The sequence below is a fragment of the Cytobacillus citreus genome, assembly GCF_018343665.1.
GTDB lineage: Bacteria > Bacillota > Bacilli > Bacillales > Cytobacillaceae > Cytobacillus > Cytobacillus citreus.
In genome coordinates this window covers 64,343-179,685 of record NZ_JAGYPM010000004.1, presented here as the reverse complement: position 1 = coordinate 179,685, position 115,343 = coordinate 64,343, and the positions used below count along the sequence as shown (strand labels likewise).

The following is a 115,343-nucleotide window of genomic DNA, read 5'->3' as shown; positions in this document are numbered from 1 at the left end:
AAAGAGCTTTCACCAGAAGAATATCAGCTTAAAGAGATTTTAGGGGAAATATATTTAGAAAAAAAATAAAGATTTTTTAATACGAAAAGCCTCGATTTATACTTCCTTATCGAGGCTTTCGCTCTAAAATGTTTCTGGTATTAATGTAAAGCCTTCAATCATGGTATCTTCATCAACCTCGATTAATATACAACGCTTGCCGTTGTAGTTGACCTGTTTAACATATTTTAAATCTTGCGGGCTAATAGAAATATTCGCTACTTTAGTCTGGATTTTAATTGATTTCGTATTAAAATTTGGGACAATGCTGCTTGCTTTCAGCTCATACTTTTCGTCATCGATGACTCTTTGGAATGCCGTTTCGACCTTATCTGTATCAACATCTTCCACTCCACTCACCTTTAATACACGTTCCACATCTTTGTAATCCAATTTAGGAGTGTCTTCCTCTTCATCTTCCACCATCATTCGGTGGACTTCTTCATATACATTGGCAAGTGTAGAAGCGTCTACCTGATCTCCAGCTACTGCTTTAACGATTTCTTCGAAGACCGCTTTATCATCTTGTGCGGTCATAATCTCATCGCCATTCAATACTTCCTCGATGAAATGAATATCAGGCTGATTCGGTTTGCCAGCTGAGTAAAGAACACGATTTACATCAGCCGAATTTTCAGTGAAGCTTGGAAATAAAAAGCCCGCTACTGGAGATGTAAGATTAATAATGGAGTCGACCACAATACTGGACTTAAATTCCTTTTCAATGTAATCAAACAATAAGGTTCTTTTAGGCTGTTCCGTTTGATTTATGCTGCAAAGAATAAAAGGATGTGAATACATCTCATTCCGTCCGCTCTCTTCAGCCTCTACATTGCTTCTTTTCGTCGCTTTAAAATATTCCCCGCGAATGAAGGTTACGACCATATCCATCTCATATTGAACATCTTTAAACATTTTTTCAACCATCAGCAGCATTTCCTCTTTCCATTCTTCTACATCACTGGATTGCAGACCGTTAAGAAGAATTTGCTGACTGTGATCCTCTGCTTCACGTCGAAACTTTACTTCAAATAACTTCACATCCAATTGACCTGTAAGGACTTTTTTGAAGTTACTCATGAATAACTCTTGCTGTTCATGGTCTAACATAGGAAACGGATGACTTACTTGATGATAAATTTCGCTGCTTTCCTTCCTTATATAGACATTAAAGATGTCGGTGATTTTCATTAAATCATTATTAAGTTTGAATTGTTTACGAATGTTTGCTACGTCTTTTTTGTTCATGCAAGTCCAACTCCTAAGCTGTTTGGGTCTGTTAGTAATTATAAGCAATCTGTTTCTTTTAGGGAATAGGAAAAAGAGAAGTGCTGCTAACACTTCTCTTTTCTAAAATGTTTTATGAAAGAATTTGGTTCTTCCCGTTCTAGCAATCTTTCAGAAACTTTCCCTTTAATTATTGATTCGCAGGAACTTTCTTTCGAACAACATCGAATAGTCCGGATCCAATGATGTCTAGAGCAGACTGCATTCTTTCAACTGAGATATTGTCTTCAATTGTGTCTTGTGGTGTATGGTAAACCTTTTCAATATGGTAGACAAGCGGGTCCCAGCTGTCAATTCCCATCCAGATGAATAGGGCTGCTGGAATTCCTGCTTGATGGAAATACACATGATCACTAGAACCGAAAGTTCCCGGCAGGATATCGGAGTTCCCCAAACGGGCACCTGCAGCTATAGTTGAATCCGTTACAATATTCGTGCTTCCATCGACGGTCATCGCATAAAGATTTTTCGCTTTGTCATAATTAGTTGCAACCATGTCAGGTACAAAGACTGCTTCGATTTGGTCCCTTTGTTCCTGGCTTAATTGCTCTACATAATATTTGGAACCAAGTAAACCTCTTTCCTCTGAACCAAATGCAATAAATTTCAACGTCTTATCGGTATTATACCCTTTATACACACGAGCTAGTTCAAGCATTAAGCCTACACCTGAAGCATTATCATTGGCTCCTGGTGCTCCGACAACACTGTCATGGTGAGCGCCAAGAATTACTTCCTTAACATCTTTATCCTTCGATTTTGCTTCCTTAGTCGCAATAACGTTTACTGATTGAAGGTCTGAATAATGCTTAGACGTTAAACTGATTTCAACAGCTCCTTTTTCCATTTGCTCCTTCAGCCACTCCCCCTGGATATAAGCTGCACCAAAGACTGGCACATCATACTTCGTTGTTAAACTTGGATTAAATGCCTGACCATAATTTCCGCGGCTTCCTACTAAACTTTGAAGAATAACACCAGCAGCACCAGCTTGAACGGCGTTATCTACCTGTGCACGATAATCAGCTGTTGATGATTCTCTTGCCATGAGAACAACTTTTCCGCTAACATCGCTAAAATCGTTAATATTGGTACCCCCTTCAACATAGACAACCTCTGCTTTTACTGCTGCATCACTAATTTTCCCATTAGGGGCTGCACCCATTTCCCATACTGTGCCATTGGAAAAAGCAACATCTGCTATGTATTGGTCAGCAACTGGAAAATATTGATATTCTACATCATATCCATAGCTTTTTAGCGTTTTAGCAATGTATTCTGCTGATTTTTTCTCCGCTTCCAATCCTCCTGGCCTTGTTCCAATTTCTTTCGATAAATATTTGATATGTTCGATTGCGCGTTCAGCATCCGCTCTTGCTACGATTTTTTGATCCTGGGAATAAGGAGAATTCCCATTTTCTTCTGCATGTGGTGCAGCATACCCGACAGACCCGAATGCAAGTGAAGCAGCTAAAACCGTTGCTAATACTTTTGGCATTTTGCGATTCCTCTTCATATTTACCTCCCGAATATATTAATAGTTTGCTAATAATAGTATAAGTATAGACGGAAAGAAATCTGAAAATAAGTGTATTAATTCCTAATATTCAGATAATATAATCTGTATTTTTGGTTAATTTAGGGGAAAAGTATCACTACTTAATCCCTTCTCTTAACTAACTTTGTTGGGGCCTTTTCATCTACGATAAACCTTAATCCCAAAGAAGTTCTTCAGATTAGCTGAACAACTTTTTACGACTTACATTTGCATATAAAAACAACACTAAGGTAATCAAAATTATTAGGATTTGTATCAATTGATTATCCGAAAAGGCTTGATCCATAGCAAAATACAATACTATCCAAATAAAATAAAGAAATAATGAGATAGCTAATCCAGCCATGAGAATAACGATTTTAATTTTTTTGTACAAGAGATTGCCTAATAAATATTTAATATAGAAATAAACAATAACTCCCGACGCTGCTATTGGTAAAATATAATCATTTATCTCTAGCATCATATCTTCCTCTGGGAAATCAGATATTAAAAGGTTCGTATACCAAACAAGATGGATCATCATATTAAATACTAGTAAGTAGAAATGAAATATTAAATCACCAGCAAATAGTGCCAATACATTAATGTTTTAAGTATTTTTCTTTTGATTTTCTCCCCTCCAAATTATTTCTTCTTTGTTTGAAAATACTTTTGTGTTAATAATCCTGCATTAAAAACTGAAAAAATCATAACAAAGTAAAACATTTTTTGAGAAAATAAGAACCTTGTAAAATCAATATAAAAAAAAGAATTAGCAACAAAGCCAATAGCCACTATTATTGATAAAATGAATTGCCCCTTTACAGACTTAATCATTGTATCCCTCCATACGTTAGCTTTTTAATAACTTTAAATTCACAAAATAATCTATTTCACGGTCCATTTATATTATTCCATATTTTCCTAGATATCACCATTAGCTTATCTACTCAATTTGCTTCTTCCGCTTATATCTTTGAATTGATTATATACCTGTATTCATTATAGACACAGAAAAACCCGAATAGTGGACTTCTTTATAAGAGTCCATTATTCGGGTTTTTGTTCAGTAGATGGTCCCAAAATATTTTATTGTATTTTCAAGGTTAAATTATCGAGAATTATAAATTAACTTTGCTCCTTTTTCTTCAAGGTAAACTTTTAACGGTAATGGCCAATCAGTTTGAATAACATCAAATCCCATCTCAACTAATTTCCCCCAACCTAAATCAGGATTTTCTAATAATGAGACATCATCATCAAATCCTCCACAAAGTGATATTTGACGATCAGCCCAAAGAACAATTGAATTAATCATAGTATGATATCCCATTTGTCTCAATTGCTCTAATTTTTCTTTTGAAATATAATCTGCATTTAGATCATTAAAAATCATTTCAAAACCAACAATGTTTATTTTGTCTTTATATTCCATAATTTTATCAAAATTATCTTGACTCCAAACTTTAGGTAAAGTCATATATTTAACATGGTGTGCTGCTAATGCTTCTAAACATTCAGTTGCAGCAACATCCGTTTTTATAATAATTGTTTGTCTTTGATCTTCATATTGATCTAAGGCTTCTAATAACTCTTTACCCCATTTTTGCGCGTGGTCAAAATGCAACAAAATATTTGGATGTTTTTTCATATTTGCCATGAAATCTTTTAATGTAGGGGGAGCTTCTACTGCTTGCATGTTCATATTAAATAATGTTTGCTTTTTAATTTCTTCAGCAGTAAATGTTCTAAACTGCTCATCTCTATTAAAACGAATTGGTTCTTCGTTTTCATGGAAAATATGAAATACCCCATCACTTGTTTTACTAATATCAAACTCAACAATATGAGCACCTTGATTAATAGCATTTAACATAGATCTATATGTGTTATAAGCAATGTTTCCACCTGCTGAACCTTGGTGACAAGCAATTAATACATCATTTTCTCTTAATAGTTTTTCTAAAACGTTTGTATATTTCATTATCTTTTTCCTTTCTTCATTTGTTGATTTATTTATATCTTCATTGATTAATTCTTATCCAAATCCCAATCTTTTAAAATTGGAATAAGATCCTGATAAGTCCCTTTATTAGCAAATACCCAATCACCATGATCTAAATAATGTAATTCGCTGCCATCAAAACGAGATGCTTTCAAACCTAATTCCTTTGCAAAAACAAGTTGAGCTGCTAAATCCCAAGGCCCAGATTTTGACGTCGCAAAAGCTGCAAACTTACCGGTAATAACATGAATGCAATCAATCCCGCCACAGCCAAAGTAGCGAATATCAAAGGATTCCTCCGCCAACCTTCCAAAGCATTCCTTTCCATACCAATTCCGTACATCTGCTGAAATAAGACCTTCCTGTAAAGATATCTCTTCCGGAGCTGGCATTGTTTCCCCATTCAAAAATACTCCCTTATTTTCAATTGCATAATATAAGTCGTCATTCATTACATCAAAAATATAACCTAATTTACCAATGTCATTTTCATAGTACGCAATTAAAATGCAAAAATGGTCTTGTTGTTTCACAAAGTTTGTCGTTCCATCGATTGGATCAATGACCCATACATGCTCTCTATTATCATTTATTATTAATTCTTGCGATTCTTCCCCAATAATCATATGAGTTGGATAAGAATCGGTAATTTTTCGAACAAGAAAATCTTGAACTTTTTTATCTATATTTGTTACAAGGTCTTTACGATTTAATTTTGTTTCAATTGTTAACTCTTCTAAAATATCACTCTTAATAATTGGAACAATTTCATTTAACCAATTAATTATTTCCTTATGAACTGTTTGTAAGTCTTCCACTCTGTAGCCTCTTTTCTTAAATTGAAAAGTTAAATTTATGATTTATAAACCTTTTTTCATCTATGAAGAGTTAGTCTAAATTGATTAATTCAATTTCAACTCTACAAACATCTTCTATAAAATATTTTTTTTGCTTCCTCTCCCATAAACCAAGTAAATGACAATCGTTGATATCACCATTAAAATTACTGAGTAGACAAAGTTCATTGCTTTTGCATCAATCGAAGCAGTTGGATCTGTATTATTTCGAATCACGATACCAAGTGGTTGATACAATGGATGATATAAGAAGACGGTTAAATCATAATCTGCTAATAGACTATTAAAGTTTAATGCGAGTATGGCTAACGTTGACGGCAACACTATAGGCAAGATCACGCGTATTAATGTATAAAAAGGTCCAGCGCCTAAATTCTTCGCCGCATCCTCAAGAGAGCTATCGAATGAGTAATAAGCTGCCTTCAAAATCCTTAAAGTAAATGGAATTTTTTCAATCACATAGGCAATTAACAATATACTTAATGTTCCCGTCAAAACGATATTTCCGATAATAGGCATTGGTTTATCAAAGGTAATAATTAAACCTAAAGCCATTAATATACCAGGAATTAACCAAGGAATATGGAATAAATATTCTAAAGTCGTTGTTAATTTATTGTTATGTTTATGGATTAAACGGGCTATAAATAACATCGCAGCTACGACAATGATGGCAGCTAATCCAGAATAGATAATACTAATAACAAATGGTTCATAAGCTGAAGCGTCTGATAAGATTTTGATATAATTTTCTAATGTAAAATGCTCCCACGAAAGTGTTCCCGTACTGATACTGTACGTATCGGTAAAGGAGAAAATAATGACAGCTAGGATCGGCAACACATAGATTGCAAATAGGACATACGCAAAAAAGTGGACAATCATATTGGCAGCCTTATTATTAATTTTTTGCTTTACGATTTTCGTTTTTACTTTTGATACCGAAATATAATGACCCTTTTTCTCATTTCTCGTAATAATGTAAAGTAAAACAATTTGTGCAACTCCTAAAAATATCGCTAATAATGCGGCAAGATCCCTTGAACTCATACTATTTGCAAATGTAAGGATCATCGGGCTAATCGTTTCAAAGTTTTTTCCGCCTACGATCAACGGTGCAGACATCGCACCGAATCCTGTTGCAAATAGCAATACAGATAATGTTGCTAAAACAGGTCTTAATACAGGTAAAACGATTTTAGTAACAATTTCCCATGTTGAAGCTCCCATATTTCTTGCTGCTTCAACCGTTTGATAATCAATGCTTCTAATCGCATTCGAAAGAAATATGATATGATTCGTCGTACAAGAAAAGGTCATCACAAAAACAACGGCAGGATAACCAATGAACCAATCTGGATTCATCGCAGGAAAGATTTTCACTAAAAATGTTGTTAAAAACCCAGTATTCCCATAAATAAATTGATAGCCTGCAACTAATATGAGTCCGCCATAGATCATCGTTGTAAAATAACCGAGTCTTAATATTTTTGAGCCTTTGATATCAAAATAATCTGTGACTAACACTATGAAGACACCAACGATGTTTACAGTGACAACTAACGTTATCCCTAATAAAAAGCTATTAAATAAGCTTTTCATTGCTCTTTCAGATGATAGCAACTTTTGAAAAGGTTCTAGTGAAAAGGCACCATCTGCGAAAAATGTCGTATAAAGAATATTAATATTTGGGAGAATGAGAAACGTTGTGATGAACCAAGTGAGTATGATTCCCACAAACCAAAGATAAATTTTATTTTGGACATGAGCGCTTATAAATTTATTCATGATGATTCTCCTAATATTGAAGGATGTCGTTTGGATTGATAAACAATGTGACATCGTCACCCTCAGAATATTGAAAATTACCATCCTCTTTCTCGATATTGATAAGAGAAGAGCCCATTACTTCATATTTATATAGAGAGTATGTGCCATAAAATTCTTTCGACACGACCTTTGCCTGAAGTGCAACAGATTGTTGATCTCCATTTAGTACTTTTGTTTTTAACTTTTCCGTTCGGATATAATATTTTTTGGCTGGATCTAATTTAATCCCTGATTTTTTTGAGATTTCATCTATTATTTCGGTGCTGATTGAATTTGCCTCACCAATGAAATTACAAACAAACTCTGTTTTCGATTGATTGTAGATTTCCTCAGGTGTACCTACTTGCTCAACCACTCCATTATTAAAAACAGCCACGCGATCCGATAACGTTAGGGCTTCCTCTTGGTCATGTGTGACATAAACCATGGTTATTCCTTGTTCGAGCTGCAATTTTTTCAGTTCTTTTCTTAATTGCTTTCGCAGCTTTGCATCCAAGTTTGATAATGGTTCATCTAACACAATGATTTTTGGGGCAAGTACCAATGCCCGTGCAATTGCCACACGTTGTTGTTGTCCACCGGATAATTCGGATACATTTTTCATAAGCTTATCCTCTTTTAAATCAACAACCTCCGCGACTTCTTCTACACGTTTTTTTATGTCTTCTTTTTTGTATTTTTGAACCTTTAATCCAAAGGCAATGTTTTCATACACGGACATCGTTGGAAACAAGGCATAGCTTTGAAAAACCATCCCAATTTGTCTTTTTTCAATTGGTGTATTTGTAATGTCCTCACCATCTACAGTGATTTTTCCTTTAGTAGGATTAATAAATCCTACTAATGTTCGTAATGTCGTCGTTTTCCCACAACCAGACGGTCCTAGAAACGTGAAAAACTCGCCTTCTTTTATGAATAAATTTAAATTTTGTATTGCTACAAAATCATCAAATTTTACTTGTATATCTTGAAAGTTAATCACAAGGCTTCCTCCTTTAATGAAAACCGTCAAATCCTTTAAGATTCGACGGTCTATAAGGTTGTTTACTAGGGGGAATGAATTAAGTTTCTCAACTTTAATTGCCTACCTCGAGGCAGTTAAGCTTTTCTAATTAAAAGATTTCTAATTCAATTTTTTCTATCCAATCGTTAATATGCTCCGAAATGAAGGTATAATCGATATCTTGAACTGTCGTGTTTTCAAAAATTGATTTCATTTTGTCTGAAGCTTTTTCTAGTGCTTTTTCATTTACAGGCAGAGTACCAAATTGTTCCGCCCAAGCACCTTGAATTTCTGTGCTACCAAACCAGTTAACAAATTCTTCTGCTGTTTGAGTATCATGATCCTTCCCTTTATTAACGATTCCAATTTGCTCAACTAAAGTTGGGACACCAATTTTGGGAGAAACGATACCCGCTTCAAATCCAAATTCCTCTTCTATACCCGGTAAACCACTACTATAAATAAATGAAATTGGGACTTTTCCTGAAGCAAGGTTTGCATTGTTATTCTCACCTTCAGGCGTTTTATATCCATTATCAAAGAACGTTTTAAGTGCTTTCCATCCTTCTTCAGACACACCTAAATCTCCATTTTCATCTAAATATCTCATTAAAATGCCGTTTACTACTGCTTGATTTGTCGCTCCACCTAAATTAATAGGAACATGATATTTCCCTTTGTATTCTTCATTTTCAATTAAATCTGTCCAATCTTTAGGAGCAGTTTCTTCTGTATATACATCTTTGTTATAAAGCATGATAATTCTTTGTTCGACAAGTGGCTGATAGAAATTTTCTTTATCGCTAGATCCTTCAGGAAGTTCATTCTTCCATTTAGGTTCGAAAGGCACAAGAATATCATTAGACTTTAATGTTTCAAAATTCATTTGATTTAAACCAAATACTACATCTGCTAAAGGTTTGTTCTTCTCTGCAACGATACGATTTAAAAGGTCACCGCCTCCAGCTTCAACTAACTTAAGCTCAAAGCCCGCTTCAGCAGCTTTTTGAGTTAACCAATCTCCGCGTCCATCAGATAACGAGTTTGAATAAACAACAAGTGATTTCTTTTCTGCTTTTTTATCTGTTTCTGTATTATTTTCAGTTGAATTATTGCCACCCATACAACCTGCTAAAATACTAGTAACCAATATGAATACCATAACGAGTAGAAATGATTTTTTTAATTTCATTATTATTCTCCTAGGTTGTCAATTTTTTTATTGCTTCAGCTTGGTCTGCACATGATATTTAACTGTCAAGATCAGGATAATTACTGTCGGTATAAAGGTCACAATATTCGTTAGTAGAACAGCAATATCTTTTATTAACAGTCCATAAATAATCCATAAAAATACACCTACTGTACACAAACAATACATAGGAATCGAAATATCAGAGGTCCTTTTTGTTTTAATTACTTTGTATGCTTGCGGGATAAAAGAGCAGCTGGTAAAGATGCCAGCAATCACTCCTAATAACGTAATAGACATGAATTCGCTCCTTTGTTGACTTTTACTCTAGTTATCTAGGATACTACCATTCGCATTAAATACATCTCTCCTACTCTTTTAGTTTGTGATTTTCCTTTCCTTCTCTTGATTAACCTTCTAGTAAAAGTTTTACTAATATCAAGTTAATCTATTACCTTTCCACAGGACAAATATACTGTATTTTTATTAATTCAATATAGATATAATGTGAATTTAATGTAAATAAACAGATGAATTATCTTAATAAAATAGAAATTGCCACTCTACAACTGAATGTTATTTTCACTAAATCAAACTAAATATTTTAGTATTAAATTTACTTTTTTTCACAAAAATAGTACAATTAATTTGAATATTGATTGAACTTAATAACTATTATTTCGGATAATTCATCCATTTAGAAAGGTGTCATATGGCTACAATTAAAGAAATAGCAAAATTAGCGAATGTTTCTAGTACAACTGTCTCAAGGGTATTAAATAATGACGAATCATTTTCTGTTTCAGAAGAAACTAGAAACAAGATTTTATCCATAGCTAAAGAATTGGGTTACAAAACCTTAATTGAACGACATCAACAAAAACAGAAAATAATTTATCGAATTGCCCTTATTTATCATCCAATCATTTTTAAAGATTTTATTGATAGTGATTATTACTTCTCAATAAGAAAGGGAATTGAACATCTTTGCTTACAATACAATATTGAACTAGTAAATAATCCTGTAACATCTCATGAAAAAATAACAGAATTACACGGCGTCATTATTTTAGGTAATTATTCAAAACATGAAATTGATTACTTTTTAGAAGGGGTTGAAACAAAGCACGTAGTCATAGTTGGAAATTGCCCTGATGATCAAAAATTTGATTCTATTTGGTTTCATACAAGAATGGCTGTTCAGCAAGGAGTGGAATATCTTCAAAAATATGGTCATCAAACTATTGGATACATGGGCGCGAAGCAGCATATTGAGATTCCTGAAGAGGAACGCCGTGATGTTATTTTTAAACACTGTCTGGAACGAAACGGAGATTTTGATTCTTCAATTGTTTATATTGGAGAACCAGGAGAAAAGAGTGGTTATGAACTTATGGTAAAAGCTATTCAATCTAACAAACTACCTTCCGCTTTCTTTATCGCAAATGACCCGATCGCTATTGGTGCTTTAAAGGCTCTTAATGAGGCAAAGATAAAAGTACCTGAGCAAATCAGTATAGTGAGTTTGGACGGGCATCCTTTTACTGCCCTTACCAACCCGCCATTAACATCCATCCACGTTCCTACAGAATTTATGGGAGCGACAGCAATTGAGCTTCTTATAGAGAGATTAGAAAAGGAAAGAAAAATTGCAAAGAAAGTGATAGTACCAACTCAATTAGTTGAGAGGGATAGTTGTAAGAACTTATCATGAAAAATAGAAAAGAAAAAAGCAGGAGAGCGTTCTAAATAAAATATTTGCAAAATAAAAAGGAGCAGCCCTCTCCTACCGTTGATTTGACAAATGACCATTGGCACAATTCTCTATACTAATATTTAGAAATGTTGGTACGAAGGCATTTTATTGGTATGGACTTTTGTGTCATTCGTCAACTTTATGTAATCCTCTATTCTTTTTATGCTAAAGTACCGCTTCATTGTGGATTGTCCTATAAAATTCCCTCACATTTGAAGGTTGGTAAACCATTAATTCTACTTGATTAGAAAAAAAGGCTTTACTCCTTTGTGAAGTAAAGCAACCATTAATAAAAATAAATATTTATTCTACAGTAACACTCATTAGAGGCAAGCTTCGATTAGGAAACACTGTTGATGGAGTTTCACCAATTCTCTTCGCACCCATTTTTAAATAATAACCTTCTGCATTTGGATCACTATCAATAATAAACTCTTTCATGATTAAATGTTTTGCTTTGTTTATTATATCCTCCCATAATAGTTTTCCAATTCCCTTTCCTATATGGTAAGGATCAATAAACAAAGCGTCCAAACGATTAGGATTTGTAGAAAGACTATAAAATGCAAGTATTGTGTTATCTTTCTCCAATACATAAACATGATTTTCTTTCATGTATGGTACTGTTACTGTCAGATCGTCTTTACATTTTTCAATAAATTCTTTTGAATATCCCCAATATGCTTTTGATTTGTAAGCTATTTCACTAAGGACTTCACTGTCATGATTCACTGCTTTTCTTATTTTCAATGAAGACTCCTCCCGATTGTGTTCTTTCCTTTTAGTTTGGTACGTTTAATATGACATCCCCATAAAATTGTCCATCTAACTCAACTTCAATTCTCCATAATCCACCAATAGGAAGTTCGAAAAAAGTTGTAAATCTATTTAATGTAGGATAACCAGAACTTGGCTCTGTTATCTTTTCTGGAGGTACTGCCGTTATGCGCTCTCCAGCTTCTTTATGATAAGCATACATTGCTAATTCTTTTCCTTTGTAAGCTTCAAATGGCTCTGCAAAACTAAACATATACCCGTAAGATTTTCCTGCGACAAGGTTTGGGTCTGGATATATCGTAAACAAGACTTTGTCATTTTCAGCATATTCATGTCGGGGCTCCCAATTTATTGTTTTATATAATAATTCACTTTTTAAAATATGTGCGTTATCTTTATCTAATGATCCATAGCCTTCATCTTTACTTATAATTGTTGCAGTGCCGTTATTCTCACCAAACCAAATTTCGTATTCATACAATCTTTCAGGCATGTTTTTATTATATTCAAAAAATAAAGTGGCTTTTACGTCAGCTTCTCTGGCAATTTTCGCTTCTGTATTGGGTTCCCATTTTACCTTTTCAAATGCTGTTGTTAATTTTTTTATTGTTTCGCTGTCTGTTATCATGACAACATCTTCATAATTGCCATCAGGGTTCATTTTTTGAAAATCAACTCTTGTCAATTGTCCCTTTTCTTCCTTCATACAACCGGCCATTAACAAGATAGAAGCAAATAGAAAAGTAAAATATTTAATTTTTTTCATCCCACACCTCCATTAATTTAGACGTTTGAGTTAGCTATAATGTTCCATCTTAACAGACTAAATATTTACATTATTTCAATAAGTGATTACTGCTTTCTCAGCAGTTGTCGCCATACTCCCTGTTCCTCCCAGTTCACAAGCAGGATAGTAAAGCCTTCTTCTCTTAGTGCTTTTACAATCTTAGCTCTTCGTTCCCTTACTTCAATGATCGATTTCTTCTTCAAGAATGAAATGGCCATATTCTTTAAGTGCTACGATTGCATCTAATCACTTACTCTAGCAATCTGAGCTTCACACCCTATATTACCTTTTAGTTGCAGACCGTCTGTATTTCTGACTTTTCGAGCAACATCCAACACTTCCTTTGAAGGAGTTAATGGTGACCGAATTAGTGAGTTTTTCCTTTTTATGATTACATTCATTTTTTCTTTGTTATCGGATTGTTGGAGGGTTCCTTTTTATAGTTACATTGAACTCTTCTTTGTGACCGAATTAATGGGGGTTTCCTTTTTACGGTCACATTGAACTCTTCTTTGTGACCGAATTGATGGGGTTTCCTTTTTACGGTCACATTGAACTCTTCTTTGTGACCGAATTGATGGGGTTTCCTTTTTACGGTCACATTGAACTCTTCTTTGTGACCGAATTGATGGGGTTTTCCTTTTTACGGTTACATTAAGCTCTTCTTTGTGACCGAATTGATGGGGGTTTCCTTTTTACGGTCACATTGAACTTTTCTTGGAGGGACTAGAATTTTCTTTATTTTCTGAACTCATGAAACGAAAGTATTTTTTGGAAAGTATTCTATAAAATTTGTCTCCCCCTACTTACCCAAAGTTTATTTAAAGCAGAAAAAGACCTTACTTCTTAGTGAAGTAAAGCCTTTTTGTACAATGAAATTTATATGGTTCTCCCATATTAACTTTTAAGAGTAAAAACACTATTCGAAAACTCTATATACCATTGTTATAGATGTACCTGATACAGCGATTTCTTTGAACCCAAGTTTATTATATATATGGATTGCATTTTCATTATCTAGATCCACACTAATAAAAAAGAGATTTAAAACCATCTTCCAGTGCTTTCTGAATGATTTTATTCATAAGCAGTGTTCCTACCCCCATTCCCCTAGCATTCTTTGAAACTGCTATTCCTAATTCAGGGGTGTCAGGATCAACGTATCCATATCCTTTATTCAATTCATCAAATAATCTGTACCAGACTGCTCCTACTTTTTGATTATCATTATTTATAGCGATTAATGCTTTATCACCTTTTCGACCCCAATCTTCATAATATTTTTTTATTTGAGGTAGTTTTAATAACTTCTCTTTAGATGGTTTATTGTTTGGAATATGTATGGATTCATAAAGCATATCCTTAAAAAATTCAAACTCTTTTTCTTCAAGATTTCTTATGTAAAACAATTTAGATTTCACCTCATTTTTTAATAACAAATTACACGGTTTTAGGTTGATCCAGAAGTGGTTCATACATCATAATCGCATGGTTTTCCGTAACGAATTCATCATCTATTTGAACATTTTCTTTGTTAAATATTTTACGATGAATTCTATTATGTCTGACGTAGCCGCCCCAATATTCCTGTGTAATCAAGTGGGCTTGTTCATAAACTTCAAAGGCATGGTGTACCCTAAAATCCGTTCTGTTAAGTTCGATTACAAGAACAAGGCAGCCATTTATTGCTTTTCCATACCTACCGGGTTAGATCCAAAAGAGGTAAAGAAGAAAGAATACTGCTTTAAGCAAGTGTTTGGAGAGAACATCGAAATAAAGGGAGAAATAAAAGAATCAAACTAACTGTATTTACTGCTGTTCTTCCGTCCGTTCTTGAGTACGATTATGAGAAATACAAGCCGCACTTCAAGAAAATGAAACTTCCGATTGTGGCCGGATTGGACATTAACGGAAATATTATTGTTTACGACATGGTAAAGAATCCGCATTTATTAATTGCAGGAGAAACTGGTTCAGGAAAATCTACACAGATACGCTCAATCTTGAGCACATTAATTAAAAGCGTTTCCCCCGAAAGATGGCGTATCTCGAACAACCATTTATCGCTATTTGGAAAAACCTCTAAAATAAAACGTAAGGCACTTGTTACCAGCTCACAGCTTGAATAAATGCTTTTATTGTTTAGAATAGGTGTATTTTTAAGTGCAAAATAGCACTTAAAACAGGTGCAATTTACCGATTAAAGTGACATGCAGTCGTAAAATCCCTAATCTTTCGTTATCAGAACTATTATCAAAAACAAATTAACAATAACATCCCTTAATGATAAAATTATCACTATCAAAGGGGGAAGTATGATGCAATATACTTATGGATATGCGAGAGTTAGTACCAAGCAACAGGATTTGATTCGACAACTGGATTTGTTAAAGGAATACAACTGCACCGAAATATTAACAGAAAAAATGTCAGGTACAAAAACGAACAGACCAGAACTTATTCGATTAAAGGATAAGGTTAGACCCGGTGATTCAATCGTTGTTGAAAGTTTTTCAAGATTAGGCCGGAGTACAAAAGATTTGATAGAGTTAGTTGAGTACTTTGAAAATAAAAATGTGAAATTGATTAGCATAAAAGAGAACTTTGATACAAATACACCACAAGGTAAACTGATGCTTACTGTATTTCAGGCATTCAGCCAATTCGAAAGAGATCTAATTGCTCAACGAACAAAAGAGGGGTTAGAGAGTGCAAGGGCCAGAGGTAGAAATGGCGGCCGTCCAAGAGTGACAGAAAAACAGATAAATAAAGCTCTAAATCTATATCACTCTAAGGAATACAGTATTAGCGAGATCGTAGAAATGACCGGAATAAGTCAAGCAACATTGTATCGTTACATACAAACAACTCGTAAAGGTAAAGAGAAACAAGCTCCTATTGATCTAGAAAACACTGCCAAAACAAGAATGGGGCTGCGAATAGAAAATAACAATAAATTTGTACGTGGAAAAGGGAAGGTTAAGAGAAAGTATCGAACTGTTCCTAAAACATCATTACAAAATGGAGATCATAGCTAACGAGTATATAATCCACGTCCCTTATACAACTGTCGATGCATTAAAAAAGACAGTATATGATATTCTCGGTGAATTGGATAGTGAGGCTGATATGAGGAATTGTTTTATTGAAGCAGACGTTTATTGCGATGAATTAGGACTTACATGGTAAATTAAAATTAGTAATTGGAAAAAATATATAATTAGGGGAGAGTTGCAGAAATGAAAAAAGTCTTAGTTTCAACATTGTCTTTAGCAATGCTGACTGCCTAGGCAGTGCAAGGGTTTAGGTTATTTTTCGAATCGGATCTGATTGCTTATTTTGCATAAAATCCTGTATAAAAAGTTGTCCTATTATAAAAAAGAACAAGGGCTGTTAGAAGAGATTATTTTGAGTAAACAAGCAATAAAAAGAATATAAAAGAGCTAAAATTCCGACTGTAAAACCAAAACCGAATCTTTTTTGTTTATCTTCTTTTCTTAATTAGGTCACAACAACTTCCAGGTAGGAAAAAGTATTTTATCAGCTGATGCCAATGCATTATTAAAATCCCATGCTGGAAAGGGTACAATGATTAATGAATATAAAGAACGGGTGAATTTTGGAAAAATTATAGGAGATTATTACAATCCTACAACCAAACATTACTATCCTACAAAAAACGGTATCATTCATTATAGTAATACAGGTGCCCATATAGTTCCAGCAGCACCATAAAAATCCGAAGAAGGTGATAGCAAATGGTTTATATAGATAAGATTGTAAAGGAACTTCTTAAATATAAAACAGGTACCGTATTAAAAATAACCTGGGATAGCAATTATACAGGTACATATGAATTAGATACGTTTTATGATACAGACAATGGTTTAGAAATGAATGAAACTGATTATAAGGAATTTCATGTTGCGTTAGTAAAGGAACGCGGGAAAGGAAATAACTTCATAGAAATAGGAAATTCAAAAGATACACCTGTATCCATTGAAATTTTGAATACAGGTGAAGTTATATGGTGTAAAAAATAAATATTAGTAACCAACTATTAAAGGCGCGATTGTGGGGAAACGACGATAATGACGTCACTCCCCCCTGCTGCCATTTTACATTGACCAGGTAACCAACTGACCAACCAACCCAAAAATAATACCCGAAAGAGGGGGTAAAAGCGAAAAGGGAGGAGGGACGTCTAAGGGTTACCTTTTCATTTTGAAAAGATCTTACCCCACCATGATTTCTTTTCTTCCTTGTCAGAAGCAATTTCTACTTGGGTTCTTCGCATTTCCAACATTAATTCCCGATCCCTTCGCTCTGTTTCATCTTCAAGTTTTTTATTAAGTGCATTTATAATTTCATTTTTTTTGCAACTCCAACTGTTGATTTAAACTCTTACTTTGTTTATCTAGCCTTTCTATAAGCTCCTTATTAACCTCAACCAACATATCCAATTTTTCCTCTTGATCTTGAAGGCGCTTTTCTAGATTTGATCTAACCTCTGCTGATTGCAACATGGAGGAAGTCGTTTCCCCATTCATCCACCCCTGTATTTGTTTAATACGGTATCTTTCTGTGACAGTTAAAGGAGAATGCAACGTCATCCAATAAATTAAATTCGATAATTGGCATAGCCCACCCCCTACACCTGTTGTAACCTTTCCATAATGTAAAACCATACCATCCACATAACCTTTTCTCCTTGTTGTCTTACCAAGCAAGCACCAATAAGAAAATTTTTCTCCAGGTTTGACAATGACTTTATCTAGTTTATTAGTTGCGACCTTGAGATTCTTCACTTTATTTTGCTGCAGCCACATATCTACATCTTTTAATTCCCGAAGAAGCAATGTTTGATGGGTGAAAATCACATGCTGTAATAAAGGATTGCTCTTTTTTATTGAAAACTTCTTTTTCCCTATGAACCAATCTATATATCTCTTCAAACGGTAATACTTCTTCCCAAAATAAATTCGAGTAGAGCTCCTCTTTACAGGCTTAAGAGATTCCATGTTTTATTCTCCTACTATAAAAAATTCATAGTCCATTTAATTGAAATTTTTAAGAAAACAATGTTTAATCAGTACTTTTTTGAAAAAGCAGCTTATTTTTATTTCGAGGTTTCCACATACTAAAAATTTGATGTTATTGTGACATATCTGTGATTGGAGATTCTTTTTTCCAGTCAGTCGATCCCTCACTAGGATCGATAATCATAAAAAAACTCTCCTTTTAATTGCATTCCACCTGGAATAAAGTTTCCCTACAGATAGTTCAATAATTTAACTCAGAATAATGAACCTTATTTCTGATTTTCTTTATACCAATCTATAGCTAGTCGTTCAATTTCTTTAACAAGGTTTTCCTTACCAAGAATATACGATTGAATATCGTACGGAAACTGTTGAGACAATTGCTGCTTCAACTCACCGTACTTCTTCTTTGCTTCAGGATAAGCTATTAAATAATCGCGAAAAGCTAAATGCCGTTGTATTCCATCGTTCCCGAACTGATAAATATGTACATGATGAGTGCGATTGTCTCCTCCTTTTTGAAAGTATCTTCTATTTGGTATTCCATTTTCACCTTTGGGTTCATATCCCATGTCTTGCATCGCTTTATTGTATTTATCGACCATGTTAATATCTTTAACGACAGGCATAATGTCTATAATTGGCTTGGCTTTTAACCCTGGAACAGATGTACTGCCTATGTGTTCAATCACAACTATTTCTTCTCCGAAAATATCACTTAATTTGCTAGCTTCTTCTTCAAACATCGAAACCCATTGCTCGTTATACGGACATACTTCAACTTTCCTCAGATGAAACTCCTCATTTCTCTATAAGTAGTATCATGGCTTGGTTTATCTATCAAAATTCGAAAGTTATCTATTAATTTAATGGTTTGAATTTTTTACGCTCATTTATCTAGAATTAAACCGTTGGGTCTTTTAACAGCCCTCGTTAATTGAATAATAAGGTTTTTTATACTCTTTCTCCTACAAACAAAATTAGAAAGGCAACCAGTATCATAAAAGAACCTATAAATTTATGATAGTAGGATTTTTCAGTTCGGTTTATTAGTAGTTCTTCAATCCCTTGATTCACATCATCGAGGAAAAACATACCAAACATTGGACTTGTTCTGATAACCAGTGAATAAGTATGAAGATTTGTACCACTATTAAGGTTCAAAAAAATAAGAATGAAAAAATCAATAATTTTCGCATAGGTCTTTCTATTCTTAGAGAATAACCATTCATGTTTGTTTTGGATACCAAGATGTCTTTTCAAATACAACTGACTTACAAGTATATAAATTGCAAACATAACCACAATGCCTACAATTGTAATTGTATTCACTCTAGTTCCCCCTACATACTATCTCTTGTAACTTGTACCTTTATTTGAATAAATAATCATTGATTCTTCTTTTCGAGAGAAATGCAATAATTGCTCTATTAATATTGCAATTTGCATGGAATGTATTTCCTATTGTCATATCGTATGCCTCCCTGACAAGAAAGTATTCTTATTCGAGTAAGCTGCCCAGTTAACTTAAAAAGAAAAAGCCACCAAATGGCAGCTGGATCTTCAACTCTCGCCTCCCTTAGCATTAACTAACTGCCACATGAAGGTACTCCACTAATTGATTATTCAAAAAAAGAAGCACCAATTAAAGCTACGCTTGATGAAAATAGATTCCATAGGATATGAATGGTAATTGGAACTAATAATCTGTTAGTTTGATAATAACTATAAGTAATAACGACTGATAACCAAAATATTAAAGGAAAACCTGATAAAGTCATATGCCAGCCCGCGAAGATTACTGAGGTAAAAAGAATACTTAATAAAATAGTAAATTTCTTAGAAAATGAGGTAAATATAATTCTTCTGAATATTAACTCCTCTAATATTGGTGCTATAAAAACAAATGGAATAACTATTAAAGGGACTGCTTGTGTCATTCTCGAAGAATTAGATACTTCAGACGTGGAAAACAAAGGTGTTATTGTAGCGATAACTATAAATCCTATTATTACTATAAAAAACCATTTGATAATTGCATATATTGATTGTTTAACCGTTGATTTTCTTTTTTCAAATACCATTAGTTTTAAATCGTCTTTCAATAAATATAAAGTTACGAACAATAACAAGGGGGAAAGCATAAAATTAAGTATGATCACTAAACTTCTCGGATTATTAAATATCAAAGTGATTACATCACCTAAAAGTCCTACTCCAAAGTAAATTATCAATGCATATACATGATTTTTTTTCATTTATATCTCCACTCAACCATAATAGATATTTTATATATTAAGAAAATTCCTTCTTCAGCCTACACCGTTAATTAAAGAAGGAAGAGATCAAAAATGTGTATAAATAATGAGTTTAATTTAAAGAAGCTCACCAAATACTTTTAGCTATTTCTAATTCATCTAATGAAATTAAATTTTTTTGCATTTGGGTAGGACATATTAAATTATGTTTTTTAATTTTCTGATTTATTAGTTTTATATCCTGTTCTGTTTTACAAGAATGCACTAGTTGAGAGATTTCTTTTTGTAGCTTTAACCAAGGAGGTATATATCCTGCATCCTTTGCTATATTTTGGAAGTGCTGATATGTATCCATTTTTAAATATTCTTCAGATATTGGTTTTCCTTTCTCCTTATAGTTATCTTTTTCCCCTGCTTCTTCTAAAATATCTCCTAATTTAAATCATTATATTTCCTCTCCATAAGATCCTCCGGTATATTTTTTTAGTCTAGCATTTTATGATTATTTAACCATTAGCCACTTTCGTATCCTCACTAAAATAAAGTGAAACTTCCATAAGTGGGGGTTTTTCGACGCACAGGACGTGCTAGTGCCGACGTTGCCACAGGACGTGGCGTTCTTAGTCGGCTTTCATCCCCCACTTATGGTTAGTTGAACCAATCACGCTCAAAACGCCACGTCCTCCCAAAAGCTCTGCTTTCGGTCGTGCGATGAAATGCGGATGAAGTACTCCTTGTCCTGTGGCTTTCGCCTGACTAGGACATCGTGTCCGTCGTCGGGCCTTTACGGGCAGTTGATCCCCCACTTAGGTTTCTTTAATTCTCTCGCAACCTTGAAGTGGGGGTCTTACTGCCCGTTAATCTGCGATAAAAATAAGTAGTAGATTGTCCAGAACCAATTAGGGAGAGTTTCCCAATACATTCTTCCACCCCATTTTATTCTAAAATTAAAATTTCACCGCCCCCTGGAATGTAACAAAACTTATCAATATTATTCAATAATTCCGATAATTCAAAACGCGAAGTTTCTATTCTTAAAAGGCAATAATTCATCTCTTATACCCATTTGTTTAATTACCTAACTTAGCTGTTTCTCGAAACAAAAACATTCGTGGACTCGCTTAAATTTATTCTTTACTATTTCTTTCTCTTCACCAACATAATGTGCGAATACTTGAACAGGATACAACATTGGAACTTCACTTCTTAAAACTCCCTTTAATTCTTCTCCACCATTTATAAATACTTGCAGATACGATTCTACCTTTTCAAAATGGTTAGCCTCATACCATTTGATTACCCAATCATCGTCTCTTGTCCACGCTTCAAGACGGTTCAATCCAATATCCTTTGATATATTCTCAGCTTCTAAGAGTAACTTTTTACCTATTCCTCGCCTACGAAAATCTGGATGGACTGCTATATGCCATATCATTCCACCGTTTCCCTTTCCTCTTGAACAAACTGTTCCTTCTTCTATCTCATATTCAATATCTATCAATCCAACAATTTGATTATCAATCACTGCTACTAATTCTATAGATGGATTTTCATACTTTTCTTTTTCTTTTAACACGTTATCAAAATATGCTGTATCCAAAAAAGATAATATCCTACAGCGTACCCATCCTAATTCATCTTCTTCCTTATATCTTCTAATGTCCATATCTAATTTCTCCTTAAGATTATTCACCTTCTAAATATAACTTCAATTTAAGACTTCAATATCCTATTTTTATAATCCTTCTAAAATATTCCTCAAAAAATATTAAACTAATGCAGGATTTCTAAAACAGTAAGAGAATTACCTATTACATTCAATTTTTATCAAAGGATTGGAGGAACAACATGATTGAGGTTCTAAAAATTAATCCCGAAATGACCTACAGTCTTAGACATAGGGTTTTACGTCCTCACCAGACAGTTGAGGACTGCAAATATGATACAGATCATGAAGCTGGTGCATTTCATGTTGGAGCATTTTATCAAGGAGAGCTCGTTAGTATTGCTTCCTTTTGCGTTGAAAACAATCCTGATTTTACAATTGAAAAGCAATATCGCTTACGAGGAATGGCAACTCTTGTAGAGTTTAGAAATTTAGGAGCTGGTAGATCACTTGTTACCTTTTCCGAAAATTTGATAAAAGAGCAGGGGTTTGACCTATTATGGTGCAATGCAAGAACCACAGTACAAGAATATTACAATAAATTAGGGTTTAAAGTATATGGTGAAATTTTTGATTATCCTCCTATTGGTCCACATATTGTAATGTATAAAAAATTAACATAAAAAAGCAAGTGGTCAATCGCCTTCATAGATTGACCACTTCGATAACATATCCGATTTTTTCTCTATCATACTCTTAAATATCAAGCCCTCATGATTTTGATGCACTTATCGCGTTGCCAAATCTAATAATAGAAAAACCTAAGGTTGAAGAAATAACCATGTCTCGAATTGGATAGAGATCCGGAGTAAATCTTAATTCTATGCTTTCACTCAAGAGCTTTTCTAATAAAATTCCAACAGGCTCAACCTTAGTCGGAGAAACCTCTTGATCGGATACATAATATCCAGCGTTTTCATCAAACATTTCAAATGAGTCTGCACTAAATGAATAGACATATAGTTTTGTCTGACGAATCCGTTCTAACCAACGGCTTTCTACTGTGATAATCTTGTCTGCACTTGAGCCGAAAAAGAATTGATTTTTATCATTTTCGTTCGTATAATCTGCCTTCCAATAAATAACTCTTGGACAATCTCGCGGAAAATAGTAGTAAATGGAATGTTCTTGATCAATTGCCCAAACAACTGGTTTCGCAGATGTTTTGGATGGTCTAGGTGAAAAGGTTATTATATGAGGGTTTTCGCTAAAATGGTATAACAATAGAAAACCTCCAATCTCTTTATTTCTTACTGATTTTTGCTTTTTTCATGCGTAAAAATAGTACGATTATAACTGCTGCTATTATAAGAAATGGATACACTTTCATAACAATATTCATCCAATGAAAAGGTGCTTCATGAACGTAGGCAGCTTTTAACCACTGTTTTTCTTTAACTTCAACGGCAATTGAGCTGTCAGTGGAAATACCGTTTATTTCATAATACTTTGTTCCTTTCGGATAAGAATTAGAAGCATTGCCATAATAATTGCCAGACAAAGGGTCAGTTTTCGTTTTTACTTTTCCAATAACCTTCCCTACTTCACTTTCAAGTACCTTTTCTTCTGTCACTTTATAAACATTCCCATTCCAAACAACAAAGGAATAAGCCCAATCAAGAGCATGAACAGAGAAGTTGATTGAAAATATCATCAGTAGAACTAACAATATTATTTTTTTCATAAATAAGTCCCCCAATTAACATCCTTTTTAATACGAATTGAAGAATTTCTCTTTAAAAATAGGACTTAATTCGCTCCAAACATCAAATTTATTTCCGTCGAGGTCAGAAAATACAAAGTTCCGTCCAGAATGTCCCCTATCCTCAATTTCCCCAACCTTGATTCCTCGGTTAATAAAATCCTTATGAATTTCTTCTAAAGCAGCCATTCCATTCACTTCAAAAGTCATTGAGAAGCGCTCATTGCCTTTACTATCAATAAAATTTGAACTTTGATCTTCTTTCGATTTAACTAAAAAAAAGCTCTGGTTAGCGAAATTCAGAATAGCCTTTTCTTGATCTTTATAGCTTAGCTCAGCTCCTAGCTTTTCCGTATACCATTGAGCTGAACTGTCTACATCCACTACAGGAATATAAATCGTCCCCACCCTTATTAATTTTTCACGCATGATTTCATCTCCTATTAGTTAGTTAAATAGTATTTCTTCTAATAAATGTTTTTTCCTTCTAACCATTTATATTCGAATCACTACACTTAGCAGTACATTTGAAAAATTAACCAAATCTTAGCACGATAATGATATGATAATAAAAAAACAGTAGGTATCTCTCGTATTTAACAGGTTTATCATTAAGGAGTGTTTTTTTGAAATGTCCATTTTACTTATTATTAATAAGTCAGTCTTCTACAAAACTAGCTTATTCTTTATATACAATGACAATCATTACATTTATCTATCAAGAAACGAATTCAGCCACTTTTGCATCAGCTGTCACCATTATTAGTATGATTTCGCAAATTATAAGTGGCTCTACAGTACCACTTATGATGGAAAAATATACTTTGAAAAGGATTCTATTCATTTCACAGATGTTCCATATGCTTTTTTATGCCTTTATAGTAATCTCGTTATTATTTATCCCTAGACCAATCAATTATATTTTGCTCTTTTTTTTATTAGCATTTATTTCATTTTTTAATGGCTGGTCTAATCCTTCGAGGAGCGCCCTAATCCCAGAGATCGTTTCAAAAGAAAAATTAGTAAATGCTAATAGTATTTTGTCTACTACTGATCAAATATTACTCCTTCTTGGCTGGTCCATCGGGGGTATTCTAATCGTTTATCTCGGTCATTATAAAGTCGTTATCATGACCATTATATTGTTGTTGATTTCTATCCTTTCTTTAATGATGTTAAAGACGAATGTGACAGTTCGTAACAAGAAGAAAAATAGTCCATTAGAATCTCTAAAGGAAGGCTGGGTCATTGTTTTTAAACACCCTACCTTAAGCACGATTACGAAAATGGATATCATTGAATTATTTGGTGGAAGCATTTGGATTGGAGCTGTCACCTTAATCTTCGTTCAAGAAGCATTAGGTCAAGATGAAAAATGGTGGGGATATATTAACTCAGCTTATTATGCAGGAACGATTATAGGCGGTATTTTAGTATGGAAATGTTCTAAATATATAAATCAGTCTCTCGTACTTTTCATTGTTATTGGATCAGTTGGTGTTTCTATTCTTACCATCATCTATTCTTTTGTTAGTGTTCCTATTTTCGCTTTGTTATTAGTTATCTTAATGGGCCCTTTATATCAAGTTAGAGATATTGCTCAAAGTACATTTATTCAAAACTCCATCAATAAAGAACTTTTAGGAAAATACTTAGCTTCAAAGGCAACCATAAATCAAGCAGTCTTTAGTTTATCTGTTTTTATCATTGGTTTGCTTGTAGATTTAGTAAGTGCAAGATTTGTATATCTGTTTTCCGGAATATTATTGCTTAGCTCTGGGATCTACGGCTATCAAAAATTATTCAAAAATCATCAAACCCACGTAGATCAAACTCAAAAATACGATTAGATATCTAGTTAAAGTTTTTTGTATAGGCTTGATGGTTGCTGCGGCAGCCATTTTCTTTTTCTATGTTAAACTTTCCTGTTGATCTCCGCTGCAGGCACTCGCTTTCCGCGGGCGGTCCGGAAGCCTCCTCGTCGCTATCGCTCCTGCGGGGTCTCCCTTTGACTCGCTTCTCCCGCAGGAGTCTCGCGCCTTCCGCTCCAATCAACAACAAAATAGCATGATCAACACTAAGCTTTAACACAAACTTTTCTTTAATAATTTTTTAATTAGATGAAATTATTTAGAGATTGAACTCGTTATTATAAATGAAATCCCAAAGCGAGACATGCGCATGATCGTTTCAGTAAGGAGGTCAAAATGGAAGAAGAACTGCATTGGATCCAAGAAGTGCTATCCGGCAACAAGCATGCCTACGCACACATTATTAATAAATATAAAAATCCGTTATATGCCACAATTTTACGAATGACAAGAAATCCTCAGGATGCTCAGGATTTAGTACAGGAGGCTTTTATTAAAGTCTATCATCAGCTCGGTAAATTTGATGGAAAAGGATCGTTTTCCAGCTGGATCTATCGGGTGGCGATTAATCACTGTATGGATGAATTCCGAAAGAAACGCTATCAAATGAAACAGGTGGAAATCAACGAAGAAAAAATGGTGAACTCGAACCATCCTGAAGTGATTTTCTTAAAGAAAGAAAAAAATAGGCAGCTCGAGCGTTTGATTGCTACGCTGCCAGAAGATGAACGAATGATCATCCTCTTAAGATATGCAAATGAATTAAGCTATAACGAAATCAGTGAGATTGTCGAACTCCCTCTTTCAGATGTCCGCAATAAGCTTCATCGGGCTAAGAAAAAAATGAGAGATATAGTAAAACGCGAAGGAGGCTATTTTCATGAATTGTCCAACGGCGGATAAACTTTCACAGTTTGTTGATAACCTGTTAGTAGAACAGGAGCAATCTGATATAAATACTCACTTAAAAAGCTGTAATGAATGCAGGAGAATCGTGGAAGCTTTTAAAGATGAACAACAATTTTTAAGAGAAACTTTACAAACACCAACATTACCTGATGACTTTGATTCCTTAGTTCTTGATCAGCTTGAGCCTTATAAACAGAAGGCTGTCCGCAGAAAAAGAACTCCTTGGAAAAGGATTATACTTTCTGCAGCGGTAGTGGTAGTAGCTATTGGATTAAGCGCAGCTCTGAATCCTAGCTTTGCCCAGTGGATTGGCGGCTTGTTCTCAACCGAACAAGTTGATGAGGGATTAAGAATGGCAAAGGATGCAGGACTCGTACAACGAGTAAATCAAGAAGTAACGAATAATGGAATTACATTTAAAGTGGAAGATGTCATAACTGATTCTTCTCGGGTCGCATTGTCCTATCAAATAATCAATACAGATGGAAAACTACAAGATACACAACTAGACATTGATGTTTTACAAGACAGCATCATGGCCTTCGATCAAAATGGAAAACGTATTGAACACATTGGCATGGGTTGGTCTGAAGGAAGTGATTACGGTTTAATTGAAATTTCATTGCGAGAACAGCCAACAGTAGAGGCAATGACCGTAAAGTTTAATTTTGATGAGCTAAATGGAGTAAAGGGCAACTGGAAACTAGAAATCCCTATTAATCTTAAGGAAGCTCGTCAAGTTACAATCTCTCTTCCATTAAATGACAAAAATAGTAACAAGCATGGTATCAACATTAATATGACTGAATTTCGCTTTTCTCCATCCTCTAGTGAATTTCTATATGAAACAACCTTTACAGAAGAAGAGCAAGTAAAAGTAAAAGATGAAGTTCAGAAGCTTGAAACTAAGTTCGGTGAGGAAAAAGTAACTGGTGCAACCAACTATGGAACTGCTATTTCTTATCATATCGAGAATGAGGAAGGGAAAGCGATTTATCATCATAATCATAATACCTTTTTTGAAGATGAAGCGTATTCTCATGGCTCAGGACAATTACAAAGTTCGAGCTTTGACATGGAACAACTCGGTCAAATCGCTTGGAATGATTCCTTTATTCCGCAAAAGGATAAGCAAAAGCTGACCTTTGTGTTAGATGGCGTTTTTAAAACCGTACCATCCGATTTTTCTATAAAAATAAAACCGAATGATTTGAAGAAAAACCCTGTGTCATTTGAGTACGAAGGAAACTTTATCACGATAAAAAAAGCGAAGAAAGAAAATGATTATTCGCTGCGAAAATCACTTATGCCTATCGAAAAAGAAACGTCTTTTATCATTGAAATGGAGGGCGGAAGAGAAGCTACTGCTTCAGAACTTGGCGATTGGGTTTTAGTCGATGATAAAGGAAAAACATATTCTACTTATGGCGGGGGATCTATTCTCAATGAAAAAGATAAGAATGGCCGCTACAAGACATCGATCAACCTCAAATCGTATGACTTGGAAGAAATTCCAGAGGAATTGACGCTGCATTTACTTTCCGTCACTCGCTATAATGAGGTCAAGGATAAGTGGAAAGTTCCATTATATTAATTACTCAAAAGGGGAATTTATGGTCCATAACAATGTTCAACTAGTAGAATTAAACAAAGATAATTGGTATGACTGCTGTACTTTAGAAGTATCTGAGAATCAAGTAAATCATATTGAGCCTAATGCCGTTTCGATTGCTCAATCAAAATTCGAACCATCATTGAAACCTTATGCTATCCAATTTGAAGATAAGATCGTAGGTTTTCTAATGTTCAATACGACCCTGGAAGAACTTGATGGTTATTGGATATATCGCATTATGGTAGATAAAAACTACCAGCAAAAAGGGATAGGTAAGAAGGCAACCAAATTAATGATTGCTGAAATGTCTAAATTGCCAAATTGTAAAAAAATCGTTGTTGGCTATCATCCTGAAAACATTGGAGCACATCAATTATATGCGAGCTTAGGCTTTATTGATAATGGCGATAGATTTGGGAAGGAAATGGCTGTTGTATTAAACATTTAAGTCATAGTTTTTTAGGATTATGAATGTCATAGAAAATGCCTTAGCTTGTTAAGCTAAGGCATTTTTATATTGGGTTAACTATTTTTAAGGAGAATATTTTTTTCTGCCCAATTTTTCATAATAGAAAGCATTTCAGGGCTTAACGGCTTTGAAAAGCCTTTTTTATAAATGGATTTAAGTTTTAACATCGAGACCGGCTCCTCTTGTTCCCGGAGGAGATGATTCATGGCTCTTACATTATACGCGTCTGCTGGCCCATTTACTTTTTCCTTAAATAAATGGACATGCATTGGATCTACCTGAACATCCTTCTCTCCTGTAATGGCAAGTATAGGACATGTAACACCTGCAAGATCCTCGTCATTCTGATATTGAAAATGTTCACGCATCCATTTAGCATTGATTTTTGCAATACCTTTTTTGACTACGGTTTCATTAGACGTTATTAATTCATCAAATAGTTTTGCTTGCTTTGATGATGAGATTTTATGCACCTTTAACCCTCGAAGCAGTAGTCCTAGGAAGCCCTTCATGTTCGTAACCTCCTCCTCAAGCAAACGCGTCTGCATTTCAGAGGCATTTCTTACATTGTCCGCCTGTCCTGCCAGCAAAATCAATCCAGCAGCCTTCACCCAAATTGAATCTGTAGTTCTTTCATGGTTTTACCCCCACTAATTAATTTCTAATTATATGACGGCTAACGTTGAAAAATCGTTCATTTACTTTAAAGAAAAAGATCTGAAAAATAATTTTGCTGATATATGATTACAACCTAAATGTTACCATGGATATAGAAAAGAAAGATATTTGGTACGATGAAAGTATGAAGGTTACCGTGATCTTGGAAAAAAGGAGGTTACGGGCATATTGAACGCCTCATTGTTACCGTGTTCCTGGAAAAATAAAGAATCCGGGCTCATTGAACGCAACATTGTTACCGTGAGCTAGTAACAAGATTTCTAATATCAGCCTAACTAAAAAAGCAGACCTTTTTTCATCCCAAAGGTCTGCTTCCATTTATTCACCTAAGTCTACATTATGATACACTTGTTGAACATCATCTAGATCTTCTAGTGCATCAATCATTTTTTCAAATTTTTCTTGACCATCCTCAGGTAATGTAATTTCATTTTGAGCAAGCATCGTGATTTCCGCAACTGTAAATTCTGTTACACCAGCAGTTTTCAATGCTTCCTGCACTGCATGGAATTGATCGGGCTCGGCATAAATAATAACCGATTCCTCTTCTTCTAAAATGTCGCTTGCATCAACATCTGCTTCCATTAAGATTTCAAGCACTTCGTCTGCTGATTTCCCTTCAAGACCAATAACAGCAGTTGGATCAAACATGTAGGCAACAGAACCACTTACACCCATGTTTCCACCGTTTTTCCCAAATGCAGCTCGTACATCTGATGCCGTACGATTGACGTTATTTGTCAATGCATCTACGATTACCATTGAGCCATTTGGTCCGAAGCCTTCATAACGAAGCTCAGAATAGTTTTCATCTGACCCGCCTTTTGCTTTATCAATTGCACGATCAATAATATGTTTTGGTACATTGTAGGTTTTAGCTCTTTCCAAAACAAATTTTAAAGCTTGATTGGCTTCTGGATCAGGTTCACCTTGCTTAGCTGCTACATAAATCTCTACTCCGAACTTAGCATATATACGACTTGTATTAGCATCTTTTGACGCTTTCTTATCCTTAATATTGTTCCACTTACGGCCCATAATGAACACTCTCTTTCCACTTTGAATCTACACAAAAATATTAATACTAAATAAGCTCTTGTTCAATACTTTTTAAAAATAACTTTAAAAGAAGATTAAGTTCTTCTAACCAAATTATATTACTCACTATATTCTTTTCCCAAATAATATTATATCCAAACTCTTTATTCGTTTCGAAGTTTAGCAAATATAAATGAAAATCTATTTTTCTAACTCTATATATTCTCTTAGCAATTTCCACTCATTTTCTTCTCGTCTCCAAACAAACATGCATTTTGCAGGATAGGCTTTACCGTCAATCACTGCTGTTTCAGTCCCAATTACAACAAACTCTTCTCCATCCTTTCGCATAGAAATGGAGCTGGCTCGAAGCTTTTTTCGGAATTGTCATATTGCTTCAACACTGCCTCAATATCATAGGTATTATCATACTGATCAGGCAGTTCGAGATTCGAATTTGCCCAATATCCTACGAAGCTTTTAGACATATAATTTCTAAGTTTATCTCCATTCTTACTTAATAAAGCCTCATTCCAGCATTGGAAATAATCATTTAACACCTTATGATAATGTTCCATTTTGCCCCTCCTCTTTTTTTCAATATTTTCTACAAATGCAGCTCTATTTCCTTTTAATTCCTTCTGCATTTTTAAAGGATTCTTTCACTTCTATGAAGAATTTTATTTTGACCCCAAACTTTTTAAGGAGTAATAATGATGAAAATTAGATATACTGACGAAATTGCTAATCCCGATCAACTATTCACACTTTATCAAAATGATGGCTGGAATGAGTTTTTGAAGCTGCCGAAAGAGTCTCTGTATAAAGCAATGCTTCAAAGCTGGCATGTTCTATGTGTATATGATGAAGACCTATTAATTGGAACTGGACGAATCATTTCAGATGGAGTCATTAACGGCTATATATGTGGAATAATTGTTCAGCCAAGCTATCGGAATAAAGGAATCGGAAAGGAAATAGTTCGTAGATTGGTGAGAAAAGGGAAGGAAGCTAAATTACATATTCAGTTGCTCTGCGAAGACAATAAAGCATCTTACTATAAGGAACTTGGTTTTGAGATATTTACAGTCGGTATGAAATACGAAGGAAAATAATTATGATTCATTTCAAAGTATTAACTACACATGAATTATCCCCTAATCTATTAACAACATTTAATCGGTATCAGGAAACGAATCACCTATGGTTTAAAGCAAAAGATGAATACATCATTAAAACTGACTACTTTGCTGAGCATTGGGATCATGAAAAAAAGAATCAAGTCATTCTAGAGTTGAAAAATTGTGTCCTATCAAATGGAACTGTAATCGGAGCCTTTTCAGATAGAAACTTAATCGGTTTCGCAAATGTGGAAGACGAATTATTCGGGAAAAATAAAGAATATCTTGAACTTTCTTATATTCATGTCTCTAATGAATATAGAAATTACGGGATTGGAAAAAAGCTATTTCAAATATGTTGTGAAAAAGCAAAACAAATGGGTGCCAAGAAGCTATACATTGCAGCCCATCCTTCAGTAGAAACACAGCATTTTTATAAAGCAGTCGGGTGTACTCATGCTTTAGAAATAAATCAAAAGATCCTTAACAAAGAGCCTTTAGATATTCAATTAGAAAAAGTTTTATAAAGTGAAACTTCCATCAGTGGGGGTTTTCTTTCCTCCTCCACTGATGGTTAGTTGAACCAATCGGGCCTTTATGGGCAGTTGATCCCCCACTTAGGTTTCTTTGATTCTCTCGTAACCTTGAAGTGAGGGTCTTACTGCCCGTTAATCTGCGATAAAAGATCGGCTATAAATTTCAGCCAGCTCCTAAGTGCATACATATTTGCACTTAAGAGCTGGCTTCGTTGTTACTGGCTTAATATTCTATTTCGTCAAAATCCTTAGGCTGAGGAACCGGCTGCTTATTGTCTGGATTAGAGAATTCTCGTATAAGTTGCTGTTCATTTTGACCATCCACATTCACCATTTCCTTAGGCTTTTCTTGTTCCTTCATAGCAAGCAACCCTTTCAAGCTTTTATTTCATAGGGTTCACTATTTATGGAGGAATCATACGCAAAGGGGTTTTCCTTATTAAACTCTTCGTGATTTTTCGAAAAAGTGGGCTTATACACATGCTTTGAGACCACTCTCAACGTTTTTCATCTTTTCGGTCACGATTATCTCCTTTTCGTGACCGGCTTGGTGATTTTTTTATCTTTTTTTCGAAAAAGTGGTCTCATGAACATGCTTTTTTACAGGTAAAATGCTTGAATAATATAACCCCTAGTTAACTCGCTTGATCTTCCACTGTTACATCAGTTTCCTTTTTTGATGAGAAAAACCAGCCGCCTAATGCGATAAGGATGAGCACAACATAGAATGTAATTTTCCATTCAGGTGAATGAGAAAATGATTCTGGCAGCACTGATAATGCCGGGTGTGAAAGTGTGGTCACCGCAAGTTTTACTCCAACCCAACCTACAATAAGAAATGCGGCAATTTCTAGGCCTGGCTTTGAATGCAATAATTTCACAAAGAAATTAGCTGCAAAACGCATAATAATTAATCCAATAAATCCGCCTGCGAATATGACAAGAAATTGCCCGCCATCCATACCGCCAATCTTCGGCAAGCCTGAAGCCGGAAGTGCTACTGCAAGAGCTACTGCAGCTAAAATTGAATCAATAGCGAATGCAATATCAGCTATTTCTACTTTAAAAACTGTTCCCCAAAAACCTGCTTTTTTCTTCTCTTTTGAATTAATTTCTTTATCCTTATCCTTTTTTATGAATACCTTTCTAAAGATGTGGTTAAAGGCGATAAATAATAGATAAAGTGCACCAATTGCTTGAACCTGCCAAATATCAACAAGAAATGATATCGCAAATAAGGAAGCGAAACGGAATACAAATGCTCCGGCAAGGCCGTAAAATAAAGCTTTTTTTCTTTCCTCTTCCGGAAGATGCTTAACCATTATGGCTAAAACCAATGCATTATCAGCTGCTAAAAGACCTTCTAAAACTATTAATACTAATAAAACCGATCCATATTCTAAAAGTATCGAAAAATCCATATTGTTTGGCCCCCATTTTTAAATTAGATTAAGTGCATATCATTAGCCATGAGCAATTCTTACATCTTAATTATTAGTGCCATTATTGGCCTTAACATATTTTTGTTATCCTGTCGTTTTTCGATTAATTCTATCTGGTGCTCAATTATGATGTCTTCTTTGTTTTCTTTTAAAAGCTAAATAAAGGACATTCTTCTTGATTCTTTCTTCCCCTCCTTTTTTCTTATGCATTCACATTCCTTGAAAATACTTATGTTCATCATTTTTTTTAGCAAACAAAAAACCTTTACCAGAATACGGTAAAGGTTAATAAAACAAATAAAGACCTTTACCACATTTAGGTAAAGGTCTTGCTAACAACGGAATGTTGCCGACAAAGCCGGGAGCTATAAACTCCGAAGTGACGACCTTATCGTTAAAGCTACTCCCCTTTAGGAGGAACTATACAATTTATATATTTATCATAAACGAATCCTTATAAATCTGTCAATTATTTTTATAGTTTTTATTTATCCACGTATTCAAACTCTCTGTACGATTTTTTTAGACGTTGTATGTTTATCATCTATGCGCTTTTCAATTACTTCAAGCTGATTTCGATCTCTCATAAGCTCCTCTTTATTTTTTCTAATTAAACTTGTTAATGTGACTTTTTTTCTAGTCATTTTATATTCTCCCTCTCTTAAAACGTTATGATATAGAACTGAATCCCCATTACTGCTATTTGTTATTCAAATACGATCGTCTTATTCCCATGAACAAGGACTCGGTCTTCAACATGCCATGCGACTGCATCTGCGAGCACCGTCCTCTCTACATGACGTCCGGCAATTTTTAAATCCTCAGCCGAATAGCGATGATTAACTCGCAAAACATCTTGCTGAATGATCGGTCCCTCATCCAGATCATTCGTGACATAATGAGCCGTTGCACCTATTAGCTTCACTCCTCTATTAAATGCCCTTACATAAGGGTTTGCACCGACAAAAGCAGGCAAAAAGGAGTGGTGGATATTAATGATTTGATTCGGATATTTCGCTATAAAATTAGGGGAAAGAATTTGCATATATCTCGCTAAAACAATAAAATCTACTTTCCCTTCCATTAATTTAAAGGCCTTCTGTTCGGCCTCTTCCTTTGTTTCATGAGTTAACGGGATATGGTAAAAAGGAATCCCGTAGCTTTCCACTTCATCTGCTAAATTAGCATGATTGCTAATGACAAAAGGAATATCAACCGGCAGCTCCTTTGACTTCCACCGCCAAATAAGTTCGAGAAGGCAATGATCCATTTTCGAAACAAATATGGCCATTTTCTTTCTATTTTTTGTACTGCTTAACTGCCATTCCATCGAATGCTCCGCTGCTTTCCCATATAAATCTTGTTCAAGCTTCTCATAAGCTTCTTCAAAATCTCTTAAATCGAATTCTATTCGCATAAAAAACCTTCCAGAATGTGGGTCTGTTGTATGCTGATCAAAATGGACAATATTTGCATGATGTTCTAATAGAAAATTAGATACGATTGATATTATTCCCGGCTTTTCCGGACATGAAATTAATAGTACTACTCGGTTATCCTTTTCTTTTGTTGCCATCTGCCACACCTCTATTCCTAATAATTAAGCATGTATCGCTTTCCCATCTACTGCTAATGCAGCTTCACCTATCGCTTCAGCCAAAGTTGGATGCGAGTGGACCGTTCTTGCGATATCCATTGCTGTTGCTTCTAACACACGGGCAAGGCCCGCTTCGGTAATCATATCTGTTACATGAGGGCCGACCATATGAGCACCTAACAGCTTATTTGAGCCTTCTTCCACGACAAGCTTCACAAATCCATCCGATTCACCGAATACAAGCGCTTTTCCGATTGCACGAAATGAGAACTTCCCGGTCTTAACTTGATAACCGTTAATTTTGGCCTCATCCTCTGTTAATCCAACACTTGCTACCTCTGGGCTACTGTATATACATTTGGATACTAGTGTAGGATCAAGCGGAGAAGGATTTTTACCGGCTATATGTTCAACTGCGATTATTCCTTCATGTGAGGCAACATGTGCAAGCTGAAGTCCGCCTATGACATCTCCAATTGCGTAAATATTAGCCTCATTTGTTTGATAGTGCTGGTTTGTGACAATAAATCCACGGGCAACATCAATCGTCGTATTTTCAAGACTAATACTCTCAATGTTAGGGAGTCGACCGACTGATACAAGAAGTTTATCGGCTGAGAATGTCTTCACTTCACCTCGATGCTCTGCCTTGATACCTACGCCATTTCCTTTTTCCAGGGTTTGCGGGAGTACTTTTGCACCTGTTACAATCTTAACCCCTTTTTTCTTCATTAAACGCTGTACTTCCTTAGAAATATCTATATCTTCTGTCGGAATAATCCGATCAGCAAACTCGATCACTGTTACCTCTAATCCAAAGTCTATAAGCATAGAAGCCCATTCAATTCCAATCACACCACCGCCAACAATAATAATGGAGTTTGGCAATTCTTCCATATTCAGAGCTTCATCAGAAGTCATCACATACTTCCCATCTGCTTCTAATCCTGGAAGGGTTCTTGGACGTGACCCTGTGGCAATGATAATGTTTTTGGGAGTAAGAATGACTTCCCCTTCTCCATTATTCATTTCCACTAGAATATTTCTTGATTCTAATATTCTTCCTTTTCCCTCATAGACATCAATTTTTCCTTTTTTCATTAAATGCTGTACACCTTTAAACAGGCGTTCAGTTATTTCTGTTTTCCTTGCCTGTACTTTAGAAAAATCAAGCCCAACTTCAGGGGCAATAACGCCAAATGAAGCTGCATTTTTTGTCGTCGCAAAGACCTCAGCACTGCGAAGCAAAGCTTTACTTGGAATACATCCTGCATGAAGACAGGTTCCTCCTAGCTTGCCTTTTTCTACAACCGCAGCTGATAATCCCAGCTGAGAGGCACGAATGGCTGCCACATAACCACCTGTACCGCCACCAATAATAACAACCTCATATTTTTTGGTCAATTCAATCTCTCCCTTGGATCATATCGTGATTATCCCCTTATATCCCACGCTGACAAAAAGAAGTTAGGTAGGGGCAAACTGCCCGTAAAGGTCCGATATTCAACTATCCATCAGCTGGAATAAAACCACCTACTGATGGAAGTTCACCTTATCCACGCAAAAAAGGACAGAAAAGGGTAACTTACTTTACCCTTTCTCTGTCCTTTTACCTGAGAGTTTAAACCCAAATAGGGTCCCCTTTGGTGTCGTACAATAGCACGAGCTCTCCAGAGACGCGTCCCGTTGTGGTTCCTCTACCTGAGAGATTTGTTCCAAGGGTGTTTAATGGAACTTGCTCCTTCGGTGGCTAGTCATCATGCACTCTCCCACAACCGTCATTCGCCCATATTGAATTTTCTTTAAATTTAGAATAATACTTATACATATTTATGTCAACCTTTGAACATTGGTTTTATCTTTACTTTTGGATCATGTTCACAAATTGTGCATAATTGACGAAAGCCTCAAAATATATTAATATATATTCTTTGGGCAAACAGCTCACGTGGTTCGTAACCATCCCACGATAAAAAACTAAGGAGAGAATTGAATATGAATATAAAGTCAATTGTCGGAAATGGGATTTTGGCAGCTTTATATATTGCTGTTTCAATGCTCATTCAACCATTTGGGTTTACGAATATCCAGTTTCGTGTTTCCGAAATGTTTAACCACCTAGTCGTTTTTAACAAGAAATATATTTACGGCATCGTATTAGGGGTATTTATAACAAATCTATTGTTTTCACCAATGAAACCATACGATTTGATTTTTGGCGTCGGTCATTCAGTGATTTCTTTATTAATCACGATTGTTTGCTGCCGATATATTAAGAACATCTGGGTTCGTATGGTCGTGAACTCTCTCGTCTTCACGTTCATGATGTGGATTATCGCTCTTGAACTTAAACTAGCATTTGACTGGCCATTTATGATTACATGGCTCACAACGGCAATCGGTGAGTTTGTTGTATTAATCGTAGGAATGCCAATTATGTATGCTCTTAATAAACGTATAAATTTTGAAAAAACAATATAAAAGAGTTGACGCGGGAGTGCGTCAACTCTTTTTACTATTATTACACTGTTACTGCCGCAAAAAACTCTTCATAAAGGGCTTGAACCGCTCGTTTTTCATCTATTTCCTTAACACCGAACATCATGCTGACCTCAGATGAACCTTGATTGATCATTTCGATGTTAACCTTAGTTCTTGCCAATGTCTTAGAGGCTCTTGCCGTTGTACCAATATTATGACGCATACCCTCTCCAACTACCATAATTAGAGCTAAGCTATGTTCAATTACCACTTCGTCGGCATCAAGCTCAGTTTTTATGCGATCGATGATTTCCTCTTCCATGCCAGAGGTAAACTGGTTTTCTCTTAAAATGATTGAAATATCATCAATTCCAGAAGGAGTATGCTCATAGGAAAGACCATAGCTTTCTAGTATAGCTAAAAGCCTCCGTCCAAAGCCGATTTCTCTATTCATTAAATATTTGCTGACATAAATGCTGCAAAAGCCTTTATCACTAGCAATTCCAATGACAGGACCGTTCGTGTTATCCCTTTCATAAACGATTCTTGTACCTGGTGCATTGGGATTATTCGTGTTCTTAATATGTACCGGAATTCCTGCACGGAATGCAGGAACGAGTGCTTCATCATGCAGAACAGTAAAACCTGCATAGGAAAGCTCACGCATTTCCCGATACGTTAATTCCTTAATTTCCTTCGGGCTGTTGATGATAAATGGATTTACGGAATAGACGGCATCAACATCTGTAAAATTTTCATATAATTCTGATTTAAGTCCATTCGCCAGGATCGAACCAGTAATGTCTGAACCACTGCGTGAAAAAGTAAATACCTCACCTTCTTTGCTGTACCCAAAAAACCCAGGAAAAATAATAATCCCAGATCGTGCCCGTAACGAAAATAACTGGTCATATGATTCCGGTAAAACCTGTGCATTACCTGGTTCATCACTTACAAAGAGTCCTGCCTCTTTAGGATTTACATAATGAGCTTCCACCCCTTGCTTCCGGAAATAAGCTGCCACTAATTTAGCGTTATTGTCCTCCCCACTTGCTTTGACTAAATCCATGAATTTGTCAGGGTTGCGTTTGTCTGATGTCAATCTTGTTTGTAGATCCTGTTGAATGTCATTGATAATTTCCTCTGATAGATTCAATTCTTGCGCAATTGCTTCATATCTTTCTATAACTGTGTTTAACTTTTCCTGCGGGTTTTTATTTTGCAGGCAAAGCCTTGCACACTCAATTAACAAATCTGTCACCTTATCATCTTCTGACGACCTTTTTCCAGGAGCGGAAACGACGACAACTTTTCTCTTTGGATCAGAAACAACAATCTGGAAGACCTTTTCGACCTGCTTTCCAGATGCTAATGAAGATCCGCCAAACTTAACGACTTTCATCCTGACATCTCCTAATCTGTAAAAAAATATATCCTAATTTTACTCCTATTCAGAAAATAATCAAGTGTTTTTCCTCTGTATAAAGACATTTGTTCTTTTATAAAGGACAATACAGTTCTAAATACCTAGTTGTCCATTCATACTGTCTTCCTTTCTTCTATTACGAAGATTTGATTATTTTTCTCTAACAAGCCTTTTAGCATAGTGCATTTTCTTTTAGATGGTGCTTTTAACATTGAGAGACGCTCCCTTCTATAGCAATATTTTCGTAAAAATAATAAAGAAAACTCGCCGATTGGCGAGCCTTGGAAAGGCGATGACAGAGGCGTAGTTGCACTTATACTTAATTCCTAAAATTGGCAACTACGTCGAATCATCTTCTACGCTGACAATTTATGCTTTCTAACGTGCAAAAGAAAAAACGGATAATAAAATCGTATAGATTTTATCATCCGTTTTTTTGAAGAAATTCCTTCAAATCATCCTATACACTTTTTTTGTAACTTTACTATTATCAATATTGATAAGCTCCTTCTCCTGCGCTTGTCATCCACTCAATTTGGAGCAGTTTAAGCTGGAAAAGGGTTATTGGATCACGGTATGTTTCTGGATTCGTTCTCATTTCATTTAAGGATTCTTTATGCTCTTCAATTTCCTTTAATGATTCGTCCATTGCCGCTTTTAACTCAGCTAATGGATGGCTAAAGAACATACTAATGTCTCTGTCTAGTGCCTTTTCAAACAATTCAAAGCCATGAAAAAATTGATTTGATATCGTGTCAGCCACTCCACTATAATCTTCATTCTCGACAAATTGCTTATATTTGTTATGAAGCATTGCATTGTTTTGCTGAAGGGCACCTAATAGCTTTCCAGCACTTTTTAATAAGAATTGTGATGGTGAAAAGCGATTGAGAATATTTACTTTTTCTAGTTGCACACTTCCTCTTGTCATTCTGTCAGCATCGCGACGCCAATCATCCAGCACTCTAAAATCACAAGCGAGAACTAATTTATCCTCTTCATATAAATCGTTAAAGCCTTTACTCATTTCATTCAGAAAACCTTGCCCTTGCTCAAATTCATTATTCGCTTCCACAATCCAATGATTGATGGCTCGTTCAAATCTTGGCATTACTGCTTCTTCTATATGTTTAGAAATGCGATGATTCATTTCATCGTTGAGCTTAATATGAATCTTGGCAAATTCACTATCTTCCGTAATCAATTCTGAGCAGCTTCCTAAAATCTTCGGTATATCCTCAAAAAGCCCTTGCTTAATATCATCTTTGATTTTAGTAAAGGATCTTTTGATGATACGTGTCTTTTCTTCCTCTAGGTCGCTTAATTGATGGGTTGCACCATTTATTTTTGTGACCAAATTTTCATTCCATTTAATCGATTCAATATACCCATTTTCGATCTCAACTCGTCTTTCCAACAGGTACTTTATTGTCTTACGTACATAATGCTGCACCTTTGCGATTCGTTCCTCTTCAAGCTCCCGACTGTTATTCATTGCTTTTAAGAAACTTGACAATGCATATTGATCATCATGCCCGGAGTAAGCAAAAACCTTTGACTTCGGAAAATAAGTGTTAACTCTAGAAACTGTATTATCAAATATTTCCTGTGTCAATTCGTTTGCACCCATCCCATTTAATAAGAAATGGATCGGCAGCTCGCTTGCCTGATCACGAATCTTGACGACAATTTCAAGCTCTTCCTCAGTAAATGATGTATCAGGATTAAGAACAAATAATAGGCTGTCAGCAAGCTGCAAATATTGAAATGCATCATTCTTAAATCGGTTAAGACCAGTTATAGGAGGTGTATCAATAAAAGCTATTTCATGCTCATACAAAAATGAAATTGGCTTTTTACAAAGGATCATCGTTTGCGTAATGTTTTCAGCATCTGAGAAGTCAGAAATGGCTCTGATCCCCTCATCAGTAATTTCCTTCATTTCTATAAATTCATCATCCTTGAACATAACAGTTGATGAAATAGATTCGTTCATTACATTTTCCTCTAGCACGGCGTTAATAAAGTTTGACTTACTGTTGCCATCTACACCTGTAATTAATACATTTGAAGCTCGGAGATCAAGTAATTCATGTACCATCCACTCGAACCTTTTCCCAATCTCAATACCATTTATTTTCGCCCAAGAAATAACTGACTCGAATAGCTTGAACCCATCATCTAACCCGTCATGATAACGAGCGGATCTGTTAACTATGTTCTCAGCTGTATTAAGCGTTGATGGATCAATACTGTTAGTAAAAATTTCACTCCAAGCTAGCGTTGAAGCTGCAGCAATGAGTGCATACTTTGAATCAGTGATTTTCACCCAGTTCGCTAAATGATTCGGAATAAGGTGAGCCAGTTCCCTAATCAAATACTTCCCATTAATAAATTCAAAATAGGTGTCATTATAAAGGGCAGATAAATCCCGCCATGTATGATCGTTTCCACTCTCTAGATACAATAGAATTTGATTAAACTCCTTGATCCAGGAAATATATAAGTCACCATTTCTATAATTGTTCCAAAATGCACCTGATAGACGTTCAAACTTAGCCAAGTCTAGCTTGAATAATTCAACTAGAGCTTCATTAAAATAATTCGGTTCTGTCTTTTTCATTCTTTCCTGCTCAACATATGACAGTAGAGTGTCAAACCATGCTAAGTCACCTGTTCGCACAGATTCGTTCACAGCAAGCTCTATGGCGTTCTTCCAATCCTGATGCTCTTCAAAGAATTCCTTAGCAATCTCTGTCACATTACGATAGTCCGGGTTGAATGAAACAGCTTCCTTAATCTTTTCTACAGCTAAGTCCAGCTTTCCGCGTGCAACATATATTCTAAATAGCTGAAGAAGGACTTCTGTTTTCAACACGTCTGAATCTGTTTGTATTAATTTATAAATATCTTCCGCAGTAGAAAGCAGCGCCAGCTCAAAATAGGCATCGGCCATATTCTTCTTTGCCCAAGGTTCCAATTCATTGCTTATATTCTCCCACTTAAAAATAGCCGCTTCATAATCTCTATTATGGAAATATACCTCACCTTGTGCAAAGCGAATAAAGCTCAGCTCAGATACCTCTTCCTGCTGCTCATCCAAATACATATTTCCTAGAATCTGAATCGGATGCACATTCTCTATTCCCTCTATCAATGTTTCATAATATCTTTTACTAATTAATTTTTTATCTATTGACATCATGCTACCCCCCTCTAAACAAAAATCCAGCCAAATAAGGCGATTAGAAACTAAGTCTTTCGTACATCCCTATCCTTAGCTAATCGGTAAGTCTAAGTTTAATAACGTACTAAAGTAAAATTAAGAACTTTGATTAATTCTCCGTAAAAAAATATCGTATAAGAAAGACACTGGGCGAACCCCACATCTTTCTAATATTTTAACAAAATATGATTTTCAATAAATTTCATTTTTGATACATTATTGTATTCCTTTGTAATATTTTTAATAATAGGCTAAAGCTCTTAATCTTATTCTACTTAATTTTCCATGTTTCACACAATGAAACTACCTCACAGTAAATATTACGTTTGCTTGCCGATATTTTTGTCAGCTAATTAGAGTGTATAAGTTTCTTAAGCAGCTGTGAAGTTTCGATATACCCCAATCTAAAAAGATCGCATAAGGAATACTAAAGAATTCGATTTAAGTTTCTGGCAAAGCCAAGATTTTCTAACAGAAAAGCAATTCATTGATAAAGTGAAACTTCCATCAGTGGGGGTTTTTCGACGCACAGGACGTACTAGTGCCGACGTTGCCACACGATGTGGCGCTTTTAGTCTGTGTTCATTTTACAAGCCTTTACGGGCAGTTGATCCCCCACTTAGGTTTCTTTAATTCTCTCGCAAAAATCTTGAAGTGGGGGTCTTACTGCCCGTTAATCTGCGATAAATTGATTTATCTGGGTAATATCAGTAAAATAAGAAATAACTACATGCAATAAGAAAGGCTGATACCGGTTTGGAACACAACTCATCAAATTTTATTAAAAATATTATGATCGCCGATTTGGAGTCAGGTAAGCACAAAAATATTATTACACGCTTCCCTCCCGAACCGAACGGGTATCTTCATATCGGTCATGCAAAATCTATCATCACGAATTTTGGGCTTGCTGATGAATTCAATGGAAAAACAAATTTACGATTCGATGATACGAACCCATTGAAGGAGGATCAGGAATTTGTTGATTCCATTAAGGAAGATGTAAAGTGGCTCGGATACGAATGGGAAGAGCTCCGGTTCGCATCAGATTATTTCGAGGAAATGTACGAACGCGCTGTGCTATTAATTAAAAAAGGAAAAGCATATGTCGATGATTTAACACAGGATGAAATTAGAGAATACCGCGGCACATTAACAGAGCCAGGTAAGGAGAGCCCTTATCGCAATCGTTCCGTTGAAGAAAATTTAAATTTATTTGAACGTATGCGTGGCGGCGAATTCGAAAATGGAAGCAAGGTGCTGCGTGCCAAAATTGATATGTCCTCACCAAACTTGAATATGCGCGATCCTGTTATTTATCGCATATCCCATGCAACCCATCATAATACCGGTGATAAATGGTGCATTTATCCTATGTACGCCTTCGCACATCCGCTGGAAGATGCAATCGAAGACGTGACACATTCTATTTGTACGACTGAATTCGAGGATCAACGTCCATTATATAACTGGGTTGTTGAAGAGTGCGAAATGGAAAGCAAGCCGCAGCAAATTGAATTTGGCCGTCTTAACATTACGAATACAGTTATGAGTAAACGTAAATTAAAGCAGCTTGTTGATGAAGGCTTTGTTGATGGCTGGGATGACCCGCGTATGCCAACTATATCTGGTCTAAGAAGAAAAGGCTTTACTCCGGGTGCTATCCGTGAATTTGTGATAGCAACAGGGATTTCAAAGGGATCCGGTGCAGTTGATGAGGCAATGCTTGATCACTTTGTAAGAGAAGATTTAAAGCTTACTGCTCCAAGGACTATGGGGATATTAAATCCGCTTAAAGTGGTCATTACCAATTATCCAGAAGATCAAGTGGAAATGCTTGATGCGGAAATTAATCCGGAAAATCCAGAAATGGGGATGCGCCAAATTCCATTCTCTCGTGAAATTTACATTGAGCAGGACGACTTCATGGAAGATCCACCAAAGAAGTATTTCCGTCTCTTCCCTGGAAACGAAGTCCGTTTAAAGAATGCTTATTTCATTAAATGCAATGAGGTCATCAAAGATGAAAATGGCCAGGTTATCGAGATTCATTGCACATATGATCCAGAAACAAAGAGTGGAACAGGATTTACTGGCCGTAAAGTAAAGGGAACTCTTCACTGGGTTGATGCGAAAAATGCCATCCCTGCTGAGTTTCGTTTGTATGAGCCTTTAATCCTTGATTCAGAATTAGAGGCTGAAGGTGAAGATGAAGGTTCTGGGAACAAAACCTTCCTTGATTATGTAAATCCAAACTCACTTGAAATTGTTCACGGCTTCATTGAGCCTAATATGAAGGGCAGCAAGCCTCAGGACAAATTTCAATTTTTCCGTCACGGCTATTTTAATATTGATCCAAAGCACTCTACAGATGAAAAACTAGTTTTTAATCGTATTGTGTCGCTAAAAAGTTCGTTTAAGCTGTAATATTTTGTTTTTTTATTTCTTTTTTCATATTTAGCTAATACCAATTACTATAGGGAGGCATCCAAAATGTCCAATCAGCTTGATAACCATTCACTACCACCAAAAACCTGTACGATCGAACGTCTCGTAACCGTCCCTGCAGATGTTGAAAAAGTACTTTCAGGAAAAAAAACAGCTACTCGCCGGAATGGACGCTATGCAGACATTGGTGAAATCATGGATCTTCAAGGCCATAAATTTGTCGTTGAAAAGGTTTATTCACAGTCACTGGGCGAATTAACGGATGAACATGCAGAGCAAGAAGGCTTTGAAACGGTTGATGAGTATAAAGAGTCTATTTTATCCTATCACCCAGGTATGCCATGGCTGCCGCAAATGAGAGTGTGGGTGCATGAGTTCCGTCCAGTATCGGACTAATTTAGCTTTTCATGGACTTTTACCACTTGATACTGTACATCCATGTAGGAAGTGCCATTTTATCGATTGGTCCTTTTGTTGTATTAATCCCAATCGCAAAAAAATTGCATGAAGCTGAACATGAGGTTCAGCGGGCCTATTTGAATATTTTCCGATCTTCTGTCCGGCTTGTTAAACATGCCGGACATGTCCTTGTTGTAAGCGGGGCCTTACTCATTGCTATGGGGCATTGGACGTGGAAAACATCTTGGATTATCGCAACCTTAGCCGTTATGTTCGGTTCAGTATTCTTTCTAGCACGAGCGTTTACTCCTACCATTCGAAAGTTTCATGAGCCCGGTCAAGATCAAACACAACTCATAAAAAAGCTCTCATGGTCAACCTGGCTCTATCTTATTCTTCTAATGGTTATGCTCTGGTTCATGGTTGTAAAACCCGTTCTCTGGTAAGAACAATCTATTTGAATGACATAGTATTCTAACTCTCAGAATGCACAATATAGCTATTCTTATATAGATAGTCAGTCTCACAAAGAGTCTGGCTATTTTTAATAGGTTATTATTTTCCTTTTGATTTCATTGTGCTTTATAATAGATATGGAATTAATAGAAAAAAATTTAGTCGGAATATTTTTTATAAAATTTATTATACTCTATAACATTTTATATCGATTGGAGTGAATATTTGTGGGTGTAACTTTACGTAAAGGTCAAAAAGTGGATTTAACTAAGTCTCATCCAGGTTTAGAGGTTGTGGTCGCCGGGTTGGGGTGGGATGTTAGCCAAAGCCATTCTCAATATGATCTCGATGCCTCCGCCTTTTTAATTGGCCCCACTGGCAAGGTACAAAGTGATTTGGATTTTGTATTCTATAATAATCCTTCTGGCGGGAACGGATCGATCATTTATGCCGGAGATAATCGAACAGGGGCTGGGGCTAGAGATGATGAGCAAATTAGAATCGATTTGAATAAAGTTCCTCCTTCTATTCATCGAATCGCTTTTACGATTACCATCCATGATGCGCATTTAAAACAGCAAAATTTTGGACAAGTTTCTAATGCGTATGTAAGAATTTTTAACGCAGTTACGAATGAGGAACTAATTCGCTTTGACCTTGGGCGCGATTTCACTGTGGAAACCGCCATCGTGGCTGCTGAGCTTTACCGGCATAATGGCGAATGGAAATTCAATGCGATAGCGAGCGGATTCCAAGGTGGTTTAGCAGCTCTGTGCAGAAATTTCGGCGTACATATTGATGATGAGCCTGCGCCTTCACAACCAGCCTACCAATCCAACTCGAACTTCGGAGGCTCACAGCCGTCACAATCTAATAATTCATACTCAGGCCAACAACATTCATCCTATAATCAACCAAGTTTTGGTCATTCTCAGCAACCGAATAACCAATATGGATCCGGACAATCACAGCAACCGAATAACCAATATGGATCCGGACAATCACAGCAACCGAATAACCAATATGGATTCGGACAATCACAACAGAATCAATCAAGCTTCAATCAAAATGGATTCGAACACAATGGTCAACCAAATACATCCTATAATCAGTCCAGCTTCGGTCAGCAGGTAAATCACTCTGGCTATAACCAGCCTTCCTATGGTCAGCCCTACTCCTCCTCTCAATCATATGGAGGAGACAATATTCTTTGTACTCGCTGCGGCTCTTCTAATGTACGGACAGGTCAAAAAGGCTTTGGACTTGGAAAAGCAGCGATTGGTAGTCTTATCCTGGGACCTGTTGGTTTACTTGGTGGTTTTATTGGTAAAAAACAGCTCAAATTTAATTGTAACAATTGCCAAAATACATGGTCCCCAAACCAAACAGATTATGCACAATGGGCAAATCAACAAAAAAGGAATGCCCAAGAAGTATTTGCCCGCTATAAGAGTCAAGATGTGATGGATGCAGTAGTTGCCGCATGTGCACTCGTTTCACTAGCAGATGGAAGACTTGACGAAACGGAACGTCAAAAAATGATGGAGTTTGTCAATCAAAGTGAGGAATTACGAGTTTTTGATTCGAACAAAGTCATCCAGCAATTTAACTACTTTGTCCAAAAAATCGAACGTGATTCAATCATCGGACGTGCAGAGGCGTTTAAAGCTTTAGGTCGGGTTCGATCAAAACCTGAAATCGCTCGCTTAGTTGCACGCTATTGTATTGCACTTGGCTATGCGGATGGACATTTTGATCCAAGTGAAAAGCAAATTGTATCCGAAATTTGTATAGAATTAGGCTTGAATCCAAATGAATTTTTATCATAAGATTAACATCCAAAGTTTAGAGAGGAAGTTCCTTATTGGATCTTCCTTTTTTTGTTATATAGGAAATTATAATTTTCGCTATCTGTTGATAACTTGAGATATAGATTATCTACGTTCAGCTCCAGCGCCTACCTCCTCGAGGTCACAAGCCAATCCTCCCAGAAAGGTAAAGAACACCTTTCCGTGAGGCTCGTCTTGTGCTTGTCGGAGGTGAGCAAGGCACTTGCGCATTTGTTCCTATGATAATACTATATGTTAAAAAGGGGGAAATAAGATGGATAAGAGAAAAATGATTATTACGCAAAATCTAGATCAAGATCTAATTGATTCCATTAAAGAAATTGTCCCTGATTGGGAGCTTGTAATTGGAAAAGATCAAACGATTTGGCGGGATCATTTGAAAGAAGCTGAAATCATTGCTGGCTGGAAGAAAGATTTAGCAGAATATGTATTTAACAATGATTCAAAGCTGCGTTGGGTTCAATCATGGTCTGCCGGAATAAATAGTATGCCTTTAGAAGAATTGAATTCTCACCATATCCAATTAACATCAGCAAACGGTGTTCATTCATTCCCTATATCTGAAACAATCTTTGCACTTATGCTTGGACTTACAAGAAAAATTAATACATATGTTAAGAATCAACAATCTAGAACATGGCATCATTCTGGATTAAAGCTTGAACTTCATGGAAAAACAATGGGTCTTTTTGGCGTAGGTGCCATTGGAAAGGAAACAGCAAAAATTGCAAAGGCTTTTGGAATGAACGTTTTAGGCTTCCGTCGTTCTGGCCATCCTGAAGAAAATGTTGACACGATGTATAAGCTTGATCAGATGAATGATGTATTACCTGATTGTGACTATGTTGTCATAACCCTTCCACTTACGAAGGAAACAAAACTTTTATTTAACAAAGAACAGTTTAACTTAATGAAGCCATCTTCATTCTTCATTAACATCGCCCGCGGCGACATTGTTGTGGAAGCTGACCTTATCAAGGCACTGCAGGAAGAAAAAATCGCTGGTGCTGGCTTGGATGTATTTGAAAAGGAACCGCTCAGGGAAAACAGCCCATTATGGGAGCTTGAAAATGTAATTATCACGCCTCACACAGCCGGATCAACTGAACATTATAATAAACGTGTCATTGAAGATATTTTTATTCCAAATTTAAAGAGTTATCTTAAAGGAGACGAGCTCCCAATTAATTTAGTCGATTATGTTAAAGGTTATTAAACTAAATAATCCCTTTCCTAACATGGCCAATTTCTCATAAAGGAAACTCGCCGATTGGCGAGCCTTAGAAAGGCGAAGACAGAGGCGTAGTTGCACTTATCGCGCTCATATATGCCACGTCCTCCCAAAAGCTTCTCTTTTGGTCGTGCGATGTATCGCTGACGAAGCTTTCCTTATCCTGTGGCATTCGCCCGACTAGGACATCCTGTCCGTCGTACTTAATTCCTAAAATTAGCAACTACGTCGGATCATCTTCTGTGCTGGCAATTTATACGCTTAACGTGAAATTTAAGGACTCCACCCAAGTGGAGTCCTTGAGTTCTAGGTTAAACCAATCCCCTTCTCCTTCGTTTCTTTATCAATTCCTCCAAAGCACCTGATCCGAAAATAACACCAGAAACGATTAGCATCAATCCGAATAAGTGTACAGGAGTAATCTCCTCATTTAAGAGGACTGCAGATCCTATTAACGAAAAGAAAGTACTCAAATTCATAAAAATTGATGCCTCAGCAGGTCCAATTTTTTTGATCGCTGAATTATAAACCATATGCCCCAATGCCGTCGCAATGATAGCAGAAGAAAAAAAGGCAACCCATAATATTAACGGTGCGTGAAAAATTCCTTCTATTCCATTAGGTTCTTGCCAAAGACCTATGAAAAATAATAGGATGCTTCCAATGATAAGCATGTATCCTGTTAATAAACGAGGATCCAAAGTTTTTGCTGCCTTACTGATGAGAATAAAGCTAAGTGCTTGCGACAATATCGATAAGAACACATAAAAGTCGCCGATCGACAAGCCTGATAGCCCCTTTTCACCCGACAAGACAATAAACGAAACCCCTGCACTTCCAAAGATGAATCCAAGCACTTGAATGACTGTTGGCATATTGCGTAGGAAGACAGACGACAGAATAGCTGTTAATAACGGTCCTGTTCCTAAAATTAACCCGCCATTCGTAGCCGTTGTACTTGTTAAACCGATTGCTAAAAAGAAATGGTGCCCGACAATGTTTAACAAGCAGCCAATGATAATAAACTTCCATTCTCCTAAACTAGGCTTCCGAATTTTTTTTAGCGCGGCCATAATAATAAATACACTTAATCCAGCTGTAAAAATACGCAATGAGGTAATTGTAACCGGAGGAAAATAACTAACAAGAATTTTTAAAATCGGAACATTGACTCCCCACGCTACCATAACTCCAATAAGTAATAAATAGATTCGAATATGTTTCAAAATGACTCCTTCTTCCTTAAAGCTCAAATCATTGAACCTATTTTAACATGCTTCAATCCATCCATTTCATTCTAAAAAAATTTAGTTTTGAATAATTTTCTAGATTATTAATCATCAACTATCTTGACATAGAAAAAGCTAGTTCCCTTCCTGACAGGGAACTAGCTTTATACATTCTCTTTATCTTACATCCTTCTCATGGTATTGATCAATATCCGCTTTTACCTTTGGCGCTTTCTTTGGTTTTGGCCCCATATTGTCAAAGCGTGCTAGGTCATAGACTGCTGCTCCGACAATCTCTGCTACATCCTGAAGCTTTTCTTTACTAATTTTATCAATCGAATCCTCTGGAGTGTGGTACCAAGGCTCTGTAGGGCTATGGATAAATAATGCTGCAGGGATTCCAGCTTCAGCAAACGGAACATGGTCACTGCGCCCACCTTGGTCGTACGGCGTTGGTGAACCATTTAATCTTGTACTAGATGCTTGTGAAAGCTCTGTAACAAGGTTTGGTTTGCCATCAAGTGTAAGCAATACGAGATCTCCAGCATCCTTACTTCCGACCATATCTAAATTGAAATTAGCAATTGTGCGTTCTTTTTCGTCCTCTGATAGATTTTTAACATAATAGTTGGATCCAAGTAATCCTAGCTCTTCCGCACCAAATGTAATAAAGCGGATTTCTGTATCAGTTGGCACATCTTTAAAGACGCGTGCAAGCTCAAGTGTCGTTGCTGTTCCAGAGGCATCATCATTTGCCCCCGGTGCTCCTGCAACAGAATCATGGTGAGAACCCACTACAATAATCTTATTCGTGTCTTTCTTTTTATTTGTAGGTTTTTTTGTTGCAATGACATTATGAGAGGTGCTTTCTCCTGCTCGTGCCCCCTCAATTTTTAAGGAAGCCTGTAATGTTTTGCCACCATTTAGTTGAGCCAAAAGGGCGTCACCCTCTGATTTCGTCAATGCAACAGCAGGAACATATTTATCATTCGCTTCTCCAAGTGTTCCATTTACGGCTCCACTTGTATTATTAAAGATAATGACCCCTACAGCACCTTTTTCAGCGGCATTTAAAACTTTCTCTCCAAAACTAATATCTCCACGTTTAATCAGTGCAATTTTTCCAGTGAGATTTTGATTGGCGAGCTCTTCTTTTTTGCCTAATCCAGCATAAACAAGCTCACCTGATACGTTTCCACTAACGGAATATGTAAAGGAGGTTGGATTAAGTTCACCGTTATATCCTGCAACGTCTAAATCAATTGTGTGTGGAGGAGTATATCCGTAAAACGTAAATGGCTGGATATCTACTTCATAGCCATAAGATTCAAATTGGTCTTTAATATACTTTACAGCCAGATTCTCTGCTTCGGTCCCAGCTACACGCGGAGTTTTCGATAGGTAATCAATATTATTGAAAATGTTTTCTGCATTAATCTTCTTAATAACCTTATGATCGAATACTTTTACTGGCTGATTCTGCATAACTTCTATTGGCTTTGCTAATGCAGCCTGAGTGCCGGTTGCTCCAAATGCTAAAATAGATGCAAGTGCGATTGATAAAAATGGCTTTTTCATAGAAATCCTCCTACCATAGGTTTATATTACCAATGATAGATTATTGTAAATGTTCAGATAAGTGTATTTATTACTAGATAATAGTAGGACGTAAATTCTATTTTTTTCTATTGATTAATAGATTAGGACAAAAAGCACAGGTAATAAAGCTTGAGCCTAAGTCACACACGAAAAAGCCACCCTCTACCATTTTGAAAGAAGAGGATGGCTCAATCTGTGTATTTTACTTTATCATATCATGGTCAACGTAGCGCTCACCATTTAGTTCGCTAATCACATTAATGGCAACTTTTGCTCCGTCCCCTGCAGTGATGATCGTGTGCATACTAACACCTGCAACGGTACCTGCTGCCCATATTCCATCAATATTTGTTTTTCCGTTTGCATCGACATCTAAAATTGTTTTAATACGCGGCTCAGTTCCTGGCTTTGTATGTAAACCTACTTTTTCAGCGAGGTCTGTTAACATTCCTGTTGCCACAATGACGTGCTTTGTTTCAATTTTCTGATCTGCTGTTTGGATAGTAAAACCTGTTTCCGCCTTTTCAATATTTTCAACCGTTGCTTCCACGAGCTCAGCACCGAATTTAGCAGCCTGCTTTTTTCCTATCTCTACTAATTCCGGACCAGAAATCTCCATTACTCCGTAGTGATTTTCTAACCATGCACGCTTCGTTACACTTTTATCATTATCAATGACTACTACCTTTTTACCTGCTTTAGCAGCGAATAAAGCTGCACTTCCGCCTGCTGGACCTATTCCGATAATCGTAATATCATACATATCCAATTCCTCCTTTTTTCTTTTAATAATTTAAGATTAACTAAAAAAAGTACATTTGTAAAATTTTGTGATTTTACTAGTCTTCATCTTTAATATCTTTATCTTCTGGAATTGGCTCATTCGCCAATTCCTCCACTAATTTTTTATATTTCTCAAGCTGTTCAAAATGTGTTTTGAACTGATCTTTGGAAATCAAAACGACACCCTCACCATCATGCAAAACTCGAATTTTTCCTTGTAATATTAAATTTTCTACATATGCTACAGACACAGATAAATAATCGGCTGTTTCTTCTACTGTTAAATACACTATTTTCGTCACTCCTACTACATAACTTTATATAGCCTATTTTAGCTTATTTTAGCAGGAGTTTCTTTATTTCTTCTTTCTCGGGTCTGTCAAGATTTATAAGATATTTATCTCAAAATAAATAATAAAATTTGAACAGGGAAAAAAGGGAGCATGTTTTGAATAATCTTTCTTTCTAAACATGCTCCTTCTATCGTATTATATTAAGGTATTTTACGTTAATTTATGGGAGTGCTTGTTACATCGTTTAAATCTTCTTTTTCAAAAATAACTGCATAGCCCTGTCCGCCTCCGATGGACAGACCTACAGAATTTTATGTTTGAGCTTACTTCCACTATGATTCCTCCAATAACATATTGTAGGTCATTAACTGCCTATCAAACTAAGATAAAATGTTTATTGAATATTTTATTATAGGTATACTATTACGAACATGGCTAAATGGAAGCATCAATTACTTACCATTATGATAGGGACAGGAGTTACAATAAACAAATGAACAAGAAGAAACTCTTTATACTTTACGTTATTATAAGTATTATTTGGATTTATGGCTCCAACTTTTACATCTTCAATTGGTCTGACAGTAGAAGTGAAGGCAAATAACGTGAAATAGAACAAGAAGGTTTGGAAGAAAGAAATTTAACCATTAAAAACAAACGGCTGTCCCAAAAAGGTATAATTTTATGACCTTTGGGACAGCCTCTTCCTATTCAAGGTTTTTATTCCTTAATCTCTAGCAACTTTTGTCTTAAATCATTCTCCATGGTAGCTAACTCTTGCTCAGCCATGCGGCGTTTATGACGCCCTTCCTCTTGAATCTTCAGTGTTTCTTCCAAGGTTGAAATTAAATTTTCTTGAGTCTTCTTTAATGTTTCAATATCAACGAGTCCGCGCTCATTTTCCCTTGCTGTTTCAATCGTATTTGTCTTCAGCATTTCAGCATTTTTTAGCAGTAATTCATTTGTTGTTTTTGAAACTTGCTTTTGGGCCTCTACTGCATGCCTCTGCCTAATTAACGTTAGAGCAATTGCCACTTGATTCTTCCAGAGCGGGATAGCAGTCATGATGGAAGATTGAATTTTTTCCACAAGTGCTTGGTTCGTGTTTTGAATAAGACGAATTTGCGGAGCGCTTTGAATCGTAATTTCACGACTTAATTTTAAATCGTATAGACGTTTATCCAATCGATCAGCGAACTGAATCATATCATTTACTTCTTGGAATTTCATCTGATCATTTGATTCCTCAGCAGCTTTTTTTAGCTCAGGAATGATTTTCTCATTTAATTCTTCTAGTTTAATTTCCCCAGCTGCGATATAGACATTTAATGCATGAAAATATTCTTTATTATTTTCGTAGAGCTTTTCGAGCATGACAACATCTGATAATAGCACGTTCTTGCTTCGCTCTAGCTTTACACTAATTCTGTCAATTTGTGCACCTGTTTTTTGATATTTAGATAAAGTTTCTTGAATCGAGCTAGAGATTCTGCCAAACATTCGAGACAGAAAAGATGATTTCTCTACCTTTAAATCATCTGGATTGACATCATTAAATTTCATCATTAATTCGCTAATAATTTCTCCAACTTCACCAATGTCCTTTTTCTGGACATGCTCAAGCATTGTATTAGAGAAGGACAATAATTTCGACTGAGCTGGTGTGCCATAGGAAATCATCGCCTGATGGTTTTTTGGATCAATTTGCTCTGCAAGCTGATAGGCTTTTATTCTATTTTCTTCGGGAATGACATCAACAAGCTTTACTCGTTTCTCCTTTATCGGCTCATTTTCACTCGAAAGCTCTTTTGTATCCCCAAATGGATTGGATAGCAAGTCATCCATTAAATCTGTATTTTTTAAAAGGGATGGATTTTGTTCGCTCATTTTAATCGCCTGCTTTCATCAATAATTCGTGAGTCCTTGTTCGTTTTTATCGTGTGTTTTGCAACATCAATTTCGAAGTTAAGCTGATCAATATCATCTGAAATCACTTTGTACAGGTCTTCCTCCACTAAAGCTGTCAGCTGCTCTAGTGTATAACGGGTCTCATATAGTGATTGGTCAATCTCCCGTGTCTTTTTTGATTGTACGGATAGGAAAACATATTTTTCCGAAAGCTCAACCGCAGAGTCTAGATGGGAAAAATAGAATGGTTCTGCTTTATAAAATCGTTTTGGCTCATTTCTCGTTAAACGGTATATTTTCTTGGATGTCCGAATTAATTCCACTCTTTGTTTTAATGATGGGATATGGCGAATCGAAAAAAGCGCCTTATGCAAGCGAGCGATTTTACGCTTTGCATCATCTATATTTTTCTTGATATACTGATACTCTTTTCTCGTAAGTTGATGGGTTTTTAAGAATCTGTGCTTTTGTATTGATTTCGTTAGCCAATAAGCAAGGGCCCCTCCCCCAAGTCCAATTGCTCCTGAAAGTAAAAAGGTTTGGTCAAAAACGAGGAAGCTCAGCAGCCATACAAAGGAGCTTGTAGGAACGGCAATTAACATTCGCAGTAAATAGGCTAAAAATTGATTCATCATCAATCGACTCCTGACTTAAATCCTTAATATATATACGTATAAATGAACTTATAGTTTCAGCTCATAAAAATTTTCCTTTTCTAATTATAAAGATACACGAAAAACAAAATCCATTCCATAGACCTCAACCTTAAATTAATCTAAGGCTTAAGACGTAGTTAGAAAAACTTGGCGTTCGCCAAGTCCTTTTTGGTGAATGCCTTAGTTTTTCTTATGCGATCTTATTAGCAGATATTTTATTGAAAACACACTTTACTTTAATACGTTAAAAAAACTTAAACTTTCCGATTAGCCCAGAAAAGCGAAAGCGCCTTCGGAACAATCAAAGTTCAGATTGTTCCTGCGAGGATCATTCTAAGAAGCTTTCCTTAGTGGTCACCCCCGACAAGCACAAGACGAGCCTCACGGAAAGGTGTTCTTTACCTTTCTTTGAGGATTGATCGAAATGTGGAGGCGACTGTTTAGGGACGACAGCATAAGACGAGCCCAGCTAGAAGACGTTCTTTGTCTTCTGGCTGGGATTGGCTAGACATTCGTCCCTAGGAGCTGCAACTAGACAAGCTTGTGACCTCGAGGTCGACAAAAAACGCGACATCCTCCCAAAAGCTTCTCTTTTGGTCGTGCGAAGTGTCGCTGACGTAGCATTCCTTGTCCTGTCGCATTGTCGACACTAGTACGTCCTGTACGTCGGGGGTAGGCGCTCCTCCTAAAAGCTACCGCTTTTAGTCGTGCGATGATTACGCTGTCGAGGCCTTCCTTATGGAGCTTGACAATACTCGAACTCTAGAAAAGTTATACTTTTTCTCATGAACAAAAACGCGCCATTCAAAGGAGTATGAATGACGCGCTTTTGTCTAGTACTTTAGCTCAAGCCTATTTAATGTTTGGTTAGTTATTCTTCATTTTTTTGTGTTCTTACGACAAGTACATCACAATTCGCAGAACGAGTAATGTTCTCGGAAACACTTCCGATCAATAGACGTTCGACTGCATATAACCCTGTAGCGCCACAAATAATTAAATCGGCTACAATTTTTGGGGCTATCTTTTTCGTAATTGTTACTTTCGGAGAACCAAATTCGATCACTTTGTCTACTTTCTGAAGACCTTGTTCAGATGCCATTTTCTTATAGCGATCTAATAGTTCTGTTCCACGCTTCTCTGCTCTTTGCTTAATGGAAGCAGCATCTGACGGATAGGTTCTTAATTCAATAATGTGAACAAGATGCAATTCGGCATCGTTTCTCTTTGAAATTTCCACCGCTTTTTTAAAAGCCCATTCTGCCTCTTCTGATCCATCAATAGCAACGATGATATTTTTGTATGTTAAGTTCATTTTTCCTCCTCCTTTTCCCCGATTTTAGCATGACTAAGAGTATTTTTAATACTAAAAATGTTGAATATTATTAAGAAAGTATGAACTTTTTTGATGTAACGAAATTTTTATATTTTGAACTTTTTAATAAGCATTTGTAATTCTTCAGCCATGTTAGCTAAAGCACCCGCTGATGAGGAAACCTCCTCAATTGAAGCCAATTGTTCTTCCGTTGATCCTGATACGTCTTTCGTTTGTACTGCAACCTCTTCTTCTATTTTAGAGACAAACTCCATTGAACGAACTACACGTTCCGCTCCGGAAGCCATTTGCTGTACAGCGGAGGATACTTCCTGAATCTGAATGGATACCTCTTCGATAGAATTTTGTATGATTCCAAAAGATTTCCCTGCCTTATTCACTTTTCCAATTCCTTCAACCACTTCTGTTGTGGCAGAACCCATTGATTGAATGGCATGATTTGTTTCATTTTGAATCATGACAATTAATTGTGATATTTCCTGTGCCGATTGAGCCGATAATTCTGCTAGCTTTCGAACTTCATCTGCTACCACAGCAAATCCTCGACCTTGATCCCCAGCCCTGGCAGCCTCAATTGATTTAATTTTAGCTAGGAGCGAAGGAACATGAATGTTTATTATCAGCAAAGATTATTTTCAAAAAAATAGCCCCAGTATCAAACTAGGGCTAACACTTTCTTTTCATTTCTTTTTTACAGTTATTGTCCAAGCTGCTTCACTAAGTTGTTCAAAATTCGTCACTGTGTGCCCGGATTCTGCTGCCCAGCGAGGAATACTTTCAGTTGCTTGAGTACAATCAAATTGAATGACCAGTTCATCTCCTGATTTTAATTCTTCAATAACCTTCTTTGCTTCTATAAGCGGAAAAGGACAAACCTGACCCATCACTTCTAATGTTTGTTGCATGTTTACTTCCTCCTAAGCTGTTGTAATTGGTGTTCCTGAATTTAAAGATTTCTTTTTCACAATTGGCCGTACAAAAACAAAATATGATGCTGTCCACGTTCCTAAAATAATAAATAATAGGGAGACCCAGCCTTGCCAAGTCATCATTGCTGTCATGACCAATCCATTACCAATGGAACATCCTCCAGCAAGACTAGCACCAAAGCCCATTAAAATTCCCCCTATAAAGCTAGAAATTCCTGTTTTGGTATCAGGCATTCTAAAGCGAAATTCACGGCTTCCTTTAGCTGCTATAAAAGAACCGAGAAAAATTCCAAGAACAAGGAAAACTCCCCAATTTAAAATTTTTTGATCACCAGTTACTAAATATTGAAGAATATTTGCTGATGGTGTTGTAATTCCAAGACCATACATTCTTCCTGTTGCCTCACTTAGAGGCCAAGCTAGAATAGCTATCAAACCAACTATCAATGCAGTAAAAAATGGATGCCAACGTTTTTCAAATAATAAATGAGCAAGTCCTTTTCTCTTTGGCTTCATCGTCGGAATAACCACTTTTGGCTTTCTTTGCTCTTTAATTAAAATCCAAAGGACAATGGCTGCAAATATAGAAATAAACACCCATACAGATAAACCCGTTGATTCAGCAATTGAATTTTTAGGGAGCTGAACAGATTGTAATGATTGATCCAGAGGTGTTAATGGACCTGATTTCATAATGGCACTCATAACCATATAGCCAAAAAGGGCAATCCAACTCCCAATAAGACCTTCCCCAGCACGATACCATGTTCCAGTTGCACATCCTCCAGCAAACACAATTCCAATTCCAAAAATAAATGAACCAACAATTGTTGCAATCCAAGGGAAAGCTCCTGCTGAAAATTCAATCATGCCAAGCTGAATTAATGAGTATACCCCAATACTTTGCACAGCAATTGCAATCAAGAGGGCATAAAACATTCGATTATCTTTTGCAATATACATATCTCTAAATCCGCCTGTAAGGCAGAAGCGCCCTCTTTGCATAACAAATCCAAGCAATGCTCCACATAATAAACCTGTTAGGATCATTTGTAACATTTTTTTATCTCCCTTCTTATAACCAAGTAATATGATTGGAATAATGGTAATATCTTTTTAGTTTTTTGTCAATATATTTTAATTTTTCAAAATTCTACATTTTTTTCATCGAAAATGATTAGGTCGGCAAAATGAAACATACAAATCAAAAAAAAAATCCACCCAATGCCAATTTCTAATTAGCTTGGATGGAAAATACCCCCACCTAGATGGGGCATTATTGAATTATTGATCTTTCTATCGCATGTTCAAAAGCAAGAATAATATCTTCTGGGTGTTCAATTCCTACTGAAACTCTGATTACTTCTCTTGTAATGCCTAAGGCCTCATTAGCTTCAGGAGGCAGTGCACGGTGTGAAGTTGTCAAAGGATGAGAAACAGTTGTTTCCACCCCTGCAAGTGTAGGAACAATTTTTACCCATGATAAGGATTTGAGAAATTGATTGATATCAATATTTTTCGAGAGTTCAATGGTAACCATCGCCCCGTATCCAGCTTCCGCATGCTGAAATGGATAGTATACCTTCGAAACATTAGAATTACCTTTTAACGCTTCAGCTAATCTTCTAGCATTAAAAGATTGAGTTTTCATTCGAAGTGCCAATGTTTTGATACCGCGGCATGTAAGCCATGCTTCAAATGGGCTAACATTTGTACCTAGATTCACTACTTTTGCTCTTGCCTTTTCTATTAAATCATTGCTTCCCACTACCACACCTGCAGTCACATCACTATGGCCTCCAATATATTTAGTTGCACTATGAACGACTAAATCTACCCCTAATGTAAAAGGAGTGCAATGATAAGGTGTTGCAAAGGTATTATCCACTAGAGTCGCTACTCCGTATTTTTTAGCCAGTTCAACTACGGATGCTAGTTCCTCCACTCTTAAAAGCGGATTTGTAATCGATTCAGTATATAGGAGCTTTGTATTTGGCAACATGACCTGCTCAACCTTCTGTAAATCTGAAAAGGATACGAATGTTGTTTCAATTCCAAGCTGCTTCAACTCTTCTTTTAATAGATGGAAGCTGCCTCCGTATACATCATCGGCAGCAACAATATGATCTCCGCTCCTAACTACGGAAAGGATCGCTGCTAGAATAGCAGACAACCCTGATGAAGTTGCTACGCCTGCTGGAGCACTTTCAATCGCAGCCACCATTTGACCTAGCTCATCCGTATTCGGATTTCCAACCCTTGAATATAAATAATTGCCCTCGCCTTGATAATATCCCTCAAGATCATCTAAATCATTAAATGTAAATGCAGACGTTTGAAAAATAGGAGTAACCTTGCTATTTATCGGTTTCTTATTCTTTTCAATACCACTGTGCAAGACCATCGTTTCAAACCTTTTATCCAAAATAGCCACCTTCTTCGCTAAAATTCTGTATTACAATTGATAGATTAAAAACCTCTCAAAAGAGTTATGTTTATAACCTGGAAGCAAGATTTCTTCTTTCATTTCAAAGGTCGTTTGGTTTTCTAAAAAATAGATATAATCTTCAGAGCCATAATATAATACAAGCTCTATATCACGTTCATATTTCTCCACAGAAAGCAAAATCTTCTTTACGATTTTCATAAATATTTGTATCGAAAACGGATTAAAAAAATAAAAGCGATTGTCTAAAGGACTAATCTCGTACTCTTCTGCCAAGCAGCATTGGAATTCAATTTTTTCTTTTCTATTTTTATATTTCTTTAGATAATTATAGCGATTTTCCATTGCATCCTGATAGAATTCCTCGTTCATCTCAACTCCTACAACCGAAGCATTGAACAAATAATTCGTATAAAAGGATAATCTCCCTTTTCCACAGCCAAAATCCACCATCCGATCACTGCTTTTCAATTTATAGCTTTGAAACAATGTTTCCAATGCAAGATACGGGGTTGGTTCATAACGATGATAATGGAAAGACGAATTAAATCCCATTTGGTCGCCTGCTGTTTTTATATTTAGTAATTCCTCAAAATACTGTTCTTTCATTTACTTTCTCCTGTTTTTATCTCTATCATATAGCTTTTTCAAGAATTTAAACAATAAAAAAATGAAGCAGAATTTGAATAGAAAATTCGACTTCACTTTTTTCGTTAACATAGCATTCTATTAAACTATTTTCTAATCAAGCTATAAACAGACGCTCCAACTAAATCGCCTGCCTCCTTCAAACGTTCAGCACTGATATATTCGATTTTATCGAGCGGAGTGTGATAATAAGGCTCTAAATTCGCTGTACCTGGTTCACGGCGAATAAAGTTTACTGCAGGAATTCCAGCATCATGAAAGGAAACATGATCGGAAGCACCGCGTTTATATAATACTAATTCAGACGGTGTCCCAATTCTTTCTGCTGTTGCAAGCGCAGTATCCGATACAATATTTGCATTTCCATCAACTGTATTCATATAGATAGCTGTGGCATTTTCCCATGAAGTCCCAACCATATCCATATTGAAGTTTGCCAAGCTTCTCTGAACCTCATCCTGACTTAACTGATTCACATAATAATTTGAACCTACGAGTCCAATCTCCTCTGCACCAACAAAAACAAATCTTAATTCTTTTTCAATTGGATAGCTTTTTAATACTCTTGCTAATTCTAATGCAACGGCTGTACCGGAAGCATTGTCACTTGCACCTGGCGCAAATGGCACACTATCAAAATGGGCCGAAACGTGTACAATGTCGTGATTTTCATCTTTTTTAGGTGTTCTAGTTGCAATAATGTTTTGCGATTTTGCATTTTCGATTCGTTTCACATTCAATGTCACTGTTTTATTCTGTGCTGCTATATCGTTGAGCAATGCCTCACCGCTTACTTGTGAAATCCCTCCTACTGGAATTGTCACATCCCCACCGATAGAAGGGTTAAGCGGTCCTGGTGAATCTACATTATTATAAATCAGAACTCCAATGGCTCCTGCAGCAACTGCATGGTCCACCTTCTCTTTAAATGAAATTTCTCCTCTAGAGATAAGGGCAATTTTCCCTGCTGCTTCAGTGGTAAAATCCGTGCTCTTACCAAGTCCAGCATAATATAGCTCAGCAGTTATTCCCCCTTCTTGTGTATTGGCAGAACCTGCTGGGATACTAACCAGCACTTCGTTGTTATCACTTGTCATTAAATGCCCCATCATCTTATCTGGAACACTGAATTCTTGTGTTTTTACTTCATAACCGTAGGATAGCAGACGTTCTTTAATGAACTCTGCTGCTCTTTGCTCTCCTTCAGTACCCGTTACCCTTGGTCCAATTGTTTCAGATAAAAAACGGACATCTTCATACATGCGTTCAGCACTTATTCTAGCAATTACCTTTTGGTCAAATGCCTTTTCGCTTGGGTGAATAACGTGATTTTCTGCTGCTTCTGCGGTATTAGTAAGATTCATAGGTGCGAAATACAAGCCTGATGTTACTAGAAGTGTTGAAAGCAAAATAGAAGAACTTTTTTTCCCTTTCTTCAAAACGAATACCTCCTCAAGTAATAATTTATCAAGATGTATTCGCTTAAATTACACTTAAACCTTTCAAAAAATTAAAAACGATTCTCTTAACCTAGTATATTTTCCAATTTTGAAAGAACACTGGACTTAGTATTCAATGAAAAAAACTAAAAAATAGGCAACTAAGACTATCATTTAATTCCTATTGTTACAAAAATGTAAGTTTCATATAAAAATCGTAAGGATAAGTTATGGTTACCCTTTCTTTAGTCAATTATAGTAAAGTTATCCAATGGATAATAAAGTGGGGGGCTTACTCCCTTCATCAGCGATAAAGGAGTCGAGAAAGATGGTTGTACTAGAAGCAGCTGGAGTGAAAAAGGTATATGGGGAAAGAGGTAATGTAAACCTCGCTTTAAAGAATATCGATTTACAAATAACTGCCGGAGAGTTTGTTGGCATCATGGGGCCTTCAGGTGCAGGGAAATCTACGTTATTAAATGTTCTATCAACTATTGATTTTCCAACAGGGGGCTATATAAAAATCAATGATAAAAATATCATGAACCTTTCTGAAAATGAATTGGCTCGTTTCCGAAGAGAGCAGTTAGGATTTATTTTTCAAGATTTTAACTTACTGGATACTTTAACAGCAAAAGAAAATATTGCTCTTCCTCTGGCTCTTTCGAGTATCCCTGCAAAAGAAATCGAAAGTAGAATTGAGCGAATCTCAGAGTTACTCGGAATCGAAAAGATACTCGACCAATATCCATATGAATTATCAGGTGGGCAGCAGCAGCGGACGGCTGCAGCGCGTGCAATCATTACAAATCCAAGCTTGATTTTTGCCGATGAGCCGACAGGTGCGCTTGATTCAAAGTCTGCTTATAACTTGCTGCAAACATTGTCTGTTTTAAATGAGAAAGAAAATGCAACCATCTTAATGGTCACACATGATGCGTATGCGGCAAGCTTCTGCAAGCGTGTTCTTGTCATCAAGGATGGTGTAATCTTTACAGAAATTTATAAAGGTGAGCAATCTCGAAAGCAATTTTTCCAATCTATCATTGATATTCTTGCAACGCTCGGGGGCGGTGGTCACCATGACATTATATAGCTTAGCCACAAGGAATATTCGCAGAAATGCGAAAACCTATTTGCTCTATCTCTACCCGATGGTATTTAGCATTGTCATTTATTTCACGTTTGTATCTTTGCAATACAACAAGCAAATTATTGATTCCATGACCGTTTATGGAAAACTCGAACCAGCTTTTCAAACAGCATCGATTCTTTTATTTTTCTTTGCTGCCGCCTTCATTTGGTTTTCGAATGCTTTTTTTACTAGGAGCCGGAAGAAGGAAGTTGCTCTCTATTCCCTATTTGGTATTGAAAAAAAGCAAATTGGCAAGCTTCTGTTCTATGAAAATATTATTCTTGGAATTGCTTCACTATGTATCGGCCTATTGTTAGGAATATTGCTTTCTAAGCTTTTTGCCATGATTTTAATCAAATTAATGGGGACAACGATCATCGCAAAGCTATCACTGTCCATTAAGGCCGTTTTTCAGACCATTATTGGTTTCATGCTGATTATTGTATTCACATCCATGCATAACTATCGCCTTATTTACCGGCATTCTTTATTACAGCTAATGAAGGCAGAAAAGAAAGCTGAGAAAAGGCCAAAAAAAGCCTCTTGGCTCGCTGCACTTCTGGCCATTTTCTTTATCGGTGCTGGCTATTCAATTATTCTACAGCCGAGCGATGCTTCTTTTTGGAATGACTATGGTTTCCAAGCAATTATTGGATCATTTATCTTGATGCTAATTGGAACTTATTTATTTGTACAAGCTTTTATTATGTTTATTCTTCAAAAATTAACACAAATGAAAGGATTTTATTTTAAAGGCATCAATTTAATTAGTATTACCCATCTATTCTACCGAATTAAAGGAAATGTACTAATCTTATCAGTTATTGCGATGTTAAGTACATTTACCTTATTCGCATTAGGTACAACATTCAGTCTTTATTCGGATATGAATAATATCTCAAAGAAAAACTTTCCTTATAGCATCATGTATACAGTCCCAGATGCAGAAAAAGAAACAGCAATAGAAAAATTAATGATAGAAAATGGTCAGGAACAAATTAAGTCTGCAGAAAGGATAGATTACCTCGAAATGAATGGAAATCTATCAGAAATTAGAAGAGTACCAAATGATTTTCCTATTATTCTTTTATCAGAGTCCACTTATCAGCTCCTTGCTGAAAAAAGAGGACTAGAGACCACTCAATTTAGTGAAAACGAGGCCATTACCTTTTATGATGGTAATTTAGATCAAAGCTCCGACCCTTTTACTGGAAAAAAGGTGTCTCTTGCAGACAACAATACGGTTACGATTGCAGCTTACGAAGATTATACATTATTAAATCTTGATATTTACGTCTTTCCAATGGTTGTAAAGGACGAGCTTTATCAGCAATTAGAAAAAGACGGTTTATCAAAAGAGCTGCAAATATATAGCTTAAAAAATGAGAAATCAGCAAAAGAGCTAGATCAGAAGCTTAGTGAGCTTTTCTATATTGATCCTTATGCAGATTTTGCAGCAAAAGGAGAAAATATCTTTTCTAGCTTTTATCATAATTACCATAAATTCTTTCAAGTATATGGGCTGCTTATTTTCATTAGTGCCTTTTTAGGATTTGTCTTCCTGCTTGCGACGGGAAGTATGCTGCATTACAAGCTATTAACAGAAGCAACAGCGGATCAGCCACGTTACCAAATACTTAAAAAAATCGGCATGAGCCCATCACAGCTTAGGAAATCGATCGCCAAGCAATTGATTTTCATATATCTTATCCCTTTAATAATCGCTATTTCTCATAGCTCGATCATCATAATTGCTTTATCCTCTTTTCTAGGAATGAGCATGATGAATTCATTTATGATGACAATAGGCGCCTATCTTACAATGTATTTGATTTATTACTTTGTTACTCTATCAAAATATACAGAAATTGTGAGCAAAGGATAAGGAGGCGAACATGTTGGAGATTTCCCAAAACAAATCGGAAGCATCTGGCAGGATTAGTTCATCTTTTACCGAATTGTAAGTGAGCATACCGTATTGGAGGAGATTAGTTGGAATATAAAGGATCATCTGCATACGATCAGCATCGTTTCTTTGAACAATATATAGCGAGAAGATATCGAGAAGAAAGTCCGAATGAAAAAATAAAAAAGCCTGTACTATTCGAACTGCTTGATGATGTTACAGATTATGAAGTTTTAGATTTAGGCTGTGGAGATGCGTTTCTTGGATTAGAATTATTAAAGAGGCATTGCCGCTCCTATACGGGAGTAGATGGATCTAAAAATATGTGTGAACGAGCATCACAGCACTTAAAGGATCGTAGAGGAAGGATTGTTCATTCAACAATGGAAGAATTCGACTTTCCCCCGTTCACTTATGACCTTGTCGTTTCTCAGCTAGCTCTGCATTATATTGAAGACTTTTCTATGCTCGCAAAGAAAATATACAAAACCTTAAAAGTAAATGGCCAATTTGTTTTTAGTGTTCAGCACCCGCTGCTTACAGCATCCTTTGAAAGTCTAACAGCATCAGGAAAGCGTAATAATTGGATTGTCGATAACTATTTTCATAGTGGTAAAAGAGTCGAACCGTGGATAGGCGAGCATGTCGTTAAATACCATCGTACAATGGAAGAGTATTTCGCTATTTTGAAACAGTCTGGTTTTATCATTCATGATATACGAGAGGCGACACCTCAAAAGGATCATTTTAAGGATATTGAAGAATACGAAAGACGGATGAGAATCCCTTTATTTTTATTGTTTTCTTGCAGAAAGCCTAGTTAACTTGTTTCATCAAACGAATAGCATCGGGATATCCCCGATGCTATTGTTCCATCATATATAGCCGATCCTCTGTATTTGGAAAGGAAATAATAGCTTCTGTAAATGTATCCTTTTCCGAAGTGAGAGTAAGCGTATGCCCTAGCTTTTCAGCTGTCTTTTTCGCTAAGTAAAGCCCCATTCCTGTTGAAGAATAATGTTGCCGTCCATTTTTACCAGTGAAACCCTTCTCGAAAACACGTGGAAGATCCTCTTTCGCAATGCCAATCCCACTATCTCTAATCCGAAGAATCCTCTTATCGCAATCAATACAAATAGAGATTGAGCCCTTACTCTCCGTATACTTTAGTGAATTAGATAACAATTGATTTAAAATGAAGAGAATCCCTTTTTTATCCGTAAGCACTTCAAATTTTTGAACGTCAAGATTGATACTGATCCTTTTCGCTATAAATGTTTTTGTATGCATTTTCACTGCTTCTTTAACGATGCGCTCGAGGTCGATTTCTTGAATAAAATAGTCTTTATGAAAATCGCTTATTCGTGAAAAATAAAGGGCTTGTTCAATGAAATGCTCAATCTTGTCCATTTCCTCTACTAAGCTTTCCAAACTGCCACCCGTTTCATAAATCATGCGACTAACAGCAATTGGCGTCTTAATTTCATGAAACCAGGAAGTCATGTACTCTTGCCATTCTTTTCGCTCCAGCTCCACTATTTCAAGCTTTTTAATATGCTTTTCCTGCTGGATTTTCATTAGTTGAACATACATGTTCTCACGATCAATCATTGAATCAGAAAAAGGAATATACTCCTCTAACTCACTTATCCTTTTCAACTTATTAAAAAAAGATTTTTTTCGATAATAATCGAAGCCACAGTATAAAGCAAAAATAATAACAGCTATCCCTTCAATATATAATAAACTAGAAATATGTATTTGCATGATGGGGTCTATCAATGTGACGAGTGTAAAAAAGGACATAAGCACAACATACATGAGTATTAACCATTTTTGCGACTTTAAGTAGCCTAAAAATGTCATTGTAGTAAATACCCTTGCCTTTTCTTCGTGACGATTACATCGACCAGACCTATTGTCTCTAGCTTTTTCCGCAATCGATTTATATTAACCGTCAACGTATTATCATCGATAAATTGTTCATCCTCCCAAAGGGCTCTCATAATTTCATCCCTTGAGATAATTTGCCCGCTCTTTCTCATAAGCAAGTAAAGAATGTGATATTCATTTTTCGTTAATGCCACCTCTTTTTCCTGATAAGTGACTATTCCATTGCCAAGATTTAAAATAAGCTCGCCAGCTGTTATGATGTCTTTATCGCTTTGATGGTTTTGATTTGTTCTTCGATATACGGCATTCATTTTAGCAACAAGGACATCTAAAGAAAACGGCTTTTGTATAAAATCATCACCACCCATATTCATCGCCATCACAATATCCATATTCTCCGTACGTGATGAAATGAAAATGATTGGAACGTTTGAGACACGTCTAATCTTTCCACACCAATAAAAACCGTCAAAGCTTGGAAGATTAATATCTAATAAGACTATATCCGGCGTATTCTCTACTACATACTCATCGATTTTTTCAAAGTCACTGATCATTATCGGCTCGAAATTCCACTTCCCTAAATGCTCAGCAATCATTGTCCTTAGCTTGAAATCATCTTCAATAATCATTACTTTAATCATTTGGATCGCACCTTGAATTGTCTATATTTTAGAAGTTAAACTATAGTTCTATCATAATAATTTTAATAGGATGAAGTCAAAATAAAGACAGTACATGTAGCATATGAATGCTCGGTTGTACTGTCTCTAGAAAATATATTGAATTTAGTTGAATTGCCATAGCCAGTAGACAACCTAGTGAAGTTTTTCGAGGATTGGTAATGTGGTCATGATTCAAGATGAATCTTTATTTTTGCCATTTCGCGTTCATTTCTAACTGTTTTTTCCAAAATATGATCTTGATAAAGTGAAACTTCCATCAGTGGGAGGGTTCTTTCATCCCCCACTGATGGTTAGTTGAACCAATCGGGCCTTTACGGGCAGTTGATCCCCCATTTAGGTTTCTTTGATTCTCTCGCAAACTTGAAGTGGGGGTCTTACTGCCCGTTAATCTGCGATCAGCTTGAATCACGATTAATTTCTCCATAATTTCTCTTCTCATGCTTCTCTGATCTTCTTGCAATTTGTCCATTCTTTCGTCGATTTTCTCGAATCTCGCATTGAAGCTTTCTTCCATACAATCTAGTCTCTCACTCATCTTAGATTGCTCAGCTATTGAGTTTTCTAGTCTGCTGTTCATATTCCCTGCCATTGTAATTAAAGTTGCCAGCATATCTTCCATTTTATCAAGACGACTCTCTTCCATTTTTTTCACCTCCTTTTCTTTCTTCTATATTATACACGATTAAAGAGTTTTTCGAACGAATATATTATTGGAATTGGTGAGCTAATACTAGCCAAAGACATTTGACGCTTTCTAGACGATTTACATAGAAAACAATCATGAGTATCTACTCTCTTCTCTATATGTAAAATGTCGTCGGTTTCATTTTCACACAAAAAAGGGTCAGAATCCTCTATGCCCATGAAGATTCTGACCCAATAACGATTCTATACCTTCCGCTCCTTTCTAACAGCCCGATCTTTCGGACCTATCCAAAACGCCACGACAATTGATCCAATTAGTATAATAAACGGTGCATATGAGCTTAAAAATTTCTCCATCTTGAAACCTCCTTATTATGGCAGTTCAGCCCTTCCCTCGCACATAATTCTTATTGAACAAAAATAGTTTTAGCAGCAGCCACAGTGATGGTATAAGTAAACACAAGCCAGCAATAAAAGCAATGATAAGTGCGATGGCCATGGCTTCGTTTGTGAAGCTATCATATATAGTTAAATATGGATATAAAAGATAAGGATAATGTGAAATCCCATAAGCAAAAAAGGCGAATGCAAATTGACCGATAAGAAACCAAACGGCAAGACCGAAATTCCGTCGTTTCCAAACGAACCAAACCGTACCAATAAACAATAGAAACGACAATCCAAACATCCACCACAAGTCAAGAATCCTCTCATAATGTTCAGGATTATGCGCTTTCAATTCAAAAATTATTCCTGCAGCCGTAATAATAAGAGGACCCGCCCAGATAAGTGCATATTTCCTTAATAATACTGTTGCATCCTTATCCTGTGCTTTATCTGCATACCAGGTTAAAAATACTGCTGAAATATAAAGGACTGCTGTAAAGCTAAGCAAAACAATACTCCAAGTCAGAGGATTAGAAAACAATGCCCAATAATCAAGAACTGGCTTAGAATCATTCATAAATACAAATCCGCCCTCTGAAATGGTAAGGACGATTGAGAGCGAGGCTGGGATAAATAATCCTGATAATCCATACATAAATGTATACCCTTTATGCCCTCTCGATCCGTATGTCTCAAAAGCATAATAGGAGCCGCGAATCGCTAACAAAATAATTGCAATGCTTGCTGGAATAAGCAATGTCGTACCATAATAAAATGCACTCTTCGGAAAAAATCCAACCATTCCGACAAAGAAAAAAACAAGAAAGACATTTGTCACTTCCCAAACGGGTGATAAATACCGTTGAATAATATTCGTTAAAATATGCTCACGGTTCGTCAAGGTACTATATGCATTGAAAACCCCTGCGCCAAAATCAATGGACGCAACGATCACATATCCAAATAAAAATAGCCACAAGACTGATATTCCGATTATTTCAAGTGTCAATGATATTCACCTTCCATTCCCGCCTGCCGATCTTCAATCTCTTTTTCAACTGGATTTCGTTTAAACATTCTTCTTAATACAACGATAACCCCTATACCTAAAATCAGATATAATCCACTGAATAATATAAGCATAAGGTCAACTTGACCACTTGAAGTCGCTGCATTCTCTGTTTTCATTAATCCACGTAAAATCCAAGGCTGGCGCCCGACTTCTGTCAGCCACCATCCAGCTTCAATAGCAAGCACTGCAAGCGGACCTCCAGCAACGATCAGACCAAGAAACCTTTTCGTTTTTACAAACGCCCAGCCCTTCCATATGCTGAAGACGTATACAGCAGAAATCGCAACCAACCACATACCGATAAATACCATCAGATCAAATAAATAGTGAATGTATAGCGGTGGAATCTCATCTTTCGGAAATTGATCTAAGCCAATTACCTCTGCCGTTGGATCATTATGCGCTAACATACTTAAAGCAAATGGAATCTTAATCGCATACTTTACTTCCTCATCCTCTAAAACGCCTAATAGAATCAGCGGTGCATTTCTTTCTGTTTCAAAATGCCACTCAGCAGCAGCTAATTTTTCCGGTTGATACTCGGCTAAAAATTTTCCAGAAAAATCACCGATAATCGCAGACGCGATTGAGAAAATCAACCCTAATTTCATTGTTAAAAAAAGAGCTTTTTTATGATATATATGATCAGAACCTTTCAACAGTCGAAAAGCGGCAATGGCTGCGAGTACAAATGCTGATGTCATATAGGCAGTTACTACGACATGAGTGACTTTCGTTGGCATTGCAGGGTTAAACATCGCGATCAGTGGATTGATATTAATTAATTGACCTTCTACAAACTCAAAACCTTGCGGTGTATTCATAAAAGCATTCACAATTGAAATAAAAACGGCTGAAAAAGAAGCACCTGCTGCGACCGGTATTAATAGCAGCAAATGTTTCTTTTGATTTTCAAAGCGGTCCCATGTATAAAGATAAATTCCTAGAAAAATCGCTTCAAAGAAAAAAGCAAATGTTTCCATAAATAAGGGCAACGCAATAACGTTTCCTGCTAGTTCCATAAAATTTGGCCACAGAAGCGAGAGCTGTAAGCCGATGGCAGTCCCTGTTACAACACCAACTGCCACTGTAATGACAAAGCCACGCGCCCATCTTCGCGCAAGTAATATATAATGTTCATCATTCTTCTTAATTCCGACCCACTGTGCAATCATAATCATCAGTGGAACCCCTACACCAATCGTAGCAAAAATAATATGAAACGATAATGTCAGTTCTGTAAGCACTCGACTAAAAAACACTGCCTCCTCATTTCCCATACCCTAATGCCTCCTTAACTTCCGAAAACTCTACCTATCATGGATAGCAGGATGATACCAGCAACTGTAAACGCAACCAAGATTAGCATTTTCTCTTGCTTTTTATACATAATCACACACTCCTTACCGTAAAATTCCATTTTTTATCAGATAATAATAAAGTTCCCTCTTTAAGAGAAAAAAACCATTGGATAAAAAAACATTTCAAAAAAAAGGCCAGTCCGCCAACATTTGATTGGGGACTGACCTTTGATATATTAAACTACTTTCTTTTTTAAATACTAAACTTCTCTTTTTTAAGACTTAGCATAACAACAAAGGATAGGCAGTATAAGACAGCTAGATAAGCCATTGCTATCGTCATATCATAGTTTTGTAGAATGTAGCCCACGAGGATTGGCGATAATCCACCCACTGCTCGTCCTAAGTTAAATTTCTCTTCCATTCTCTTTTCAAGTCTCACAGGACTTATTTAACAGAGGCTTTAACCCCAAAAATAATGCCCTTCTGTCACAGAGGACAAAAGGGCATGAAAATATAAGATGACAAAAAATAGGTGTCAGTCTATCAACCCTTTTCGGCCTCTCTGGACCGTATTAAAGGAAATTATATTTAGTATGGTAAGGGTCAGAACCCAATGTACAAAAAGATGAAAGAAGATAATATCTATTCTCAGTGTAGACGATTATTTTCCTTTTTTCTTCTTAGTTAGTCTTCCAAGTAGAAACGCACCTGCTGCTACACCAATCACTGTGTTTGTTTTTTTGTTAAATACTTGTTTAACCACAAGGTTTAAGTTTTGCGGTCTTTCTGCTAAACGGCGCATGAAGTATCCGTACCAGTCTTTTCCAAATGGTACGTACGTACAGAAGTTATATCCTTCACTTGCTAGCTTTAATTGAAGATCCTTTCTGAAGCCGTAAAGCATTTGGAATTCAAATTTATCATTCGGAATATTATTCTTTTTAACAAATTGTTTTACATGGTTAATTATATTATGATCATGAGTTGCGATTGATGTAAATTTACCATTTAAAAGATGATATTCAATTAACTTAATAAAGTTTGCATCAATATCCATTTTACCTTGGTATGCATAGTGCTCTGGCTCTTTATAAGCACCTTTAACGATTCGTAAACGATAATTTTTATATTTTTCGATATCATCTTCTGCACGGAAGAAATAAGCCTGAATAACAGTTCCAACATTATCATATTCTTTTGAAAGCTCATCTAATAGATCAAAGGAAGGCTGTAGGTGACCGTAATCTTCCATATCAAAATTGACGAAAATATCATATTTGCTTGCTAAATCGACAATTTCTCTTAAGTTGTTTAAGCAGAAGTAGTAGTCAATATCTAGACCTAATTGCGTCGGCTTTAAAGAGATATGGGCAGCAACTTTATTTTCATGAATCGCTTCAATGACATTTAAGATTTGTTCTTTCGCTTCTGCTGCTTCTTCTTCCTTAAATACGAACTCACCTAAGTTATCTACTGTACAAGAGATTCCGTGAGCATTTAGCTCTTTAATACTCTTGATCGTTTCTTCAATATTCGTTCCCGCTACGACATTTTGCGCCCCCATTTTTAACCCGTACTTTTTAGCTGCACTGTTTAGTAATTGGTTTTGGGAAAGGCCCATAAAAATATCTTTTAACATAGCGAATGCTCCTAACTGTTATTTTTTTAAAATAATTATATCATATCTTCACAATAATTTTATTTAGAATTTAATTTAGAAAAATATATTCTTTACCTTTTATCTAACCCATTTTTACTAAACATTCACTAATTTGTTTTTTTCTAGGTACTTACCTATTATTGTTATGCCCCATTCTTAACTTTTCTTTGATATTCAAGTGTTATGACTTGCAGACTTCAGATAAGAATTATACCACTAAAATTCTTTAGCATCATTATTATAGAACTTTCTAGACATTTTTAATTAAAGAATATAAAATTTGAAATTAAATCGCAATCATTTTACAAAAAAGGTGGATTATATGGAATATTCAGAGCGCTTAAAAAAATTACCCGTTCAATTTTTTGCATCTTTAGTAGAAAAAGTGGGCAAAGCCATAGCTGAAGGTCGAGAAGTAATTAATTTGGGACAAGGAAATCCTGATCAGCCTACACCTCCCCATATTGTCAAAGCATTACAAGCCGCTGCTGAGGACCCGATAACTCATAAATACTCTCCTTTTCGCGGGATCCAAGAGTTAAAAAATGCAGCAGCTATATTTTATAAAAAACAATACGGTGTTGACATTGACCCAGCGACTGAAGTGGCGGTTCTTTTCGGGACGAAAGCTGGACTTGTCGAGCTCCCAATGTGCTTGCTAAACGAGGGCGACCTCATGCTATTACCAGACCCTGGATATCCTGATTATTTATCAGGTGCTGTCTTAGCAAACATCAAATATCAAACTTTTCCGTTAAAAGTCGAAAATCATTTTTTACCAGACTACAATGCCATCCCTGTTCAGCAAAGAGAAGAAGCGAAGCTCATGTATCTTAACTATCCGAATAATCCTACTGGTGCAACGGCTGAACGAGCTTTTTTTGAAGAAACCGTTGCCTTTGCAAAAAAACATCATATTACGATTTTGCATGATTTTGCCTACGGTGCCATTGGATTTGACGGTAAAAAGCCAATCAGTTTTCTCGAAGTAGAAGGCGCTAAAGATATTGGCGTCGAAATGTATACGCTGTCGAAAACGTATAATATGGCAGGATGGCGTGTTGGCTTCGCCGTAGGGAATCCGACCATTATCGAAGCACTTAATCTTATACAAGATCATTTGTACTGCAGCCTCTTTCCAGCTGTACAAAAAGCAGCTGCTGTTGCTCTGACAGATGATCAACAATGTGTCGATAAACTGGTAGCTCGCTATGAAAGCAGAAGAAATGTACTTATGAATGAATGCCGTAAAATTGGGTGGGATGTCCAAGCTCCAAGAGGATCATTTTTCGCCTGGCTCCCTGTCCCAAGTGGATTTACGAGCGAAGCTTTCGCAGATTATCTGCTAGAGAAAGTAGATGTAGCTGTTGCTGCTGGTAATGGATTTGGAGAATATGGCGAAGGGTACATCCGCGTCGGATTATTAGTGGAGGAAGACTTATTAGTGGAGGCCGTAGATCGAATTGGGAAACTTAATCTTTTTTCCAATTAGGTAGTTTCTTTTGATATAAAGATTAGAAAAACTTGGCGTTCGCCAAGTCTTTTTTTTGGCGAATGCCTTAGTTTTCCTTATGCGATCTTATTAGCAGATATTTAATTGAACACACACTTTACTTTAGTACATTAATAAACTTAAACTTTCCTATTAGCTAAAGAAAACTCGCCGATTGGCGAGACTTGGAAAGGCGAAGACAGAGGCGTAGTTGTACTTATTGCGCTCATATATGCCACGTCCTCCCAAAAGCTTCTCTTTTGGTCGTGCGATGTATCTCTGACGAAGCTTTCCTTATCCTGTGGCATTCGCCCGACTAGGACATCCTCGTAAAAGCTATCGCTTTTCCTTCTTGCGATGTGAATGCTATCGAAGCCCTCCTTGTCCTGTCCGTCGTACTTAATTCCTAAAATTGGCAACTACGTCGAATCATCTTCTGCGCTGGCAATTTATACTTTCTTAACGTGTAAACAAAAATGCACATTTCCTTTTTTTCGGAATAGTGCATTTTTGTCTTATTCTCGATAAAAATTATTGAATCTCCTGCAAAGCCTGCTGTAAGTCAGACCTCGTTTTTAACTCATTGTCAATCTCGATTCCGAGTTCTATCATTGTGTCTGCAATATCAGGACTAATTCCTGTTAAAATAGTTGAACAGCCTAATAATTTAATGCCTTTTACAATTTTAAACAAGTGGTTAACAACAGATGTATCGATAAAAGGGACTCCTGAAATATCAATTATTAATCGCTCGGCCTTTAGCTCTTTTACCCTGAAGAGCGTCTTTTCGCGGATTTTTTTTGCCCGATATGTATCCACATTGCCCACTATCGGAAGAATACAAACTTTTTCGGCGATTGGAATAATCGGAACAGATAATTCATCTACGGTTTCACGATGACTCTTTAATAATTCATCTTTATAATTAACGTAATAAGCAGTATGAGAATCTATATATAAATCTATGATGTCGTTTACATAGCGTTCTAATGCAAAAAATTCATCCATACTAAGAGAGTGTTTGGATTCAAGGTAAAATATTTTTATTGCATTCCAAATAATTCCACGGGCTGATTGAAAAAGTTCCAAGGATAAATGTATCGGAAAGTCCGTTTTTCCCCATTTACCTCCTCTTTCTTTCGCCCAATCCATGATTTCTACCGTTTTAAGCTCTAAAATATTTTCGGTCACAACTTTAATGATCGGATTTCCTTCTTCTTCGTACTCCTCTAGAAGACCGTTTTCTTTCATTAAAGATATTAAATAACCTTTATTTTTATGCAAATATTGAATCCACTCTTTTGTATAAAAATCTATATTATCCTTTAAAAACTGAGATAATTCTTCCTTTGAATTGACTGTTTGTATCATGGAATGACCTCCCAAATAAGAGTTAGAATGTTGAAGTGTTTTAGTGAAGGAAAGGAAAAAAGTCGTTCCTTGTCCTGATTCACTTGAGACACGTATTTTGCCATTGCTGCTTTGTATTGCATTAAAAACTTGTGCGAGTCCCATCCCTTTTCCATCCTGTTTCAATGTGAAGAAGGGAGTACCAAGCAAACGCAACTTGTCTTTTGGGATACCAATACCGGAGTCAGAAATGCTGAGGTGAATTTCATGAGCATCTTCATATTGCTCAATTATCAAAGTACCACCTTCAGTCATCGCCTCGATCGCATTCTTAATTAAATTGAACAATGCTTTTTTTATTTGATCCTTCCTACCGGTAATCATTGCATTTTCATCTTCAAACCTTTTTATTAAATCAATATGATAAAGCTGGTTTTGAAATAAAAGTAAAATCGATTCGATTTCTGAACATAAATTGAAAGTAGTATGTTTTTCTTGGAAAAACTCTGGCTTTGATACACTCATTAAATCATTTAAAATTTGAATAGCCCGGTCCAATTCACTTTTTGCAATTTGAATATATTCTTGGTTATGATTTTGTTCAATTAATTGGAGAAACCCTTTCACGGCAGTCAAGGGATTTCTCACCTCGTGAGCAATGCCGGCAGCCATTTCTCCAATTGAAGATAATAAATGATTATTCCAGTTATTATACTCATGAGAATTTTGTATATGAGTAACATTAAATATGTATATATGAATATTAACTAGCCTTTGATCTTTAAATGTTCGATGAAATAAAAAAAAATGCGGTTGTGTATCAATGGTAGCAATAAACTCATTGGATTTCCCCATAAAGCATTCATGAAGCTTTGTCTTAATTTCATTGTTTTTTACTCGGTGAAAAAGGTAGTTCGAATCGCTTTCCTCCGAAATTAATAATCGATTTCCTTCAGTATTTATTTTTTGAATCATCCCATTGGGATTGAGTTCAATCAATCCGTATGAGACTTTATTAGAGGTAGGTAATTTAATCAATGAAGTTACCCCCATTGTTGAGCCACTTTACGGCTCGAACTTTCGTACCTAGGCCCATGTCACTTGTAATTTCAAATTCATCCATTAAGCGTTTCACCCCAGATAACCCCAATCCTAAACCAGTTTTGGAGGTAAATGATTGATTAAAAATTTGATCCAGATTCGGAATCCCAGGACCTTTGTCAATAGCAATGATTTCTATGCTATGGGGAGGAGCTGGATTTATTTGAAGTTCACCTTTACCAGCATAAAAGACAATGTTTCGGGTTAACTCCATGATAGAAACAACTAATTTGGTTTGTTGGCTTCTATTTAAGCCACAATCTTCAGCAACTCTCCTCCCTATTGTACTTGCCATGTACACATCATCTTCCCGTTTAATAAAAATCCTGTACAAATTCTTCTCAAATCCTTTATCTGAAATAAGAGTTTGAATATTAAGAGTATTTTAGCATACTTAGATAAATTTAAAACTGAATTTTTTTAAGTTATTGAAAATTTTTCTATAATTTTGAAATAATAAAGAAAAAGCTTATTGTCATTTATTAACAAATAAGCTTTTTCTTATTTACGATCTGTAGTTTTCTGCTAATCTTGGTTCCACTTTTTCACTAGAGGGTTTTTCCTCTAATGAATCGTCTGCTGGTGTTGCACGCTTCATAAAGAAGGCAAGGATAAGGGCAACAGCAATAATTACTGCAGCCACTATGAATGAAAAATTAATTCCTTCCAGCATGGATTTCATCAAAATTTGCTGCTTCATCTCAAGCATTGCTGCTTCTGTTGACTGCCCAGTCCCCATACTCTCCATTGCTTTTTTGGCTAAACTTGCAGCATGTGATTCGGTACGATTTGCCATTATCGTGACTAATAACGCTGTTCCAATGGCACCAGATACTTGGTTAAGTGTATTATTCATCGCCGTTCCATGTGGATAGAGCCGTCTTGGCAACTGATTGAGTCCATTTGTTGAAACAGGCATCATACACATCGACATGCCAAGCGATCTCACAGAGTAAAGAATCATTAAGTGAGTGTAGCTAGTATCCAGCGTTAACTTACTGAAATAAAATGTTGTAACAACTGTAATGGTTAGGCCAATAATCGCTAATATTCGGCCTCCAAATTTATCAAACAATCTCCCTGTTAAAGGAGACATAAGAGACATCAAAATGGCTCCTGGCAATAATAATAGCCCTGCATCCATTGGAGATATTCCACGAATTGTTTGAACATAAATTGGCAATAATATCATCCCAGAAAACAAAGCCATATTTACGGTCATTGAAATCGCTGATGATAACGCAAACATCGGATATTTATAAACATTGAAATTAAGCATTGGCCGTTCTTGCTTTGTTTGCCGTAAAATAAACCAAATCAAGGAAATAACTCCCAAAATGATGGTTCCATAAACTTCTGGATTATCCCAGCCTTTACTGCCTGCCGAGCTAAATCCATATAGAATGCCACCAAAACCCAAGCATGATAATATAAGCGAAATAATATCAAGACGTATATTCACTTTTTCCTTTTTATCTTTAAGCAAGAAAAAGCCAATTAAGAAAACAACTACTGCAATTGGTGTGATGAAATGGAAAAGCATTCTCCAGTCATAATGTTCAATAATCCATCCAGATAAAGTAGGACCAATTGCTGGGGCTGACATTAAGATTAATCCAAAAATCCCCATAGCTGTCCCACGTTTTTCAATAGGAAAACTAACAAGCATGACATTCATTAAAAGCGGCATTAAAATAGCAGACCCCGAAGCTTGAAGCATACGTCCAGTTAATAATACTGGAAAAACATGAGCAGTACCTGCAATGACAGTTCCTATTGTAAATAATCCCATTGCAAATAAAAAAAGCCTTCGAACTGAATATTTTTCAATTAAAAATGCCGTAGCTGGAATCAAAACACCATTTACTAGCATAAAGCCCGTTGAAAGCCACTGTACGGTCGTTTCTTTAATCTTCAAATCTGTCATAATCGAAGGTAGCGCAATATTTAATAATGTATTATTTAAAAATGCAATAAAAGCCCCGATCATTAAGACAGCAATAATCCCGTACGGTGGACGACCGGTCTTAATTATGGAATGATCCATTATCTCCCCCCTATACATACAGTACATTATTTTGTACTCTTGTTTCATTTAGAATAATATCATATACCAAGAGTTCAAATATTGCAATCAAAAAAAACAGTTTTTCTAAAGGTTTGTGTAAATGCTTCAATTGGTATACTATGATTTTTATACAGGCAGTACAATTATTTTAAAAGGTGATCAAATTGAATACTCGTAAACAGCATGTTATCGACATAGCTCATCAGTTATTTATTGAAAAAGGTTTTCAAGCTACATCTATTCAAGATATTTTAGACTATAGCGGGATATCTAAAGGTACATTCTATAACTATTTTTCATCGAAAAATGAATTATTAATCGCTCTTTTTACAACGCTTTTTAAGAAGATAGAAAAAGGACAAGATGATTTACTTATTGGCCAGGATCCTAAAAATATTGAAATCTTTATTAAACAGATTCAATACAAATACGAAACAAATCGAGCAAATAAGCTACTTTCCCTTTTTGATGAAGTATTCTATTTAAATGATGAGGAACTAAAACAATTTTTAAAACGATGTCATATAAGATCGATTCGTTGGTTATATGAAAGATTCATTGACATCTTCGGCGAGAGTAAGAAGCCCTATCTGTTAGATTGTGCCATCATGTTTAGAGGCATATTACAGAATAACCAAAAATACAATTCCGCGGCGAATAACTCGAATGTGAGCATTCATGACATAGTCCGTTATAGTGTAAATCGAACCGTAACAATGGTTGAAGAAGTTGCAGAGACAGGAGAACAATTGCTACCGCCTGAACTTTTAGATAGCTGGATGCCTAACTGCAAAAAAACGAACAAAGCTTTTCAACAGAAACTTTATCATTCTATTTCAACTTTAAAAAAATCTCTGATCCACAATGAAGATCAGGCAAAATACATCGAATTGCTTGATTTTATTCTAGAAGAACTATTACATTCAAAAGAGTCCCGAAAGTTTCTCATCGAGATGGCTATCCGATCATTGAAATCAGAGGCAGGATCTTTGGAGAAAAAAGAACTTCAACAGCTCGAACAGCTGGTCGCTAATTATTTTAAACAATTAGAGGAAGCTGACTAGAATATGAAATGTCATTCCTTGGCACACCTAAAAGAAGCAGAAACCTATTTGGCTTCTGCTTCAAACGTTGTAAAAAAGACGCTAAAGCATTGTCGAAGGAAATCATAATTAATATGATGAAATAATAATTGGACTCAATAATCTATCGAACTATCTATTAACCTTTGTTTGATTTTCATTCCTTAGAAATCGATCAGCAATTTCATTAAATTTCTCTGGATACTCCCAAAACATCAAATGTCCACCAAGTACTTCAAATGTGGATTTAGGTGAAATTTTTTCAGTAATTCCCTTCGGAATTTACAATTAATGCAAAAATTGTTTTAGCTAAATTTTCTTTGCTGAACATTGAAACTATGCTTAAAGGAATGCCTATCACAGAAGCAAAAAACGCAGCTGATATAAATATCCATAGGATAGATTCCACGCTCTCGACTAAAGTTCTTGATGCTATGTATAAGGAGATAGGCATAACAATGATCGTAACAAGTGCTGTAAAGAACGAGATTTTAGTGAATATCTTCAAATTTTCCCTTACCAACAAATTCACCTCTCCTTACAAAAATTATATCACCAGTTAATGAATAAACAGCCAAAAAAGGATCTTTAAATGAAGATCGTTTAATTCCATCTAAATTTTAACATAAATATCCAATTTCCAATGAGGTGAATTGTTCAACAATATGGCCAAAAAAGGAAAATGAGCGCTTATCCTTGTTCCAGGATAGCGCCCGATTCTTGAATAAGCTACTAAATAATGTAATCGTGATGTTAATTAATATAATATTTATAACTCATCTCTCTAGGGTATATTATTAATTAACAAGATTGTACATCCCTAGATGATGCTTTGTCCTACGAACTGTTGAGTCGAGATTATTCTCGGCTCTTTTACTGTTTAGGTCACATAAAGTTATCAGTAGGGCGGCTCCTAATCTCTGGTAACTACCCAATGGGCAGCGCGTGAGGAGCCTTTCCCACCTCAAATACTTTTGTTGAAGTTTAGGTAGAAGAAAAGCAGCCGCCCCTAAGGAAGCTGCTTAATTTTAATACAATGTATGAATATAGTCCGAAACGTTCTCAAGACCCTCAATTAATACTTTTGTATCACAGGCATAACCAATCCGAACATAGCCTTCCATGTCAAAGCAAGATCCGGGTGTTAAGAATGCACCATTTGACTTGAAGAGCCCAATACAGAATTCCTCCGAGGTAACAGGCAGGTTATATTTCAGCATAGCAGTTGTTCCAGCACGAGGTTTCACGTAGGAGATCACATCCTCCTTATGAACCCACTCATCAAGAATTGCGAGATTATCCTTAACGATTTTACGACTTCTCTCAAGAACTTTATCGTAATTCTTTAGCGCATGAACAGCCAGTATATCGTCAAGCATTCCACAGCTGATAGTTGTATAATCACGATGCTTTAAACATTCGGTAATAACCTCGTTTGGTGCAGCAATCCAGCCTAGACGCAGTCCAGCTAAAGAAAATACTTTCGACATACTTTGTGTCACAATTCCTTTATCATATAAATCCACAATTGATGATATAGAAGCATTATCATCTTGCCATAACCCTCGGTACACCTCGTCACAAAGAATAAATGCACCGCAGGATTTTGCAATCTCTACGATTTCTTCAAGTATTTCTTTTCCCATTACTGCGCCTGACGGATTATTTGGATTGTTGATACAAATCAGCTTCGTTTTATCATTCACAATTGATCTTAATTCATTTAGGTCAGGCAGGTAATTATTTTCTGGCAGTAACCGCAACAAATCAACATTTGCACCGAAAGATGCCGGTACATCATAAAGCTGTTGGTATGTTGGGTGGACGGATACAACATGGTCACCTGGTTTGATAAGTGAGTAAAACACTAGGAAATTAGCACCGATTGCTCCGTTCATTACTAATACATTTTCTGGCGCTACTGAATGGTATAAATTCGCGACTAATTGTCTAAACTCTGGTGACCCTTCAATATGACCGTAAGTTAGTTTCTTTTTGCCAATTTCACGCAGAAAATCTTCAGGGTTCGTACCATCAATTGAGATTAATTCATTGACTGTTATTGAATCTACACATGTCTCCGCTATATTATAAACCGCCTCCATTTCGTAGGCGTTCATCCACTCTTCTACTTTAAATGGTTTAATTTCCATGACTAAAGCCTCCCAGCTATTGATTCTAAATCTCATGATGCTGCATTAGGTGTAACATGAAGAAAATCTCTTAACATTCCAGACATAATGTTAAAACCTATACTAATTAAAAAGAAGCAACAACACCGATTCCTTTTTCATTTGCTTTTTCTAAAATATAATTAGCTGTAATTAAATCCTGGAGTGCAATCCCGGTACTATCGTAAATGGTAATATCCTTATCCGTTAAGCGTCCAGATGTATTCCCAAGAATGACACTTCCTATTTCGCTAATGATATCTTCTTTTGTAATAATTCCTTTTTGGAAAGGAACCTCAGTCTCTCCAACATTGATTGCTTGAGTAACATCATCCACAAATACTCTGGCAACGGAAAACAAATTATAATCAATTTCTTGTTTTCCTTCCATATCAGCACCAACGCAGGAAAAATGAGTTCCCGGTTTGACCCATTCCTTCATAATTAGAGGTTTGTGGGAGGGAGTGGCTGTAATAATGATATCTGCTTCCTCCGTTGCTCTTTGAACATTATCCGTTGCATTAAACGGGATATTAATCCTACTGAGCATCATTTGATAATATTCACTGTCCTTCTTATAAGGCTCTAACATCTCTAGTAATCTATCTTTAATTGATTCACAGAAAGCGTTCGCTTTTTCACTAGAGGTTGCATTGTATACAACTACATTTTTAATATTCTCCATTGACATTAGTGTCGCCAAAATTTGATATGGTCCTAAATGACCGGAACCAATTAATAACAGATTTTCTGATTCTCTTCTTGCTAAATATTTTGCGCCAATTCCTCCTGCAGCACCTGTTCGCATTAGTGTTATTTGTTCGCCACTCAACAAACCAAGCGGAGCACCAGTTCTACTATCTAGAACCAAAACACTACCAATAATTGCAGGTAAATTTTTAGAAGGGTTTTCCCCAAACCATGACACTAGTTTTAAACCGAAAATATTTGCACCTGTTAAATGGCCAGACTTGATATCCATATCAGCTTTTCCGCGTTCAAACTCATGGAATACCATTGGAAATAGAGATGCCTCTTTCTTTTCCTTTAATACATAGGCTTCTTCAACTATACTAATTACATTTTTCATATCCAAAACCTGTTTAACATCCTCTTGATTCATCACCCTAAACGGAAACACGAATGAACACACATCCTTTCAAAGTTTGAAACCTATTTAATTTCACAACTAAAGCTAGTAATTTCCTTTACAAAATATTCATCAACTTCTATTCCAAAGCCTGGTGTATCGCTGAACTGAATCACATCACCGTGGTATTGAATTGCTGCTACATCTTTTGAAAACATCAATGGTCCGACCATTTCATTCGTTTCAATGATGGACCTTCCCATCGCAAGGTGCGCTCCGGCCATTGTTCCAATCGCTGATTCCACCATAGAACCAACTTGGCATGGCATACCCGCAGCCTCAGCCAAATTCGCCAATGCCAATGCAGGGTATATTCCACCGGATTTCATTAATTTTATATTAAGCATATCGGCAGCCCGCATCTCTACAACGTTAACTAAATCATGAATGTTATGTACTCCTTCATCAACCATGATTTTAGCGTGTGAGACCGCTCTTATTTCTTTTAAAGACTTTAAATCATACGCTTTTACAGGCTGCTCATACCAATCAACGTCACAATCGACTGTTTCTCGAATCACTCTTAATGCTTGTATCCGATCCCATCCCTGGTTAGCGTCGACCCGGAGCTTTGTACTTCTACCGATTGAATTTCTAACCGCCTTAATTCTTTCGATATCAACAGATGGATCTGTTCCCACTTTAATTTTAATATTGCGAAATCCAGCTTTGACATAGCGATGAGCATCTACCGCCATCAATTCAGGATCCTTAATACTGATTACTTGTGGTACTTGTAATTCTTGATGAGATTTACCTCCAATTAATTGATAAACAGGCTGGCCAGTAATTTTTCCCATTAAATCATACAAGGCAAGATCAAGTGCCGCTTTCGCCGAAGGTACACCATCAATTTTATTATTAAATTTTTTATGAATTAGATCTATAGAAAAAGGACTTTCATTGATAAGGAGTGGAGCTAATTCATGCTTTATAATCTGGAAAGTACTATCCCATGACTCCCCAGTTACGTGCTGATCTGGAACAGCTTCTCCCCAGCCTACAGTGCCTTCAGCAGTTTCCAATCTTGTTAAAATTGTTGGCATATCATTATACTGATCGTATGCAATGATAAAGGGCTCTTTTAACGGCAAGCGGGCAGCAAATACATCTACCTTTTTTATTTTCATTGTATTTTCCCCCTTTATTGGTTAGGACATCCACTTACTTTGTCGCCAGTTTTAATAATTTTGCAAAATCAACATTGCTACCAGTGATAAACGTTAGCACCTTTTTGCCTTTAATTTCTGGTACAAGACCATCACGCAGCGCGGCCACACCAACCGCACCAGATCCTTCAACCATGTAATGGTGTTCGCGCGCCAACCATACCATTGCATTAGCGACACTTTCTTCCTCCACTAAAATAATGTCATCGACAATTTTTAAAGCAAGATCAAGGTTGCCTTGCGTAATGCCTCCATGTAAACCTTCTGCTAATGAATCTTGATATTCAACTGGTACCAGCTTTCCTGCTTTAAACGAATGGTACCATGGTGGTGATGCATGGGTTTGCACGCCAATCACTTTAATATCCGGATTGATTGCTTTAGCTACAAGAGCTACCCCACACATTAATCCGCCTCCCCCAGCTGGAACAATAACCGCATCAAAGTCAGGATCAGCCAAAAATGCTTCAAGTGCAGATGTACCCTGGCCAGCAATAATATGATCATCTTCAAACGCATTAACAAATACACGACCAGTTTCTTCTGCTAGTTTATAAGCAACTTCCTCTGCTTCATCGTAGTTTTCACCGTAAACGACAAGCTCAGCACCATACCGAAGAATACCTTGCTTCTTCGTCTCCGGTGTTGTTTTAGGAACAACAATTTTCGCAGAAACCTTCTTCATTAAGGAAGCATAGGCAAGCCCTTGTGCATGATTTCCAGCTGAAGCTGTCGTCACACCTTTTTTAAGCTCTTCTTTTGTTAAGGAATCAAGTTTATTCAAGGCACCTCTTACTTTAAATGAGCCTGTTGTTTGCAAGCTTTCCATCTTGAACCAAATATCTGTATCTGTTTCTTTAGAGAGAATTGTAGATGGGACCAATGGAGTTTCAATCACTCTCCCTTTCAGACGTTTCTTTGCTCTTAAGATATCTTGGAAAGTCACTTGTAAATCCATTAATAATTACCCCTTCACTTGTAATTTTTAAGAATTTCAATAAACAGTTTGATCGCATCAGGGATTACATCTTCATCGATGTCGAATTTTGGATGATGATGAGGATAGATGCTCTTCTCTCCACCCATTCCGACGAACATAAATGCTCCGGGCTTTTCTAGTAAATAATGAGAAAAGTCTTCTCCTCCCATCACCGGATCAACCAATTCGAACACATCTTCATCAAAAGATGCACGGATGATAGACTCCACAAAACGGGATTCGTTCGGATCATTAACAAGGGGAGGAGTACCTAATATATAATCTACTTGACCTTTTGCGTTGAATGCCGAACAAATACCATCAGTGATTTGCACTATTTGATGACGAAGGGTATTGACAGTGTTCAGCGTCAATGCACGCACAGTACCACTTAATTTCACAGAATTAGGAATAATATTGTAAGTGGTTCCCGCTTCAATTTTGCCTACTGATATGACTCCTGGATGAATTGGGTTCAGACTTCTACTGATAATACCTTGTAGGGATTGAATGACATGGGTAGCGACATAGATTGGATCAACCGTTTCATGAGGCATGGATCCATGACCTCCAAATCCTTCAATCATTATTTCAAAGTCATCCGCCGAAGCCATCATTGGTCCATGGGCTAAGCCTATTTTTCCTTTTTTTATCCCTTGCCATAAATGGATACCAAAGATTGAGTCGACGTTCTCTAATACTCCTTGTTTCACAAGAGCCTCTGCTCCACTCGGTGTTATTTCCTCAGAAGATTGAAAAATCAGTACAACATTTGGTTCTACCCTGTCTCTATTTTTTGAAAGCCATTCAGATACAGCTAACAAAATCGCAGTATGCCCATCATGTCCGCATACATGTGCCACCCCAGGGAATTTCGAAAGGTAAGGTTTTTCCCCTTCTTCTACTACGGGTAAGGCATCAATATCAGCCCGTAATGCAATCGTTTTGTCACCATTAGTCCCTTTTATATACCCAACCACACTTGGTGGTTGGTAATCTAATATTTCGATATTTAAATCCTCTAATCTACTTCGAATAAATTTATAAGTCTCATATTCTTTTCCGGATAGCTCTGGATGTTTATGAAGGTAGCGACGGTCATCAATCGCTTGTAATGTTAAAGTCTCAAGTAGGCTTACACTTTGCATGAAAACAACTCCTTCTCTTTAGAATGGTCCGTATTGTATTACCTGTGCAATAATGAGCGCCATAATCCCTATTGTGATTTGAATTAAGAAGAACGGAAAAACCCACTTTATCCATCTTCCCCAAGGTATTCCGGCAAGTGCTAGTCCTGCCATGAAGAAACCAACAGTTGGAAAAAAGATATTAGACATACCGTCTCCAAACTGATAGGCAAGTACGGCCGTTTGTCTAGTAACACCTACAAGGTCTGCTAAAGGTGCCATGATTGGCATCGTTAATGCTGCCTGACCACTTCCAGACGGAACTAAGAAGTTTAAGCATAATTGAAAAATAAACATACCGACGGCGGTTAGGGTTGGTGGGATTGAATCGATTGCTTGTGCAGCATAATAAAGAATGGTATCTGTTAAATTAGCACTGTTGAATAAAACTAAAATAGCATGAGCAACCCCAATTACTAAGGCGCCACTAATAATGTTTCCAGCCCCTTTGATGAAGTTTTCAGCAATGTCGCTAGAGGATAATTTTCCAACAAGACCAATGATAATTCCGAATAACAGGAAGAGTCCGGCAATTTCCGTAATATACCAGCCGTACTTAATAACACCAAATATAAGAACAACAAAATTTAATAAAAATATAATTAATACCCATTTGTGTCTTGTTTCCATCTTCGTATTAACATTTAATAAAGCATCCTTATTCCCTTGCTTGTAATTCCCATAGAATCCAATGGAAGGATTGTCTTTAACCTTCCCTGCATAACGGTAGATATAGATAACAGCGACTGCATACAACACTACGAACAGGATTAGACGGAAAGCTATTCCTGAAAAGGTTGGCAGTTCAGCAATTCCCTGAGCAACTCCAACTGTAAATGGATTCATTACTGCTGCGGTAAAACCAACTGATGCACCAAGAGAAACAATTGCCAAACCGGTAATTGCATCAAAACCGAGCGCAATTGCTAGCGGAACTAGGATTCCGATATAGACAAGTGTTTCTTCAGCCATTCCCATTAACGAACCACCAGCTGCAAAAAACAGCATTAGCACTGGAATGATTAATTTTTCACGTTTAGCAAGTCTATGTGACAACACTGAAATAAAGGAATCTAGCGCACCTGTTGCAGCAAGAATACCAAATGCCCCACCTATGATAAATACAAAGAAGATAATGCCCGATCCTTCAACCATACCTGTATGAATACTATTAAAAATATCCAAAAATCCAATCGGATTTGGATCGACAAACTGAAAAGAATCTGGATTGATTATAGTTCGACCATCGACTTCGGTTCTTTCATACTGACCTGATGGAAGGATATACGATAAGATGGCTGCAATAATAATTACGCAAAACAATAATACAAATGCATTAATACCTTTTGACTCCTTGACTTCATCAACCTTCAATTTAGTCTCTAAATCGCTCATCTACATACCCCTTTATATTTATAATTTTTATAAGACTCTAGTTTCTGGGAGACAGATCCTTACTGGGACTCTATTCAATGGCAAAAAGCTTATTTAAAATTTCTTTGTATCAGTTAACATATTAAAATTCACCTCCAACAGAGTGAATTTTTTATCAATTACCAATAATCAGATAACTATTCTTAAAAAAAATGAAATATTCCGGGCAGTCCTTATATATAACCTTCAAACCTTATATTTAATTCCGTACAACTTTTTGTTTTATTAACTTTAATACTGTTCGGTATAGAACTTCTGCCCCTAAGGCAATATCAGCCTCTTCTGACCATTCCTTTGGATTGTGGCTTATTCCTTCCTTGGATCTCACGAAAATCATCGCCATATCTGTTATCTGTGCCATAACCATAGCGTCATGAGCAGCACCACTCGGTAACTTGTATGGTGTTATATTACATTCCTTAACGCTATCTGAGATGATCTCAATAATTTTATCTGAACAAACAGCAGGGCTTAATCTATCTAGTACTTCTATCTCATACTCAATTTTTCTTTCATTGCATACGTCAGATATGTATGTTGTTAAGGATTCTATTGACCTATCCAACCTTTTTTGTTGAATATCGCGGATATCAAATGTTAATTCAACCGCACCCGGTATTATGTTAATCCCACCTGGAGAGACATTCATTTGTCCTACAGTGATAACTAGATTCCTCTCTTGTTTTGCTAGTTGCTCCCCAAACGACATTATCGATGCTGCTGCGGCAAGTGGGTCCTTTCTAAGATTCATTGGGGTACTTCCTGCATGACTAGCTATACCTTTTAGGGTTACTTTTAGCCAATAGAGACCAACAATTCCTTCAACGACACCAACCGGCAAATTTTCGTTTTCTAATACTCGACCTTGCTCGATATGTAATTCTAAATAGGCTTTAATTGTTGCAGGATCCCTTTTAGCATTTTTTATTAATTCTGGATTATACCCCATTTTTTCCATAGCCTCAGCAATAGATATCTCATTCTGATCACGGTATTGATGCAGTTCTTCCTCTTTCAATTTACCAGCAACAGCGAGGCTACCCAGCATGCCTGATGAAAAGCGTGCTCCTTCTTCATCCGTAAAAGCAATCACTTCCACTGGTCCATCTGGATTAAAATTCTTTTCTTTCATTGTTTGCAGGACTTCTATTCCAGATAATACTCCCGTGGGGCCATCAAAAATCCCACCATTGAACACACTATCAATATGTGATCCTATTAAAACTACAGGTAGAGCAGGGTTCTTTCCCCCTAAACGACCAATTAGATTCCCCATAGCATCTTCTCTTACTTTTAATCCAGCGTCGACCATCCATTTACTCACAAGGAGTTTGGCACTTTTCTCCTCTTCAGTAAATGAAAGCCTCGTTATTCCTTCAAATTCATTCCTTCCTATTGCAGCAAGCTTATTTAGACGGTACCATAATCTCTCTTTATTAATATTCATCCCATATCCCACCCTGTAAAATTTTGATTATTACTATTCTCACTTACATTTTGGGAATTTAATACAATACAGAATTTTCAGATAACATCAACTACAATTATTCGCAATACAACGAATTAGTGCGATATTTCGAACTTGTTTATTAGTATAATCGAAAGTTTTTTTGTTGTAAATACAATAAAAACCCTTTATTCTAATATCAATTAAGAAAGGAGTAAGGTGATGGAGATTCTTCGCGAAATTGGAATGATTGCTCGGTGCCTGGATTCCATTAGTAATATTGAATTCAAGGATTTTCAACTTTCTAAAGGACAATACTTATACCTTGTGAGGATTTGTGAAAATCCAGGGATTATTCAAGAAAAGGTAGCAGAAATGATTAAAGTAGATAGAACAACTGCTGCTCGCGCAATACAGAAACTTGAAATGCAAGAACTTATAGAGAAGAGAAATGATGTTGAAAATAGAAAAATAAAGAAGTTATTCCCTACTGAAAAAGGGAAGGTGATTTTTATATTTTTGAAAAGAGAAGAAGAGCATTCTGAAAAAGTGGCTTTGAATGGTTTTAGCCAGGAAGAAAAGGAAGTGCTTTTAAACCTCCTTTCGAAAATGAGAAAAAATGTTGAAATTGATTGGGGGTTAGTAAAAAAAGGACATAATAGACAATACTAAATTAGATAAGTTCTTTTTGCTTTATGCTTCCGATTTTTTTAACAAATAGGGATAGTACCAGCGTCGCTGTCACCAGGGGCAAAGCAGATGGATATATATGTTAAATTAATACGTTGGGAACTTCGCTTTGATTGGGGTAATATCAGCGTAGTGACATTACACGCAAACGCTTGGAGTACAATTACAATATCGTGTCGGGTTGTTTACGTCAGTGGTCAAAGACGGAGCTAGGCTGCCGATCCATGTCGCAGCCTAGTCATAGTTAGAGATTGAACTATCGTGCCCGTTAACATTCCTGTAGGTGTTAACAGATTCAATTTACAGAAAAACGGACGCCTCGCTAAGATAAGAATGTACTAGGTTGCAGCCCTCAGAACTCACTTTAGGAGGCGTTATTATGAAGTCTTAGCACGCTTATTGACCACTTCCCTTAAATAATCTACCAAATACAGTCTTATAAACTTACTTTGAAACATGCACTGTAAAATCAGCTAGTAATCTAACACCATATCCTGTTGCTGATTTTGCATAATAGCCGGTTTCTTCACTTTCCATTACTCCAGCCATGTCTACATGAAGCCACCTGCATGATTTCGGAACAAAGCGGCGAAGGAATAATCCTGCTGTAATTGAACCCGCTTCTCCCTTTGAACTAATATTACTAAAGTCAGCATAATCGCTGTTTAAGTAACTCTCATATTCTTCAACTAATGGCATTGGCCAAATAAAATCTCCATTCTCTCGACCGATTTCCTTCATTTCAAATGAAAGACGTTCATCCCCGAATGCACCAGCTATTTTTGATCCTAGTGCATTAGCAATGGCTCCAGTTAATGTAGCAATATTAACGACGTATTTTGCTCCCCACTCTCCGGCGCGAATGAGACCGTCAGCTAATATGAGACGCCCTTCCGCATCTGTGTTCGCAACCTGCACGGTATGGCCATTTTTGTATCGGATGATCTCACTTGGAAGTACTGACGTATTGTCAATTGTGTTTTCAACCATTGGAATCAGCGCAATAACATTTACCTTTGCTCTCAATGCAGATAACAGCTTCACTGCTCCAGCAACAGCAGCGGCACCGCCCATATCCATGCGCATATTACTTATATCTCTTCCAGTCTTCAAGCTAATGCCGCCTGTATCAAAAGTTACCCCTTTCCCAACTAGAGCGGTAAGTGGCTTAGTTTCGTCACTGCAATATATAAGTTCAACAAAGGAAGGTTTATATTTACTCCCACGGCAAACCGTTAAGACGCCATTCATTTCTAATTCTTCCAGCTTTTCTTTATTAAATACATTCACTTGTACATCTGAATGAGCAAACTCTTCTCGTAAGATCGTTGGAAATGTTTCAGGATTTAGTACATTCGGAATTTCATTCATTAAATTACGAGAAAAGTTGGTCGCCTCTGCACGAATTTTTCCTATTTCAATGAAATGCTTCAATTCTGCTCTGCCTTCCACTCGCAGCTCAGTCTTAAAGTAATTTTCCTTTGACTTATACATAACGAACTTATATGCACCTAAGTGCCAGCCTTCCACAAAAGCAGTTATCATTCCATCTACATGTAATTTCGGCAATACCTTTTTCAGTGCTTCCTCATGTATAACCGCATTTATCACTTTACGCTTACTCAGCTCTCGCGCGACAGCCCCAGCGATCATACGGATTTGATCATATGTCTGCTTTTTTTCCTTCAAAGCTTTTATAACCACTACTAACTTTTCACCAAGAAAAAGGGCAGTAAAAGATGCAGAGCCATTTTCAACAAATTGTTTTACTTGTTCATTATTTTGAATATGTAAATCTTTTGAAAACAAAATGATGGCTTGACCTGACATTCTAAATTCCCTCCCTTAAATATGATTACACCTCTACTTATTTTGGAATACGAAAGGAATTTCACTATCTTGTAAAAAATCTAGTAGTATGTTTCTGTATTTTGAAGCTATATATTTTAATTTTTCAGAAATTTAACCTTATCACGGATTAACTCGAAGTGAAATTCCACTATTTTAAAATTTAGCTTTATAGAAAAAATTATACTTTCTGAAATTCAGTTTTATGAAAATGATTTCGCTTCTTCTTTAATGACGTTAGTTTCTCTATATTCCGGATGTGCTTTTCTTACAACGGAAGGTCTTGCCAGGATAAGGACAACCCCGATGAGTACAGCAGAAGACAAGAACAGTACCCATTGAGCCGGTAATACATCATACAGGACTCCATATAGTACCATCCCTAATGGCATAAGTGCCATCGCCATCGTTTCCAGGATAGAGAAAACACGTCCTTTAAAATCATCATCAATTTGTTTTTGCATGAACACTTGCAATGGGGTATTTACGATAATAACCATTACACCGAAAGCGAACATAAGGATTGCATAATAGGAAAAAATAATGGGATACGGCATGGCAACTAATAATGGTATAGAAACGCCACCCATGAGCATTCCCATACACATAATTCCTCTTTTTGAAACGAGAAACGGGAATTTCACTTCTTTTCTGGCAGAGAAATATATGGACATCAATAACATTCCAACTGCTAAAGCCCCTTGTGTAAAACCGAAATGATTAGAAGCAATCTTCAACTTTTCAATCAGGATAAATGAATAGCCAACTTCAAAAGCACCAAATAAGAAATTAACGAGTAAGGCGATCCAAATCATTGCCATAATAAGAGGCTGTAATTTCAAATAGCTAAATCCTGCTTTCATACTTTGCCACATGGATTCTTTTCTTTCGCCTTCAACTTTCTTTTTACGATTAGCGAAGAGATTGAAATTCATTGTGGATTCAAGAATAACAGCTATGCTAGAAGCAATCATATAGATAATAAGGAAAACTGGCATTGAGACGGATCCGTATAATAAACCGCCTACTGCAGGACTTCCAATCGAAGCGAAAGAAATGGACATCTGATTCATTGACATCGCTTTTTGAATTCTTGCTCCATCGACAAGTCCGCTAATGGACGAAGTGAAGGTCACCCCTGAAAAAGTTGAAGTAAGTGACAAAATAATCGTGGTCATATAAATAGCAGCAAGCGAAAGACCAGATGTTAAACTAACGACAAGTAACCCGCCAATTGCAATCGTCGTACCAATTTGCGCAATAATGACGATCATCTTTCTTGAATATTTATCCGCAGCATACCCTGCAAACGGGGAAACGAGTGTACGAGGTAAAACATTGCAAATAAGGTTCGTGGCAAAGCTCGTGGCAGATCCTGTCATTTGTAAAATATAAAAACTAATGGCAAATGTATACACTTGAGATCCAAATGAGGAAATTAACTTGCTAATCGTAAATGTCCATAAATGATATGTTGCTTTTTTTAACTTATAAGCCTTTTCCATAATAACCTCCACACCAAAAGTTTAATTTAATTAAACAAATCGTAACATAACATTCTCTTCCCTTTCAAGCAAAAGTTTAATATAATTAAACAAATGATTAAAAATAGGAGAGTGCCTAAACAACATGTTAGGAGAACGAATTCGAACACTACGAAAACAGAAGAAAATGACACTCGAAGAATTAGCTGGTGAAAGCCTAACAAAAGGGATGCTCAGTCTTATTGAAAACAATAAGGCGAATCCTTCAATAGAAAGCTTACATTATATTGCTGAACGCCTTGGAGTAGAGATGTCTGATTTATTAGAGGAAATTAGTTTACAGGAATTAAGGAAAACCCTTGAAAAAGCAGAGGAATTATACAATATTGAAAACTTATGCGAAACAGAAAACCAACTAATAAAGACAGAGCAAGATAAGGAAATTATTGATCTCATTAAGCCTTACATTGCAAACCTAACTCAAGGCTATGAGTCAGCACGATTATTAGATATTTATAGCCGCTGTCTTTACAACGAAAAAATGGAAGGTTGGCAGAAATTTTCCGGACAAGCTGCAGAAATATACGATCAAATGAACCTTACTTCAAGGCGTGCATCAATCAGCGTATTCCTCGCAACGGAAAAATTCATCGATCATCACTATGAAGAAGCCTTAACGATATTTTTAAATGATCGCGCAAAAATCGAAGCAAAACACGTCTACATTGATCCAAAGACTCGGCTGGATCTTGATTATTATGAAGCGATTTTATACTTTGCTGTGGGTGATTCGGAGTCGGCAACACGAGTGATGGATAGTGCCATTGCCTTTTCCAAAGAGAATAGAATTTTTTATCTAATTGATGAATTATATCGACTGGCAGCTGCCCAAGCAATGATGGAGAAAAATAAGGAAAAAAAGATCCATTACTTACTGAAGTTAAAGCAATACGGAGAGTTTGCTGATGATACAAATTCTATCCTGTTTTATCATTTTATGATGATAGAATCCCTTATCTCTGAAAAACATGAATACACAGAAGCACTAGAAAAGATTGATCAGTGTTTAACAGATCCGAGCATGACAGAGACTTTTAAACATTATTTTAACCTTGAAAAAGGCAAAGCCTTGTATCGCCTTGCTCATTATAGAGAAGCACTCCATTGCCTAGAAAAAATAGAGATTCCACCTTTTATACATCATCCGTTTGATTTGTCTCACTTTTTTATTATGGACACGCATAAAGCACTTTGTCACTTAGAACTAGGGAAAGTAGATGAAGCATCTCAATTTGCAGAAATAGCTTACAACCATTTTTATCAGCTACCATCGACCCCATTTAAAGATTTTGCTATTGAACAGTATGAAGTAATAAAAAAAGCAAGACTGGCTGAGGAGTAAGTATCTTTGCCAGTCTTTTTTTGTGAAGACTTTTGATTCTAACACAGTCATCGCACTTATATAGAGTTTACAATAAAAATGATTTCTCAATCCTTATCAGAAACAATATTTCAATCCACGCACTCATGTTGAGTGCGACAGCGAATTTTGATAAAAAAATACTAATAATCATTAATATTATCAAATAATCGCTATTTTCTTTAATAAATAAAGAACTTACAAATACAATTATACTATAATTTGGAATTTACGCATAAAAAATGGGTGCGAATATATTGGGAATTCTATGTGCGCTTTACATTCGCACTAATAATAAAATAAATATTTTATTAGTTTTTTATTCCATTTTTAATGAAAGCCAAATGTTTAATCCCTCATTTTCAATTCGTAGTTTTAGTCTTTTTACCAATACACCTTCTTCTTTCTTATGATAAAATATTTTTTGGTATATATTGTAAAATAAATCTCATCAAGTAATTGTCCAATATAGGAAACTAATGCAATAGTAGGATACTTTCTAAAAAATGTAATTTTTTGCAGTATAGTTTTCCTACGTAAAATTTTGGAAAATTCGGTATTTTTACGCATACTATTTTTTGTAATAACTCTATATACTGGTAATACACCATGAATCAAACTAAGGTCGCTTAACCAAAAATCTCGACTTTAGGAGTGTGAAGTGCAAATGTTAATGAACATTATCTTCGCTGTTATGATTGGTGGACTAGTCGGTGTAGCAGGACATATTAGAAATGAGGGCAAGATTGTAATGCCCCGGAAAACAAAGAAGTTTATCTATCTAGGATTTTGGGAAGAAGTCATTTTGGGGGCTATCGGTGCAGTATTCTTAGTTGTCTATACAGATCCAGATTCAACATTAAAGGTTATCTTCCTTTCCATCATTGCTGGGTTTGGTGGTGATGTGCTGTTGAAATTTCTCGAACTTTTAAAGATTCGCCAAAAAGATAATAGCTAATGGCATCCAAGACAAGGGTTCTCAGAAATCCTTATAGATTAAGAAGACTCGCTTAATGGCGAACAGTATCAATCACTGTTTGCCATATTTAATGGCCATTTTCTTAGTTATAACTCCTTTAACATGAACTCCAATTCCGTCAGATTTTCTGACAACCATTGTATTTCCTCTGAAAAACGCTGTGAGGGGCCACTTTGTAAATCAAGTTCAGCATGGATCCACCATGTACTTTCCATATACCACAACCATTTTAATGATTCAAGTAAGCATCCTTTATCAAATAAACGTGCCTCTCTATATCCTTCAACAAAAACTGAAACAAGGAAAACATCTAATTTATTCTCATATAACGCACCAGAAATGACAGCTCTTGCAACATCAAGCTGAGGAAAATCATATTTCATTCTATCAAAATCTAAGACAGCGCTTAGTTCTCTGTCATGAAACAATATATTATCTACCCAGAGATCACGGTGAGCCCAGCCTGATTCACCTATATGATCATTTACAAAATTTATGTTTTCAGTAGTTTTATATTGCGTATCAATTATGGGTAATAAGTGCGTTTTACCCTTGTCCCTCAGATGACTCTTGACTAACTTCCAATGGGTTAATCGCTCCTTCTTACTAGATGGTGAAAATACAGGTGTTCTTTTCCTTACTATTGATCCATCATTTAATAATTGATGCATTCTTCCTGTTGCCCTTCCTAGGTCATACATTTGATGGCTATTTAATTTACCTGGAGGAATCATATTGCCATCACAGTATTCCATTAACAAGAAAAGTTCACCAGTATTTGATTCAAGCAGAATCTGTCCATTATAAGAGTAAAGCTTAGGACATGGAAAACCAGCCCTGTGTAATCGCATTTGCTGAGTGAATGCAAATAACAGTTCTGCATGGTTATATTTTCTTAATCTTTCCTTATTGTATTGCTTTAGTAAAAAAATGCCAGAATCTGTTATTAGGCGCCACTTTAAATTTAGCCAGCCATGCTTTATTGGGATTGTCTCCAATACTTGAAATCCAAAATAACAGCTGCAACTTTTAATAAGATCTTCCAATACCAATTCTTCCGGAGAAATTAATTTCATATTTTGACTCCCTACTACTCTATTCTTTACTATTAACTTCACCAAAGATATTTATTATCCTTCTTTTGTTCACTAAACATAGCTACCTGATCGTATAAAAAAAGATCAGTTCTCGAGAGACTGATCTTCTTCTATCATAAAACTTATTCAACAAAGGCAATAATACCTTCATGATCATCGAGGATTAATTCAATTCTTGCTGCAAACGGATCTACGCCCATTTCGGTATCCAGCCAGAATCGGATTGCCTCGATAATATTTGCCGTAATAAAAATTTGTTTTCGCCCTAATACATGGGATTCTGCTGAGAATCCATATTCATCATCAAACATTAACTCCATTTCGACTTCGTGGGGAGAGACTTTCTTTTTTTCGGCAGTATATAGACAGAGTGCATTAATTATATCTTGCTCGTTTATTTTTATCTTTCCCATGTATGATTGTCCCTTCTTTTTCTTTTTAAAGAAGTGAATACCTTACGTATAATCATAACTAAAGCCATAATAGCCATGACATTGATAAACAATCCTAGAATAGAGCCTAAAACACCAAGGTTACCCAGAAGACCTCCGAAAAGTAATCCTGCTAATCCACCAAAAGCTAATCCTTTTAAAAATCCACTTTTACTTGACTTTGGAGTCTTTGATTTTTTGGTGAAATTTGTAGTTGTTTTTTGCTTATTTACTTGCTGATTAGTATCTTTTTTATAGAACGACGAATTGTTGTGAGTGCCTGAGTTGTACGATTTCTTACCAGATTTATATGATTTAGCACTTACTACATGCGGATTATGATTAACAATAGATGTCACTGGTGCTAAACATAAACTTAATACCATTAGGGATGCGATTATTTTTTTAAACATAAGAATTCCTCCAGTTTGTTTTATATTAATTATTTGATAGAACTTGTTGCTGCTTTTTTAATGTATCTTCATGTTTTTTATCTAATTTCTTTTCAATCCTTTCTAATACATACTCATCTTTTAAAATTTCTTCTCTATTCTCTTCCATTAATCGATTGAAGCTTAGTTTTTTCTTCTTCATGCTATACCTCCAAAATCATGTATTTTCCTTAATGAAAAAGGGCCTATACCGTTACCTGGTATAGGCCCAAAAAACAAAAAAGACCTCTACCAACTGGTAAGGTCTTGCTAACAACGTCATAGTTGCCAACAAAGCCGAGAGTTATTCACTCTGTCCTGACGACTTTGCTGTAAAAGCTACTCCCCTTAAAAGGAATATTGAATTTATATTAATATAATAATAGATCATTGGGTGTTTGTCAAGGACTTGCTCTAATTCAAAAAAATAAAAACCCTGCAAACCTTTACGTGATCAACAATGCCAATTTGATCAATTTAAAATTAGTCGATATGAATAATCGCTAAACATTTTTTCCGCATAATGTCCTGTAGTAAAAGATTGCACATATGACATAGAAAAGTAATCTGTATGGAAATATTCTTTATAAGTTCCTGGCTTTGTTTCTTTTAGAATAATTATTTCTTGGGTCACTACTTTTTTATCTTTATTTATGACTTTTGATACTTACTTTTATCCAACGATTACATAGTTTTACATAGTTTTACATAATTTTTACAAATAATTATTATTCGAACTGTTGATAAGGAACTATAATATAAATAGATTAAACGACAATTTTCTACAATAGGTGCGCTATGAAAAATAACCGATTGAGCAACTTTTTCAACTTTCTTGTCTATTTAAACACCAAGAAAGAGAGTCTTTATCAAGATTATAAGAAAAGTATAGAACTACAAGAACTTATGCAAAGATGTAAAGTAAAAACGGTATTTCAGCCTATTCTCTCGCTAGAAGAAGGTTCAACAATTGGTTTTGAGATTCTAAACCGACCTCAAAGCACCGAATTATTTCCTACAACTGAATCATTTTATGAGTATGTAGGGAAAAGCAATGATGTTTTTGCTGTTGAGCAATTTTTACGAAATCTATCTCTTGAGAGATTTTCAGAGCAAATTATAAACTTTAAGCATCACAAAGAGCCATTAATATTCCTTAATATTCAGCCTCAAGTGTTAGCTGACCCAGCTTATCGGACTGGAATAACCCTCGAATTGTTGGCCAAATATAATCTATCCCCTAACCAAATTGTTTTAGAGCTTACTGAAAAAGAGGCGGTCTTTAATTATAAGCAGTTTGAAATAATGATTGAGCATTATCGGAAACAGGGCTTTCGCATTGCTGTAGATGATGCAGGGACAGGATATAACAGCTTACAAACTCTTGTACGGATAAAACCAGAATTTATTAAGCTAGACAAATCTCTTATCCGAGAGATCAATTACCATCCAGAGAAGCAGCATTTAGTAGAATTGCTGATGGATTTTGCTATACAATCCAATACCAAAGTCATTGCAGAAGGAATTGAAGATGCATCAGAACTGAAATTCCTAATAAACCTAGGAGTTCACATGGGACAGGGCTTTGCACTTGGAAAACCGGAGCCAGAGTTAGTAAATGGGCGTATTCCTATTTCTAATACTATTTTACAGACACAATTAGTATAATGAGATTCCTATAGCTAAAAAAGCCTTGTAGTTTCGCTAACTACAAGGCTTTAATGTATCTTTCATGATCAGGAATCATTCATTTTAGTGTTATTTTCATTAACATTTGAAACGTATTTCAGACAACCATTTTTAATTACAGAATTTCTTCTTTTATGTCTTTATGGGTTAGGAAAACACTGTTCTTAATGGTCTTACACCTGCTCTTCACTCTAGCCGCCTCTTTGCTTATTTGCCCAACTGTTTTTAGTTCACAATTTTTATTTTGGACTACTGCAATTGAAATCGTCACTAACGGAACATTTTCTAGTTTTCCCTGCCGAGTGATCGCTTGAATAGAACCTTTATTTAATTCTTCATGTGAGTAATAGCGGAGGATTGACTGATGAAATCGGGAGATAATTGCATTGCATAAATCTTCATGCTGATAATGGGGAACAACTGCAATAAAATCGTCTCCGCCTATGTGCCCAACAAATGAAGGCATATTATCTGTCGTGTAAATACTATCAGTAATAATATTTGCTGTTTCCTTAATTAATTCATCTCCTTCACTAAATCCGAAGGTATCATTAAAGATTTTAAATGAATCAATATCTATGTATAGAACACTAAACTCCTTATAGGTTAAAACTTCCCTTAATGTTTCTTCGATCAAAATGTTTCCAGGGAGACCACTAAGGGGATTAGAATAGCGAGCAATATTAATCTGTATCTCTGATAATTTTATTATTAATTCCCGTATGCTTACAATTCCAAAGATTCGATCCTGTTTCGTGACGATAACATAGTCATATACGTTCTCCTGTTTTCGGTTCATCGCAAGCGCGCTAACTTCAGTAATTGGTACAGAGTAATCCACTATTAATAGATCTTGATCCATCATAAGCTCGATTGTTCGTTTCATAAAAAGGTCAAAGCCATATTTAGTAGACAGCTTTTGAAAAAATAGCATTCTCATTACTAATCCAATTGGCTCGTCGTTTTCGCATACGACAATCCCCTCCAAAGATGGATTTTCATTAAAGATTGAATAAACTACCTCACATTTTGTTGAGGGGGCTACAATCTTATTTTCTATTGAAATATCGCCAATAACAACATGCATGTCATCACCTCCATTTCCGTTTTTTAGGAAAATTAGTAAGGGAATGAAGAATATTGGGACTCTATTCCCTTTCAATGCAATCCATCCTCTTAATTCTAATTTACTTTAAAAATATTAAAAATTGGTAAAACCAATGTAAATTATTGCGATTTTTTACGAAATTTTACCTATTACATTTAGCTCATTATACAACATTCTGTATTAAATTACACATTAAGTAAAAAAAGTATTTTTTTAAAAATAATATGTAACTATTTTCTCCCACTAGGGGTTTAAGCTTATACTAGACCTATCAAAAGCATTCCTTTAAGAAAGAACTAAATATGGAGGTAACATGAAAAAAACCATAACACTAAGTGCTTTATTGTCTCAAATCATATTTTTTATGCTGCTTTGCAAAGATAAATTCTGATTGAGTGGCGATGCGTATATACTATAGTGGTAGTTGAGTTCTTTTCCAAAAAATTCATTATGAAATTCATTTTTATAAACTTTAATGATGGGATTATAATTTGAATAGATAAATTCGAAAATGAGTAAAGGATGTGTCGTAAATGGAAAGAAATATTATTGCAGCGATTAAATTACCGAAACAAATTGATCTTGCGATTAAATATAAAGATAATATCGATTCAGTCTTTCTACTATTAGGAAATGTTCAAAATATAAAAGAATATGTTGATGTCTTTAAAAAAGAAAACATCCCTGTCTATGTGCATATCGAAATGATACAAGGGCTCAAGTTAGATTCATACGGACTTACGTTCATCTCAAAGTACGTTAAACCAGACGGCGTTATTACAACGAAAACGAATATGGTAACAAAATGTAAGCAACATAACTTAAAAACTATATTAAGATCTTTTATGATTGATAGTGAAATGTTAAAAAATACTATTGAAGCAGCGATTTCATTAAAGCCAGATATACTAGAAATAATGCCAAGTACGACAACATATGTCATTAAAGAAATTAAAAAGAAAACGGATATCCCAATCATAACAGGAGGATTGGTAGATACGATTGATATTTTTGAAAGAAGCTTAAAAGATGGTGCTATCGCTGTTTCAACATCAAATTCAGACATATGGAAAATAAATAAATAAAGTATTTACAATAGATTAATATGTGTTTTACAAATGAACGTTACAATTTAATTAACAAGTAAATACGAGACGGTATAAGAGACCACAAATGAAGTTAGAGGAAAGTGAACTGACTTTGTTTGTGGTCTCTTTATATTTCAAAGGAGGGATTCAAAAATTATTAATAATCAAAGGAGTAATTTCACCATGAAAAAGAAAGTTTTTATTTTTGATTTAGACGGAACATTGTATCATGATATGGCATTTGTCGAAGCTTATATTGAGTTGATAACGAGTGACCACTGGATTCAAGATGCGATCAAAAACGAATTGAATGACATCCTAAACGGCGTTAGTGAAATTGGTTTGAATGACACTATAAATAATCAAATCGGCAGTTATTCACTCGGTGATCCATGGCAAGTTATCTTGTATTTATCTCGTAAATACGAGATTCAAGAAGCGAAGCAGATCGAAGCTTTTTACAAAGTAAGAGAACAAATGATACAACCAGGTTTTGCGCTTAAAATGAACAACACTTATATCGAGACAGTTAAAAACTTAGATGACGTAAAAATATTAATGACAAATTCACCAGAAGAGAACGCATCGACATTTGTCCATTTATTCGGATTAAATCATGCATTTGATCACTATTATTATGATGCGAAGAAGCCAACAGGAATGTCAACTTACGTTAAGGAAATCCAAAAGATGTACCCAGACCATGAAATTATTTCTATCGGCGATAATTACATCAACGATATTAAGCCATGCCAAGACATTGGCATTAAAGGGATTTATATTAATCATTTCAATATACCGATTAATGAACAATACATTCAAGTTGTACAAGATTTAAAAGAATTGAATGAAGTTTTAATGACTACATATGAAAAGAGGAAAACACATTGAAAAAATTTTTATTGCTAATGTCACTATTGGTTTTAGTTTTATCAGCATGTGCACCAACCAGTGGTGAAGAAGACAAAAAGGAAGAAGCAGGCAGTGGAGAAAAGACAAAAATCGAATATTGGCATGTTAATGCTGAAACATTAGGCGGAAAGACGGTTGAGAAGTTAGTTGCAGATTTTAACGCACAAAGTGATACAGTTGAGGTTACTGCAAAGTTTAATCCAGATATGTATAAAGGTTTAATGCAAAATTTACAAGCTGAAGCAGCAACAGGTAATTCGCCGGCAGTTGTTCAGGTTGGCTGGGCATTCTTAGATTATTTCTCACAAAACTTTGAATATGTTGAGCCACAGACTGTAATTGACAAACACTTCCCAGAAAGTAAGACATTCTTAGAAGATAATTTCTTACCAAACATCATCGATCTTGCAAAGAATTCTGAAGGCAGTCAAGTAGGTATTCCTTACTCCTTAAGTACACCTGTACTTTACATCAACAAAGATATGTTAAAAGAAGCTGGCCTTGATGAGAATGGGCCAAAAACATGGCAAGACGTTGAGAAGTTTGCAAAACAAATTAAAGAGAAAACAGGTAATTATGGAATTTATATTCAAGAACCTGCAGACAACTGGGCAACTCAAGCAATCTTAGAAAGTAATGGTGCAAAAATGTTAGACAATGGTAAGGCAACGTTTGCTTCTAAAGAAGGTATCGAAGCATATGAGATGTATAAAAAGATGGTTGTAGATGATAAGACGGCACTTCACATCGGATGGGATCAAGGTATCCAAGGTTTTATCGACGGTAAAGTTGGAATGATGTACACAACTATTGCTCAACGCTCTAACGTTCAAAATAATGCAAAGTTTGATGTAGCTACAGTTAAATCACCAGCATTTGAAGGCAAAGAGGTTAGGCTTCCAGCAGGTGGTGCGATGTTAGCCATTACGGCGAAAGATGAGAAGGAACAAAAAGCAGCTTGGGAGTTCATGGAGTATTTATATAGTGTTGAAGGTATGGCTGAATGGACAAAAGGGACAGGATACGTTCCTCCACGTAAAGATGTTGCACAATCTGAAAATGGCTTAAAGGCTTTCTTGGAAGAAAATGAAATGATGAATGCAGCAATTGAACAGATGGACGGCGTTGTACCTTGGACAAGCTTCCCTGGTAATTCAGGATTAGAAGCGGAACAAAAATTATTAGATATTCGAGATGAGATTTTAGGCGGTTCTGTTGATGTTGAAGAAGGACTGAAGAAAACTGAAAAAGAAATTAATGAATTGCTAGGAAAATAAAGCAAGCAACGTCACCTACACGGTCTATGATCTGTAGGTGACGATTTATTCATGGAGAGGTAAAAGATGTTAGAAAAACTAAAGCCATATTTATTTTTAGCACCTGCAATAGTACTCTTGTTAGTTTTTACAGTTATCCCAATGGTTTACACACTTTATTTAAGCTTTTTTGATTGGAATATGATTTCACCCACTAAAGAGTTTGTCGGTTTAGATAATTACATAAACATATTAACGAACGATACAACGAAGAAAGTGATTTTCAATACATTTTTCTATATCGTTGTGTTGATTCTATTTAACTGCGTTATTACTTATATTTTTGCTTTTATTATTGGATATGTGGTCAAGCGATTTAAAGGATTTTATAAAGTGGCGTTCTTTATACCGTCTGTTATATCACTTGTTGTTGGTTCAATTTTATTCACTTGGATTTTAAACCCCATCTCTGGGCCAGTTGCCATTATTGGAGAAATGTTTGGATTTTCAATCCCAAATTGGTCTAAAACAGATGGATTAGTCATTATTGTACTTAGTTTAATTGTCTCTTGGAAAGTGTTTGGATATAACTTTATCGTGTTATATGCGTCGGTTGTTGGTGTATCAAAGGAAATTATTGAAGCGGCAAGGCTTGATAATATTTCTAACCTTAGAATATTTATAGATATCGTCTTGCCAATGAGTTCAGCAACAGGGTTTTACATTTTAATTTTAACAATCGTTCAAGGGCTTCAATATGTATTTACACCGATAAAAGTGATCACACAAGGTGGTCCGAATTATGGGAGTAGTAACTTGATTTATCAAGCTTATCACGAGGCTTTTGTTGTATATAAAACCGGGCAATCAGCTGCACTTGCGATGATAACACTCCTAATTTTCGTCATTTTACTACTATTAGAATTCTTGTTTGTGGAAAGAAGGATTTACTATGAAAACAGCTAATTACAAAAACATGATCCTTCACATCATACTCATAAGCTTCATTCTATTGACTATATATCCAATTGTATTTGCTATTTCAAATTCCTTTAAAGAGTTAAGTGAAGCTTTCACATCTACGTTATCTCTTATTCCTGAAAAATTCACATTAGAGAATTACACAGGATTATTCGATAGTATCCCTATAGTTGGTATTACGATAAACACATTAATTACTGCGAGCGTTATTACAGTTGCCAAAGTAGCAACATCATTTCTTGCAGCATACGCTATCGTCTATTATCAATTTAAGTTTAAGAATGTAACGTATTTTGCGTTAATTTGTACAATCTTTATACCGTTCACGGTAACGATGATTCCGAACTATTTAATCATTTCGGAACTAGGACTTCAAAATAATATTTGGGGTGTTATTCTCCCTCAAATGGCTGATGCCATTGGAATCTTTATGTTGACTCAATCGATGAAAGGAATACCTAAGTCATTAATTGAAGCGGCAAAGCTTGATAATATTCCGACGAAATATATTATGAAGGATCATATTCTTCCAATGGTGAAACCAGCTGTAACATCAACAAGTATATGGTTTTTCATTTTAGCTTGGAATGAGTACGTATGGCCTGTTCTTATTTTGAAGACAACGGAGAACTTTACATTACCTCTTGCACTTCAACTGTATATAAGTTCTGAGGGTGGAACGAATTTTACGGTTGCGATGGCATTGTCAGTCATTACAATGGCGATTCCACTCGGATTATATTTAATATTCCAAAAGCATATTATCAATACATTTACGACAAGTGGTATTAAATAAAGAAAACTTGCAGATTGGCGAGCCTTAGAAAGGCGAAGACAGATGCGTAGTTGCACTTATCGCGCTCATACATGCCACGTCCTGTGGCATTCACCCGACTAGGACATCCTGTCCGTCGCACTTAATTCCTAAAATTGGCAACTATGTCCATACATCTTCTGCGCGGCCAATTTATATTTTCTTAACGTGTAAAAAAGGAGCATGAAATGGGTACGATTAAGCTAGAATCAATTAACAAATCTTATAAAGATACAAAAGTGATTGAGAATTTAAATTTAACCATTAACAAAGGTGAGAGACTTGTACTGTTAGGTCCATCAGGCTGTGGTAAATCTACATTACTTAGAATTATCGCTGGTCTGGAAGAGATTAATAGTGGAAGTATTCAGTTTGAAGATAAAGAAATGAGTCATTTGAGTGCTGGAGAAAGAAATGTAGCAATGGTATTTCAAAACTATGCACTTTATCCGCATATGACTGTTGAGAAAAATATAACTTACGCTTTAAAACGTAACAAGGTTCCTAAAGCAGAAATCAATAAACGTTTGGAAAAAGCGTTAGATATGTTAGAACTTCAAGAATATCGAACTAGATTGCCTAAAGATTTATCAGGTGGTCAAAGACAACGTGTCGCCCTAGCAAGAGCGATAGTAAAGCAGACAGAGTACTTTTTATTAGACGAGCCTTTATCTAACTTAGATGCAAAGCTTAGAGTTTCAGCAAGACAATCACTACTTCACTTACATGAAGAATTTAAGCACACATTTGTCTATGTAACACATGATCAAGTCGAAGCAATGGCATTGGGTGATAGAATCGTTGTCTTGAAGAAAGGTGAAATTCAAATGTTAGACACGCCTGAAAATATTTATTTCAAGCCTGTCAACGTGTTCACAGCACAATTCATAGGATCACCTCCAATGAATATTTTCAAAGCATCTCTTGAAGATAAGTCTCTAAAAATAGGAGAAACCGTCATTCATTTACCCGAAAATTTAAGAGTCAGATTGTTGGACTATGAAAAGAATGAAATATATTTAGGAATTCGTCCGGAACATATGTCTATCAGCACAACAGGACTTTATGATATGACATTTAATTTCGTTGAGAATTATGGAAGCCAATACGGTGTCTGTCTTGATTTCAATAGACAAGAATGTATAACGGTCAGTAACGAAAAAGTGAAGGATAAAATGGTAAAAGTTAATTTTGATTTAAACCATCTCCATCTTTTTGATATCGACACAGAAGAAAATTTGATTTATTCATAATAGGAGGAATCACCATGACAATCTATATTAGTACAAATGTTTTCTTAACGACAGGTTTATCGCCAATAAAAGATTTATTACCACTTTTAAATGATGATTCAGTAGGATTTGAACTCTTTCCAAATTGGAAAAATAAATCGTTTCGATCTGAATTAAAAGATTTTGAACATATACTTAAAGATTTACCATTAACGGTTCATGGGCCCTACTTCGGTGTAGAGCATAGTGAGAAAAAAGGTTCTAAAGAATATGATGAGGCAATGGATCAAATGGCTGAAACTGTTGAATTGTGCAGAAATTTAAATATTAAACACCTTGTATTCCATCACAATAATAAAGTGATTACAGAAGAGAATAGGTTAGAAAGTATTAAACATAGCAGAGAGAATTTAAAAGAGTTAAATGAACGATTAAAAAATGATGATATTGCTATTTTACTAGAAAATGCAGGTGTTCATTCTAAGAGAAATGTCTTATTCAATGAGGTAGAATTTATTAATGAATGTTTAAATGAAGAGAATAATGTGTTAATCGATATCGGACATGTTCATGCTAACGGATGGAATCTAGAAACTGTCATAAAGTCACTAAAACATAAGATAACGCACTATCATCTTCATAATAACGATGGTGTTCAAGATTCTCATGAAAGAATTTTAGATGGAACTTTGAATTTTGAAGAATTCATTAAATTATACAAAGAGCATACGCCAAATGCACATTTAATTCTTGAATACGGTCTGCATATAGGAGAAGATGTTCGAGCAATTGCAGAAGATGTAAAATATATGAAGGAAAAATTTAATATAGCTTAAAGATGAGTAAGGACTTAGGAACAGAAAACCTGTTACTAAGTCCTTTTGTATCCTGTAAACCTTCACTGTCACAATACTCTTCCCGTCATCGCCCATATGGAAATGACGGTTTCGTCTGTATGGTTGAAAAATCGATGCGGAGTTGTACTTTTAAAGCGGATACTGTCGCCTTCCCGTAATATATACTCTTGATTTCCGAGAATGATTGTCATTTCACCTTTTACTACATAGCCACACTCTTCACCTGAATGCTCGACAAGTTGCTGATCCTCCTGCCCAGCTTCTAGTTGAATCATGATCATTTCAATCGTTCCCTCGTTAATAGGAGTCAGCAATTGATATTTTGAATTGGATTTTGGAAAAGTGACTGTTTTTCTTTCGTGTTTACGAACAATTTGCGTCGATTGTTCGTCCGTGCCTAAAAGAGTGGAAATGGAAACATCCAATCCTTTACATAATTTATATAAGGTCGTTAAGGTTGGATCCGTGTTTCTCCTTTCAATCTGGCTAATCATACTCAGACTAACCCCTGACTTTTCAGAAAGGTCTTTTAATGAAAGATTTTGCTCTGTCCGCAATTGTCTTATTTTCTGTCCGTCAAACATTGCATCCGCCTCTTCCAATTCCTAGTGTTTTACAATCATCATATCGGGTTTGCAATCTTATAGCATCGTTGAAAACCAAAGACCTAGCGTCGTACCAATATAGTTTCCTATTATGTAACCAATCGTACCAACAACCAAAATTGGTCCAATCAAATTCTTCCAACCTTTCGCGATTGCCATCGCTGCTGCCGTCGTTGGACCTCCGATATTCGCATTACTCACCAGTAGAATTTCTTCCAGATCGTATTTGAATACTTTTCCAGCGACTAGGGAAATGAGCATGTTGATTACGACGATAATTGCAACAAATACGAGCAGTAACGGAGCATTTTGTACGATAAGCGGAATGGAAGCCGGTATTCCGATAACGACAAAGAATATATAAATTAAAAATGTACCGATTTCCTGACTGCCGTTAATGCTTTCAAAGTATTTCGGAAATAGTGCAAGCGCTAAAAATGTTAATGTGGTCAACACTAAATATTTATCGCCAATTAGCCCCTGCAGTAAATTTAACCCAAATGATACGTCTTCTCCTGACGGAATGATACTACCAAAAAAGGCAGCAATTTTAAATGAAACAATCACAAGGAAAAAAGACGTTCCAACGGATAAGGCGATATCTTTCAAAGAAATATCTTTCCGTTTCCAATATTTTTCTGCGAGCGTTTTACCATCATCCTTATTCCTACCGCTTTCCACCTCCAATACATGTGGGTGTGAAAAACGGTTTCTGAAAAACTTCATCGTTGGAATAATCATCAATACAACGAAGTAGATTGCCATCATTAAGTTATCAGCTACAACAGATGCTGAAACCATCTCACCAGGTAGCTCAAATTTCGCAGCCATCGCCGCGAAGTTTACGCCTCCGCCAACATAGGAAGCACTCATCATTGCTCCTATTTTATCAAGATACGGAATATGATCTTTTAATAAGAAAAAGCTGATAATGGTCCCTGCAACCGTAGCAATTGAGCTCAGAAGGAAGATGATTAGTAGTCTTCCACTCTCTTGCCATATCTTTTTAAAATTCACATGAAACAGCAATAACGGAATCGCTAATGGGATTATGAATGTCCAAACCGCATCATAAACTGGAGATTCTGTCGGAATTACACCAGTATTTGATAAGATAATTGCACCAACTAGAGCAATGATTGCCCCTGAAATTTTCCCTGCCCACCTATACTTCTGTTCTAAAACAATACTAGCTGCTGCCCATATGATGATAATACCCCAAAGTGTAATCAAATCGTCGGATTTAATTAGTGTATTTTCCATTAGCATTACCCCTGTATATTATATTTTTAAATGCTTTTCGATGAAATGAAATGTATTATTGAAGCTGATTGCTTCTATTTCCTTATTCGAAAATCCTCTTACAGCCAAACGTTCGAGGAGATCAGATATTTTGGTTACATCCTCCAAACCTTGTATGCTTCCGGAAAACGATGACCCTAAATTATAGGAGGATAAGTAATCGATAAAGTCGAAACCGAATGCAATATGCTCCGGGCCAACAAGGTTAGCTATGTATATCGCGTGGTCGATAAAACGATCTAATGTCGGATTTGTTTCATCGACAAAACCGCTGTATGCATTCAATCCAATGATACCTCCTTGTGAAGCAATCGCTTTCAACTGGGCATCCGTCAAGTTCCGTTCATTATTGCAAAGTGCTCTAGCATTACTATGGGACGCCATGATCGGCTGACTGCTAGTATGATGCATATCCCAGAAAGAAGCTTCATCCAAATGAGAAGCATCAAGAATCCAATTCAGCTCATTCGCTTTCTGTACAGCCTTCTCTCCCAATCTAGTAAGTCCTTTCCGTTTCGGCTCATCAAATGAACCTGTTCCACTCGCTAATAAATTCCATTCATTCCATACAAATATTGCATGGCTGACATTGCACTTGTGAAGGTCATCGAAAGCGTTTTCAATATTTTCTTCGACGAGCTTCGTTCCCCATTTTTCTATAAAACTTAATCCTTCGATTCCTAAAAAAATATTAATTTTCCCCGAACTTGCTCCATCAACCATGTCGTGTACAGATCGGCAAACGTTCGCACGTTTTGAAGCTCGTAAATCTTCCGTTACCATTTGAAAAATCGTTCGGAATCTTGTCATAGGGTCGTGGCGAAAAGCAGGCTCAACCCAAAAAACACAAATTATCGAATCGACGCCACCTTTTTGCAGCCGAGGATAATGAATCCGATCAAATATATCTTGTTCACCCTTACTTCTGCGCCAAACTATATCAGTGAATAGATCTGAGTGAATGTCAAATATCTTCAAAGACACCTCTCCTTTAGAATTTATTATTTTCCGAACTTTTGATATATTATAATTTATTTAATATATTAAAACAAGTTGATTTTATTTATTTATACATTGGAAATGTTGATACGGAACAATGCAGAGAAATGGGGAAAGTTTCATTAAGCGCGAGTCTCCTTTATGACTCAGTTTTGTAGCAGCCATGAGGGTTTGAAATGGAGAAGATTAAAGTATACTATAAATTCAATTAAAGTATAAACATTTTAGAAGAGGTGTTATTTGATAAAGTGAAACTTCCATCAGTGGGGGTTTTCCGACGCACAGGACGTGCTAGTGCCTACGTTGCCACAGGACGTGGCGTTCTTAGTCGGCTTTCATCCCCCACTGATGGTTAGTTGAACCAATCGGGCCTTTACGGGCAGTTGATCCCCCACTTAGGTTTCTTTAATTCTCTCGCAACCTTGAAGTGGGGGTCTTACTGCCCGTTAATCTGCGATAAATCAATGGACAAAAGATATTGATAGAAATGCTCCTATTTAACAGTTTTGGAAGTTTCTTAATGGTAATGCAAAAAATCATCATGATATCGTCAAAGACTACCAAGGATTTATAGATTTCGTCTATAAAGATCAAGAATTTACTGTCAAAATTATATTGCAAGCTATTTAGATTAATGAATGATTCCTATTTACACATAACACGCCCTTCCCCAAAAAAGAGGAAGGGCGTGTTATATTATGGTTTAATTCTTTACGACTCACTAAGTGACTGCTTCTTCATTTTCACCATGACCCCTAAAAGAATCGGAATCGCCAACAATGGGGCTAAGCATAGCAATCCAAATACAATAATCGGCTTGTCATAACCATATGTATCTAGCAGAAAGCCTCCGAGTGCTGGTCCAATGACATTCCCCATCTGCGTGAAACCCATTGCCCCAAAATACGTGCCTCGTAAATGAGGCTTAGCAATATTGTCCATGAATAGATCTGTCATGCTAAACATTAACACTTCTCCAGCTGTAAATAATACAATCACAATAACCCAGGAGAACATGCCTTTTGCCAAACCAAACCCAATTAAACCTAAGCTGGTCAATATACTCCCTAACATGATGGAGGTCAATGGGGAATATCGTTTTCCGATCGTTAACAGCGGGTATTGAATGGTAATAACAGTGACTGCATTTAATGCTAATAAAATCGAAAATGTTTTTGCCCCGTTTTCAATAAGTGGAGTGTTCGATAAATATTGCGGCAATGTGGATGACAATTGGGAATAACCTGTAATCGTCAAAATAAAGCCAATCAAAGACCATAATAATATTGAATCCGACTTGGTAATCCTTAATGCTTCCATTAATTTGACACGATTGCCAGCACGCTCATTTTCTTTAGGACCTGTTTTAATAGATGTCTTTTGATATGTAATTAAAAGTGAAATACCGTACAAGGCATATACAGCTGCTGCAATAAAAAAGGCAAAGGTTGTTTCAGATGAGCCTAAATAAAACCCAAGAAGCGGACCAAAAATCACACCAACATTAATCGCAGTATAGCGCAGATTAAAAATGAGCAAACGATTTTTCGCTTCGGTTAAATCTGCGAGCAATGCCCTCGATGCAGGTTCAAAGACTGAACGACAAAAACCATTTAGCGCATTCATAAGAAAGAATCCCCAAATCGCTTCTACTATACCAAAGCCAATAAAAACAAATGACCAAATAAAAATGGAAATTAATAAAACTCTTTTTCTACCAAATCGATCTGAAAAATAACCACCAAAAAAGCTAGTTGCAATCCCAACAAGTGAACTAACTGCAATGATTAGACCCGTTTCTGTGGCAGAAACCCCTTTTACCTTTGTTAAATAAATAGCCAAAAACGGAATGCTCATGGAAGTTGCCATTCTTCCAAAAACCGTTCCTATTACAATATTCCACACTAATGGATGTAAATTCTTGAGTGACGTCATGAATATTCCTCTAATCCTTTTTCAATAGTGAATCTATTCTAACTTTTATATTCTATTATGGCAATATTCAAACAGGAAAAGTTATGAAGTGAATTAGAACCTACGTTCCTGTATAATGATGTTAGAACAAAAAATGAATGGTTTAAAGTAATAAAGTGAAACTTCAATCAGTGGGGGTTTTCCTTCATCCCCCACTGATTGTTAGTTGCGGCCCACAGGAAGTGGGTCACGCAGACGTTGCCACACGATGTGGCGCTTTTAGTCTGTGTTCATTTTATGGGCTTTTACGGGCTGTTGATCCCCCACTTAGAAATTTATTCTTAACTCAACTTCTTGAAGTGGGGGTCTTACAGCCCGTTAATCTGCGATAAAACTACTAAATGAGGTGTTTTTTGATGAAGCAATGGACAAGAGATATAGATATAAATGCTCCAATTGAACAGGTTTGGAAGTTTCTTGATGGTTCTCTAGATAATATGCAAAAAATCATGCCTAAAGTCATAGAACATAAGCCTATCAAAATAACGGAAGATGGGGTTGGCAGTGTATATCATCAAAAATATAAAGAAGGAACACGAATAGAAGAGTATGATGTAGAAACATTAGAATATACAAATACCCCTGATCATAAAAAGCTAAAAGTAGGTTTTACACTTGCTAATATGTTTGAAATTACAGCTTTTTATGAATTAAATAAAATTAATGATAAAAAAACTTCCTTTAAATATAAAATGACCAATCGCCCATTAAAATGGTTTGTGAAGTTATTTTTATTATTTGGAAATGATAAGGTGGTCGTTGAATTTTTAGAACGTGTAAAAAGTGTAGCTGAGGCTGAAGCAAGAGGTTGATTTTTGTATATTGGTGCCTTCTCCCTAGCCTATTAAGGCCCTGACGCAAAGGGTGAGGCACCATTACTTACTCGATCTCTTTTTTTTCTGCCAACCAGTCAAAAGAGAAAATGATGAATTATTGTTTCTGACAAAATATCGATTGCCATCCCTCTTGTTCATTTTCTTCAAAATAATGAAGAGTCCAATCACCAAATTCAGATAATAATTCTTTCGGCTGCAGTTTATATTGATTGGAAATTTTTCGATCTCCGTTCTCCGGTGACTGATAAAAGGTTTCCATATAAAAATAACCATCCTCTTTTAAGAGGCTTCGAACAATCGGAAAAAGAGAGCGGTCTAAGTAATAAGAAATGACAATTAAGTCAAAAGTTTTATGTGTCCATCTAAGATTGTGCAATTCAGTAAGATCAGCAGTGTGTGATTGGATGTTGAGATTATATTTGGCTGCCTGTTCTTTTATAAAGTTGATCGCGACGTCTGAAATATCCATTGCCTCAACTTGATAGTTTAGGCGCGAAAGGAAAAAGCTGTTTCCGCCAAGACCACAGGCAAGATCCAGTGCTGTACCACCATTAAGATAAGCAGATAGTTTCTTTAATCTTAGATTCGGCTCAGGCTGTTTCTGCAGATTTAGGCATTCCGTATGCTTCGTGTTCCATTTTTTTTAGTGATCATAAATGATAACCTCTTATTCGTTTTTTCTTAAGGCAATTTTCTAAGAGATTGTTGATTCTGGATGACTGTGGCACCATTTTGTTTTTGTGGCGAGCACCATCGCCTTTGGTTACCGTACGAACCATTTTTCGCGTGTGGCGGGCACCAATAGTCGCCTTTGGTTACCGTGAGAAACATTTTTCGCGTGTGGCGGGCACCAATGATCGCCTTTGGGGTAAAGTCCATATAATTGTGTAAAAAGAAAAGGGCATCATCATGACCCGTGTTACAATGTTTTCGACCAAGAAAACGACAAACGGAGGACATGATGATGACCCACATTAATATTACAATAAATTTAGAGGATCTCAAAGAAAAAATCGAGAATAGCCCATTAGAATCTCCTGTTAAAGCCTCATTGGCACTAATTCTAAATTCTTTAATGGAAAAAGAACGAGACGAACATATTAATGCGCTCTCCCATGAAAGAACCGATGAGCGTAGAGGTTATCGCAATGGTTACTATGAACGAGAACTTATTACTGGGACCGGATCCCTAAAATTAAAAGTTCCTCGTACTAGAGACGGTGAGTTCTCTACAACCGTCTTTGAAAAGTACAAGCGCTGCGAAAAGGCGTTAATTCTGTCCATGATTGAAATGGTGGTTAATGGTGTTTCTACTCGTAAAGTAACGAAGATTGTGGAAGAATTATGCGGGAAAAGTGTATCTAAATCCCTTGTTTCTAATTTAACCAAATCCCTTGATCCAGTAATTAATGAATGGAGAAACCGACCATTAAACACTCTTTATTACCAGTATCTCTATGTAGATGCTTTGTATATTAAGGTTCGCGAAAACAATAAAGTTGTTTCCAAAAGCGTTCATATTGCATGTGGTGTAAATGAAAAGGGCTTTAGAGAAATCATTGGCTTAAAGATTAACCATTCCGAATCAACTGAAAGCTGGTCTTTATTCTTTGAGTATCTAAAATCAAGAGGGCTCCAATCCCCTAAATTGGTTATTTCTGATGCCCACTCGGGTTTGGTTACAGCGATTAAACAAACATTTTTGGGGACTGCATGGCAGAGGTGTTGTGTTCATTTTTTAAGAAACATTTTCGAAACAATGCCTAAAAAGGGAACAGCTGAGGCTCGCCAAGAACTGAAGGATCTGTTTCGTAATTCCGAATTAGAGATTGTGAGAGAGTTGAAAAATCGCTTCATAGAGAAGTACGAAGAGGTAAAAGGCTTTTCAAAAACAATTGATACTCTTGAAGCAGGATTTGAGGACGCTATTCAATTTCACTCTCAGCCGGTTCAGTACCACAAGCATTTAAAGACAACGAATATGCTTGAACGTTTAAACAGAGAAATTCGAAGGAGAGAAAAAGTCATTCAAATTTTCCCAAATGATCAGTCAGCAATTAGAATCATTGGTGCCGTATTAATGGAGATTGAGGAAGAATGGACCAATAAGAAATCTCCATATCTAAAAAAATAAAGGCGTAATAACTGACCATTTACAGAGTGAAATAGCCTAATTTCGAATTGACATTGAG

At 36.0% G+C, this 115,343-nt stretch carries 108 protein-coding genes, 4 pseudogenes and 3 riboswitches (1 of these 115 cut by a window edge); of the genes and pseudogenes, 37 read left to right on the top strand and 75 right to left on the bottom strand.

The features are described from left to right. On the top strand, positions 1–69 hold the final stretch of the coding sequence (locus KHA94_RS17545; protein ID WP_213103432.1) for a DsbA family oxidoreductase. 849 nt of this gene lie to the left of the window's left edge; only the last 69 of its 918 coding nucleotides appear in the window; the start codon falls outside the window, past its left edge; the stop codon is at positions 67–69. A 54-nt stretch (positions 70–123) separates the two neighbouring features. Here the strand turns inward: KHA94_RS17545 and KHA94_RS17540 are convergent, their stop codons facing one another. From KHA94_RS17540 to KHA94_RS17500, 9 genes are all read right to left on the bottom strand, one after another. Beyond that, positions 124–1,287 carry a DUF4317 domain-containing protein gene (locus KHA94_RS17540; protein ID WP_213103431.1) on the bottom strand — a complete coding sequence of 388 codons (1,164 nt, stop codon included), beginning with the start codon at positions 1,285–1,287 and terminating at the stop codon, positions 124–126. Positions 1,288–1,456: 169 nt separating this feature from the next. Next, entirely contained in the window at positions 1,457–2,842 is a 1,386-nt protein-coding gene (locus KHA94_RS17535) for a M28 family metallopeptidase (RefSeq protein ID WP_213103430.1), read from the bottom strand. Positions 2,843–3,511: 669 nt separating this feature from the next. Then, positions 3,512–3,703 carry a hypothetical protein gene (locus tag KHA94_RS17530; RefSeq protein ID WP_213103429.1) on the bottom strand — a complete coding sequence of 64 codons (192 nt, stop codon included), beginning with the start codon at positions 3,701–3,703 and terminating at the stop codon, positions 3,512–3,514. A 274-nt stretch (positions 3,704–3,977) separates the two neighbouring features. Further along, positions 3,978–4,850, bottom strand: coding sequence for a glycerophosphodiester phosphodiesterase family protein (locus KHA94_RS17525; protein WP_213103428.1), 873 nt, complete (start codon positions 4,848–4,850; stop codon positions 3,978–3,980). 47 nt (positions 4,851–4,897) lie between these two features. Further along, positions 4,898–5,689, bottom strand: a complete 792-nt coding sequence (locus KHA94_RS17520; protein ID WP_213103427.1) for an inositol monophosphatase family protein — start codon at positions 5,687–5,689, stop codon at positions 4,898–4,900. 114 nt (positions 5,690–5,803) lie between these two features. Next, positions 5,804–7,516: an ABC transporter permease gene (locus KHA94_RS17515; protein WP_213103426.1), complete on the bottom strand. Its 1,713-nt coding sequence runs from the start codon at positions 7,514–7,516 to the stop codon at positions 5,804–5,806. Between the two features lie 10 nt (positions 7,517–7,526). Continuing rightward, on the bottom strand, positions 7,527–8,540 hold the full coding sequence (locus KHA94_RS17510) for an ABC transporter ATP-binding protein (protein WP_213103425.1): 1,014 nt from the start codon (positions 8,538–8,540) through the stop codon (positions 7,527–7,529). Between the two features lie 130 nt (positions 8,541–8,670). Next, on the bottom strand, positions 8,671–9,753 hold the full coding sequence (locus KHA94_RS17505; RefSeq protein WP_213103424.1) for an extracellular solute-binding protein: 1,083 nt from the start codon (positions 9,751–9,753) through the stop codon (positions 8,671–8,673). 27 nt (positions 9,754–9,780) lie between these two features. Beyond that, positions 9,781–10,053 (bottom strand): SemiSWEET family sugar transporter, encoded by a 273-nt coding sequence (locus KHA94_RS17500; RefSeq protein ID WP_213103423.1) that lies wholly within the window; start codon positions 10,051–10,053, stop codon positions 9,781–9,783. A 412-nt stretch (positions 10,054–10,465) separates the two neighbouring features. On the opposite strand from KHA94_RS17500, the gene KHA94_RS17495 reads away from it, so the two are divergent. Continuing rightward, a complete protein-coding gene (locus KHA94_RS17495) occupies positions 10,466–11,467 on the top strand; it encodes a LacI family DNA-binding transcriptional regulator (RefSeq protein ID WP_213103422.1) in 1,002 nt (333 codons plus the stop codon). Between the two features lie 345 nt (positions 11,468–11,812). Here KHA94_RS17495 and KHA94_RS17490 read toward each other — a convergent pair whose 3' ends face one another. The 3 genes from KHA94_RS17490 to KHA94_RS17480 all read right to left on the bottom strand — a co-directional run bounded on the left by KHA94_RS17490 (position 11,813) and on the right by KHA94_RS17480 (position 14,482). After that, positions 11,813–12,259, bottom strand: coding sequence for a GNAT family N-acetyltransferase (locus tag KHA94_RS17490; RefSeq protein WP_213103421.1), 447 nt, complete (start codon positions 12,257–12,259; stop codon positions 11,813–11,815). 31 nt (positions 12,260–12,290) lie between these two features. Further along, positions 12,291–13,052, bottom strand: coding sequence for a hypothetical protein (locus KHA94_RS17485; RefSeq protein ID WP_213103420.1), 762 nt, complete (start codon positions 13,050–13,052; stop codon positions 12,291–12,293). A gap of 1,049 nt (positions 13,053–14,101) precedes the next feature. After that, positions 14,102–14,482, bottom strand: coding sequence for a GNAT family N-acetyltransferase (locus tag KHA94_RS17480; protein WP_249365581.1), 381 nt, complete (start codon positions 14,480–14,482; stop codon positions 14,102–14,104). 384 nt (positions 14,483–14,866) lie between these two features. Here KHA94_RS17480 and KHA94_RS26690 point away from each other — a divergent pair, with 384 nt between their 5' ends. From KHA94_RS26690 to KHA94_RS17460, 4 genes and pseudogenes are all read left to right on the top strand, one after another. Beyond that, positions 14,867–15,202 carry an FtsK/SpoIIIE domain-containing protein gene (locus KHA94_RS26690; RefSeq protein WP_420828179.1) on the top strand — a complete coding sequence of 112 codons (336 nt, stop codon included), beginning with the start codon at positions 14,867–14,869 and terminating at the stop codon, positions 15,200–15,202. Positions 15,203–15,388: 186 nt separating this feature from the next. After that, positions 15,389–16,262: pseudogene (locus tag KHA94_RS17470) on the top strand (recombinase family protein). A 327-nt stretch (positions 16,263–16,589) separates the two neighbouring features. Next, positions 16,590–16,808, top strand: a pseudogene (locus tag KHA94_RS17465) (polymorphic toxin type 50 domain-containing protein); the annotation flags it as partial. Positions 16,809–16,831: 23 nt separating this feature from the next. Beyond that, positions 16,832–17,116, top strand: coding sequence for a hypothetical protein (locus tag KHA94_RS17460; RefSeq protein WP_213103418.1), 285 nt, complete (start codon positions 16,832–16,834; stop codon positions 17,114–17,116). Between the two features lie 528 nt (positions 17,117–17,644). On the opposite strand, the pseudogene KHA94_RS17455 reads toward KHA94_RS17460, so the two are convergent. The 6 genes and pseudogenes from KHA94_RS17455 to KHA94_RS17430 form a co-directional block, all read right to left on the bottom strand. Then, positions 17,645–18,094: pseudogene (locus KHA94_RS17455) on the bottom strand (VanW family protein); the annotation flags it as partial. Between the two features lie 290 nt (positions 18,095–18,384). Further along, positions 18,385–18,906: a GrpB family protein gene (locus tag KHA94_RS17450; protein ID WP_213103906.1), complete on the bottom strand. Its 522-nt coding sequence runs from the start codon at positions 18,904–18,906 to the stop codon at positions 18,385–18,387. A 163-nt stretch (positions 18,907–19,069) separates the two neighbouring features. Beyond that, positions 19,070–19,447, bottom strand: a complete 378-nt coding sequence (locus KHA94_RS17445; protein WP_213103416.1) for a DUF4181 domain-containing protein — start codon at positions 19,445–19,447, stop codon at positions 19,070–19,072. Positions 19,448–19,737: 290 nt separating this feature from the next. Continuing rightward, positions 19,738–20,373 carry a CPBP family intramembrane glutamic endopeptidase gene (locus tag KHA94_RS17440; protein WP_213103415.1) on the bottom strand — a complete coding sequence of 212 codons (636 nt, stop codon included), beginning with the start codon at positions 20,371–20,373 and terminating at the stop codon, positions 19,738–19,740. Positions 20,374–20,500: 127 nt separating this feature from the next. Then, entirely contained in the window at positions 20,501–20,749 is a 249-nt protein-coding gene (locus tag KHA94_RS17435; RefSeq protein WP_338030837.1) for a DnaJ family domain-containing protein, read from the bottom strand. Positions 20,750–21,451: 702 nt separating this feature from the next. Continuing rightward, the gene (locus KHA94_RS17430) at positions 21,452–22,039 is read right to left on the bottom strand and encodes a GNAT family N-acetyltransferase (RefSeq protein ID WP_213103414.1); all 588 of its coding nucleotides are present in this window, start codon (positions 22,037–22,039) and stop codon (positions 21,452–21,454) included. A gap of 182 nt (positions 22,040–22,221) precedes the next feature. Here KHA94_RS17430 and KHA94_RS17425 point away from each other — a divergent pair, with 182 nt between their 5' ends. Next, on the top strand, positions 22,222–22,662 hold the full coding sequence (locus tag KHA94_RS17425) for a GNAT family N-acetyltransferase (protein ID WP_213103413.1): 441 nt from the start codon (positions 22,222–22,224) through the stop codon (positions 22,660–22,662). An 88-nt stretch (positions 22,663–22,750) separates the two neighbouring features. Here the strand turns inward: KHA94_RS17425 and KHA94_RS17420 are convergent, their stop codons facing one another. From KHA94_RS17420 to KHA94_RS17410, 3 genes are read right to left on the bottom strand one after another with little or no spacing between them, the layout of a single operon-like run. Further along, entirely contained in the window at positions 22,751–23,263 is a 513-nt protein-coding gene (locus KHA94_RS17420; protein ID WP_213103412.1) for a DUF6886 family protein, read from the bottom strand. 19 nt (positions 23,264–23,282) lie between these two features. Then, a complete protein-coding gene (locus tag KHA94_RS17415; protein WP_213103411.1) occupies positions 23,283–23,723 on the bottom strand; it encodes a hypothetical protein in 441 nt (146 codons plus the stop codon). Between the two features lie 27 nt (positions 23,724–23,750). Continuing rightward, on the bottom strand, positions 23,751–24,170 hold the full coding sequence (locus KHA94_RS17410) for a VOC family protein (protein WP_213103410.1): 420 nt from the start codon (positions 24,168–24,170) through the stop codon (positions 23,751–23,753). A 197-nt stretch (positions 24,171–24,367) separates the two neighbouring features. Here KHA94_RS17410 and KHA94_RS17405 point away from each other — a divergent pair, with 197 nt between their 5' ends. The 4 genes from KHA94_RS17405 (at position 24,368) to KHA94_RS17390 (ending at position 28,584) form a co-directional block, all read left to right on the top strand. Beyond that, positions 24,368–25,591: an MFS transporter gene (locus KHA94_RS17405; RefSeq protein ID WP_213103409.1), complete on the top strand. Its 1,224-nt coding sequence runs from the start codon at positions 24,368–24,370 to the stop codon at positions 25,589–25,591. Positions 25,592–25,948: 357 nt separating this feature from the next. Beyond that, on the top strand, positions 25,949–26,515 hold the full coding sequence (locus KHA94_RS17400; protein WP_213103408.1) for an RNA polymerase sigma factor: 567 nt from the start codon (positions 25,949–25,951) through the stop codon (positions 26,513–26,515). After that, a complete protein-coding gene (locus KHA94_RS17395; protein WP_213103407.1) occupies positions 26,493–28,115 on the top strand; it encodes a DUF4179 domain-containing protein in 1,623 nt (540 codons plus the stop codon). Before KHA94_RS17400 ends, KHA94_RS17395 begins: the two co-directional genes overlap by 23 nt. 19 nt (positions 28,116–28,134) lie before the next feature. Next, on the top strand, positions 28,135–28,584 hold the full coding sequence (locus KHA94_RS17390; protein WP_213103406.1) for a GNAT family N-acetyltransferase: 450 nt from the start codon (positions 28,135–28,137) through the stop codon (positions 28,582–28,584). A gap of 74 nt (positions 28,585–28,658) precedes the next feature. Here KHA94_RS17390 and KHA94_RS17385 read toward each other — a convergent pair whose 3' ends face one another. The 4 genes from KHA94_RS17385 to KHA94_RS17370 all read right to left on the bottom strand — a co-directional run bounded on the left by KHA94_RS17385 (position 28,659) and on the right by KHA94_RS17370 (position 30,899). After that, positions 28,659–29,117, bottom strand: coding sequence for an alpha/beta fold hydrolase (locus tag KHA94_RS17385; RefSeq protein ID WP_213103405.1), 459 nt, complete (start codon positions 29,115–29,117; stop codon positions 28,659–28,661). Positions 29,118–29,601: 484 nt separating this feature from the next. Further along, entirely contained in the window at positions 29,602–30,321 is a 720-nt protein-coding gene (locus KHA94_RS17380; RefSeq protein WP_213103404.1) for a YebC/PmpR family DNA-binding transcriptional regulator, read from the bottom strand. 46 nt (positions 30,322–30,367) lie between these two features. Continuing rightward, positions 30,368–30,562, bottom strand: a complete 195-nt coding sequence (locus tag KHA94_RS17375; RefSeq protein ID WP_213103967.1) for a hypothetical protein — start codon at positions 30,560–30,562, stop codon at positions 30,368–30,370. A 79-nt stretch (positions 30,563–30,641) separates the two neighbouring features. Continuing rightward, positions 30,642–30,899 (bottom strand): hypothetical protein, encoded by a 258-nt coding sequence (locus tag KHA94_RS17370; RefSeq protein ID WP_249365577.1) that lies wholly within the window; start codon positions 30,897–30,899, stop codon positions 30,642–30,644. 138 nt (positions 30,900–31,037) lie between these two features. Here KHA94_RS17370 and KHA94_RS17365 point away from each other — a divergent pair, with 138 nt between their 5' ends. Together KHA94_RS17365 and KHA94_RS17360 are read left to right on the top strand one after the other, a co-directional pair. Further along, positions 31,038–31,436: a GNAT family N-acetyltransferase gene (locus tag KHA94_RS17365; RefSeq protein ID WP_213103905.1), complete on the top strand. Its 399-nt coding sequence runs from the start codon at positions 31,038–31,040 to the stop codon at positions 31,434–31,436. Between the two features lie 2 nt (positions 31,437–31,438). Beyond that, positions 31,439–31,969, top strand: coding sequence for a GNAT family N-acetyltransferase (locus KHA94_RS17360; RefSeq protein ID WP_213103403.1), 531 nt, complete (start codon positions 31,439–31,441; stop codon positions 31,967–31,969). Between the two features lie 232 nt (positions 31,970–32,201). On the opposite strand, the gene KHA94_RS17355 is transcribed toward KHA94_RS17360, so the two are convergent. The 5 genes from KHA94_RS17355 to lpdA form a co-directional block, all read right to left on the bottom strand. Next, on the bottom strand, positions 32,202–32,339 hold the full coding sequence (locus KHA94_RS17355; protein WP_213103402.1) for a hypothetical protein: 138 nt from the start codon (positions 32,337–32,339) through the stop codon (positions 32,202–32,204). 274 nt (positions 32,340–32,613) lie between these two features. Then, entirely contained in the window at positions 32,614–33,399 is a 786-nt protein-coding gene (locus KHA94_RS17350) for a TerC family protein (RefSeq protein WP_213103401.1), read from the bottom strand. A 521-nt stretch (positions 33,400–33,920) separates the two neighbouring features. Next, positions 33,921–34,064 carry an FbpB family small basic protein gene (locus KHA94_RS17345; protein WP_213103400.1) on the bottom strand — a complete coding sequence of 48 codons (144 nt, stop codon included), beginning with the start codon at positions 34,062–34,064 and terminating at the stop codon, positions 33,921–33,923. 62 nt (positions 34,065–34,126) lie between these two features. Then, the gene (gene purU / locus KHA94_RS17340) at positions 34,127–34,996 is read right to left on the bottom strand and encodes a formyltetrahydrofolate deformylase (protein WP_213103399.1); all 870 of its coding nucleotides are present in this window, start codon (positions 34,994–34,996) and stop codon (positions 34,127–34,129) included. Between the two features lie 24 nt (positions 34,997–35,020). Continuing rightward, positions 35,021–36,421 (bottom strand): dihydrolipoyl dehydrogenase, encoded by a 1,401-nt coding sequence (gene lpdA / locus KHA94_RS17335; RefSeq protein WP_213103398.1) that lies wholly within the window; start codon positions 36,419–36,421, stop codon positions 35,021–35,023. Between the two features lie 194 nt (positions 36,422–36,615). Beyond that, positions 36,616–36,694, bottom strand: a riboswitch (glycine riboswitch). 2 nt (positions 36,695–36,696) lie between these two features. Beyond that, positions 36,697–36,799: riboswitch (glycine riboswitch) on the bottom strand. Positions 36,800–36,959: 160 nt separating this feature from the next. Further along, positions 36,960–37,004: riboswitch (PreQ1 riboswitch) on the top strand. An 8-nt stretch (positions 37,005–37,012) separates the two neighbouring features. Here lpdA and KHA94_RS17330 point away from each other — a divergent pair. After that, positions 37,013–37,498, top strand: a complete 486-nt coding sequence (locus KHA94_RS17330; RefSeq protein WP_213103397.1) for a QueT transporter family protein — start codon at positions 37,013–37,015, stop codon at positions 37,496–37,498. A gap of 40 nt (positions 37,499–37,538) precedes the next feature. Here the strand turns inward: KHA94_RS17330 and KHA94_RS17325 are convergent, their stop codons facing one another. Both KHA94_RS17325 and KHA94_RS17320 read right to left on the bottom strand, forming a co-directional pair. Then, entirely contained in the window at positions 37,539–38,900 is a 1,362-nt protein-coding gene (locus KHA94_RS17325) for an aspartate kinase (protein WP_213103396.1), read from the bottom strand. A gap of 514 nt (positions 38,901–39,414) precedes the next feature. Continuing rightward, on the bottom strand, positions 39,415–42,129 hold the full coding sequence (locus KHA94_RS17320) for a GTP-binding protein (RefSeq protein ID WP_338030813.1): 2,715 nt from the start codon (positions 42,127–42,129) through the stop codon (positions 39,415–39,417). Positions 42,130–42,906: 777 nt separating this feature from the next. On the opposite strand from KHA94_RS17320, the gene KHA94_RS17315 reads away from it, so the two are divergent. The 5 genes from KHA94_RS17315 (at position 42,907) to KHA94_RS17295 (ending at position 48,519) form a co-directional block, all read left to right on the top strand. Continuing rightward, on the top strand, positions 42,907–44,577 hold the full coding sequence (locus KHA94_RS17315) for a glutamine--tRNA ligase/YqeY domain fusion protein (RefSeq protein ID WP_213103395.1): 1,671 nt from the start codon (positions 42,907–42,909) through the stop codon (positions 44,575–44,577). Between the two features lie 66 nt (positions 44,578–44,643). Next, on the top strand, positions 44,644–44,994 hold the full coding sequence (locus tag KHA94_RS17310) for an ASCH domain-containing protein (RefSeq protein WP_213103394.1): 351 nt from the start codon (positions 44,644–44,646) through the stop codon (positions 44,992–44,994). Between the two features lie 11 nt (positions 44,995–45,005). Further along, on the top strand, positions 45,006–45,443 hold the full coding sequence (locus tag KHA94_RS17305; RefSeq protein ID WP_213103393.1) for a DUF2269 family protein: 438 nt from the start codon (positions 45,006–45,008) through the stop codon (positions 45,441–45,443). A 237-nt stretch (positions 45,444–45,680) separates the two neighbouring features. Further along, on the top strand, positions 45,681–47,282 hold the full coding sequence (locus tag KHA94_RS17300; protein ID WP_213103392.1) for a TerD family protein: 1,602 nt from the start codon (positions 45,681–45,683) through the stop codon (positions 47,280–47,282). A gap of 274 nt (positions 47,283–47,556) precedes the next feature. Further along, positions 47,557–48,519: a D-2-hydroxyacid dehydrogenase gene (locus KHA94_RS17295; protein WP_213103391.1), complete on the top strand. Its 963-nt coding sequence runs from the start codon at positions 47,557–47,559 to the stop codon at positions 48,517–48,519. A 326-nt stretch (positions 48,520–48,845) separates the two neighbouring features. Here the strand turns inward: KHA94_RS17295 and KHA94_RS17290 are convergent, their stop codons facing one another. The 13 genes from KHA94_RS17290 to KHA94_RS17230 all read right to left on the bottom strand — a co-directional run bounded on the left by KHA94_RS17290 (position 48,846) and on the right by KHA94_RS17230 (position 61,800). Beyond that, positions 48,846–49,760 (bottom strand): DMT family transporter, encoded by a 915-nt coding sequence (locus KHA94_RS17290; protein WP_213103390.1) that lies wholly within the window; start codon positions 49,758–49,760, stop codon positions 48,846–48,848. A gap of 180 nt (positions 49,761–49,940) precedes the next feature. After that, positions 49,941–51,341, bottom strand: coding sequence for a M28 family peptidase (locus tag KHA94_RS17285; RefSeq protein ID WP_213103389.1), 1,401 nt, complete (start codon positions 51,339–51,341; stop codon positions 49,941–49,943). 223 nt (positions 51,342–51,564) lie between these two features. Then, positions 51,565–52,125, bottom strand: coding sequence for an NAD(P)/FAD-dependent oxidoreductase (locus KHA94_RS17280; protein ID WP_213103388.1), 561 nt, complete (start codon positions 52,123–52,125; stop codon positions 51,565–51,567). Between the two features lie 76 nt (positions 52,126–52,201). Further along, entirely contained in the window at positions 52,202–52,435 is a 234-nt protein-coding gene (locus tag KHA94_RS17275; RefSeq protein ID WP_213103387.1) for an excisionase family DNA-binding protein, read from the bottom strand. Between the two features lie 723 nt (positions 52,436–53,158). Beyond that, positions 53,159–54,325: a toxic anion resistance protein gene (locus tag KHA94_RS17270; RefSeq protein WP_213103386.1), complete on the bottom strand. Its 1,167-nt coding sequence runs from the start codon at positions 54,323–54,325 to the stop codon at positions 53,159–53,161. Further along, positions 54,322–54,981 carry a 5-bromo-4-chloroindolyl phosphate hydrolysis family protein gene (locus KHA94_RS17265; RefSeq protein ID WP_338030810.1) on the bottom strand — a complete coding sequence of 220 codons (660 nt, stop codon included), beginning with the start codon at positions 54,979–54,981 and terminating at the stop codon, positions 54,322–54,324. Before KHA94_RS17265 ends, KHA94_RS17270 begins: the two co-directional genes overlap by 4 nt. An 892-nt stretch (positions 54,982–55,873) precedes the next feature. Beyond that, entirely contained in the window at positions 55,874–56,317 is a 444-nt protein-coding gene (locus tag KHA94_RS17260) for a universal stress protein (RefSeq protein WP_213103385.1), read from the bottom strand. Positions 56,318–56,424: 107 nt separating this feature from the next. Then, the gene (locus tag KHA94_RS17255; RefSeq protein WP_213103384.1) at positions 56,425–56,964 is read right to left on the bottom strand and encodes a methyl-accepting chemotaxis protein; all 540 of its coding nucleotides are present in this window, start codon (positions 56,962–56,964) and stop codon (positions 56,425–56,427) included. 54 nt (positions 56,965–57,018) lie between these two features. Then, positions 57,019–57,243, bottom strand: a complete 225-nt coding sequence (locus KHA94_RS17250; RefSeq protein ID WP_213103383.1) for a sulfurtransferase TusA family protein — start codon at positions 57,241–57,243, stop codon at positions 57,019–57,021. Positions 57,244–57,255: 12 nt separating this feature from the next. Next, positions 57,256–58,326 (bottom strand): YeeE/YedE family protein, encoded by a 1,071-nt coding sequence (locus KHA94_RS17245; RefSeq protein ID WP_213103382.1) that lies wholly within the window; start codon positions 58,324–58,326, stop codon positions 57,256–57,258. A gap of 217 nt (positions 58,327–58,543) precedes the next feature. Continuing rightward, complete coding sequence (locus tag KHA94_RS17240) at positions 58,544–59,692, bottom strand: trans-sulfuration enzyme family protein (protein WP_249365575.1); 1,149 nt, start codon at positions 59,690–59,692, stop codon at positions 58,544–58,546. 30 nt (positions 59,693–59,722) lie between these two features. Continuing rightward, on the bottom strand, positions 59,723–60,322 hold the full coding sequence (locus tag KHA94_RS17235) for a methyltransferase (protein WP_213103381.1): 600 nt from the start codon (positions 60,320–60,322) through the stop codon (positions 59,723–59,725). Positions 60,323–60,447: 125 nt separating this feature from the next. After that, positions 60,448–61,800, bottom strand: coding sequence for a M20/M25/M40 family metallo-hydrolase (locus tag KHA94_RS17230; protein ID WP_213103380.1), 1,353 nt, complete (start codon positions 61,798–61,800; stop codon positions 60,448–60,450). Between the two features lie 328 nt (positions 61,801–62,128). On the opposite strand from KHA94_RS17230, the gene KHA94_RS17225 reads away from it, so the two are divergent. From KHA94_RS17225 to KHA94_RS17215, 3 genes are all read left to right on the top strand, one after another. Then, complete coding sequence (locus KHA94_RS17225; RefSeq protein WP_213103379.1) at positions 62,129–62,896, top strand: ABC transporter ATP-binding protein; 768 nt, start codon at positions 62,129–62,131, stop codon at positions 62,894–62,896. Beyond that, complete coding sequence (locus KHA94_RS17220) at positions 62,883–64,820, top strand: FtsX-like permease family protein (protein ID WP_213103378.1); 1,938 nt, start codon at positions 62,883–62,885, stop codon at positions 64,818–64,820. Before KHA94_RS17225 ends, KHA94_RS17220 begins: the two co-directional genes overlap by 14 nt. 107 nt (positions 64,821–64,927) lie before the next feature. Next, the gene (locus KHA94_RS17215) at positions 64,928–65,665 is read left to right on the top strand and encodes a class I SAM-dependent methyltransferase (protein ID WP_213103377.1); all 738 of its coding nucleotides are present in this window, start codon (positions 64,928–64,930) and stop codon (positions 65,663–65,665) included. A 40-nt stretch (positions 65,666–65,705) separates the two neighbouring features. On the opposite strand, the gene KHA94_RS17210 is transcribed toward KHA94_RS17215, so the two are convergent. The 8 genes and pseudogenes from KHA94_RS17210 to KHA94_RS17185 form a co-directional block, all read right to left on the bottom strand. Continuing rightward, positions 65,706–66,707: a sensor histidine kinase gene (locus KHA94_RS17210; RefSeq protein WP_213103376.1), complete on the bottom strand. Its 1,002-nt coding sequence runs from the start codon at positions 66,705–66,707 to the stop codon at positions 65,706–65,708. Next, positions 66,704–67,375 (bottom strand): response regulator transcription factor, encoded by a 672-nt coding sequence (locus KHA94_RS17205; protein ID WP_338030836.1) that lies wholly within the window; start codon positions 67,373–67,375, stop codon positions 66,704–66,706. The genes KHA94_RS17210 and KHA94_RS17205 overlap by 4 nt, the downstream gene beginning before the upstream one ends. Before the next feature lie 301 nt (positions 67,376–67,676). After that, positions 67,677–68,063 (bottom strand): hypothetical protein, encoded by a 387-nt coding sequence (locus KHA94_RS17200; protein ID WP_213103966.1) that lies wholly within the window; start codon positions 68,061–68,063, stop codon positions 67,677–67,679. Positions 68,064–68,308: 245 nt separating this feature from the next. After that, a complete protein-coding gene (cydS, locus tag KHA94_RS26685; protein ID WP_420828175.1) occupies positions 68,309–68,422 on the bottom strand; it encodes a cytochrome bd oxidase small subunit CydS family protein in 114 nt (37 codons plus the stop codon). Between the two features lie 25 nt (positions 68,423–68,447). Further along, entirely contained in the window at positions 68,448–69,461 is a 1,014-nt protein-coding gene (locus tag KHA94_RS17195; RefSeq protein ID WP_213103374.1) for a cytochrome d ubiquinol oxidase subunit II, read from the bottom strand. Next, on the bottom strand, positions 69,458–70,804 hold the full coding sequence (locus tag KHA94_RS17190) for a cytochrome ubiquinol oxidase subunit I (RefSeq protein ID WP_213103373.1): 1,347 nt from the start codon (positions 70,802–70,804) through the stop codon (positions 69,458–69,460). Before KHA94_RS17190 ends, KHA94_RS17195 begins: the two co-directional genes overlap by 4 nt. 274 nt (positions 70,805–71,078) lie before the next feature. Further along, positions 71,079–71,237 (bottom strand): annotated as a pseudogene (locus KHA94_RS25975) (MFS transporter); the annotation flags it as partial. Positions 71,238–71,489: 252 nt separating this feature from the next. After that, a complete protein-coding gene (locus KHA94_RS17185; protein WP_213103372.1) occupies positions 71,490–72,467 on the bottom strand; it encodes a proline dehydrogenase family protein in 978 nt (325 codons plus the stop codon). A gap of 343 nt (positions 72,468–72,810) precedes the next feature. On the opposite strand from KHA94_RS17185, the gene KHA94_RS17180 reads away from it, so the two are divergent. Further along, a complete protein-coding gene (locus tag KHA94_RS17180) occupies positions 72,811–73,980 on the top strand; it encodes a pyridoxal phosphate-dependent aminotransferase (RefSeq protein ID WP_213103371.1) in 1,170 nt (389 codons plus the stop codon). A gap of 531 nt (positions 73,981–74,511) precedes the next feature. Here the strand turns inward: KHA94_RS17180 and KHA94_RS17175 are convergent. From KHA94_RS17175 to KHA94_RS17165, 3 genes are all read right to left on the bottom strand, one after another. Then, positions 74,512–76,368 carry an ATP-binding protein gene (locus KHA94_RS17175; protein WP_249365573.1) on the bottom strand — a complete coding sequence of 619 codons (1,857 nt, stop codon included), beginning with the start codon at positions 76,366–76,368 and terminating at the stop codon, positions 74,512–74,514. Next, positions 76,361–76,726, bottom strand: coding sequence for an anti-sigma regulatory factor (locus KHA94_RS17170; RefSeq protein WP_249365571.1), 366 nt, complete (start codon positions 76,724–76,726; stop codon positions 76,361–76,363). Before KHA94_RS17170 ends, KHA94_RS17175 begins: the two co-directional genes overlap by 8 nt. Positions 76,727–76,936: 210 nt before the next feature. Continuing rightward, a complete protein-coding gene (locus tag KHA94_RS17165) occupies positions 76,937–78,478 on the bottom strand; it encodes a DHA2 family efflux MFS transporter permease subunit (RefSeq protein ID WP_213103368.1) in 1,542 nt (513 codons plus the stop codon). A 176-nt stretch (positions 78,479–78,654) separates the two neighbouring features. Between KHA94_RS17165 and KHA94_RS17160 the strand changes: the two genes are divergently transcribed. Next, positions 78,655–79,563 (top strand): TetR/AcrR family transcriptional regulator, encoded by a 909-nt coding sequence (locus tag KHA94_RS17160; RefSeq protein ID WP_338030808.1) that lies wholly within the window; start codon positions 78,655–78,657, stop codon positions 79,561–79,563. A 1,046-nt stretch (positions 79,564–80,609) separates the two neighbouring features. Here KHA94_RS17160 and KHA94_RS17155 read toward each other — a convergent pair. The 7 genes from KHA94_RS17155 to KHA94_RS17125 all read right to left on the bottom strand — a co-directional run bounded on the left by KHA94_RS17155 (position 80,610) and on the right by KHA94_RS17125 (position 89,118). Next, positions 80,610–81,734, bottom strand: coding sequence for an aminotransferase (locus KHA94_RS17155; protein ID WP_213103366.1), 1,125 nt, complete (start codon positions 81,732–81,734; stop codon positions 80,610–80,612). 106 nt (positions 81,735–81,840) lie between these two features. Further along, positions 81,841–82,893 (bottom strand): ornithine cyclodeaminase family protein, encoded by a 1,053-nt coding sequence (locus KHA94_RS17150; RefSeq protein WP_213103365.1) that lies wholly within the window; start codon positions 82,891–82,893, stop codon positions 81,841–81,843. A gap of 32 nt (positions 82,894–82,925) precedes the next feature. Next, positions 82,926–84,032: a mandelate racemase/muconate lactonizing enzyme family protein gene (locus KHA94_RS17145; RefSeq protein ID WP_213103364.1), complete on the bottom strand. Its 1,107-nt coding sequence runs from the start codon at positions 84,030–84,032 to the stop codon at positions 82,926–82,928. Between the two features lie 34 nt (positions 84,033–84,066). Beyond that, positions 84,067–85,029: a threonine ammonia-lyase gene (locus tag KHA94_RS17140; RefSeq protein ID WP_213103363.1), complete on the bottom strand. Its 963-nt coding sequence runs from the start codon at positions 85,027–85,029 to the stop codon at positions 84,067–84,069. Between the two features lie 14 nt (positions 85,030–85,043). Continuing rightward, entirely contained in the window at positions 85,044–86,198 is a 1,155-nt protein-coding gene (locus KHA94_RS17135) for a M20 metallopeptidase family protein (protein ID WP_213103362.1), read from the bottom strand. A gap of 18 nt (positions 86,199–86,216) precedes the next feature. Next, entirely contained in the window at positions 86,217–87,632 is a 1,416-nt protein-coding gene (locus KHA94_RS17130; RefSeq protein ID WP_213103361.1) for a YfcC family protein, read from the bottom strand. A 238-nt stretch (positions 87,633–87,870) separates the two neighbouring features. Continuing rightward, positions 87,871–89,118, bottom strand: a complete 1,248-nt coding sequence (locus tag KHA94_RS17125) for a Zn-dependent hydrolase (protein WP_213103360.1) — start codon at positions 89,116–89,118, stop codon at positions 87,871–87,873. A 219-nt stretch (positions 89,119–89,337) separates the two neighbouring features. Between KHA94_RS17125 and KHA94_RS17120 the strand changes: the two genes are divergently transcribed. After that, entirely contained in the window at positions 89,338–89,790 is a 453-nt protein-coding gene (locus KHA94_RS17120) for a MarR family winged helix-turn-helix transcriptional regulator (protein WP_213103359.1), read from the top strand. Between the two features lie 462 nt (positions 89,791–90,252). Here KHA94_RS17120 and KHA94_RS17115 read toward each other — a convergent pair whose 3' ends face one another. Then, the gene (locus KHA94_RS17115) at positions 90,253–91,638 is read right to left on the bottom strand and encodes a M17 family metallopeptidase (RefSeq protein WP_213103358.1); all 1,386 of its coding nucleotides are present in this window, start codon (positions 91,636–91,638) and stop codon (positions 90,253–90,255) included. A 221-nt stretch (positions 91,639–91,859) separates the two neighbouring features. Further along, a complete protein-coding gene (locus KHA94_RS17110; protein ID WP_213103357.1) occupies positions 91,860–93,161 on the bottom strand; it encodes an MFS transporter in 1,302 nt (433 codons plus the stop codon). A gap of 124 nt (positions 93,162–93,285) precedes the next feature. Here KHA94_RS17110 and KHA94_RS17105 point away from each other — a divergent pair, with 124 nt between their 5' ends. Together KHA94_RS17105 and KHA94_RS17100 are read left to right on the top strand one after the other, a co-directional pair. Beyond that, positions 93,286–94,542, top strand: coding sequence for a helix-turn-helix domain-containing protein (locus KHA94_RS17105; protein ID WP_213103356.1), 1,257 nt, complete (start codon positions 93,286–93,288; stop codon positions 94,540–94,542). 685 nt (positions 94,543–95,227) lie between these two features. Then, positions 95,228–95,518 (top strand): DUF4257 domain-containing protein, encoded by a 291-nt coding sequence (locus tag KHA94_RS17100; RefSeq protein ID WP_213103355.1) that lies wholly within the window; start codon positions 95,228–95,230, stop codon positions 95,516–95,518. Positions 95,519–95,625: 107 nt separating this feature from the next. Here the strand turns inward: KHA94_RS17100 and KHA94_RS17095 are convergent, their stop codons facing one another. The 4 genes from KHA94_RS17095 to KHA94_RS17080 all read right to left on the bottom strand — a co-directional run bounded on the left by KHA94_RS17095 (position 95,626) and on the right by KHA94_RS17080 (position 97,661). After that, positions 95,626–96,615 carry a phosphotransferase gene (locus tag KHA94_RS17095; protein ID WP_213103354.1) on the bottom strand — a complete coding sequence of 330 codons (990 nt, stop codon included), beginning with the start codon at positions 96,613–96,615 and terminating at the stop codon, positions 95,626–95,628. A 143-nt stretch (positions 96,616–96,758) separates the two neighbouring features. Continuing rightward, complete coding sequence (locus KHA94_RS17090; protein WP_213103353.1) at positions 96,759–97,049, bottom strand: YxcD family protein; 291 nt, start codon at positions 97,047–97,049, stop codon at positions 96,759–96,761. Then, positions 97,037–97,480, bottom strand: a complete 444-nt coding sequence (locus KHA94_RS17085) for a hypothetical protein (protein WP_213103352.1) — start codon at positions 97,478–97,480, stop codon at positions 97,037–97,039. The genes KHA94_RS17090 and KHA94_RS17085 overlap by 13 nt, the downstream gene beginning before the upstream one ends. A 25-nt stretch (positions 97,481–97,505) precedes the next feature. Beyond that, the gene (locus KHA94_RS17080) at positions 97,506–97,661 is read right to left on the bottom strand and encodes an FbpB family small basic protein (protein ID WP_213103351.1); all 156 of its coding nucleotides are present in this window, start codon (positions 97,659–97,661) and stop codon (positions 97,506–97,508) included. A 635-nt stretch (positions 97,662–98,296) separates the two neighbouring features. Here KHA94_RS17080 and KHA94_RS17075 point away from each other — a divergent pair. After that, the gene (locus tag KHA94_RS17075) at positions 98,297–99,166 is read left to right on the top strand and encodes an EAL domain-containing protein (RefSeq protein WP_213103350.1); all 870 of its coding nucleotides are present in this window, start codon (positions 98,297–98,299) and stop codon (positions 99,164–99,166) included. Positions 99,167–99,302: 136 nt separating this feature from the next. Here KHA94_RS17075 and KHA94_RS17070 read toward each other — a convergent pair whose 3' ends face one another. Continuing rightward, entirely contained in the window at positions 99,303–100,274 is a 972-nt protein-coding gene (locus KHA94_RS17070) for a GGDEF domain-containing protein (protein ID WP_213103349.1), read from the bottom strand. Positions 100,275–100,828: 554 nt separating this feature from the next. On the opposite strand from KHA94_RS17070, the gene KHA94_RS17065 reads away from it, so the two are divergent. The 7 genes from KHA94_RS17065 (at position 100,829) to KHA94_RS17035 (ending at position 107,414) form a co-directional block, all read left to right on the top strand. After that, the gene (locus KHA94_RS17065) at positions 100,829–101,380 is read left to right on the top strand and encodes a glycerol-3-phosphate responsive antiterminator (protein ID WP_213103348.1); all 552 of its coding nucleotides are present in this window, start codon (positions 100,829–100,831) and stop codon (positions 101,378–101,380) included. A gap of 186 nt (positions 101,381–101,566) precedes the next feature. Continuing rightward, on the top strand, positions 101,567–102,274 hold the full coding sequence (locus tag KHA94_RS17060) for an HAD family hydrolase (RefSeq protein WP_213103347.1): 708 nt from the start codon (positions 101,567–101,569) through the stop codon (positions 102,272–102,274). Next, positions 102,271–103,572: an ABC transporter substrate-binding protein gene (locus KHA94_RS17055; protein WP_213103346.1), complete on the top strand. Its 1,302-nt coding sequence runs from the start codon at positions 102,271–102,273 to the stop codon at positions 103,570–103,572. The genes KHA94_RS17060 and KHA94_RS17055 overlap by 4 nt, the downstream gene beginning before the upstream one ends. A 66-nt stretch (positions 103,573–103,638) precedes the next feature. Beyond that, positions 103,639–104,517: a carbohydrate ABC transporter permease gene (locus KHA94_RS17050; RefSeq protein ID WP_213103345.1), complete on the top strand. Its 879-nt coding sequence runs from the start codon at positions 103,639–103,641 to the stop codon at positions 104,515–104,517. Beyond that, positions 104,504–105,328: a carbohydrate ABC transporter permease gene (locus KHA94_RS17045; protein WP_213103344.1), complete on the top strand. Its 825-nt coding sequence runs from the start codon at positions 104,504–104,506 to the stop codon at positions 105,326–105,328. The genes KHA94_RS17050 and KHA94_RS17045 overlap by 14 nt, the downstream gene beginning before the upstream one ends. Positions 105,329–105,534: 206 nt before the next feature. Then, positions 105,535–106,599 (top strand): ABC transporter ATP-binding protein, encoded by a 1,065-nt coding sequence (locus KHA94_RS17040; RefSeq protein WP_213103343.1) that lies wholly within the window; start codon positions 105,535–105,537, stop codon positions 106,597–106,599. A 14-nt stretch (positions 106,600–106,613) separates the two neighbouring features. Further along, positions 106,614–107,414 carry a sugar phosphate isomerase/epimerase family protein gene (locus tag KHA94_RS17035; protein WP_213103342.1) on the top strand — a complete coding sequence of 267 codons (801 nt, stop codon included), beginning with the start codon at positions 106,614–106,616 and terminating at the stop codon, positions 107,412–107,414. Positions 107,415–107,482: 68 nt separating this feature from the next. On the opposite strand, the gene KHA94_RS17030 is transcribed toward KHA94_RS17035, so the two are convergent. The 4 genes from KHA94_RS17030 to KHA94_RS17015 form a co-directional block, all read right to left on the bottom strand. Beyond that, complete coding sequence (locus KHA94_RS17030; protein ID WP_213103341.1) at positions 107,483–108,019, bottom strand: helix-turn-helix domain-containing protein; 537 nt, start codon at positions 108,017–108,019, stop codon at positions 107,483–107,485. A gap of 57 nt (positions 108,020–108,076) precedes the next feature. After that, positions 108,077–109,303, bottom strand: a complete 1,227-nt coding sequence (locus tag KHA94_RS17025; protein WP_213103340.1) for a DUF819 family protein — start codon at positions 109,301–109,303, stop codon at positions 108,077–108,079. Positions 109,304–109,321: 18 nt separating this feature from the next. Next, the gene (locus KHA94_RS17020) at positions 109,322–110,320 is read right to left on the bottom strand and encodes a dipeptidase (protein ID WP_213103339.1); all 999 of its coding nucleotides are present in this window, start codon (positions 110,318–110,320) and stop codon (positions 109,322–109,324) included. 732 nt (positions 110,321–111,052) lie between these two features. Further along, positions 111,053–112,276 carry an MDR family MFS transporter gene (locus KHA94_RS17015; protein ID WP_213103338.1) on the bottom strand — a complete coding sequence of 408 codons (1,224 nt, stop codon included), beginning with the start codon at positions 112,274–112,276 and terminating at the stop codon, positions 111,053–111,055. 395 nt (positions 112,277–112,671) lie between these two features. Here KHA94_RS17015 and KHA94_RS17010 point away from each other — a divergent pair, with 395 nt between their 5' ends. Further along, positions 112,672–113,127: an SRPBCC family protein gene (locus KHA94_RS17010; RefSeq protein ID WP_213103337.1), complete on the top strand. Its 456-nt coding sequence runs from the start codon at positions 112,672–112,674 to the stop codon at positions 113,125–113,127. Positions 113,128–113,245: 118 nt separating this feature from the next. Here KHA94_RS17010 and KHA94_RS17005 read toward each other — a convergent pair whose 3' ends face one another. Continuing rightward, positions 113,246–113,758 (bottom strand): class I SAM-dependent methyltransferase, encoded by a 513-nt coding sequence (locus KHA94_RS17005; RefSeq protein ID WP_213103901.1) that lies wholly within the window; start codon positions 113,756–113,758, stop codon positions 113,246–113,248. 357 nt (positions 113,759–114,115) lie between these two features. Between KHA94_RS17005 and KHA94_RS17000 the strand changes: the two genes are divergently transcribed. Then, a complete protein-coding gene (locus KHA94_RS17000) occupies positions 114,116–115,285 on the top strand; it encodes an IS256 family transposase (protein ID WP_213101687.1) in 1,170 nt (389 codons plus the stop codon). The last annotated feature ends 58 nt before the right edge of the window (positions 115,286–115,343 follow it).

Coding starts and splice junctions, on each gene's coding strand:
- KHA94_RS17270 (WP_213103386.1), bottom strand. CDS start 54,325: ATGAGCGAACAAAATCCATCCCTTTTAAAAAATACAGATTTAATGGAT.
- KHA94_RS17095 (WP_213103354.1), bottom strand. CDS start 96,615: ATGAAATTAATTTCTCCGGAAGAATTGGTATTGGAAGATCTTATTAAA.
- KHA94_RS17350 (WP_213103401.1), bottom strand. CDS start 33,399: ATGGATTTTTCGATACTTTTAGAATATGGATCGGTTTTATTAGTATTA.
- KHA94_RS17415 (WP_213103411.1), bottom strand. CDS start 23,723: ATGAAAAAAATAATATTGTTAGTTCTACTGATGATATTTTCAATCAAC.
- KHA94_RS17185 (WP_213103372.1), bottom strand. CDS start 72,467: ATGTTAAAAGATATTTTTATGGGCCTTTCCCAAAACCAATTACTAAAC.
- KHA94_RS17390 (WP_213103406.1), top strand. CDS start 28,135: ATGGTCCATAACAATGTTCAACTAGTAGAATTAAACAAAGATAATTGG.
- KHA94_RS17015 (WP_213103338.1), bottom strand. CDS start 112,276: ATGACGTCACTCAAGAATTTACATCCATTAGTGTGGAATATTGTAATA.
- KHA94_RS17540 (WP_213103431.1), bottom strand. CDS start 1,287: ATGAACAAAAAAGACGTAGCAAACATTCGTAAACAATTCAAACTTAAT.
- KHA94_RS17440 (WP_213103415.1), bottom strand. CDS start 20,373: ATGAAAAAAAATCATGTATATGCATTGATAATTTACTTTGGAGTAGGA.
- KHA94_RS17210 (WP_213103376.1), bottom strand. CDS start 66,707: ATGACATTTTTAGGCTACTTAAAGTCGCAAAAATGGTTAATACTCATG.
- KHA94_RS17260 (WP_213103385.1), bottom strand. CDS start 56,317: ATGAACTTAACATACAAAAATATCATCGTTGCTATTGATGGATCAGAA.
- KHA94_RS17325 (WP_213103396.1), bottom strand. CDS start 38,900: ATGAAAGTCGTTAAGTTTGGCGGATCTTCATTAGCATCTGGAAAGCAG.
- KHA94_RS17190 (WP_213103373.1), bottom strand. CDS start 70,804: ATGGGAAATGAGGAGGCAGTGTTTTTTAGTCGAGTGCTTACAGAACTG.
- KHA94_RS17370 (WP_249365577.1), bottom strand. CDS start 30,899: ATGGAACATTATCATAAGGTGTTAAATGATTATTTCCAATGCTGGAAT.
- KHA94_RS17070 (WP_213103349.1), bottom strand. CDS start 100,274: ATGCATGTTGTTATTGGCGATATTTCAATAGAAAATAAGATTGTAGCC.
- KHA94_RS17535 (WP_213103430.1), bottom strand. CDS start 2,842: ATGAAGAGGAATCGCAAAATGCCAAAAGTATTAGCAACGGTTTTAGCT.
- KHA94_RS17145 (WP_213103364.1), bottom strand. CDS start 84,032: ATGAAAATAAAAAAGGTAGATGTATTTGCTGCCCGCTTGCCGTTAAAA.
- KHA94_RS17380 (WP_213103404.1), bottom strand. CDS start 30,321: ATGGGCCGTAAGTGGAACAATATTAAGGATAAGAAAGCGTCAAAAGAT.
- KHA94_RS17085 (WP_213103352.1), bottom strand. CDS start 97,480: ATGTTTAAAAAAATAATCGCATCCCTAATGGTATTAAGTTTATGTTTA.
- KHA94_RS17385 (WP_213103405.1), bottom strand. CDS start 29,117: ATGAAGGGCTTCCTAGGACTACTGCTTCGAGGGTTAAAGGTGCATAAA.
- KHA94_RS17355 (WP_213103402.1), bottom strand. CDS start 32,339: ATGAAGGAACAAGAAAAGCCTAAGGAAATGGTGAATGTGGATGGTCAA.
- KHA94_RS17220 (WP_213103378.1), top strand. CDS start 62,883: ATGACATTATATAGCTTAGCCACAAGGAATATTCGCAGAAATGCGAAA.
- KHA94_RS17285 (WP_213103389.1), bottom strand. CDS start 51,341: ATGAAAAAGCCATTTTTATCAATCGCACTTGCATCTATTTTAGCATTT.
- KHA94_RS17170 (WP_249365571.1), bottom strand. CDS start 76,726: ATGGCAAGTACAATAGGGAGGAGAGTTGCTGAAGATTGTGGCTTAAAT.
- KHA94_RS17305 (WP_213103393.1), top strand. CDS start 45,006: ATGGACTTTTACCACTTGATACTGTACATCCATGTAGGAAGTGCCATT.
- KHA94_RS17250 (WP_213103383.1), bottom strand. CDS start 57,243: ATGCAACAAACATTAGAAGTGATGGGTCAGGTTTGTCCTTTTCCGCTT.
- KHA94_RS17495 (WP_213103422.1), top strand. CDS start 10,466: ATGGCTACAATTAAAGAAATAGCAAAATTAGCGAATGTTTCTAGTACA.
- KHA94_RS17165 (WP_213103368.1), bottom strand. CDS start 78,478: ATGGATCATTCCATAATTAAGACCGGTCGTCCACCGTACGGGATTATT.
- KHA94_RS17065 (WP_213103348.1), top strand. CDS start 100,829: ATGGAAAGAAATATTATTGCAGCGATTAAATTACCGAAACAAATTGAT.
- KHA94_RS17010 (WP_213103337.1), top strand. CDS start 112,672: ATGAAGCAATGGACAAGAGATATAGATATAAATGCTCCAATTGAACAG.
- KHA94_RS17485 (WP_213103420.1), bottom strand. CDS start 13,052: ATGAAAAAAATTAAATATTTTACTTTTCTATTTGCTTCTATCTTGTTA.
- KHA94_RS17280 (WP_213103388.1), bottom strand. CDS start 52,125: ATGTATGATATTACGATTATCGGAATAGGTCCAGCAGGCGGAAGTGCA.
- KHA94_RS17200 (WP_213103966.1), bottom strand. CDS start 68,063: ATGGAAGAGAGTCGTCTTGATAAAATGGAAGATATGCTGGCAACTTTA.
- KHA94_RS17110 (WP_213103357.1), bottom strand. CDS start 93,161: ATGGAAAAGGCTTATAAGTTAAAAAAAGCAACATATCATTTATGGACA.
- KHA94_RS17530 (WP_213103429.1), bottom strand. CDS start 3,703: ATGATTAAGTCTGTAAAGGGGCAATTCATTTTATCAATAATAGTGGCT.
- KHA94_RS17505 (WP_213103424.1), bottom strand. CDS start 9,753: ATGAAATTAAAAAAATCATTTCTACTCGTTATGGTATTCATATTGGTT.
- KHA94_RS17000 (WP_213101687.1), top strand. CDS start 114,116: ATGACCCACATTAATATTACAATAAATTTAGAGGATCTCAAAGAAAAA.
- KHA94_RS17130 (WP_213103361.1), bottom strand. CDS start 87,632: ATGAGCGATTTAGAGACTAAATTGAAGGTTGATGAAGTCAAGGAGTCA.
- KHA94_RS17105 (WP_213103356.1), top strand. CDS start 93,286: ATGTTAGGAGAACGAATTCGAACACTACGAAAACAGAAGAAAATGACA.
- KHA94_RS17050 (WP_213103345.1), top strand. CDS start 103,639: ATGTTAGAAAAACTAAAGCCATATTTATTTTTAGCACCTGCAATAGTA.
- KHA94_RS17045 (WP_213103344.1), top strand. CDS start 104,504: ATGAAAACAGCTAATTACAAAAACATGATCCTTCACATCATACTCATA.
- KHA94_RS17030 (WP_213103341.1), bottom strand. CDS start 108,019: ATGTTTGACGGACAGAAAATAAGACAATTGCGGACAGAGCAAAATCTT.
- KHA94_RS17140 (WP_213103363.1), bottom strand. CDS start 85,029: ATGGATTTACAAGTGACTTTCCAAGATATCTTAAGAGCAAAGAAACGT.
- KHA94_RS17525 (WP_213103428.1), bottom strand. CDS start 4,850: ATGAAATATACAAACGTTTTAGAAAAACTATTAAGAGAAAATGATGTA.
- KHA94_RS17410 (WP_213103410.1), bottom strand. CDS start 24,170: ATGCGTGAAAAATTAATAAGGGTGGGGACGATTTATATTCCTGTAGTG.
- KHA94_RS17515 (WP_213103426.1), bottom strand. CDS start 7,516: ATGAATAAATTTATAAGCGCTCATGTCCAAAATAAAATTTATCTTTGG.
- KHA94_RS17225 (WP_213103379.1), top strand. CDS start 62,129: ATGGTTGTACTAGAAGCAGCTGGAGTGAAAAAGGTATATGGGGAAAGA.
- KHA94_RS17310 (WP_213103394.1), top strand. CDS start 44,644: ATGTCCAATCAGCTTGATAACCATTCACTACCACCAAAAACCTGTACG.
- KHA94_RS17080 (WP_213103351.1), bottom strand. CDS start 97,661: ATGAAGAAGAAAAAACTAAGCTTCAATCGATTAATGGAAGAGAATAGA.
- KHA94_RS17135 (WP_213103362.1), bottom strand. CDS start 86,198: ATGCAAAGTGTAAGCCTACTTGAGACTTTAACATTACAAGCGATTGAT.
- KHA94_RS17115 (WP_213103358.1), bottom strand. CDS start 91,638: ATGTCAGGTCAAGCCATCATTTTGTTTTCAAAAGATTTACATATTCAA.
- KHA94_RS17320 (WP_338030813.1), bottom strand. CDS start 42,129: ATGATGTCAATAGATAAAAAATTAATTAGTAAAAGATATTATGAAACA.
- KHA94_RS17500 (WP_213103423.1), bottom strand. CDS start 10,053: ATGTCTATTACGTTATTAGGAGTGATTGCTGGCATCTTTACCAGCTGC.
- KHA94_RS17400 (WP_213103408.1), top strand. CDS start 25,949: ATGGAAGAAGAACTGCATTGGATCCAAGAAGTGCTATCCGGCAACAAG.
- KHA94_RS17395 (WP_213103407.1), top strand. CDS start 26,493: ATGAATTGTCCAACGGCGGATAAACTTTCACAGTTTGTTGATAACCTG.
- KHA94_RS17155 (WP_213103366.1), bottom strand. CDS start 81,734: ATGGAAATTAAACCATTTAAAGTAGAAGAGTGGATGAACGCCTACGAA.
- KHA94_RS17100 (WP_213103355.1), top strand. CDS start 95,228: ATGTTAATGAACATTATCTTCGCTGTTATGATTGGTGGACTAGTCGGT.
- KHA94_RS17360 (WP_213103403.1), top strand. CDS start 31,439: ATGATTCATTTCAAAGTATTAACTACACATGAATTATCCCCTAATCTA.
- KHA94_RS17090 (WP_213103353.1), bottom strand. CDS start 97,049: ATGGGAAAGATAAAAATAAACGAGCAAGATATAATTAATGCACTCTGT.
- KHA94_RS17460 (WP_213103418.1), top strand. CDS start 16,832: ATGGTTTATATAGATAAGATTGTAAAGGAACTTCTTAAATATAAAACA.
- KHA94_RS17265 (WP_338030810.1), bottom strand. CDS start 54,981: ATGATGAATCAATTTTTAGCCTATTTACTGCGAATGTTAATTGCCGTT.
- KHA94_RS17125 (WP_213103360.1), bottom strand. CDS start 89,118: ATGAATATTAATAAAGAGAGATTATGGTACCGTCTAAATAAGCTTGCT.
- KHA94_RS17040 (WP_213103343.1), top strand. CDS start 105,535: ATGGGTACGATTAAGCTAGAATCAATTAACAAATCTTATAAAGATACA.
- KHA94_RS17345 (WP_213103400.1), bottom strand. CDS start 34,064: ATGACTAGAAAAAAAGTCACATTAACAAGTTTAATTAGAAAAAATAAA.
- KHA94_RS17425 (WP_213103413.1), top strand. CDS start 22,222: ATGATTGAGGTTCTAAAAATTAATCCCGAAATGACCTACAGTCTTAGA.
- KHA94_RS17075 (WP_213103350.1), top strand. CDS start 98,297: ATGAAAAATAACCGATTGAGCAACTTTTTCAACTTTCTTGTCTATTTA.
- KHA94_RS17180 (WP_213103371.1), top strand. CDS start 72,811: ATGGAATATTCAGAGCGCTTAAAAAAATTACCCGTTCAATTTTTTGCA.
- KHA94_RS17235 (WP_213103381.1), bottom strand. CDS start 60,322: ATGAAAGAACAGTATTTTGAGGAATTACTAAATATAAAAACAGCAGGC.
- KHA94_RS17295 (WP_213103391.1), top strand. CDS start 47,557: ATGGATAAGAGAAAAATGATTATTACGCAAAATCTAGATCAAGATCTA.
- KHA94_RS17430 (WP_213103414.1), bottom strand. CDS start 22,039: ATGGACATTAGAAGATATAAGGAAGAAGATGAATTAGGATGGGTACGC.
- purU (WP_213103399.1), bottom strand. CDS start 34,996: ATGGCAACAAAAGAAAAGGATAACCGAGTAGTACTATTAATTTCATGT.
- cydS (WP_420828175.1), bottom strand. CDS start 68,422: ATGGAGAAATTTTTAAGCTCATATGCACCGTTTATTATACTAATTGGA.
- KHA94_RS17245 (WP_213103382.1), bottom strand. CDS start 58,326: ATGTTACAAATGATCCTAACAGGTTTATTATGTGGAGCATTGCTTGGA.
- KHA94_RS17060 (WP_213103347.1), top strand. CDS start 101,567: ATGAAAAAGAAAGTTTTTATTTTTGATTTAGACGGAACATTGTATCAT.
- KHA94_RS17330 (WP_213103397.1), top strand. CDS start 37,013: ATGAATATAAAGTCAATTGTCGGAAATGGGATTTTGGCAGCTTTATAT.
- KHA94_RS17035 (WP_213103342.1), top strand. CDS start 106,614: ATGACAATCTATATTAGTACAAATGTTTTCTTAACGACAGGTTTATCG.
- KHA94_RS17365 (WP_213103905.1), top strand. CDS start 31,038: ATGAAAATTAGATATACTGACGAAATTGCTAATCCCGATCAACTATTC.
- KHA94_RS17025 (WP_213103340.1), bottom strand. CDS start 109,303: ATGGAAAATACACTAATTAAATCCGACGATTTGATTACACTTTGGGGT.